Below are 110656 nucleotides of genomic sequence, written 5' to 3'. Positions count from 1 at the left end.
ACCAGGCGGGCGAGGTCGCGCACCTGCTCGGGCGAGGTGACGACCTTGAGGCCGCCGGCCACGAGGTAGGCGTAGGCGACCGCGGCGGCGAACATCGCGTTCGAGCGCTCCAACGCGGGGACGTGCATGAGCAGTTGCAGCAGGGAGGCGGCACGGGCCTGGGGGCTGTCGTAGACGGGGACGTCGAATATCTCGGCCTGATGGCGGGCGACGGCGGCGACGAGGGCGCCCCAGTCGGTGACCCGGGGGTCGCCCGGTGTGCGCTTCTCGGCAACCATGAGCAGCCAGGCGAGATCGATGGTCAGCGGACTCAACGGATCAGTGGCGCCCTTCGCGCGGGCCCTCGCGGTCGGTGCCGAACTCCTCGGCGAACACCGACTCGTACTGCTTCATGAAGTCGGCCGCCGCCTCCACGAAGGTGTGGCCGACCTCGCCGGTGTCCTGGCGGACCAGCTCCTCGATGTAGCGGTTCACGCTCATCCCGCGGGCCAGGGCGCGTTCGCGGGCGGCGCGGGCCGTGCCCTCGTCCACTCTCACGTTCAGCTGGGTCTTCGCCATACCTCGAAGCTAGCGCGCGGGTGCTAGCACGGCAAGCGTCCTCCCGGCGGCGTCGGTGCCCCTTACACCGGTCCCGGGTCCCCCACCTGGGTCGGAGGCGGCGCGGCACCGCAGGAGGATACCCGGTGTGGGGTGGATCACATAGGCTCGGCGGCACCGAGAAGGGGCGGCGTCCCGGCGGCCGCCGTGGCGTCCTGTGAGGAGGCGGCCTTGTCCACAGCAACCGCGGAGTACGTCCCCGGTCCCGCGCCGGCCGAAGGAGTGGCGGCCCGCGCCCGCGGGCTGACCAAGGCGTACGGCTCCGGCGAGACCGCCGTGCTCGCCCTCGACGCGGTGGACGTGGACATCGCGCGCGGCCGGTTCACGGCGGTGATGGGGCCCTCGGGGTCGGGGAAGTCCACGCTGATGCACTGCCTGGCCGGTCTGGACGACGTCTCGGCCGGACGGGTCTGGCTCGGCGACACCGAGATCACGGGGCTGAAGGACCGTGAACTGACCCGGCTGCGGCGGGACCGGATCGGGTTCATGTTCCAGTCGTTCAACCTCATCCCGACGCTGACCGCGGCGGAGAACATCACCCTGCCCATGGACATCGCGGGCCGCCGGCCCGACGAGGCGTGGCTGGCCCAGGTCGTCGACACGCTCGGGCTGCGCGACCGGCTGCGGCACCGCCCCTCCCAGCTGTCCGGAGGCCAGCAGCAGCGCGTCGCCTGCGCCCGCGCGCTCGCCTCCCGGCCCGAGCTGATCTTCGCCGACGAACCCACCGGCAACCTGGACTCGCGGGCCGGCCTGGAGGTGCTCGGGTTCCTGCGCGAGGCCGTCGACCGGCTGGGGCAGACGGTCGTCATGGTCACCCACGATCCGGGGGCCGCCGCCCACGCCGATCTGGTGCTGTTCCTCGGGGACGGGCGAATCGTCGACGAGATGCGGCGCCCCACGGCGGAGGCCGTGCTGGAACGGATGAAACGCTTCGACGTGATCCGCGGGGCCTTCGAGGACGGCGGGCGCGCCCCGGGCGTCGAGGCCGGGGAGGGCCCGGCGCTCGGGAAGGGCTGACCGGTGCTCAAGGCGACACTCAGGAGCTTCCTCGCCCACAAGGGACGGCTCGCGCTGTCCGCCCTGGCGGTGCTCCTGTCGGTGGCGTTCGTCGTCGGCAGTCTCATCTTCTCGGACACCGTCGGCCGCACCTTCGACCGCCTGTTCGCCTCGACGGCCGCGGACGTCACCGTCACGCCCAGGGAGTCGTTCGACGAGACGATCTCCTCCGGGCGCACACCGACCCTGCCGGCCGCGCTGGCCGGGCGCCTCGCCCGGGTGGACGGTGTCGCGGCGGCCCGGGCGGAGGTCGACGTGGACGGCATCACCGTCGTCGACGCGGACCGCCGGCGGGTGAGCCCGACCACGGGCGCGCCGACGCTGGCCGCCGTCTGGAACCCGACCGACCGCAGCCCGCTGGAGCTCACCTCCGGGCACGCCCCGAAGGGCGGCGGGCAGGCGCTGCTCGACGCGGACACCGCGGACCGGGCGGACGTGCGCATCGGGGACCGGCTCACCGTCGTCGGACCCCAGGGCTCCTTCCCGGTCCACGTCGTCGGCATCGCCACCTTCACCACCACCAACCCGGGTGCCGCGCTGGTCTTCCTCGACACGGCCACCGCGCGGACGAGGCTGCTCGGCGACGCGGACGCGGCCACCGGCATCACGCTCGACGCGGCCGACGGCGTCACCGACGCGGAGGTCAAGCGGCGGGCGGCCGAGGCCCTGGGTGCCGATGCCGCGGCCTACGATCTGCGGACCGCCGACGAGCAGGCCGAGTCGGACGTCGAGCAACTGGGCACCTTCCTCGACGTCATCAAGTACGTCATGCTCGGCTTCGCCGCGGTCGCCGTCCTGGTCGGCGTGTTCCTGATCGTCAACACGTTCTCCATGCTGATCGCCCAGCGCACCCGTGAGCTGGGGCTGCTGCGCGCGCTGGGCGCGGACCGCCGCCAGGTGCGCCGCTCGGTCCTCACCGAGGCGCTGCTGCTGGGACTCGTCGGCTCGACGGCGGGGCTGGCGGCCGGCATCGGCCTGGCCGCCGGGCTCATCGAACTGATGGGCCTGCTGGGCATGCGCATCAGGACCGGCGAGATGGTGATCGGCTGGGGCACCCCGGTCGCCGCCTATGTCGTCGGACTGGGCGTCACCTTCGTCGCGGCCTACCTCCCGGCCCGCCGGGCGGCCAGGGTGTCCCCGATGGCGGCCCTCGCGGACGCGGAGATCGCGGACGTCGGACGCCCGCTGCGGCTGCGCGCGGTGGCGGGGTCGGCCGTCGGGGCGGTGGGAGCGGCCGCGCTCGCGGGCGCCGCCGTGTCCTCGCGGACGTCCACGGCCGCGTCCCTGCTCGGCACCGGCGTACTGCTGACGCTGATCGCCACGGTCGTCGCGGGCCCGCTGCTGGTGCGTCCCGTCATCCGGGTGCTCGGCGGAGCCTTCCCGGTGCTGTTCGGACCGGTCGGCCGGATGAGCCAGCGCAACGCGCTGCGCAACCCGCGCCGCACGGGTGCCACCGCGGCCGCGCTGATGGTGGGCCTGGCCCTGGTCGGCGGGATGTCGGTGGCGAGCGCCTCGATGTCGACGTCGTTCGACCAGCAGATCGACAAGACCCTCGGGGCCGACTTCGTGGTGCAGGACGGCAACTTCGTCCCCTTCCCCCGGGAGATCGCCGACCGGATCCACGCGACCGAGGGCGTCGGGCTGGTCGTCCGCTCGCAGCTCACGACGATCGCGCTGCGCCTGCCCGACGGGGACCGGGTGCGGACCACCGCCGCCGGGTACGAGCCCGAACTCGACGAGGTCGCCCACCTCACCTACGCGCGCGGGGACTCCGCGGCGGCGCTCGCGGACGGGCACCTCGGGATGGACCGCGACTTCGCCCGGGACCACGGGGTGCGGGTCGGCAGCGCGCTGTCCGTCGAGTTCCAGGACGGGCGCCGGGCCAGGCTGACGGTCGGGGCCCTCACCGACCAGGACTCCGTCGACGGGTTCGGCGCGCAGGGGGGCGTCTTCCTCGGCCTGGCCACGCTGGAGAAGTACGCGCCGGGCGGCCAGGACGCGGCCGTGTACGTGAACGCCGCACCCGGCACGGACGCGGACGCGCTGCGGGCCGCTCTGGAGGGGACTCTCGAGCCGTATCCGCAGGTGCAGGTCCGGGACGTCGCCGACTACAAGGATCTGGTGCACGACCAGATCGCCGTGCTGCTCTACCTGGTGTACGCCCTGCTGGGTCTCGCGATCGTCATCGCGGTGCTCGGCGTGGTCAACACGCTCGCCCTGTCCGTGGTGGAGCGGACCCGGGAGATCGGGCTGCTGCGGGCCATCGGGCTGGCCCGGCGCCAGCTGCGCCGGATGATCCGGCTGGAGTCGGTGGTGATCGCCGTGTTCGGCGCCGTCCTCGGGCTCGGGCTGGGACTGGTGTGGGGCGTGTGCGCGCAGCAGGTGCTGGCCCTGCAGGGCATGACGGCGCTGGCGATCCCGTGGGGCACGATCGTCGCCGTGGTGGTCGGCTCGGCGGTGGTGGGGGTCGTGGCGGCGCTGCTGCCCGCGCTGCGCGCCTCGCGCATGAACGTGCTGGCGGCCATCGCGCACGAGTGACGGCTCGGAGGCCCGGGCGTCCGTATGGCGGAATCCCGTGCGGCACTCCGGCCCCGGTGGTGGGATCGGAGCATGAGTGATCTTCGTATGCGTCCCGCCACCGCCCGCGACCTGGACGCCGTGCTGGCCTTCTGGAAGACGGCCGCCGAGGGCACCAGCATCAGCGACGACCGGGACGGCGTCGAGCGGCTCGTCGCCCGCGACCCCGAGGCGCTGATCCTGGCCGCGCTGGACGGCGAGCTGGTCGGCACGGTCATCGCGGGCTTCGACGGCTGGCGGTGCCATCTGTACCGGCTGGCGGTGCACCCGGACCGGCGCCGTCAGGGGATCGGCTCGGCGCTGCTGGCCGCCGCCGAGGAGCGGTTCGTACGGCTCGGCGGGCGCCGCGCCGACGCGATGGTCCTGGAAGGGAACACGCGTGCGCACCATGCCTGGCGCGCAGCGGGGTACACGCTCCAGGACGAATGGCGGCGGTGGGTCAAGCACCTCACGGACTGACCACTTTTGCCGATCCTTTACTATTGGAGCGTCACTTCGGTCCTCCAGTGACTTCGGTCCTCCAGTGAAAGGTGTGAGCCTCCGCCCATGGGCGAGCCTCCCAGTTGTAGACATCGCGCGTACGTTCCCTCCCCGTCCGACCATGGGACGGAGGTGACCCGATGACCGAAGTGCTCCTCCTTCTGGTGGCGATCCTGCTGTCGCTGGCGTGCGGCGCGTTCGTCGCGGCCGAGTTCTCCCTGACGACCGTCGAGCGCAGCGAGCTGGAGCGGGCCGCGGAGCGCGGCGAGCGCGGCGCCGCCGGCGCCCTCAAAGCCGTACGGAACCTGACCTTCCAGCTCTCCGGCGCGCAGCTCGGCATCACCGTCACCAACCTGGTCGTCGGCATGCTCGCCAAACCGTCCATCGCCGCCCTGCTCGCGGGCCCGCTGCAGTCGATGGGGATCTCCCGCTCGGTGGCGAGCTCGATCGCGCTGGTCATCGGCACGGCCCTGTCGACGGTCGTCCTGATGGTCGTCGGTGAACTCGTCCCCAAGAACTGGGCGATCTCCTCGCCACTGGCCGTCGCGAAACGCGTGGGCAACGCCCAGCGCTGGTTCAGCGCGGCCTTCCGCCCCTTCATCACCCACCTGAACAACACGGCGAACCGCATAGTGCGCTGGTTCGGTGTCGAGCCGACCGAGGAGCTGGCCGCCGCGCGCGGCCCCCAGGAGCTGGCCGCGCTGGCCCGGCACTCCGCCCGGGAAGGTGCCCTGGAGGCGGACACCGCCGAACTCTTCGTGCGGACCCTGAACCTCGCCGACCTGACGGCGGAGAACGTGATGACCCCGCGCGTGCAGGTCGTCGCCCTCGACGTCCAGGCCACCTGCGAGGACGTGGCGAACGCGACCCGCGCGACGGGCCTGTCCCGCTTCCCGATCTACCGCGGCAGCCTCGACTCGGTGGTGGGTACCGCCCACATCAAGGACATCATCGCGGTGCCCTCCGAGGAACGGCCGCGCACCCCGGTGTCCGAGCTGATGCGCGAGCCGCTGCTGGTCCCGACCACCCTCACCGTGGACCGGCTCCTCGACCGTCTCTCCGGCAAGCGCACCATGGCCGTGGTCATCGACGAGTACGGCGGCACCGCGGGCGTGGCCACGCTGGAGGACATCGTCGAGGAGGTCGTCGGCGAGGTCCGCGACGAGCACGACCCGCACGAGACGCCCGACATCGCCCCCGCCGGCACCGACGAACTGGGACGCGCGCTGTACTCGGCCGACGGCTCGGCACGCATCGACCAGCTCGCGCGCCTGGGCCTGAAGGCCCCCGAGGGTCCCTACGAGACCCTGGCCGGTCTCATCGCCACCGAGCTCGGCCGGATCCCGGCCGTCGGCGACGAGGTCGAGGTCGCCGGGTGGCGGCTCGAGGTGGTGGACGCCGCGGGCCGCAGGGCCGCGCGGGTGCTGTTGCACGCCCCGCTCGACGAACCGGCGGAGCACGAGACGCAGGAGGACGGGCGATGACCGCCGTACAGCTGTTCATCGGCCTGCTGACGCTGGTCGTCAACGCCTTCTTCGTGGGCGCCGAATTCGCCCTGATCTCGGTGCGCCGCTCCCAGATCGAGCCCCACGCCGAGCGAGGGGACCGCCGCGCCAAGAGCGTGATGTGGGGGCTGCAGCACGTGTCCGCGCTGCTGGCCGCGGCGCAGCTCGGCATCACTCTGTGCACCCTGGTGCTCGGCATCGTCGCGGAGCCGGCCATCGCCCATCTGCTGGAGCCCGTGTTCCACGCGGTGGGCGTCCCCGAGGGCGCCGGTCACGCGGTCTCCTTCGTGATCGCGCTGACGCTGGCCACCTATCTGCACATGCTCCTCGGCGAGATGGTGCCGAAGAACATCGCCCTCGCCGAGCCGGTGCGCAGCGCCCTGCTGCTGGGTCCGCCGCTGGTCGCGCTGTCCCGTGCGCTGCGACCGGTGATCTTCACGATCAACGCGTTCGCCAACACGCTGCTGCGGCTGCTGCGCGTGGAGACCAAGGACGAGGTCACCGCGACCTTCTCGGACTCCGAGCTGGCCCGGATGGTGCGGGACTCGGGTGAGGCGGGTCTCATCGACGATCGGGCGCGCGAGCGTCTGCACGACGCGCTGGAGCTGGGCCGCCGGCCCGTGCGCGACGTGGCGCTTCCGCTGGAGCGGGTCGTCTACGCGCACGTGGGCATCACGCCGGAGGAGCTGGAGAGGCTGTCGGCGCAGTCGGGCTTCTCCCGCTTCCCGGTGGTCGACTCGGGCCGCCGTATCGTCGGCTACCTCCACGTCAAGGACGCGCTCGACGCCTCCCCGCGGGACGTGCCGTTCCAGATCCGGGACATGCGGCCCATCGCGCGCGTCCGGGAGAGCACACCGCTGGACGACGTGCTCACCGCGATGCGGGGCAGCCGTACGCACCTCGCGGCCGTCCTCGGCGCCGACGGGCGGCTCGCCGGGCTGGTGACGATGGAGGACGTGCTGCGCGAGTTGTTCGGACAGCACGCCTGACGAGGCCGGAGGGTGGTTCCCGGGCCGACCGACCGCTGGGTATGGAGCTCGGGATACCATTTCCGTCGCCATGCAGACGAATCCCACTCACAGCAGCCTGGTCGCCGTCGGCGACTCCTTCACCGAGGGCATGTCGGACCTTCTCCCGGACGGTTCGTACCGGGGGTGGGCCGACCTCCTCGCCGGCCGGATGGCCGCCCAGACCCCCGGCTTCCGGTACGCGAACCTCGCCGTGCGCGGAAAGCTGATCGGGCAGATCGTCGACGAGCAGGTCGACGTGGCCGCCGCGATGGGCGCCGACGTGATCACCCTCGTCGGCGGGCTCAACGACACCCTGCGGCCCAAGTGCGACATGGGCCGGGTGCGCGGCCTCCTCGAGGAGGCCGTGGAGAAGCTGGCGCCGGCCTGCCGTCAGCTGGTGCTCATGCGCAGCCCGGGGCGGCAGGGGCCGGTCCTGGAGCGGTTCCGGCCCCGCATGGAGGAGCTGTTCGCCTGCGTGGACCAGCTGGCGGAGCGCCACGGCGCGATCGTGGTCGACCTGTACGGGGCGCCGTCGCTGGGCGACCCGCGGATGTGGGACGTGGACCGGCTGCACCTGACGGCAGAAGGGCACCGCCGGGTCGCGGAGGCCGTGTGGCAGGCGCTCGGCTACGACCCGGCCGACACCGAGTGGCGTACGCCGCTGCCGGCCACGGTGCCGCCGCGCTGGGTGGCGCGACGGGTCACGGACGCCCGGTTCGCGCGTCAGCACCTGCTGCCCTGGATCGGGCGGCGCCTGACCGGACGGTCCTCGGGCGACGGACGGCCGGCGAAGCGCCCCGAGCTGCTGCCCTACGAAGGGCCGGGCGCGTAGGACAGCGGTGCGTGATGACGCCCCCGCCGGGTCGCGGCAGGGGCGTCACTCTTCTAGCCGCGCGACCAGCCGCGCGACGCGGCCCGGTTGCGCCGGTACAGCACGGTGCCGGCGATCAGCAGTGCGCCGCTGACGGCAATGCCTCCGACGATGCCTCCGACGCCGGTCTCGGGCAGGTGCGGCCGGTCCGGCCCGGCGGGCGGGGTCTGCGAGGGCGCCGGACCGGGGTCGTGGGACGTGGGGCCGGGCCGGGTGGGGGTGGGCTCGGTGGGCTCGGGGGTGTCGGGCTCGTCGCCGTAGCCGTGCCCGTAGCCGTGGCCGTGCCCGCTGGGCTCGTCCGTCTTGTCGGACTCCTCGCCGTACCCGTACCCGTAGCCGTGGCCGTGGCCGGTGGGCTCGGACGGCTCGTCGCCGTAGCCGTAGCCATGGCCTTCGTCGGACGGCTTGTCGGAGCCGTAGCCGCTCGGCTCGTCCGTGCCGTAGCTCGCGCCGGACGGCTCGTCGCTTCCGTAGGAGGCGGTGCCCTGGTCGGAGGGGGCGGCCTCCGGGGCGGCGCCCGGCAGTTTCAGCTCGTCGATCCTCTTGTCCACGCCGTCGAGCTGCTCGTCCATCGCGCCGAGTTTGTCGTCCAGCTGATGCAGCCCGTCGGGGTCCGGCGCTTTCGCGTGACCCGGCAGGACGACGGCGGATTTCACCACGGTGCCCTGTACACGGGGGGCCGCGGACGCGCTGGTGCCGTACAGGGACAGGGCGCTCGTCGCGGCGGCGGCCACGATCAATCCCCTGGTCAGAGCCTGTCGCATTCTCGTTGTCTTTCTTTCGGACGGAATGGGAAGCCGACGTCGGTCATCGACACGAATTCGTCGCTCGCCGGAATTCGAGACGTCGTGGCAGGAAAGGTGACGCGCACAGCTGCGAACTCGCCACGACCTGCAGACTATGAACGAGTTGTGAAGGCCCCGGGAAACCGGGACGCGGCCACCGGCGGGGAATTCACCCGATCGACCCGCCACAGCCGCCGCGGGAACCGGCACCCGGGGCCGCGCCCCTGACCTGGGGCGCTCGGCCGGAGCGGCGCCCGGGGCCCGGAGGGCGCCGGGTAAACTCCGTGCACGTGACTTCTGCGCCCGCCAAGCCCCGCATCCCGAACGTCCTCGCCGGACGCTACGCCTCCACCGAGCTCGCCACGCTCTGGTCCCCCGAGCACAAGGTGAAGCTGGAGCGTCAGCTCTGGCTCGCCGTGCTGCGGGCTCAGAAGGACCTCGGCATCGAGGTGCCGGACGAGGCGATCGCCGACTACGAGCGTGTCCTCGGCACCGTGGACCTGGCGTCCATCGCCGAGCGCGAGAAGGTCACCCGGCACGACGTGAAGGCGCGGATCGAGGAGTTCAACGCGCTCGCCGGGCACGAGCACGTGCACAAGGGCATGACCTCCCGTGACCTCACGGAGAACGTCGAGCAGCTGCAGATCCGCCTCTCGCTGGAGCTGATGCGCGACCGGACGGTGGCCGTGCTGGCCCGTCTCGGCAAGCTGGCCGGTGAGTACGCCGAGCTGGTCATGGCCGGCCGCTCCCACAACGTCGCCGCCCAGGCGACCACCCTCGGCAAGCGCTTCGCGACCGCCGCGGACGAGCTCCTCGTGGCGTACGGCCGGGTCGAGGAGCTGCTGAACCGCTACCCGCTGCGCGGCATCAAGGGCCCGGTGGGCACCGCGCAGGACATGCTCGACCTGCTCGGCGGGGACGCGGTGAAGCTCGCGGAGCTGGAGGACCGGATCGCCGCGCACCTGGGCTTCTCGCAGGCGTTCACGTCGGTCGGCCAGGTCTACCCGCGCTCGCTGGACTACGAGGTGGTGACCGCGCTGGTGCAGCTGGCCGGGGCGCCGTCCTCGCTGGCCAAGACGATCCGGCTGATGGCCGGGCACGAGCTGGTGACCGAGGGCTTCAAGCCGGGCCAGGTCGGCTCCTCCGCGATGCCGCACAAGATGAACACCCGGTCCTGTGAGCGGGTCAACGGCCTGATGGTGATCCTGCGCGGCTACGCCTCGATGACCGGCGAGCTGGCGGGCGACCAGTGGAACGAGGGCGACGTGTCCTGCTCGGTGGTCCGCCGGGTCGCCCTGCCGGACGCCTTCTTCGCGCTGGACGGCCTGCTGGAGACGTTCCTGACGGTCCTCGACGAGTTCGGCGCCTTCCCGGCCGTCGTCGCCCGCGAACTGGACCGCTACCTGCCGTTCCTCGCCACCACCAAGGTGCTGATGGGCGCCGTGCGCGCGGGCGTGGGCCGTGAGGTCGCGCACGAGGCGATCAAGGAGCACGCCGTCGCCTCGGCGCTGGCGATGCGGGAGCAGGGCGCCGAGCGCAACGAACTGCTCGGCAAGCTGGCCGCCGACGAGCGCATCCCGCTGGACCGGGCGGCGCTGGACGCGCTGATGGCCGACAAGCTGTCGTTCACCGGCGCCGCCGCCGCGCAGGTCGGTGTGATCGTGGGCCGGATCGAGGAGATCGTGAAGCAGCGTCCGGAGGCCGCGGGCTACACGCCCGGCGCGATCCTCTGACGTGGCGCACGGCATGCCGCGCTTCACCGCCGAGCAGTTGGAGGCCGCCCGCGACCGCCTCGTCCCCGACGTGGTCGCGGACGGCCTGCGCGTGCTGTTCTGCGGTATCAACCCCGGTCTGATGACGGCCGCGACCGGCCACCACTTCGCCCGCCCCGGCAACCGCTTCTGGCCGGTCCTGCATCTGTCCGGTTTCACGCCGCGCCTGCTGAAGCCGTCGGAGCAGGGGGAGTTGCCGTCGTACGGGCTCGGCATCACGAACGTCGTGGCGCGGGCGACGGCGCGGGCCGACGAGCTGAGCGCCGAGGAGTACCGCGAGGGCGGCCGGCTGCTGACCGCCAAGGTGGAGCGGCTGCGTCCGCGCCGGCTGGCCGTCGTCGGGGTGACCGCCTACCGGGCGGCGTTCGACGACCGCGGGGCGCAGGTGGGTCCGCAGGAGCGGACGATCGGGGGGACGCGGGTGTGGGTGCTGCCCAACCCGAGCGGGCTGAACGCGCACTGGACGACGGCGACGATGGCGGAGGAGTTCGCCCGGCTGCGGGTGGCCGCGGAGGACTGACCCGTCAGGGCGGGTCCCTGTCGGTCACCATCAGCAGGAGTTCGGGGTCCGCCTCCGGGTCCCGGTCGGCGACGGCGAGGCTGACCCAGCGGCCGGTGCCCGGTGCCCGCCAGGTCCTCAGGTCGTCCGCGCGGGTGCCGAGTCGGGCCCAGGGCTCGGGTATCTCCTCGCCTCGAACCCCCCGCTCCAGCAGCGTCACGCTCCCCCAGCGCGCCCCCTCCCCCCAGCGCTCCTCGAACCGCTCTATGAGCGCCGCCTCGTGGGCGTACAGATCGGCGGCCGTGCCGTCGCCGACGGCCCCGAGCACCACCAGGAAGTAGCCGGGGCCGCCCAGCGCGGGGCCCGCCCCGTCGCGCCCGGCGGGGAACTCCCGTGCGCACAACGAGTCGGTCAGGGCCAGGTCCTTCACGACGTCCATGGGGTGCAGTATCGCCGCCCCCACTGACAATTGGCGTGGTGTCAGGTATCTCTGCGCCGCACGCTCCACGCCCCCGCGAGGAGCGCGGCGGCCGCCCACAGCGCGGTCACCGCGAGCCCGGACCACGGTCCGAGGGAGCCGTCGTACGTCCGGTGGAGGACGGTCTGTCCCGCCTTGTCCGGGAGGAAGTCGGCCACGGTGCCCACGGAGTCGCCGACGACGAACGACACCACGAGGAGGAACGGGATCAGGACGGACAGGGTGGCCACGCCGCTGCGGAACACGGCGGTCAGACCGGTCGCGAACAGGGCCATGAGCATGAGGTAGAGGCCGCATCCGATGATCGCGCGCGCCTGCTCGGAGCCGGTCAGGCCGTCCGCGCGGGCCGCGGCGAGCGCCGTCGCGGCGGTCACGAGCCCGGTGAGAAGGACCGGCACGGCGACGGCCGTCAGCTTGGCGGCGAACCAGCGCCCGCGCCGCGGGACCGCGGCCAGCGACACCCGCAGGGCGCCCCCGTGGTACTCGGCCGCCATGGCCAGGGCGCCGAAGGAGACGGCGGCGATCTGACCGGGCAGGACCCCGAACAGCGCCGTGAACAGCGGGTCGTCGCCCGTGTCGGCCCCCGCGAGCGCGGAGAACGCCGTGGTCACCGCGAACAGCGCGCCCAGCGTGGCGGGCAGGGACCGCAGCGTACGGATCTTGAGCCACTCCGAGTGGAGCACGGGTGCGTTCGGCATCGTCAGACCTCCTGCTGCCGTGCGGTGAACTCGGTCGCCTCCGAGGTGAGATCCAGGTACGCCTGCTCCAGCGTGCCCTCCTCGGCGGCGAGTTCGAGGAGCGGGACGCCCGCCTGCGCGGCGAGGCGCCCGACGGCGTCCACGCGCGCGTGACGTACCGTCCAGTGCCCGTCCTGGTGCCGGTCGGCGTCGAGGCCGTGCCGGGCGAGCAGCGACTCCAGCGCTTCGGCGTCACTGGTGCGGACCCGCACGCGTGGCTCCACGCGCGCGCTGATGAAGTCCCGCATCGGGGTGTCGGCCAACAGCCGGCCGCGGCCCAGGACCACCAGGTGGTCGGCGAACGTCGCGGTCTCGTTCATCAGATGGCTGGAGACGAGGACCGTGCGGCCCTCTCCCGCGAGGCGGCGCAGCAGTCCGCGGATCCAGATGATGCCCTCCGGGTCGAGGCCGTTGGACGGCTCGTCGAGCAGCACGACCTCGGGATCGCCGAGGAGCGCCGCCGCGATGCCGAGCCGCTGGCGCATGCCCAGGGAGTACGTCTTCACCCTGCGCCGCGCCACCGAGGTGAGCCCCGTCCGCGCCAGCACCTCGTCGACCCGGGGCGCCGGGATGCGGTTGCTCGCGGCGAGGACCCGCAGATGGTCGCGGCCGGTGCGGGAGCCGTGCGCCGCACCGGCGTCGAGCAGGGCGCCCACCGTGCGCAGGGGGTCCCTCAAGGTGGCGTAGGCGCGGCCGCCGACCGTGGCCGTCCCGGAGGTGGGCCGGTCGAGACCGAGCACGAGACGCAGGGTGGTGGACTTCCCGGCGCCGTTGGGCCCGAGGAAGCCCGTGACGCGGCCGGGGAGGACGGTGAAGCTCAGGTCGTCCACGGCTCGCCCGGTGCCGTACTCCTTGGTGAGTGCTTGGACTTCGATGCTGGTCATGGCCTCAGCCTGACCGGCTGAGGTGGGGCGTGGCCTCCCCCGCGGGTGGAGATCGTCTCCCCCGCGCGGGGGAGGTCCGTTGCCGGCGGTGCCTGACACGATGGCGCAATGGCCCGTTTGCTGCGCCCGTTCGGCCGGGCGGTGACGTACACACGGCTGCTGCACCTGTTCTTGACCGTCGTGTGGCCGGCGATGCTGATCTTCATCAGGGAGGGGTGGTGGATCTGGCTGGTGGCCGCAGCCGCGCTCGTGCCCGCCGGGCTGGTGCCGGCCATGCGCACGGTCGAGGGGCTGCAGGCACGGCTGTTGCTGACCGGGCACCGCCACGACAGCGACAGCGCGGGCATCGTCGTCGCCCCGTCCGCGACCTGGGCGGACCGGTGGCGGCTCGTACTGTGGCTGGAGGCGCGGTTCCTCCTCGGCTGTGCCTCCATGACGCTGATCGCCCAACTGCTCTTCGCCGTCGCGGATCTGGTGCCGGCCGCCGCGGGCTCCGGGCCGGGGGGCGTGATCGTGCCCCCGCTCGGCCCGGCGCGCGGGTGGCACATCCTGCTCGTGCCCGTGCTGCTCGCGGTCCTGGCGGCTGCCGTGTGGGCCGCGGGCCACCTGATCACGGCCCTGGCCGTGCGGCTGCTCGGGCCCTCCCCGGCCGAGCGTCTGGCCACCCTGGAGGAGCGCACCGAGCAACTTCTGGAGCGCACTCGTATCGCCCGCGAGCTGCACGATTCGATCGGGCATGCGCTGACCGCGGCGGTCCTCCAGGCCGGGGCGGCCCGTGCCGCGGACGATCCGGCGTTCACCCGGCGGGCGTTGGTCGCCATCGAGGAGACGGGCCGGGCCGCTCTGGAGGACCTGGAGCGTGTCCTGGGCGTCCTGCGGGACTCCGGCAGGCCCGCGGGCTCCCGGCCGACGCTGACGGACGCCGGCCGTCTGCTGGAGTCGGCGCGGGCGTCCGGCGCCGAGGTGGACGCCGATCTGACGGGGCCTCTGGAGGGCGTGCCGGGACCGGTCTCCCGGGAGGGCTACCGCATCCTCCAGGAGTCGCTGACCAATGTGCTGCGGCACGCGGGGCCTGTCCCGGCCCGGGTCCGCGTCAGCGTCGAGGGCGCCACCCTCCGCCTCGACGTGCGCAATCCCCTGCCCGCGGAGTCACCCGAGCCGGGAAGGGGCAGCGGCCTGCGGGGCATACGCGAACGCGCCGCCCTGCTGGGTGGCCACGCGAGCGCCGGACCTCTCGGGGACGCCTGGCAGGTGCACGTCGAGCTGCCGTTGAGGTGATCTAGGCTGGCCGGATGCCGGTCACCGTGCTCCTCGTCGACGACGAACCCCTCGTACGCGCGGGACTGCGGGCCGTGCTCGAGACACAGGACGACATCGAGGTCGTCGGGGAGGCCGCCGACGGGGCGGCGGTGATCCCGCTGGTGCGTGAGCTGCGCCCGGACGTGGTCGCGATGGACGTGCGGATGCCGCTGCTGGACGGTATCGAGACCACGCGCGCGGTCCTGCGCACGGTCGCCGAGCCGCCGAAGATCGTCGTGATCACCACCTTCGAGAACGACGAGTACGTCTACGAGGCGCTGCGCGCCGGAGCGAACGGTTTCCTGCTGAAGCGGGCCCGCCCGGCCGAGATCGTGCACGCCGTGCGACTGGTCGCCGCGGGCGAGTCGCTGTTGTTCCCCGCCTCGGTGCGCCAGTTGGCCGCGCGCTACGGGGACGGCGGCGGCAATTGTGCGGCGCGGGCGGCGCTGGAGCGGGCCCGGCTGACCGAGCGGGAGGCCGACGTCCTGCGCCTGATGACGCGTGGGCTGTCGAACGCCGAGATCGCCGCGCGGCTCGTCGTGGGCACGGAGACGGTGAAGTCGCATGTGAGCGCCGTGCTGGCGAAGCTGGGGGCGCGCGACCGCACGCAGGCGGTGATCACGGCGTACGAGTCGGGGTTCGTCGCGCCGGGGTGAGGGGACCGGGCGACGGGCGGCCCCCGTTCCCTGCGCCGCCCGGCACTCGCAGGGGTGGGCACCGACGAGTACCATCCGCCCCACACGCGCACGAGCTGGGAGGACGGACCTTTGGGGCAGCTGACCGGTGGGGATCCCTCGCTGCTGCGAAGGATCAACTCCGCGGTGGTACTGCACGCGCTGCGTGCCACGGATGCCGCCACGCTGACGGAGATCACCCGCGTGACGGGGCTGTCCCGGCCCACCGTCGAGGGGGTCGTCGAGGGGCTGATCGAAGCGGGTTACGTCGTCGAGAAGGCGGCCGACGACAGTGTGGCCCGCCGGCAGGGCCGGCCCGCGCGGCGGTTCCGGTTCCGTGCCGAGGCCGGTCATCTGCTGGGCCTGGACATCGGCGCGCACCGGGTCGCCGCCCTGCTCGCCGACCTGGACGGCCGGGTGATGGGCGCCACCGCCAAGGACGTCGACGAGGCGGCCGGGGCCGACGAGCGGCTGGAGAAGGCCCGGACGGCGGTCGTGGAGCTGCTGCGCCGTGCGGGGGTCGCGCGCGGCTCGCTGCGGGCCGTGGGGGTGGCGACGCCGGGCATCGTGGAGGCCGACGGCACCGTGCGGCTGGGGGCGGCGCTGCCCGGCTGGACCGGGCTGCGGTTGGGCGAGCGGCTGAGCCGGTCCTTCAAGTGCCCGGTGCTGGTGGAGAACGACGCCAACGCGGCGGCGGTCGCCGAGCACTGGAAGGGGTCGGCGACCGAGTCCGACGACGTGGTGTTCGTGCTGGCGGGGCTGAGCCCGGGGGCCGGTTCGCTGATCGGCGGGAAGCTGCACCGCGGGTTCGGCGGTGCGGCCGGGGAGATCGGCGCGCTGCACATGCTGGGCCGCGAGGCGACGCCGGAGGCGCTGCTGTCGACCACGGACGAGCCGCTGCGCCCGCTCGACGAGCGGGCCGTGGCGACGGTGTTCGCCCAGGCCCGGGACGGCGATCCGCGCGCTCTGGAGGCCGTCGAACGGTTCATCCAGCGTCTCGTCCACGACGTGGCCGCCCTGGTCCTCGCCCTGGACCCGGAGCTGGTCGTGGTGGGGGGCTGGGCGGCCGGCCTGGACGGTGTCCTGGAGCCGCTGCGGCGTGAGCTGTCCCGCTACTGCCTGCGCCCGCCGAACGTCGCCCTGTCCCTGCTCGGCGAGGCAGCCGTGGCGACGGGCGCGCTGCGGCTCGCCCTCGACCATGTGGAGGAGCAGCTGTTCGCGGTGGAGGGGACGGTCACGGGCCGCCGGTGAGCGTGCCCGCGTCCCGCGCCGGGGAGCCGGGCTCCGGGGCGCGGGACCGTCGGCCGCCGAACCGTCAGGAGGCCCGGCGCTCCGGGTCCTGGTGTATTTCCACGCCTCCGGTGTCGCCGAACGTCAGCCGGCAGGTGTCGGCACGGTAGGTGGCGACGGAGAGCGCGGCCACCCTGCCGCAGGCGAGGTAACGGGTCGTCACGACGAGCACCGGCGCCCCGGGCAGCCGGTCGAGTTCCCTGGCGTCGTCGGCGCGGGCCGAGCCCAGCTCGACGGCGCTCTCCTGGCCCTCCAGCTCCAGGCGCTGGAGCTCACGCAGCACGGCACGCGCGCGTGGCGCGCCCGACGGGGCGTCGATCGCGGAGAGGTCGGGCACCGAGGACTGCGGGACGTAGAGCAGTTCGGCGGCGACCGGCTGACCTCGTGTCACCCGGGAGCGGCGGACGGTGTGCACGGGCTCGCCGGTGCCGGTCACCAGGGCGTCGGCGACCGCGGTGGGCGGCGCCGCGAGGGCGCAGTCCGTGGCCTGCCAGCCGTCCTCGGCGGACCCCGGCCAGGCGTGCTGCTCGGTGCCCACGGCCACGCCCACGCGCGGCGGGGCGACGGTCGTGCCGACACCGCGGCGGCGCTGCAGCCTGCCTTCGAGTTCGAGTTGTTCCAGCGCCTGGCGGAGCGTGGCCCGGGCGACGCCGAAGCGGGCCGCCAGGTCCCGTTCGTTGGGCAGGATCTCGCCCACCGAGAACTCCGATTCGAGTGCCTCGCTGAGCACGGTCCTCAGATGCCAGTACTTCGGTTCCGGCACCGTTTCCAGCTGCGTGGTCCCCACCCTGTCCTCCGCAATCGCCGTGGCCCGGCGGCGTTTCAGCGCCTTGTTTATTAAAGGTTGTTGCACTTGTCAGCGACCATAGGACGGCCCTCACCCTTGGTCAAGACCAATCACCCGGACCGCTCACTGCTCGTGATCACGTCATCACGTCGGCTGTCGGGCGTCATTCAGGCGCCTGGGAGGGCCCTGAGCTTGTCGGGGTTGCGGACGACGTAGACCATCTGGATCCGCCCGTCCAGGACGTCCACCTGGAAGAGGCTGTCGGGCTTGCCGCCGGACAGGACCAGCACGGCGGGGCCGCCGTTGACCTCCAGGAACCGGAAGGAGGCGTCGGCGATGCCCTTCCGGGCGACGCCCGCGAGGAAGCGGCCCACGTGGTCGGCGCTCTCCAGGACCCGCAGCGGCGCCTTGGCCTTGCCTCCGCTGTCGCCGATGAGCCGGACGTCCGGCGCGAGCAGCGACATGAGCCCCTCCAGGTCGCCGCCGGCCGCCGCGGCGAGGAACCGCTCGGTCAGGTCGCGCCGCTCGGCGGGGTCGACCTCGTAGCGGGGCCGCCGTTCCTCGACATGCCGGCGGGCGCGCCCGGCGAGCTGACGCACCGCCGCCTCGCCCCGGCCGAGCAGGGCGGCGATCTCGGCATAGGGGTAGCCGAATGCCTCGCGGAGGACGAACACCGCCCGCTCCAGCGGCGACAGGTTCTCCAGGACGACCAGGACGGCGACGGAGACGGAGTCGGCGAGGACGGCCCGTTCGGCGGTGTCCGGGACGTGGTCGCCGAAGTCGGTGACGTACGGCTCCGGCAGCCACGGGCCGACATAGGTCTCGCCGCGCGCCTTGACCTGGCGCAGGCGGTCGAGGGCCAGGCGGGTGGTGACGCGCACCAGGTAGGCGCGTGGTTCGCGCACCTCGGACCGGTCGGCCCGGGACCAGCGCAGCCATGCCTCCTGGACCACGTCCTCCGCGTCGGCCACCCGGCCGAGCATGCGATACGCGACCCCGAGGAGGACGGGGCGGTGCTCCTCGAAGACATCGGTCCCGGCATCGGTGGTCACGGCACCATCCCATCCCGACACGGCGGGACGTGTCCAGGCGATTCGGACGGCCGGGGACGTGCTGTCCCCCGGTGCCGGAAGTCGGAACTACCCACCGGCGGCGGGGGTCTACCCGTCGGTAGCTATTGCTGACAAGCTGTCTACGGCCGTCCGTCGGCGTGTCCAGCCGGGTTCAGAGTAGGAGCACCGCCATGTCCGCCACCGTCTCCTTCCAGGTCGCGTCCCCCCTCGGGCCACGCGACGTGACCGTCGAATACGCGCGCGTGGGCCGCGGCGAGCCGCTGCTCCTGCTGCACGGCATCGGTCACCACCGGCAGGTCTGGGACCCGGTGCTCGACATCCTCGCGACCGAGCGGGAGGTGATCACGGTGGACCTGCCCGGCTTCGGGACCTCCCCCGGACTGCCGGACGGGCTCGCCTACGACCTGGCCACGACGAGGGCCGTGTTCGGCGCCTTCTGCGAGGCCCTGGAACTGGACCGACCGCACGTCGCGGGCAACTCGCTGGGCGGGCTGATCGCCCTCGAACTCGGCCGCGAGAAGCTCGCCCGGTCCGTCACGGCCCTGTCCCCCGCCGGTTTCTGGACTCCGGCCGAGCGGCGCTACGCCTTCGGCGTCCTGCTCGCGATGCGGCACATCTCCCGGCGGATGCCGCTGCCGCTGGTCGAGCGGCTGTCCCGGTCGGCGGCCGGCCGGACGGCGCTGACGAGCACCATCTACGCCCGTCCCGGCCGCCGCTCACCCGAGGCCGTGGTCGCCGAGACGCTCGCGCTGGCCGGGGCCACGGGCTTCGAGCAGACCCTGAGGTCCGGCCGGGCCGTCCAGTTCCTGGACGACATCCCCGGCATCCCGGTGACCCTGGCCTGGGGCAGCCGGGACCGGCTGCTCATACCCCGTCAGGGCGTGCGCGCCAAGCGGGTCATCCCCGGGGCGCGACTCGTCCGGCTGCCCGGCTGCGGTCACTGCCCCATGAACGACGACCCGGCCCTGGTCGCGCGCGTCATCCTCGACGGCAGCCGCTGACCGCCGGCGCCGCCGCAGCACGCCGGAGCCGAGGACGACTCCGGCGCCGACCAGGGCGCTGCCGAGGGCCTGGACGAGGCCGTAGGAGCCGGTCCCGGCCAGCGGGGCGGTGCAGGCGGCGGCGACCGGGATGAGGCCGGAGAAGAGCGTGGCCCGCTCGGCGCCGATGCGCTGCATGCCCATGTACCAGCACACGAAGCCGACGACGGTGACGATCGCCGCCTGCCACAGCAGCGCGGCGGTCTCGGTCGCGTCGGGCCGGCGGAGCCAGGCGGTGCCGTCCGCGAGCAGTCCGACCAGCGCGGCCTGGACGGCCGCGACCCCGCAGACCGTCGCGGACAGCAGCCGCGGCCCCAGGGGCCGCAGCACGGGTACGGCGAGGACCGCGAAGCCCACCTCGCCGACCAGCGCGCCCACCGAGAAGGCGATGCCGGTGCCGTCCGTGCGGCCCCACCCCTGCACGGTGAACGCGCCGACCGCGACGAGCGCCGCGCCGTACAGGACGGCCCGTCGCGGGCGGCGGCCGTCCAGGAGCGGGACGAGGACGGCCACGGCCACGGGGGCGCAGCCGACGAACACACCGGGGACGGCGGGTTCCGCCGTGCGTTCGGCGGCGAGGACGGCGAGGTTGAAACCGAGCATGCCGACGGCGGCGAGCAGCCCGAGGCGCACCCACTGGCGGGCGGTGAGCGCGCGCAGCCGGGCGGCGGCGCCGCGGCCGGCGAGCGGCACCAGCAGCAGGCAGGCGAGCGCGTAGCGCAGGAACTGGCCGCCGGCGTAAGGGTAGTCGCCGAGCAGGCTGTTGGCGGTGAAGGATCCTCCGACGAGGACGCAGGCGAGCGCGGCGAGCAGTGCGCCGCGTGTGGTGGTGGCGTTCATGGCAGTGACGCTAGGAACGGCGGTGGCCCGGTTTAAGGTCCACTTCCATGACGTCATCGGAGACCAATTCCGCGCGGGGCACTGCGCGGGACGCCGGGTCGCCCGCCGCCGACGGCTCGCGGCGGGCGGCGCCCTCGGCCGCCTGGGAGGTCCTGCTGCCCGCGGTCGCGGCACCCGCACGCGCGCGGGGACGGTCACTGCGGGAGGCGCTGCGCGAGGCGGTGCGGTCGGGACGGCTGGCTCCGGACACGCGGCTGCCGTCGAGCCGGGACCTCGCCGCCGACCTCGGGGTGTCGCGCGGGCTGGTCACCGAGGCGTACGAGCAACTGACGGCCGAGGGGTATCTGCGCAGCGGCCGGGGCGCCGGAACCTGGGTCGGGGGTGCCGCCCGGGCCGCCCCGCCCCGCGCGCGGGACCGCGCGCCCCGCCCCGCCGGGGACCGGGCCGGCTTCGTGCCCGGGACGCCGGACGTGTCGCTGTTCCCACGGGCCGCCTGGGCGGCGGCACAGCGCGCCGTCCTGACCGAACTCCCCCACGAGGACCTCGGCTACCCGGACCCGCGCGGGCTGCCCCGGCTGCGCACCGCGCTGGCCGCGCTCCTGGCGCGCCGTCGGGGCGTGGTCGCCGACCCCGAGCGGATCGTGGTGCTGTCCGGGGTGTCGCAGGCGATGGCGGTGCTCGGTTTCGTGCTGCGGGCGCGCGGCATCCACGAGGTCGGTGTCGAGGACCCCGGGAGCCCGCAGCACGCCGCCCTGTACGCCGCCGCCGGGGTGCGGGCGGTGCCGCTGCCCCTGGACGGCGAGGGCCCGGCGCTGGGCCCGCTGCGGGAGTCGGGGGTGCGGTGCGTCGTCACGACACCCGCCCACCAGTTCCCGACCGGCATCGCCTGTTCGGCCCGGCGCCGTGCCGAACTGCTCGACTGGGCGCGGTCGGTGGACGGCTTCGTGCTCGAGGACGACTACGACGGCGACTTCCGCTACGACCGGGCGCCCGTGGGAGCGCTCCAGGGACTCGATCCGGAACGCGTCGCCTACGCCGGGTCGGTCAGCAAATCCCTGGCGCCCGGGCTGCGGCTGGGCTGGCTCCTCGTGCCGGAGGCCCTGGCCGAGGAGGTCGTCGAGCGCAAGCGGACCATGGACCTCGGTCATCCCACGCTCGACCAGGCGGTGTTCGCCCGGTTCGTGGAGCGCGGCGACTACGACCGGCAGCTGCGCCGCTGCCAGCGGGCGTACCGGCAGCGCCGCGACACGCTCGTCGCGGCGCTCGACGAGCACTTCCCCGGCGCACACGTCACCGGCATCGCCGCGGGGCTGCACGTCATCGCCGCACTGCCCGCGCGGTACGGCCCCGAAGAGCGGTTCCTCGCGCGCGTGGCGGCGGCCGGGGTGGCCGTACACCCGCTGACGCACTACACGCGCGCGCGTGCCGGGGGCGGCGAGGAGGAGGCGGGGGTGCGCCTCGTGCTGGGGTACGCGCACCTGTCGCCCACGCGGATACGGGCGGGGGTGCGGCTGGTGGCCCAGGCGGTCGCGCTGCGCTGAGACGGCGGCGCGGCCCGGCGGACGGCTGAGGGCGTGCGTCTCCGGCGCGTCCATGCGGCGTTCGCCGTGCGGCCGGAATCTTGCGTCCCCCGGCCGTCCGGGTGAACGCCCGGTTCCCTCCCGGCCGGGACCGGTTGTTCACTTGTGGTTTCCGCCGGCGCCCAGGCGCACCAGTAGTGGTGGCTCTGCACACCGGCCGGATCACGCCCCTGGAGGCTTGCCATGTCCCTTCCGCTCCCGGACCGCCGCGGTGTTCTGCGCGGCTCGCTGGCCGCGTCGGCGGCCCTCACCCTGCCCACGGCACTCGGCTCCGCACCGGCCTTCGCCCGGTCCGGGCGGCCGAGAGCGGGCTGGGGCGTGCAGACGGGCGACGTGACGACGGACTCGGGTCTGGTGTGGGTGCGTTCGGACCGCCCGGCCCGGATGATGGTCGAGACGTCCGCGACCGAGTCGTTCCGCAGGACGCGCCGCTGGCACGGCCCGCTGCTGGGCGCCGGCACCGACTTCACGGGCACGACACGGCTGCACGGCCTGCCCTCCGGGGAGCAGATCCACTACCGGGTGCTGCTCGCCGACCCCGACGACCTGCGCCGCACGGGCGAACCGGTCGGCGGCACGTTCCGTACGGCCTCCGCACGGCGCCGGGACGGGGTGCGCTTCCTGTGGTCGGGCGACCTGGCCGGACAGGGCTGGGGCATCAACCCGGACTTCGGCGGCTACCGCGTCTATGACGCGATGGCGCGGCTCGACCCGGACTTCTTCCTGTGCAGCGGCGACAACATCTACGCCGACGGCCCGATCCCGTCGTCCGTCACGCTGCCCGACGGCCGTGTCTGGCGGAACGTCACCACCGAGGAGAAGTCCAAGGTGGCGGAGACGCTGACCGAGTTCCGCGGCAACTTCCGCTACAACCTGCTCGACGCGAACCTCCGGCGCTTCAACGCCCAGGTGCCCTCGGTCGTCCAGTGGGACGACCACGAGGTGCTGAACAACTGGTACCCCGGTGAGATCCTCACCGACGCCCGCTACACCGAGAGGAACGTCGACGTCCTGGCCGCCCGAGCCCGGCGGGCCTTCTCGGAGTACTTCCCCATGGCGACACCGCGTCGCCCGGCGGGCCGCGTCCACCGGGTGATCAACCACGGCCCGCTGCTCGACGTGTTCGTGCTCGACATGCGCAGCTACCGCAACGCCAACTCCCCCGGCGACCAGCCCACCGACCCCCAGGGCATCCTCGGCGCCGAGCAACTGGCATGGCTCGAGCGGGAGCTGTTCCGCTCCCGGGCGGTGTGGAAGGTGATCGCCTCGGACATGCCCCTGGGCCTCGTGGTGCCGGACACCGGGGACGGCAGGCCGGACATCGAGGCCGTCGCGCAGGGCGATCCGGGGGCTCCGCTCGGGCGGGAACTGCAGATCGCCGAACTGCTGCGGTTCATCAAGCACCGCCGCATCACGGGCACGGTGTGGCTGACCGCCGACGTGCACCACACCTCGGCGCAGCACTACCAGCCGTCGCGGGCCGCCTTCAGCGACTTCGAGCCGTTCTGGGAGTTCGTCTCCGGTCCGCTCAACGCGGGTGCGTTCCCGGCGAACGCCCTCGACGGCACCTTCGGCCCGGAGCGGGTCTTCGTGAAGGCACCGGCGGTGTCCAACGTCGGGCCGGCCGGCGGCTACCAGTTCTTCGGAGAGGTCGACATCGACGGCGGCAGCGGCGAGTTGACCGTGCGCCTGCGCGAGTCGGACGGCACCGTGCTGTTCACCAAGGTCCTGCAGCCGGGCCGCGTCGGTCAGTGACTCCCCTACCCTGGAAGGCGTGCCGCGCACCGGCGTCATCCCCCGGTGCGCGGCACGGCCGCCGGACGCGGCGACACCGCTGAGCCGGCGGCGTCTTCGCAGGCCGGGGCGATTGTCAGTGGCCGCCCCTACGGTCTTTTCCATGACGCGATCTCTCCAGGCCGTGGCCTATCGCCGACCCTCCGCGCTGCGGTCCGCGGCGGACGGACAGCACTTGGGACTCGAGACGTCCCGGGGCGCGACGCCCTCCGGCGTCGAGGACCACCCGCGGTTCTTCACGGGCTTCCTGACGTCCCCCCACGTGGCGTCGGCCGGGCTGCTCGCGGTGGCCGACGTGGCGGCCACCCGGTACTACCAGCGGCAGTCGGCCGCCTCCCTGGACCCGGTGGTGACGGGCAACGGGGACCGGCTGCGCTTCGAGTCCTTCTCCGGCTGCTGCGGGGTGTACGCGCGCCTGGACGTGCTGGAGCCGGGCCTCGACGGCGGCGAGGTGGGGCACGGCACCACCAACGTCGACGTCAACAACCCGCTGCGGGAGGCGCTGTCGCGGATCGGCGCGGACGATCCGCTCCATCTGCGGGTGGGGCCGGAGGAGCTGGCGGTGACCACCGTCGACGGCCCGGTCGTGGAGAAGAAGGTGCCCCTGCCGGACCGGTGGCTGCGCGGCTTCGCGGAGGCCCAGGTCATGGCGGCCGGCTTCGATCTGCGGGCGGAGCTGCCGGCGGCCGAGGCGGTACGGTTCCTGCGCTCGCTCCCACGCGGCGGTGCGCGCGGCGCGTCGGGCGGGGCGCGCTGGGTCGTGCCCGCCGGGAGGAGCCTGCGGCCGACCACCCGTGCGGTGCCGGGGGCGGTGTGCCTGCCCGGCCCCGAGCGGCTGGTCGCGCTCCAGCGGGTGCTGCGGCACGCCACCGCGCTGCGGGTGTACGGCCCCGCGCTCACCGGCGGGTCGTCCGGCACGGCGAGCGCGTGGGAGGCGGTGCTTCCCGGGATGCGGCTGACCCTGACCGTGTCGCCGGACGCCGCGCGCGGCTTCTCCGGGGAGGGCGGCGTCCTCGACGCGCTCGCCACCGACGAGGCCGCCGTGGACGCGGAACTGGTCGCGGTGCTCCTGGCGTGGGAGCCCCGGATCGACGTCGCCGACCTGGCGGCCGCCTCGGGGCTCACGGCCGAGCGGGTGCGGGCGGCCCTGGTCCGTCTCGGCACCTCCGGCCGGGTCGGCTACGACACGGCGGAAGCGGCGTACTTCCATCGGGAGCTGCCGTACGACGCCGGGCGGGCGGAGCGTCACAACCCGAGGTTGCGGGCGGCGCGGGCCCTGGTGGCGGCCGGGGCGGTCGCGCTCCGGGGCGGCGTCGGCACGGTGACGGCCGAGGACGGGCATGTGCACCGGGTGCGCGACGAGTCCGGGGTGCTCAGCTGCAGCTGTCTGTGGTGGGCCAAGTACCGGGGTGGGCGCGGTCCTTGCAAGCACGCGCTGGCGGTCCGGATGGTGCGGCGAGGCGTCTTCGCCGAGGAGCGCGACATGGCGAAGGCCGACGGGGGTGCGCGATGAGTTCGCTGGTCGAAGCGGTACGGGCGGGGCGTTCGGCGGACGTGGTGGGCCTCCTCGACGGGATGACGGACGCCGAACGGCGAGCCGCGTTCCCCGAGTTGCGGGCGCTGCGCAAGGAGCTGCGGGCCGATCCGTGGACCGCGCAGGCGCGCCGGGTCTACCCGGCGCTCCACGCGGCGGGTACGGTGTGCCAGACCGGGGCGGCCGGGGTGGCCGCCTGGATCGCCGCGTCCGACATGCGCTGGTGGTCCGCCTCCCCCGGGGTTCTCATCGACCTGCTGGGCGACCGGTCACCGGCCTGGCTCGCCGATGTGGCGCACCGCCTGGCGGCCCGGCCGGTCACCTCCCGGGTGCCGTACGAGCTGATGGCGGGTCTGGTCCGGCTGGCCGGGTGCCCCGCGCCGACGACCGAGGCGTATGTGCACGGCTGGGCGGATCACATCGGTCATCTCTGGCAGCGCGGGGACACGGTCCTGGACCGGCTGCGCAAGGACCCGCACCTGACGGCGCTGGTGACCGCGCTGTTCGAGACCGCCGACATCGGGGGCCGGCTCTCCTGGTCGGCGGACGGCGGGGAGAACAGCTGGAGCGGGGCGCTCGCCCGGCTCACCGCCGAGGGGGCCCTGGACCGCAGAGCGACGGTCGACGCCTGTGTCGCCCGGTTGCTGCGGGGCGGGCCGGCCTCCGATCACCGGGTGTTCCTGCGCATGCTGCAGGCGTTCGCGCTGACGCGTGACGAGGAGCGGGAGCGCGTCGCCGACTGGCTGGCCCTGGCGTCCGACGGGCCGTCCATGGTGGCCGCGCACGCGCAGTCGGTGCTGGCGTCGCTGGCCCTGGACGGCGAGCTGCCCGCACGCCGGCTGGCCGAGATGTCGGGTGCCGTGCTGTTCCGTACCGAGAAGAAGCTGGTCCGCGCGCAGTTGATCCTGCTCGGCAAGGTACTGGCCCGGGACACGTCGACGGCCGACGCGCTGCTGCCCAGCGTCGCCCAGGCGTTCGGGCACGAGGACTCGGAGGTGCAGGAGAGGGCGCTGAAGCTCATCGAGCGGCACCGGCGGGCGATCGGCGCGGGCCCGGCCCGCGACGAACTGCGGTCGGCGGCGGAGCAGTTGATCCCGGCGCTGCGCAAGCGGGCCGCGGACGCCCTCGGGGTCGCCCTCGACGCGCCGGCGGCGCCCGCCTACGAGGAGGTGTTGCCGCCCGCGCCGCGGCCGGTGCGGCTGACTCCCGCGCCCGCGACCGCGACGGAACTCGCCGAGGAGGTGGGGGCGCTCCTGGCGGCCGGCGGCGACGTGGCGGCCTTCGAGCGGACCGTCGACGGGCTGGTGCGCGAGACACACCGGGACCGGGAGGGGCTGCTGGAGGCGCTGGCACCCGTGCTGGCCCAGCGCTGGTGGTACGAGCGGGGTTCGGTGCGCCATCGGGTGGAGGCTTCCTTCACCGGCCCCCACGGGCTGGTCGGGCCGTGGCACACGCTGGAACTGCTCCTGGCCACGCTGGCCGGCGCGGTCCCCACCGCCGCCCTCCGCAACGCCCTCGTCCGCGGGACCGTGAGTGCCCAGTGCGGCCACGCCCCGCTCGCCCGGGCTTTCGAGGCCCGGGCCTGGGAGCTGGCCTTCCGGATCCGTACCGAGCCCCTGCCGTTCCTGCTGTCGACGCCGACCTGGAGCACGGGACTGCTGGAGCCGGAGGACCTGGTGACGCGTCTCGAGGAGTACGGGCGCCTCGGGGCGCGGGTGTCCGGGGCGGACTTCGCGCAGGCGCTGCTCCGGGTCCGGCGCGGCGACCCGGCGCGGGCCGGCGCCGCGGCGGAGCGGGCGGCGGCGCTGGGTACGGCGGAGGGGACGCGGCTGGCCGAGTGGCTGGCCTCGGCACCGTCCACGGCGGTCTTCACACGCCGGACGTGGGAGGACCGTGTCCTCGTGGAGGCGGACGAGATACCCGAGTTCCTGCACGGCCTCCCGGACGGATTCCGCGCCCTGGGCCTGCCGGTGAGCGGCGATCCGGCACGCTGGTCCTGCTACCACTGGCACGACGGCATGCGCCCGCACTGGCTCGCGGTGCTCCCCGAGGCGCGGGAACTGGTGGCGGTCCGGATGCTGCGCGACATCTCGTTCACCGCGATCCACGACAGCCGGGGGGAGGCGGCGATCCTGCCGCTGCTCGCCGAGTCGGACGGGGAGGCCGGTGAGGCGGTGCGCCTGGCCGTGGCGCACGGGCTCGGTGCGCGGCATCCGGAGGACCGCCTCGCGTCGGTCGACGCCCTGCTGGTGCTGGCGTCGCGCGGGCAGCTGGACGCGGCCGGACTGGGCGCGGATCTGGGCGATCTGGCCCGGCGCGGGGCCGTGAAGCCGTCACGGCTCGTCGACTCGATGCGCACGGCGATGTCCACGGGCGCGTACGGCACCGTCTGGGAGACGCCGCGGCACACCCTGCCGGTGCTGCTGGCGGACGTGGCGACCGGCGCGGCGACGGTTCCGGCACGGGGGCTCGCGGATCTGCTGGCCGTCGCCGCGGAGTGCGCCGAGCGAACCGGGGCACGCGGGGAGGTGCCTCATCTGGCCCGCACCGCCGACCGCCCAGGGTCGTCCCGCCTGGTCGGGCAGGCCCGGAGGCTGTGTGCCGCGCTGACGACGGAGCCGGCCGCCTGAACTCCCGCCGCACAGCGGGAAATTGACGACACAATAGTAGAAGTTGGGACAAAGCAGGTCTTTACCGCTCGGTCACAAAACGTTCGTGATCACGCAACACCGTTCCTTCACAGTGGTTGCATGAGCCGAGACATTTGTGATGTGACGCGAGCGAAGAACGGCCGCCCGGTCCACGCGGGGCGACGCGACGCCGTACGCCTCGCCGCCCTGCTGACGACGGCGGCCGTGACCGGCGTCATGACCCATCTACTCGAACGAGGATCCGACACCTCGTCCCTCCCCCTCGCCGCGGCGCTGTCGGCCGTGGCGGCGACGCTGCTGGTGGCGACGGGTGTCCGCGCACGCTGGACACGCCGCCACGGTCACGCACCGCCTTCGAGCGATACCGGTGCCCGGCCGCGCTCACCCGAGCGCGCCGGGCAGTCCGAGCCGGACACGGACCCGGCCGGGTCCGCCACGCCGCGGCGCGCGCAGAGCGTCCTGTGGCGGATGCGGACCACGGTGAAGGACGAGCCGGGCTCCCTGGCCGCGCTGTGCACGGCACTCGCGCGGCTCGGCGTGGACATCCTCAGCCTCCAGACGCATCCGCTCGCCCAGGGCACGGTGGACGAGTTCCTGCTGAGGGCGCCGGGCGACGTGGACGGGGACGGTCTGGTCGACGCGGTCGCGACGGCCGGCGGCACCCGGACCTGGATCGAGCGGGCCGACACCCACGACCTGGTGGACGCGCCGACGCGCGTCCTGGGCCTCGCGACCCGGACCGCGCTGGACGCGGCGGAACTTCCGCTGGCACTGCGGCAGTTGCTGGGGCGGTGCACCATCCGCCAGCTGCCCGGCGCGCCCGCCGCAGGAGGCCGGGGGCCGTCGCCGGTCCCGGTGGAGGGCGTGCTGGAGGAGACCGTGATGCGGCTGCGGGCCCCGGAGGGCGGGGTGATCACGGTGGAGCGTCCGTATCTGCCGTTCACACCGACCGAGTTCGCGCGGGCGCGGGCGCTGGTGGAGCTGGACGCCCGGCTCGGTCCGCGCGTCCCGGCCAGCCACGACGTCCTGACGCTCCCCGAGGGCAACGCGATCACCGTGCGCCGGGCCGACACCGGCGACCAGCAGGCCGCCAAGGAGATGCACGAGCGGTGCTCGGCACGGACGCTCTCGATGCGCTACCACGGGCCGGTCAAGGACGCGGACCGCTATCTGAACCACCTGCTGAGCCCCCGCTACGGCCGTACCCTCGCCGTGCAGACGGCCTCCGGCCGCGTCGTCGGTCTCGGCCACCTGCTCTGGGACGGCGACGAGACGGAGGTCGCGCTGCTCGTCGAGGACTCCTGGCAGCGGCGCGGGATCGGCGGTGAGCTGCTGGCCCGGCTGGTGGCGATGGCCGTCGAGGCGGGCTGCGAGAGCGTCTACGCCGTGACCCAGGCGTCCAACACCGGCATGGTCGCGGCGATGCGCTCCCTGGGCCTCCCCCTCGACTACCAGGTCGAGGAGGGCACCCTGGTGATCACCGCCCGGCTGGACGCCTCGCGGCCGGCCGCCCCGCACCTCACGGGCCCCGGCGACCTGGGCGACACGTCGGCGCCGTGACGCGCCGGTGAGTGAACCGGCACGGGCCCCGCTCTCCCCCGTCAGGTCGACGAGAGCGGGGCCCGTGCCGGGGTCAGTGGGCGCCGGCCGGGGCCGGCCTGCCGGCGGACCCGCCGTCCGCGGAGGCGAGGGCACCGGCCGCCGGCGCGCCCAGCGCCTGGTCGAGGTCGGCCCACAGGTCGTCGACGTCCTCCAGGCCCACGGACATCCTCAGCAGCCGGTCGCTCACACCGGCGCCCCGGCGGTCGTCCGCGTCGACGATGCGGTGGCTGATGGACGCCGGGTGCTGGATGAGGGTGTCCACGCTCCCGAGGCTCACGGCGGGAGTGATCAGGCGGACGCCGGCGATGACCTCGTGCGGGTCGCCCTTCACCTCGAAGGCGACCATGGCGCCGCCGATGCGCGGATAGTGGACCTGGGCGACACGCGGGTCGGCGGAGAGCCGGCGGGCCAGTTCGGCGGCGTTCTCGGACGCGGCGCGGACCCGCACCGGGAGGGTGGCGAGGCCGCGCAGCAGCAGGTAGCCGGCCAGCGGGTGCAGGACGCCGCCGGTGGCGAAGCGCACCTGCCGCAGCCGCCCGGCGAACTCCTCGTCGCAGGCCACCACCCCCGCCATCACGTCACCATGCCCGCCGAGGTACTTGGTGGCGCTGTGCAGCACCAGCCGCGCGCCGTGCTCGGCGGGACGCTGCAGGACGGGCGTGGCGAAGGTGCTGTCGGCGAGCAGCGGCACCGAGCCGCAGGCGTGGGCGACGGCCCGCAGATCGACCTCGGCGAGCGTCGGGTTGGCCGGGGACTCCACCATCACCAGACCGGTGTCCGGGCGCAGCGCGTCCGCGATGCCCGCGGGGTCGGTCCAGGTCACCTCCGAGCCGAGCAGCCCTGCGGTCAGCAGGTGGTCGCTGCAGCCGTACAGCGGGCGTACGGCGACGACGTGGCGCAGCCCCAGGGAGGCCCGGACGAGGAGCACCGCGCTCAGGGCGGCCATGCCGCTGGCGAAGGCGACCGCCGCGTCGGTCCCCTCCAGCCGGGCGAGGGCGGTCTCGAAGCGGGCGACGGTCGGGTTGCCGAGGCGGCCGTACACGGGCGGCCCGTCCGGCTCGGCGCCGGTGGCTGCGAAGGCGTCGATGCGGGCGGCCTCCGCGCGGCTGTCGTAGGAGGGGTAGGTGGTGGACAGGTCGATCGGCGGGGCGTGCAGGCCCTGCCGGGCGAGGTCGTCGCGGCCGGCGTGCACGGCCTCGGTGGCGAGTGCTCTTGCTGCGGTGCGTGCGTCGTCGTACCCGGACATCCGCTCGTACGCCTCCCTGTTCGAAGGGTCCATTGCACGGAAGGGTGAACAGTGACCGGATCCATGCGGCCGGATCCCGTGTTACGTTCGGCCGATGGCGGAATCTGTCGTACTCGATCCGGTCGATCTGCATCTGCTGCGGCTCCTGCAGAACGACGCCCGGGCCACCTACCGGGACCTCGCCGCGCAGGTCGGGGTGGCGCCGTCGACGTGCCTGGACCGGGTGACGCGGTTGCGCCGCTCGGGTGTGATCCTCGGCCACCAGCTCCGCCTGGACCCCGCCAAGCTGGGCCGCGGCCTGGAGGCCCTGCTGTCCGTACAGGTCCGGCCGCACCGCCGGGAGCTGGTCGGACCGTTCGTGGAGCGGATCCGGGCGCTGCCGGAGTCCCGGAGCGTCTTCCACCTGACGGGACCGGACGACTACCTCGTCCATGTCGCGGTCGCGGACATGACGGATCTGCAACGCCTGGTCCTCGACGAGTTCACCGCGCACCGCGAGGTGGCGCGGGTGGAGACACGGCTGATCTTCCAGCAGTGGGACTGCGGGCCCCTGTTGCCACCCGGCGCGCCGAGGGGCACGCCCTGAGCGAAATCGGGTCGGCGGCGGCCGCCGCCGACGCGATCCGGGCTGACGCGGGGGCGGCCGCCGTACGAGGATGGCGGCATGTCCGACACCAACACTCCACTGCCCCGTGAGGTCGCCGACGCCTACGTCGACGACCTCATCGCCCTCGACCCGCTCACCGGTACCTACCTGGGCGTGAAGGAGAGCAGCAGCAGGCTGCCCGATCTGTCCCCGGCCGGCCAGGACGCGCTCGCCGGGCTCCAGCGCGCCACGCTGGCCCGGCTCGACGAGGCCGAGCGCGGGCCCGGCGCGGACAGCGACATCGAGCGCCGGTGCGCGCGTCTGCTGCGCGAGCGGCTCACCGCGGAACTCGCCGTGCACGACGCCGACGAGGGTCTGCGCGCGGTCGGCAACATGGCCACGCCCGCCCACTCGGTGCGCGAGATCTTCACGGTGACGCCCAGCGAGACCGACGAGGACTGGGCGGCGATCGCCGAGCGGCTGCGCGCCGTGCCGGCGGCCTACGCGGGCTACCGGGAGTCCCTGGCGCTGGGCCTGGAGCGGAAGCTGTACGCGGCTCCGCGGCCGACCGCCACGTTCGTCGAGCAGCTCACCGAGTGGGCCGGTCCGGAGGGCGGGCGCGGCTGGTTCGAGGACTTCGCCGCCGCCGGACCCGAGACGCTGCGTGCGGAGCTGGACGAGGCGGCCCGGGCGGCGACGGCGTCCGTGGCCGAGCTGCGGGACTGGATGCGGGACGTGTACACGCCCGCGATCGAGGGCGCGCCGAACACGGTGGGCCGTGAGCGCTACACCCGCTGGGCGCGCTACTTCAACGGCATCGACCTGGACCTGGACGAGGCGTACGCCTACGGGTGGTCCGAGTACCACCGGCTGCTCGGCGAGATGAAGAAGGAGGCCGAGCGCATCCTGCCGGGAGCGGCGACCCCGTGGGTGGCGCTGGCGCACCTCGACGAGCACGGCCGGCACATCGAGGGCGTCGACGAGGTCCGCGACTGGCTGCAGGGCCTGATGGACGAGGCCATCGAGAAGCTGGACGGCACCCACTTCGAACTCGCCGAGCCGGTGCGGAAGGTGGAGTCGTGCATCGCGCCGCCCGGCGGTGCGGCGGCCCCGTACTACACCGCTCCGTCGGAGGACTTCTCCCGGCCGGGCCGCACCTGGCTGCCGACGATGGGCCAGACCCGTTTCCCGGTCTACGACCTGGTCTCGACCTGGTACCACGAGGGGGTGCCGGGCCATCACCTCCAGCTCGCGCAGTGGGTGTACGTCGCCGGGAACCTCTCCCGCTACCAGGCCACCATCGGCCTGGTCAGCGCGAACGCCGAGGGCTGGGCGCTGTACGCGGAACGGCTGATGGACGAGCTGGGTTTCCTCACGGACCCGGAGCACCGGCTCGGTTACCTGGACGCGCAGATGATGCGGGCCGCGCGGGTCATCGTCGACATCGGCATGCACCTGGAGCTGGAGATCCCGGCGGACTCGCCGTTCCACCCGGGTGAGCGCTGGACGCCCGACCTGGCGCAGGAGTTCTTCGGCGCGCACAGCAGCCGTCCGGCGGACTTCGTGGAGAGCGAGCTGACCCGGTACCTGACCATCCCGGGCCAGGCCATCGGCTACAAGCTGGGTGAGCGGGCGTGGCTGCAGGGCCGGGAGAAGGCGCGGCAGCGGCACGGCGACGCCTTCGACCTCAAGGCGTGGCACATGGCGGCCCTGTCCCAGGGTTCGCTGGGCCTGGACGACCTGGTGGAGGAGCTGGCCGCACTGTAGAGCCGGGGGTCAACGGCGGAACCCTCCCTCGGAGTTGATGACCTCGCCGGTGACCCAGCCCGCCTCGTCCGTGGTGAGCCACGCGATGAGGCGGGCCGGGTCGTCGGGCATCCCCCATCGACCGGCGGGGAAGCGGGCGGCGACGGCGTCGTACGCGTCACCGGTGAGGTAATCGGTGTCGACGGGCCCGGGGTTGACGGTGTTCACGGTGATCCCGCGCTCGGCGAGCGGGCCGGCCAGGGAGCGGGTGATGGAGGCGAGGGCGCCCTTCTGCAGGGCGTAGGCGATCTCGCCGGGCATGCCACCCGCGATGTCCTGCCCGGAGGTCATCATGACGACGCGCCCGCCGGGACCGGCCGGCCGGAGCCGGGCGTGGGCCTGGACGAGGAGCAGCACCGAGCGGGTGTCGACCGCCCAGTGCGCGTCGAGCATGGCGGAGTCGATCTCGTCGAGCGTGCCGTCGCTGCCGCTGCCGCTGAGGGCGTGGTTGGCGACGAGGATGTCGAGCCGTCCGCCGAGCGCCGAGGCGGCCGTGGCCACCAGTGCGGCGGGCGCGGCAGGGTCGGAGAGGTCGCCGGGACCGGCGGCGACCCGCGCGCCGGGGTCGCCGAGCGCCTCGCGCACGGACGCCACGACGTCCTCGGGGCGGTCGGCGCCCCAGGGCATCGCGGCGTCGTGCGCGACGTGGTGGTGCAGGTAGACGCTCGCGCCGTGGGCGGCGAGCCGGCGGGCGACGGCGTGCCCGATGCCACCGCGCCGGCTGGCGCCGGTCACCAGGGCGGTGCGACCGCGCAACGGCAGCGGGTCACGGCGCAGTTCCTCGGGGCTGGGGTGCGGAAATCGCGGCATGACAGATCATCATGCGTGCCGGTTCCGGGCCGCGCACCTGCTTATCGAAGGGAGTCCCCGTGCGGCAGCCGCCGCAGCTGGACCAGGATCATCCAGGTCTCGGGGCCCGGCCGGGCGTGCGCGGCGCGGACCGCGTACGTGCCCGGGGCGAGACCGACCCGCAGATGCTCGGTCCGTTCCGTCTCCCGCCCCGGCCAGGCCGAGTCGAACAGCACCACCGGGCCGGGCACCTTCCAGTGGACCTCATGCCCCCAGTCCGCCGTGGCCAGGGCGGACGGGACCCCGGCGAGCAGGTCCGCCTCGGAGTCGGCCGCGCACCACCGGACGAAGACGCCGTGGTCCGGGAGGTAGGCGGTGGACGCGGGTTCGTCGCCGAGGACCAGGGCCGCACCGTCCCCGACCGGGAGCAGGCCGACGGCGGCGTCGACCTCACAGGCCCGGTCGTAGTCCGAGGCGGTCTCGTCGCCGTCGGCGCCGGCCCAGAACGGAAGCACCGTCTCCGGCACGGCTATCAGCGGGCCTCCGCCCGACTCGATCCACTCCAGCGTTCCCGCTTCCGCGAATGTCACCATGCCAGCAGAACCTACACGCCGGGCCTCCGCTCGACGCACGGTGCCCAACTGGCGTCTCAGCAACCGCAGTTCTCGTCCGTCAGGGGTGCGGTGAGCGGGTCGGCGGGCCGGCGTCCCCGACCCTCCCACGTCTCGAACTCGAAGCCTTCACGCACCCAGTACTCGAATCCGCCGAGCATCTCCTTGACCTGGTAACCGAGTTCGGCGAGGGCGAGCGCGGCGCGGGTCGCGCCGTTGCAGCCGGGTCCCCAGCAGTACGTCACCACGGGCACGGACGGGTCGAGGAGGTCCCCGGCCTGTTCCGGGATGAGCGCGGTGGGCAGGTGCACGGCGCCCGGGACGTGCCCCTGGTCCCAGGACGCGGTGGACCGGGAGTCGAGGACCACGAAGCCGGGGTCGGTGCCGGCCGCGAGCGCGGCGGCGACGTCGGACACGTCCGCGTGGAAGGCGAGGCTCGCCCGGAAGTGGGCGGCGGCTTCGGCGGGCGCGGCGGGGGCGACGCGCAGGACGGGGTTCACGGCGGGGGCGGCGGTCATGGTCGTGCCCTTCGGGTGGATCGGCGGCCTTGATCGGATGATCAGAAATCTACGGGCGCCGACTGCCTCCCTGAAGGTCGGTTCCCCGGTGCCTCGCTTGATCCGCCGACGAATCCCCTGCTATCCCTCGGCTATGACCGCGTATTCCCCGGACGCCACCGACTGGCGCATCCTCGACGTCCTCCAGCGGGACGGCCGCGCCAGCTACGCCGAGCTCGCCCGTGCCGTCTCCATGTCCGCGAGCGCCGTCACCGAGCGGGTGCGCCGCCTGGAGGAAGCGGGCGTCATCCAGGGCTACGCCGCCGTCGTCGACCCCGAACGGCTGGGGCTGCCGATCCTGGCCTTCGTCCGCCTGCGCTACCCGCACGGCAACTACAAGCCCTTCCACGACCTGGTCGCCTCGACACCGGAGGTGCTGGAGGCCCACCACGTCACGGGCGACGACTGCTTCGTCATCAAGGTCACGGCCCGCTCCATGCGGCACCTGGAGGAGGTCTCCGGCCGGATCGGTGCCCTGGGCTCGGTGACGACGAGCGTGGTGTACTCCTCGCCGCTGCCGCGGCGCCCGGTCGGTCAGTGACCGCGCTGCCGCAGCACCGACCCCGTCCTGTCCTTGATGACCTCGAGCTGGGCGTGGATACGCCGACGCAGATCGGCGACATGGCTGACGATGCCGACGCTGCGGTCCCGTTCGCGCAGTGAGTCGAGGACGTCCAGGACCTCGTCGAGGGTCTGGTCGTCGAGGCTGCCGAAGCCCTCGTCGATGAAGAGGGTGTCGAGGCGCACCCCGCCCGCCTCGTCGGTGACGACGTCGGCGAGGCCGAGGGCGAGCGCGAGGGAGGCGAAGAAGGTCTCGCCGCCCGACAGGGTCGCCGTGTCGCGTTCCCGGCCGGTCCAGGCGTCGACGACGTGCAGGCCGAGGCCGCTGCGGCCGCGGCCGGTGCGGTCGTCGGAGTGGACGAGGGTGTAGCGGCCGGACGACATCCGCTGGAGCCGTACGGTCGCGGCGGCGGCGACCTGCTCCAGTCGTGCCGCCAGCACGTACGACTCCAGCCGCATCCGGCGTTCGTTGTCCGCCGAGGTGCCGGCGGTGAGGGCGGCGAGCCGGGCCACCCGCTCGTACTCCGTGCGCAACGGGGCGAGCTGCCGTACCGCGCTCGCCGCGCGCGTGGAGAGGCGGTCGAGTTCGGTGCAGCGGCGGGCGGCCGCGTCCCGGGCCGAGGCCGCGTCGCGGGTCCGTCGGGCCGCGGCCTCGGCGGCGCGCTCCGCCGCCGCCAGGTCCGCGGCGGGGCGCCGGGCGGCGGCCACGGTGTCGGCCTCCGCGAGGACCGCGCGGACGGCGGACTCCTCGGACTGCCAGGCGTCCAGGCGTCGTTGCAGCTCGCGGTGGGTCGCGTCGTCGAGCAGGGCGGCGGCAGCGTCCTGCGGGGTGTCGAAGCCGGCCCGGAAGGCGGCGTCGGCCAGCCGGGCGTCGGCGTCCTTGAGGCGCCGGGCGGTGTCCTCGGCGGCGCGCGCGGTGTCGGCGGCGTCGGTGAGGAGGGCCACCTGCCGCTCCAGCTGGGTGGCGCGCGCGGCCACGCTGGTCGCGGTGCCGCGGGCCTGGGTCAGCTCCGCCTCCAGGCCGGACTGCTCGCGGTCCAGCCGCTCGCGGTGCCCGATGCGGGCCGCCGCCCGGACGGCCGCCTGCTGCTGGGCGGCGGTGCGCCGCTCGTGTTCCGCCTCGGCGCGGCGCAGTTCCTCGTGCGCGGCGTGCAGCGCCGAGGCGTCCCTGCGGGCCAGGGCGTACTGCCGTTCCACCTCGTCGGCGGCTTCGGCCAGGCGGTCGGTGGGCAGGTCGCCGGCCTCGGCGGTGGCGGCGGCCAGCGCCTCGCGTACGGTGCCGAGGCGCTGCTCGGCCTCGGTGAGCCGCTCCTCCGCGTCCCGGGTGGCGGCCAGCGCCCGTGCCTCGGCCTCGCGGTCGACGTGGCCGGCGTCCTTGCGGGCGGGCGCGGGGTGCTCGGTGGCGCCGCACACGGCGCAGGCCTCGCCGTCCCGCAGCTGGGCGGCCAGTTCGGCGGCGATGCCGCTGAGGCGGCGCTCCCTGACGTCCAGCCAATGCTCCTTGGCCGCCAGGGCCCGCTCCTGGGCCTGCGCGGCGTGGGCGGCGGCCGTCTCCGTGTCGTCGGCCAGCTGGTCGCGCAGGCGGGCGGCGGCGAGTCGCTGCCGGGCGGGCTCGCGCTGTGCGGCGAGCTGGTCGGCGCGGTGCGCGGCCTCCTGGGCGGACTCGATCGCCGACTGGAGGCGGGTCCGGGTCTCCTCCCAGCCGGTGAGCCAGCTCTCCGCCTCGGTCCGGACGTCGTCGTCGGCCCGCTCCTGGCGGTCCAGTTCGGCGCGTTCGGCGACGAGTTCCGTCAGGCGGCGCTCGCCGCGGCGCGCCGACTCGAGGCCGCCCAGCTCCTCGGCGGCCCGGCGCGCGGCGCCGGTGAAACCGGCCGCGCCGCCGTCGTCGAACGCGGTCCGCAGGCGGGTGTCGGCGCCGAGGGCGTCCCGCAGCAGCTCCCGTGCGCGTGCCCGCGCCGCGGCCGCCGTGCGGTGCTCGGTGTCGGCGGCGTCACGCAGCTGGAGCGCCGGTGCCACCGCCTCGGCCTTGCGGCCCCGCTCCATGCGGGCCTGCGCTTCGCGCTGCGCGTCCGCCCGTGACCGCAGTGCCCGGGCGCGCTCTTGCGCCTCGGCGAACCGCCGCTGCAGCCGCGCCACTTCGCGTATGCCGGCCAGCGCGCGGTCGGCGCCGGCCTGCGCGTCCTCGGCGGCCTTCAGGCGGCACCGGGCGACGGTGAGTTCCTCGCGGGCGGTGCTGCGGGCGACGGCGGCGGCACCGAGGACCGCCTCGGCGAGGCCCGGTTCACCGGGGGCGAGGGAGGGCAGCTCCATGGCGTCGCCGGCCGCCTGCTGCATGCGGTGGGCGTCGGCCAGCAGTGCGGCGTCGCCGTCCCGGACGTGGGCCTCGGTGGTGCGGCGCCGTTCGGCGAGGCGCTTCTCGACCTCGGCGAAGCGGTGGGTGTCGAAGAGGCGGCCCAGTAGTCTGCCGCGCGCCTCGGCGTCGGCGCGCAGGAAGCGGGCGAAGTCGCCCTGCGGCAGGAGCACGACCTGGCAGAACTGCTCGCGGCTCATGCCGAGCAGCTGGGTGATCTCCTCGCCGATCTCCTGGTGGGAGCGGCTGAGGTCCTTCCAGGTCCCGGCGCGGGGGTCGTGCTCGCGCAGCCAGGTCTGGGCCTTGTCGAGCGTGGTGCCCGAGCCGCGCTTCTTCGGGCGTTCCCAGGGCGGCTGGCGGGTGATCTCCAGGCGGCGTCCGGCGACGGTGAGTTCGAGGCGGACCTCGGTGCGGGTGCCGGCCGCCGCGTGGTCGCTGCGCAGGGTCAGGCCCTGGCCGCTCTGCCGGGCACCCGGCACGGAGCCGTAGAGCGCGTAGCAGACGGCGTCCAGGACGGAGGTCTTGCCGGCTCCGGTCGGTCCGTGCAGGAGGAACAGGCCGGCGTGGGAGAGCGTGTCGAAGTCGACGGTCTGGGTGCCGCCGAAGGGCCCGAAGGCCGTCAGATCCAGGCGGTGGAGCCTCACCGGGCCACCTCCCGCACGGCCTCGTCGGCGCGCACGGCGTCGAACGCGTCCCGCAGCACGGCCTGTTCCTGTGGGTCGGGCCCGGTGCCGCGCACATGGGTCACGAAGTCCTCCGCGATCTCCTGGTCGCCGCGTCCGGCCAGCCGCCGCGCGTAGGACACCGCGGGCTCGCCGGGTGTGCGCTCGGGGTCGAAGGCGAGGCTGAGGGTGTGGGGGAAGCGATCGCTGAGGCGGGCCATGGGGTCGGCGGGGCGCACCGCGTCGGTAAGGGTCGCCTCGACCCAGGACTCCTCGTGCCGGCGCAGGGCCGGGTCGGCGAGCAGGTCCTCGAGCGTCCCCCGGATCCGGGCCAGCGGGCGCGGCACCGGGCAGTCGACCCGCTCGGCCGTGACGGCGCCGCCGGCGTCCAGGTCGACGAGCCACATGCTCTTGCGGTGGCCGGCCTCGGAGAACGAGTAAGGCAGCGGGGAGCCCGAGTAGCGGACGCGCTCGGAGACGGTCTGGCAGCCGTGCAGATGCCCGAGGGCCACGTAGTCCACGCCGCCGAAGACACCGGCCGGCACCACGGCCACACCTCCGACGGTGATGTCCCGCTCGCTGTCGCTGGGCTCGCCGCCGGTGACGAAGGCGTGGGCGAGGACGACGGACCGGGTGCCGGGCGCGCGCGTGGCGAGGTCGGCGCGGACCTGCCGCATGGCGGCGGCGAGCACGGCCTCGTGGCCGGCCTTCTCGACGCCGAAACTGTCCCTGACGAGGGCGGGTTCCAGATAGGGCAGCCCGTAGAAGGCGACGTCCCCGAAGTCGTCCGCCAGCACGACGGGGGTGGCGCAGGTCGCCGGATCGGTGCGCAGGTGGATCCCGGCGCGGCCCATGAGTCCGGCGCCGACGCCCAGGCGGCGCGCGGAGTCGTGGTTGCCGGAGATCATCACGGTGGGCACGCCGAGGTCGGCGAGCCGGTGCAGGGCGTCGTCGAACAGCTCGACGGCGGCGAGCGGCGGCACCGCCCGGTCGTACACGTCCCCCGACACGACCACCGCGTCCACCTCGCGCTCGCGCGCGGTCGTGACGAGGTGCCCGATGAACTCGGCCTGCGCGCCGAGCATGTTGACCCGGTGGAACGCGCGGCCGAGGTGCCAGTCGGAGGTGTGCAGCAGTCTCATGATCCCCCGAGCCTACCGGCCGGGTCCGACAACGCAGGCGGTTACTCCCGTATCGCCCGGTCTCGCACGTTCCCGCATCCCCACCCGCGCCGTCCGGTCACGCTCCATACTCGGTACGGCATTTCAGACATGTCAGGACACGCGTTCCTGGGTGACCAGTTGGTCCGCGAGGCGGCGGGCCTGGGTGAGCAGGGTGCCGTAGGTGGCCAGGGCGTCGAGGTCCTCCAGCGCGCCGTCGGGCAGCCTGCGGTGCAGGGCGTCCAGGGTGCGGCGCATGTCGTCGACGACCTCGCGCAGTTCCCCGTCCGCCTCCGCGTCGTAGCCGCCCGGAGCGAACCGGCTGCGGGGGTAGAGGCGGATCGCGCGGGCGCTGCCGCGCAGGAAGTCGGCGTACGCCTCACTGACCGCCGGGCCCGGCCGTGAGTGCGCCCGTCCGCCGTCGCTGGACTCCAGCACCGCGCGGGTGACGCCGGAGGTGTGGACGGCGACGTAGTCGAGGACGGTCACCGCGTCGTCGTACTCCTGGCCGGGCGTCCCCTCCGCCAGTTTGCGGCGGAGGGGGTTGATCCGCAGGCTCTCGCGGCTCCAGCCGACGGCCGAGCGGGCCTGGTCCACGAGCCGGAACAGGCGCAGCGCCCGCTCGTGCAGTTCCTGGGCCGGCTCGCTGTCCCACTCGCCGGCGGCCAGCCGGTCCGCCACCGCCTCCAGGATCCGCCGGGCCTCCCCGGCCGCTTCCTCCAGGGCCACGCGCGTGCCGCGCAGGTACACGGGGGGACGGATGAGCGCGTTCACGGCGATGCCGACCACCGCGCCGAAACCGGCCTCGGCGATCCGGGTGGTCGACGCCATGAGGGTCACCGGGCCGCTCGTCAGCACGAACAGCGCGCCCGTGGCGGCGTAGACGCCCTGGCTGCCGAGCGGTCCCCAGTTGCCGAGCAGCACCACGACCGGGAGCACCAGGGCCATGGCCAGCGTCGGGGAGTCCAGCAGCAGGGCGACACCGGTGGCGACGGCCGTCCCCATGGCGATGGCCGCGAGCTGCTGCAGCCCGTGCGCGATCGACCGGAACACCGTCGACTCCACGAGCACGATCGCCACCCAGGCCGCGACGAACGCGTTCGGCGCCCTCAGCCACCATCCGGCCACCGCCCACGCCACGCAGGCCGCCAGGGCCGCCTTGCCGGCCTGGATCGCCACGTCCCGCTCAGGTCCCGGCCCGGTCCACGCCCGCCGGGCCGACTCTCCCACGCTGCGGGCGCCGCGGCGGGCGCGCACGGCCGTCTCACTCATCCCCATGCCCAGCAGGTGCCACATATGCCGGAATGAATGCGGGCCATGGCCCGGTCGGCAGGCCCTGTGGCCGTCGTCACGCGCGCGGAGGGGTGCGCCGGGTCAGGCGTCCCCGTAGGCCTCGCCACCGAGCTCGAGGACGGCCGTGCCCGCGGTCGCGTCGGCGAGCCAGGACCGGAACGCCTCCACGTCGGCGTCGGGGAGCCCGATCTCGAGGGTGACGGCCTCCGCGTACCGCACGTCGCGCACCTCGCGGCCGGTGGACCTCAGGTCGTTCTGCACCTTGCCCGCGCGCTGGTGGTCGACGGTGACGGTGGCGAGCCGGAAGCGGCGCCGGGTGAGCGTGCCCACGGCGTCCAGCGCCTCGCCGACCACTCCGCCGTAGGCCCGGATCAGGCCGCCCGCCCCGAGCTTCACGCCGCCGTAGTAGCGGGTGACGACGGCGACGACGTACCGCATGTCGCGGCGCAGCAGCATCTGGAGCATGGGGACCCCGGCCGTGCCGCCGGGCTCGCCGTCGTCGCTCGCCTTCTGGACGGAGGCGTCGGCGCCGATGACGTAGGCCCAGCAGTTGTGGGTGGCGTCCGCGTGCTCCTTGCGGATCCGTGCGACGAAGTCCTGGGCCTCCCGCTCGGTGGCGGCCGGCGCGAGCGCGCAGATGAAGCGCGAGCGGTTGATCTCGGTCTCGTGCGCACCGGCGCGGGCGACGGTGCGGTACTCGTCCTGCATCCGACCAGCCTAAGCCGCCCCTCGCGCCGCCCGGCCCGGCCCGGCACGCGCGTGCGTGCCCGCCCGTCAGTCTTTCCTGCCCCGCGCCACCATGACGTCCGTCAGCCGTGCCGTGCCCGGCGTCAGGTCGCGCCAGCCGGGTCCGTGCCAGGCCAGGACGGCCGCCGCGGCGGTCGGGAACTTCGCGCCGACCTCCTCCAGCAGGTCGCCGAGGCCGTCCCCGGCGAGCGCGAGGACGAGTTCCTCCAGACCGGGGTTGTGCCCGACCAGGAGCAGCGTCGCGACCTCCGGGGACACCTCCTGCACGACGGCCAGCAGATCGGCGACGCCCGCCGCGTACAGGCGCCGGTCGTGCCGCACCGGCGGGGGCGTCCCCCACTGGGCGCACGCCAGGTCCCAGGTCTGCCGGGCGCGCACGGCGGTGGAGCACAGGGCGAGGTCCGGCAGGCAGTCGGCCTCGGCGAGCAGCCGCCCGGCGACCGGGGCGTCGCGGCGGCCGCGCGCGGCGAGCGGCCGTTCGTGGTCGGGGAGGTCGTCCGGGTAGGCGGACTTCGCGTGCCGCAGGACGACGAGCCGGCGCAGCGGGCTCGACCCGGTGTGCGGGGGCACCGCGATGTGCGGGGTCACCGCGGGCTTCCCAGGTCCCGCGCGAGGTCGAGACCGAGAAGGCGGTCGGCGTGGGCGAACGTCTCGAAGCGGGCGCCGTCCGGCAGGTCCGGCGCGCTCTCCACGCGGCGCAGGACGCCGAGCACCCCGGGCACGTCCAGGTCGTCCTCCCAGGCGGTGCGCAGTTGCGTCCGCACCTCCTCGGGCACGGGCCGCGACGGCCGCCGGGCCCAGTCGGCGACGGCGCCCCGCCAGCGCGCCAGGGTGGCGTGGGCCTCGTCGAGCGTGCCCGTGTCGAGCGTCATCGGGACGCCTCGGCGCCCGCCGAGCAGCGCGAGGCGCAGGACGGCGGGGTCGGCGTCCTCGGGCGGTGCGGACGCCTGCACGGCGGCGACGGCCACCCGCACGCCGTCGGGTTGCGCGCCGCCCTCGCGCACGACGTGCAGGACCTGTGTCTCGCCCAGCCCCGACGCGGCGTCCCGGCCGTCCTCGAAGGGCCGGATGCCGAGCGCCGCGGCTCCGGCCCTGAGCTCGGCCTGCTGCCGTTCCTCGTCGAGGAGCGCCCAGACGGGCGTGCCGCCGAGTTCCAGGGCGCGCACGAGGAGGTCCGCGACGAGCAGGACGCGCAGGGCGGTGACGTCGAAGCCCTCGGTATGTGCCTCGACGCGGGTCAGGCCCCGCCGGGCGGGCGCGGCGTCGACAGGCTGGCCGGTTCGGGCGTCGATGATGCGCAGCACGGAGCGAGCGTAGGCGCCCGAGCGGCCGTCCGCAGCAGTCCGACGCGCTTCCCCCTCGGCGCGCCGCGCGCCGGGGTCCTCGGCGCCGGGCCGGTCAGCCATGGGGCCACGGCCCGCCCACGCGCGCGTGGGACCTGTGGAACCCGGGCATCGCCACCCCCTGCCGTGCGGACTGCCCGCACGGTACTGCGCACCGGCCTGCCCGGACAGGCGTTCGGGCCGGCTTCCGGTGCCCGCCCCAGGCGGGAATCGTCACGGCCCGTCGTCCGTTGTCGCTGGGGAAGGCAGTGGGACGACGACACAGAAGGAGGCCGGCGGTGTACGGAGACGACGCGACGGTCCGCAGGATCCTCGGCGAACTCGGCGACACCTGGGCCGTCGTGGGTCTGTCGTCCAACCGGCGGCGGGCGGCGTACGGCGTGGCCGACGTGCTGCGGCGCCACGGCAAGCGCGTCGTGCCGGTCCACCCGAAGGCCGAGACGGTCCACGGGGAGCAGGGCTACGCGTCGCTGGCGGACATCCCCTTCGCCGTGGACGTGGTCGACGTCTTCGTGAACAGCGACCTCGCCGGCGCGGTCGCCGACGACGCGGTCGCCAAGGGCGCCAAGGCGGTCTGGTTCCAGCTCGGCGTCATCGACGAGGAGGCGTACGACCGCACGCGCGCGGCGGGCCTGGACATGGTCATGGACCGGTGCCCGGCGATCGAGATACCCCGCCTCGGCTGACCCGGCCGGCCGCCCCTCCCCCCGCCTGGCGGCCCCCTCCATAATGCTCGGGTGACTTCGACCTCCCCCCACACCAACCCCCGTGCCCCGCACCGGTTTCCGGTCGTCATAGTGGGCGCCGGCCCGGCCGGCCTGACCGTCGGCAACATCCTGCGGGCCGCCTCCGTGGACTGCCTGGTCCTGGAGACCGAGACCCGTGCTTCCCTCGAACAGCGGCCTCGCGCCGGGGTCCTGGAGGAGTGGGCCGTACGCGGGCTGGAGCGGCGCGGGCTCGCGGACACGCTGCTGGAGCGGGCCCAGCGGCACACGGAGTGCGAGTTCCGCTTCGACGGGCGGCGCCACCGGTTCGCGTACACCGAGCTGACGGGCGCTCACCACTGGGTGTATCCGCAGCAGTCCCTGGTGACGGACCTGGTCCGGGAGTACGCGGACGTACGCGGCGGCGAGATCCGCTTCGGCGTGCGGGACGTCCAGGTGCACGACGTGGACGGCGACCAGCCCTCGGTGTCGTACGTCTGCCCGCTGACCGGGCGGCGCGAGGTGGTGCGGTGCGACTTCGTCGCCGGCTGCGACGGGGCGCGCGGGGTGACACGGGCCGCGCTGCCCGCGGGCCGCACCCGGACGTCCCGCGGCGACTACGGCATCGGATGGCTGGCCCTGCTCGCCGAGGCACCGCCGTCGGCCGACTGCGTCGTGTTCGGCATGCATCCGCGCGGGTTCGCCGGCCATATGCCCCGCAGTGCCGATGTGACCCGCTACTACCTCCAGTGCCCGCCGGGCGACGACCCGGAGAACTGGCCGGCGGACCGGGTGTGGGCGGAGCTCCAAGAGCGCCTCGGGGCGGACGGCGCTCCGCCGCTGGCCGAGGGGCGGCTGCTGGAGAAGCGCGTCCTGGAGATGCACAACTACGTGGTCGAGCCGATGGTGTCCGGGCGGCTCCTGCTGGCGGGCGACGCGGCCCATCTGACCGCGCCCATAGCCGCCAAGGGCATGAACCTCGCGCTGCACGACGCCTTCCTGCTCGGCGACGGGCTCGTCGCCCACCTCACGAAGGGCGACTCCGCCGGTCTGGACTCCTACTCCGCCACCTGCCTCGAACGGGTGTGGGACTACCAGGAGTTCTCGCACTGGCTGTCCGAGGTGTACCACGGCGTCTCCTCGGGCGACCCGTACCGCGCGGGCACCACCCTGGCCCGGCTGCGCCGTGTCTTCGACTCCCCGGTGGCGGCGCGGGCGTTCGCCCAGCAGTACCTCGGACAGCCCGTCACCTCCTGACGCGCGCCGTTACGTCTCAGTCGTGCGGCGGCCGGTCGCTGAGCCGGTGGTCCGCCACGTTCAGGGCCTCGTCGACGAGGCGGCGCAGATGGCCGTCGCGCAGGGAGTAGATCACCCGCCGCCCCTCCTTGCGGGTGTCCACCAGGCCGGCGAGCCGCAGCCGGGCCAGGTGCTGGCTGACGGCGGGCCGGGCCGCCCCGCACGCCTCGGTGAGCGTCGTGACGTCCGCCTCCCCGGCCGTGAGGGCGTGCAGCAGGGTCAGCCGGGTGCGGTCCCCGAGCAGGGCCAGGATCTCGGCGGCCAGGGCGAACTGCTCCTCGCCCGGGCTGCGCGGATGCGCACCGTGCGCAGATGACAGGTGCATGCGTGCGCTCATACGCACATAATGGCCCCGTGGGCGGCCGGCCGTCCACCTCCGCGCGTCGGAGCGCATCGGATCGGAAGGGGATCGCCGTGAGCGACGGTCACGCGCACGGGCACGACGGGCACCGCCATGAGCGGCACGGGTACCCGCCCAGGGACGAGCACCCGCCAAGGGACGAGCACCCGCACTCCCCCACCCGGGCGTCCCTCCGCCACCGCCTCGCCCACCTCCTGCGACCGCACTCCCACGAGACGGCCGACAGGCTGGACCCGGCGCTGGAGTCCTCGGCCCGCGGAATGCGGGCCCTGTGGGTCTCCCTGCTGGTCCTCGGGGTGACGGCGCTGGCCCAGGCGGTCGTGGTGGCCGTCTCCGGGTCGGTCGCGCTGCTCGGCGACACCGTGCACAACACCGCGGACGCGCTGACGGCCGTTCCGCTCGGCATCGCCTTCGTGCTGGGCCGGCGCGCGGCGACGCGCCGCTTCACCTACGGGTACGGCCGGGCCGAGGACCTCGCGGGCCTGGTCATCGTCCTCACCATCGCCGCGTCCGCCGTCTTCGCGGGCTGGACGGCCGTGGCCCGGCTGCTGGACCCGGAGCCCGTGCGGCACATCCCGGTGGTGGCGGTGGCGGCGCTCATCGGCTTCGCCGGGAACGAGTGGGTGGCCCGGTACCGCCTCCGGGTCGGACGCGCCATCGGCTCGGCGGCGCTCGTCGCCGACGGGCTGCACGCCCGCACCGACGGCTTCACCTCGCTGGCGGTGCTGGCGAGCGCGGGCGGCGCCGCCCTGGGGTGGCAGTGGGCGGACCCGGTCGTGGGGCTCGCGATCACGGCCGCGATCGTGCTGGTGCTGCGGGACGCGGCGCGCGAGGTGTTCCGGCGGGTGATGGACGCCGTGGACCCGGCCCTGGTGGACCGGGCCGAGCGGGCCCTGAGGGACGTCGCGGGCGTCCGGGAGGTCGGCGAACTGCGGCTGCGCTGGATCGGGCACCGGCTGCGCGCCGAGGTGGCCGTGGTCGTGGACGGTGAGGCGACGGTGCGTCAGGCGCACGCGATCGCGGTGGACGCCGAGCACGCGCTGCTGCACGCCGTCCCCCGGCTCACGGCGGCCCTGGTGCACGCCGATCCGGCACCGGTGACGGGTGAGCAGGACCCGCACCACGTGCTCGCGCACCACATGACGGCATGAGCCTCGGGCGCCCGGCCGGTGTCTCAGCCCGCGGCGATCCCGAGCCCCTCCAGCACGACCGCGTTCGGCAGTTCGGCGAACGCCTTGCCGGGGACCAGGAGCTTGCCGCGCCGGCGGCCGCTGCCGACCAGCACGTACGGCAGGTCGACGACGGCCGGGTCGACCAGCAGGGGCCAGAGCCCGGGCAAGCCGATCGGGGTGATGCCGCCGTATTCCATGCCGGTCTCGCCGGTGGCGGTGTCCATGGAGGCGAAGGACGCCTTGCGGGCGCCGAGATGGCGGCGCACGACGCCGTTCACATCGGCGCGGGTGGTCGACAGGACCAGGCAGGCCGCCAGTGTCGTCTCGCCGCCGCGCTTGCCGGCGACGACCACGCAGTTCGCGGACGCCTCGAGGAGGTCCTGCCCGTAGTGCTCGACGAAGGCGGCTGTGTCGGCCCACTGCGGGTCGGTGTCGACGTAGACGATCTGCTCGGCGGGGACGCTGCCGCGCCAGTTCCGTACGGCTTCGGCGACGGGGCTGATCAGCTCGTCGAGGCATTCGGGAGCGGGTGCGGCGGTGTCGAAGTGCCCGATGGGTGCGTCCATGGCCGCACGCTAACAGGCGCTCGGCGGCCGCCGGAGGGACGTCTCAGCGTGCGGGCGGCACGGAGACCGCCAGCATCCACTCGGCCGGGACCTCGCCCTGGTTGCCGTACACGTGGGGGGCGTCGGCCTCGAAGGTGGCGCTCGCCCCGACCGGAACCCGGTGGTCCACGCCGTCGACGGTGAGGGTCAGCTCGCCGGCGGTGACGTGCACGATCTCGACGGTGCCGACCGGGTGCGGGTCCGAGCTGCTGCTCTCGCCCGGCATCATCCGCCAGTGCCACATCTCCAGCGGGCCGGGGGCCTCGGTCCCGGCGAGAAGGCGGCTGTGGCTGCCCGCGTCGGTGTGCCACAGCCGTACGACCTGGTCGGCCGGGACGACCCGCACCTTCGGCCCCTGCTCGTAGTCGAGGAGCGTGGTGATGCTGACACCGAGCGCGTCGCCGATCTTGACGACCGTGCCGAGGCTGGGGTTGGTGCGGGCCTGCTCGATCTGGATGAGCATGCCGCGGCTGACACCGGCCCGGGTCGCGAGCACGTCCAGCGTGAAGCCGCGTACCGTCCGCCAATGCTTGACGTTGCGCGCCAGGGACTGGGTCAGCAGGTCGAGGTCCGACACGTTCCGTCCTTGCGGAGTCCAATATTCTGGATGACAGGGTTCACCAGACCGCACTACCGTGGGGTGCACCCGATCGTCCACCGCACTGTACTGCGAGGCTCTTGTGACAGCACTCTTCGCCCTGGCCACCAGTCTGCTCTGGGGTCTGGCGGACTTCGGCGGAGGCGTACTGACCCGTCGCACCCCCGCGCTGACGGTGGTCGTCGTCTCGCAGGCGATCGCGGCGGCCGTCCTCGGTGTCATCGTCCTGGCCATGGGCGCCTGGAGCGAGGCGGGCCCGCGGTTGTGGTGGGCGGTCGCGGCCGGCCTGGTGGGCCCCGTCGCCCTGCTCTGCTTCTACAAGGCGCTCGCGCTCGGCCCGATGGGCGTGGTCTCGCCGCTCGGGACCGTGGGCGTGGCCGTGCCCGTCGGCGTGGGCCTCTTCCTGGGCGAGCGGCCCGGGCCGGTGCAGACGGCGGGGATCGCGGTGGCGGTGCTCGGGGTGGTCCTGGCGGGCGGACCGCAGATGCGGGGCGCTCCGGTGCAGCGGCGGTCGATCCTGCTCACGCTGGTCGCGGCCTTCGGCTTCGGCACGGTCTTCGTACTGGTGGCGGAGGCGTCGACCACCGTGACCGGCCTGTTCCTCGCGCTCTTCGTGCAGCGCGTCGTCAACGTGGGGGCGGGCGGCCTCGCGCTCTACGTGTCGGTGCGGCGCGGGGCGCCGGCCCTCCCGGTCGACGGCTTTCCCTGGCGCTCGCTGCCCGCGCTCGCGTTCGTCGGCCTCGCCGACGTCGCCGCGAACGGCACCTATGTGGTCGCCGCACACCGTGGCCCGGTGACCGTGGCCGCCGTGCTCGCCTCGCTCTATCCCGTGGTGACCGCCCTGGCGGCGCGGGGCGTGCTGCGGGAGCGGCTGGCCGGCATGCAGGCGGCGGGTGCCGGGCTCGCCCTGGTGGGCACGGTGCTGCTCGCCGCGGGCTGACCCGCTCGGGCACCGCCGGTCAGGACTCGGTGGCGGGCTCCGCCAGTTCGGCGGTCGCCCGCTCGTCCAGCTCCGCCAGCCGCGCCACGGTCTCCTCGTCGAGGCCCGCCAGCGCCTGGAGCTGTCCGGGGGTGACGCCGTCCGGTATCGGTACCGGCGCCGGGGTCCGCAGCGGCGGCTGCCACCCGTCCTCGGGCGTCCAGCGCCGTACGACACGGGCGGGCGCCCCCGCCACCACGGCGTGGTCCGGCACCGTGCCGCGGACCACCGCGCCGGCGGCGACCACCACGTTCCGCCCGATCGTCGCGCCCGGCAGGATCACCGCGCCGGTGCCGATCCAGCACCCGGGGCCGATCTCGACGGGCTCCATCCGCGGCCACTGCCTGCCGATGGGCTCGTGCGGGTCGTCGTAGGAGTGGTTGGTGGAGGTGACGTAGACGTACGGGCCGAAGTAGCAGTCGCTGCCGATGGTCACCGTCGTGTCGGCGATGACATGGCTGCCGCGGCCGAGGACGACGCCGTCGCCGATGCGCAGGATCGGATCCGGGCCGAGGTCGAGGTCGGGCATCAGACCGGCCGTCAGGGTGACCTGCTCGCCGACGATGCAGTGCGAGCCGAGGTGGATCCACGGCTCCCCGAAGACCGTGCCGAGCGGAAAGGCCAGCCGGGTGGCCTCGCCGAGGGATCCGAAGCGGAAGCGGCCGGGGTGCTCCGCGGTCACCGAACCCGTGCGCTGCGCCCAGGCCCAGCCCGCGTGGACGGCGCGCTGCGCCAGTCGGCGTCGCCAGGATGAGAACGTGTTCTTGCGCTTGGGCACGGCCTCACGGTACTGAGCGTTCGTGGTCGTGATGAGGCCGAGGTGCTGTGATCTTCGCCCTACCGGGTGGCGTACGGTGCGCACTGTCGACGACGTTCGGGGTGAGGAGAGGGCGATGACGGACAAGGCGCTGGTCATGGGGATCGCGGGACGGGAGCCCAGGATCGACGGGTCCGCGTTCGTGGCGCCGACGGCGTCCGTGATCGGGGACGTCACCCTGGAGGCGGGCGCCAGCGTCTGGTACGGCGCGGTGGTGCGCGGCGACGTCGAGGCGATCTCCGTCGGGGAGCAGGCCAACATCCAGGACAACTGCACGCTGCACGCCGACCCCGGTTTCCCGGTGCGCGTGGGTGCGCGGGTGTCCGTCGGGCACAACGCGGTGGTGCACGGGGCGACCGTCGAGGACGACTGTCTCGTCGGCATGGGCGCGACCGTGCTGAACGGCGCGGTGATCGGGGCGGGCTCGCTGGTCGCCGCGCAGGCGCTGGTGCCGCAGGGGATGGTCGTGCCGCCGAGGTCGCTGGTGGCGGGCGTGCCGGCGAAGGTGAAGCGGCCGCTCACCGAGGAGGAGCGGCAGGGGGTCACGCTGAACGGCACGATGTACGCCGAGCTGGCCAAGGCGCACCGGGAGGAGCACGAGGGGCGCGGCTGAGACCGTCGCGCCCGCCGCGCCGGGCCCGGGGTGCTCAGTCGCCCGCGGGAACCGGCGCGGGTTCCGCTTCCTGGTGGGCGGTCTGCGCCTTGGCGGCCTTGCGCCTGACGATCAGCAGGGAGGCGAGACCGATGAGGACCGCCGCGACCAGGCCCAGCCAGGAGAAGCGCTTCAGCCAGGACTCGGCGACCACGCCGACGTAGTAGATGACGGCGGTGGTGCCGCCCGCCCAGACGATGCCGCCGAGCACGTTCGCGGTCAGGAACTTCCAGTACGGCATGTGCAGGACACCCGCGAGGGGTCCGGCGAAGATGCGCAGGAGGGCGACGAACCGGCCGAAGAAGACCGCCCACATCCCCCACTTCTGGAAGGACCGCTCGGCGGTCGCGATGTGCCCCTCGCTGAAGTGCTTGGGGAACTTCGCGCCCAGCCAGGCCAGCAGGGGCCTGCCTCCCTTGCGGCCGATGGCGTAGCCGATGGAGTCACCGATGACGGCGCCGGCGCTCGCGCAGGCGCCGAGCACGAAGGGGTCGATCTCGCCGTGCTGCGAGGCGAGCAGGGCGGACGACACCAGGATGATCTCGCCGGGCAGCGGGATGCCCAGGCTCTCCAGTCCGATGACCAGCCCGACCAGAAGGTAGATCGCCAGCGGAGGCACCGTTTCGAGCCATTCCTGGACGTGCAACGCCGCTTCCTCTCGTGTGCCTGACCCTGCGTTCCCGGGCGCCCGCTCAGCGGTGGGCGCGCATCGGGGAAGCCTACTCGCTCTCTTGGACGTCCCGGGCGTCGCCCGGGTTGCGTCCGGACCGGCCGTGGCACGCGGCCGCGAGCCGGAACGCGGGTGTGCGGCGCTCAGCCGTTCGGCCGCAGGGTCCAGATCGCCCGCATCTCGGCGGTGACGGCGCCGTCCGCGCGCCGGATCTCGATGGCCACCGGGAACTCGGGCCGCTCCCCGGCGTCCAGCTGCGCGACGACGTCGGCGGCCGGGCGGCCCAGGGTCGCGGTGGCCGTCACCGCTCCCATGGCGAGCCGGCGGTAGGAGATCTCGGCGCTCACGGCGAGCGGCACGGCGCGGGCCAGCTGGTCCCCGAACGCGGACAGCACGATGGCCCCGCCGGCGGACTCGCCGAGCGTGAACATGGCGCCGGCGTGCGGCCCGCCCACGTGGTTGTGGAACGCGCTCTGGTCCGGCAGGACCACCACGGCCCGCTCGGGGGTGATCTCCACGAACTCGAGGTGCAGGGTCCGGGCCATGGGCACGGTGACGAGGAGCATCTCGCCGACGGACAGCTGGTCTGCGCTCATGACGGTCACGTTACTCGCGAGTAGGGGACGGGCGACAGACTGCCGTGACGGACCCCTCACCGGGGGCCGCGCGCACCGTCCGGAGCGCACCCGCCCGTCCGTGACCTGCGCACCGGCTTGGCAAACCGGGGGCCGGACGGCGATAGTCGGCCGGTGACCCGCGCCACCCCTCCTTCCCGCCGCTCCCGCCGCCCCGCCTGGGCGGGCCGCAACTACAGCCTGCTGACCGCCTCGGCGTTCGTCACCAACCTCGGCAGCAACGGCGCCCTGATCGCCGCCGCCTTCGCCGTCCTGGAGGCGGGCGGTGACGGCGGCGACGTGGGTCTCGTCGCCGCCTCCCGGACTCTGCCCCTGGTGCTCTTCCTGCTGATCGGCGGCGCCGTCGCGGACCGGCTGCCCCGGCACCGGGTGATGGTCGCGGCCAACGCCCTCAATTGCGTCTCGCAGGCGGTCTTCGCCGCGCTGGTCCTCACCGGCGAGGCCCGGCTGTGGCAGATGATGCTGCTCACCGCGCTCGGCGGCACCGGCCAGGCGTTCTTCAGCCCGGCCGCCGAGGGCATGCTGCTGTCGTCGGTGCGGGGGGAGCAGGCGGGCAAGGCGTTCGCGGTGTTCCGGATGGCGATGCAGGGAGCGGCCGTCGGAGGCGCGGCGCTCGGCGGTGCCATGGTGGCGGCGATGGGGCCGGGCTGGGTGCTCGCGGCGGACGCCGCGGCCTTCGCGGTCGCCGGTGCGATGCGGGCCCTGCTGGACGTCAGCCGGGTGTCGCGGCGGGCGCCCGGCGGCGGCATGCTCGCCGACCTGCGCGAGGGCTGGCGGGAGTTCGTGGGACGGCCGTGGCTGTGGGCCGTGGTCGTCCAGTTCTCCGTCGCCAACGCGGTGGTCGCGGCGGCCGACGCGGTCTACGGTCCGCTCGTCGCCCGGGACCACTTGGGCGGGGCCGGACCGTGGGGCGTGGCCCTGGGGTTCTTCGGCGCGGGCACGGTGGCCGGCGCGCTGCTCATGACGCGCTGGCAGCCCCGCCGCCTCCTCCTCGCCGGCACCCTGTGCGTCTTCCCGCTGGCCCTGCCGTCCGCCGCGCTCGCCGTGCCGGTCCCGGTGGGCGCGCTGTGCGCGGTGATGTTCCTGACCGGAGTGATGCTGGAGGTGTTCGGCGTCTCCTGGATGACCGCGCTGCACCAGGAGATACCGGAGGACAAGCTGTCCCGGGTCTCCGCCTACGACTGGTTCGGCTCGGTCGCCATGGTCCCGCTGGCGACGGCCCTCGCCGGCCCGGCGGAGACCGCGTTCGGACGCGCGCCGGCGCTGTGGGGCTGCTCCGCGGTGATCGTGGTGGTCACCGCCGGGGTTCTGTGCGTGCCGGACGTCCGCAACCTGCGCCGCCGTGGCAAGCCGGTGACGTCGGGCGGCAGCGGCGCTCCGGCGGGCACGCGGACCCCGGCCGAAGGGATCGGCTGACGGCCCCGGCCCCTCAGCCGATGCCGAACGCCCCCTCGGGCGGCTCGGGTGACGGGACGGCGTCCTCGTCCCGCACGGGACGTGCCGCTCCCATGAAAGCCCGCACCCCGGCCCCGTGCTCCACGCGGGCCGGGAACGCGTCGCCCGCGGTCAGCCGGGCGAGGGCGGACGTGTCCACGGGCCGATGCGCGGCGACCAGGACCGCGTTGCCGAAGCGCCGACCGCGCAGCACGGCCGGTTCGGCGATCAGCGCGAGCTCCTCGAAGACGCCGGCCAGGTTGGCCAGTTGGGAGCGCAGGAAGGCGAACGGCGCGGCGTCGGCGAGGTTCGCGAGGTAGACCCCGTCGCCGCGGAGCACCCGGGCGGCGGCGCGGGCGTACTCGACGGACGTGACGTGCGCGGGCACCCGGGAGCCCCCGAACACGTCGGCGACGAGCACGTCGGCCGACCGCGCCGGGGCGGCGTCGAGCCACGCCCGCGCGTCGGCGGCGTGCGCGGTGATGTCGGCTCCGGCGGGCGTCGGCAGATGCTCCAGGACCAGGTCGAGCAGCGCACCGTCGAGCTCCACGACATGCTGACGGGACCCGGGCCGGGTGGCGGCGACATACCGGGGCAGGGTGAGCGCCCCGCCCCCGAGGTGCACCACGTCCAGGGCGCGCCCCGGCTCCGCCACGACGTCCAGCGCGTGCCCGACCCGGCGCACGTACTCGAACTCCAGGTGTGTGGGCTCGTCGAGGTCGACGTACGACTGCGGGGCCCCGTCGACGGTGAGCAGCCAGGCCCGTTCCCGGTCGACGTCGGGCATGAGCTTGGCGAAGCCGTGCTCGGTGGCACCGGCGACGGGTCTGGAGTCGTTCACTCCCCCATTGTGGGGCGCCCCGGTCCCGCCACCGGCACGGGGGCCGCACGCCCGGTCGTCCCGGTCGCACGGCCCCCGGCCCGTCATACGACGGCGGTCACCGTCCCGGCCCCGACGGTCCGGCCACCCTCACGGATGGCGAACCCGAGGCCGGGCTCCAACGGCACCTCGCGGCCCAGCTCGACGGTCATGCTGACGGTCTCGCCGGGCCGCGCGACGGCCGCCTCTCCGAGGTCGACGTCCCCCACCACGTCCGCGGTGCGGATGTAGAACTGCGGCCGGTACCCGGTGGACAGCGGCGTCGAGCGGCCGCCTTCGCGGGCCGACAGGACGTACACCTGCGCCGTGAAACGGCTGCGGGGCTCCACGCTGCCCGGCGCGGCCACCACGTGCCCGCGCCGGACGGCGTCCCGGGGGACGCCGCGCAGCAGCAGCGCCACGTTGTCACCGGCCTGGGCCTCGTCCATCGGCTTGCCGAAGGTCTCCAGGCCGGTCACCACGCTCTCCACGCCGGCCCCGAGCACCTCGACCCGGTCGCCGACGCGGACGGTCCCCCGCTCCACGGCGCCGGTCACCACGGTCCCCCGGCCGGTGATGGTCAGGACGTTCTCGACGGGCAGCAGGAACGGCGCGTCGACGTACCGCTCCGGCATGGGGACGTACGTGTCGACCGCGTCGAGCAGCGCCTCGACGGCCGCCGTCCACTGGGGGTCGCCCTCCAGCGCCTTCAGCCCCGAGACCCGTACGACGGGCGCGGCGTCGCCGCCGTAGCCGTGCTCGCTGAGCAGGTCCCGGACCTCCAGCTCGACGAGGTCGAGCAGCTCGGGGTCGCCGGCGTCGGCCTTGTTGAGGGCGACGACGATGTGGTCGACCCCCACCTGCCGCGCGAGCAGCACGTGTTCGGCGGTCTGCGGCATGATGCCGTCGAGCGCGGAGACCACGAGGATCGCCCCGTCGAGCTGCGCCGCGCCGGTGACCATGTTCTTGACGTAGTCGGCGTGGCCCGGCATGTCGACGTGCGCGTAGTGACGGGTGTCGGTCTCGTACTCGACGTGCGCGATGTTGATGGTGATGCCGCGGGCCGCCTCCTCCGGCGCCCGGTCGATGCGGTCGAACGGCACGAAGGTGCCGGAGCCGCGGGCGGCCAGGACCTTGGTGATGGCGGCGGTCAGCGTGGTCTTGCCGTGGTCGACGTGGCCCATCGTGCCGATGTTCAGATGCGGCTTGGTACGCACGTACGCCGTCTTGGACATGGGTGTGCTCCGAAGTCTGACGTCGCTGGACGTCTCGGTGAGGAGAGAGGGGACCCCGAGGAGGTGCCGACCCTCCCCCTGCGGGGTCCGCCGGACGTTCCGGGGAGGGTCAGCTTCGGGCGCCGTCGACGGCGGCCAGGAGGACGAGAACGGCAGCCTTCGGCGTATCCGCGGCGGCGGATGCGGCGAGAACGAAGGCGTACCGGAACATGACGCCGATCATCGCCGAGGCCGCCCCCGGCGTCGAATGGTTTTCCCCGCGCGGCCCGGTGGTCAGGCGCCGATGTTCTTCAGCGCCTCACGCACGGACAGCGGGGCGAACCGCCCGCCCTCGCGCGCCAGGAAGTCCCGTACGGCCCCGGGGTCGGTCTTGGCGTACTCGCGCAGGCACCAGCCGATGGCCTTGCGGATGAAGAAGTCGGGATGGCCGGACTGGCGCAGGCAGTAGGCGAACAGGCGCCGGGTGTCGGTACGTTCCTTGAAGCGGAGCTGGTGCAGGAGGGCGGTGCGGACGACCCAGAGGTCGTCGTCCTCGATCCAGGCGTCCATGTCCGCGGCCGGCGCGGCGTCGGCCGTGACGAGGCCGCCGACGACGTGCGCGGCGAGCGCGTCGACGGTGTCCCACCAGGGCACCGTCGACACCAACTGCCGCGTCACCGGGAGGAACCCGGAGGACAGACACGTCACATGCCGGCGCAGATAGTCGATGGCGAAGTACTGGTACTCCCGCTCGGGCAGCCGCCAGCAGCGCAGCGCGACCGCGGTGCAGTCGTCTTCGCCGGGGGGCGGGGTGCCCCGGACGACGGAGCGCGACAGGGCGCGGCGCTCGGGAGAGGGGATGCCGAGGAACGGGGCCACGTCCTTCATGTACGCCCGCATGGCGACGGCCCGTTCTGGGTCCGCGGCGGCCGCGTAGGTGCTGGTCAGCCGCTCCATCACCGTGTCGGCGAGCACGCTGCGCGGCACGTCCGTCGCTTCCGCGCCTGTCACGCTCATGGCACGACCATACGGCGATCACATGCGCTCTTCGGTTACTGTCGCCGAATGCTCGACGATGCCACCACCCGCTCTGGGGGCACCGCGACGGCCTCTCCCCGGGCCGTCACCACGGAGCTCGCCGTCCCCGTCCCCTCGCTCACGCCCGCGCCCGCCGGCCTGGCCGCGCGCTGCGGCAGAGCCCTGCTCTCGCCGTGGTCACGGCTGTCGGCGCTGGTGCTCCTGCTGGCCGCCGCCGCGTCCTGCGTGCTGCTCTTCGAGCCGCAGAGACTCCTGTCGGACGGCTGGCCGGCGCACCTGGAGGGCGCGGCGGCGGTCGTCCTGTTCGCGGTGGCGTACGGCCTGGTCACGGTGGCGTTCGTGCCGCGCCCCCTGCTGAACCTGGCGGCGGGCGCGCTGTTCGGCTCCCAACTGGGTCTGGGCGCGGCGCTCGCGGGCACGGTGCTGGGGGCGGGCATCGCCTTCGGGCTCGGCCGGCTGCTGGGCCAGGACGCGCTGCGGCCGCTGCTGCGCGGCCGGGTGCTGAAGGCGGCGGACGGCCAGTTCAGCCGGCACGGCTTCCGCTCGATGCTGGCGGTGCGGCTCTTCCCGGGGGTGCCGTTCTGGGCCGCGAACTACGCCGCCTCCGTCTCCCGCATGGGGTACGTCCCGTTCCTGCTGGCGACGGCGCTCGGCTCGATCCCGAACACCGCCGCGTACGTCGTGGCCGGAGCCCGTGCCGCCGCGCCGACGTCGCCCGCCTTCCTGATCGCGCTGGCCTGCATCGCCGTGCCGGCGCTGGCGGGTGTGGTGGTGGCCTGGCGCAAGCGCCACCATCTGCGCGGCCGCTGAGCCCCGCCGTCGGTCACACGGCTTCGAGGACCATCGCGTTGGCGAGTCCGCCGGCCTCGCACATCGTCTGCAGGGCGTAGCGGGCGCCGCGCTCGCGCATGGCGTGCACCAGGGTCGTGGTGAGCCGGGTGCCGCTGGCCCCGAGCGGGTGGCCGAGCGCGATGGCGCCGCCGTGCACGTTGACCCTGGAGAGGTCCGCGCCGGTCTCCTGCCGCCAGGCGAGCACCACGGCGGCGAACGCCTCGTTCACCTCGAACAGGTCGATGTCGTCGATCGACAGGTTCGCCCGGCGCAGCACCTTCTCGGTCGCCGGAATGACGCCGGTCAGCATGAGGACGGGGTCGGAGCCGGTGACGGCGAAGCTGTGCAGCCGGGCCAGGGGGCGCAGGCCGAGGCGGGCCGCCGTCTCGGAGGACGTGATGAGGACGGCGGAGGCGCCGTCGTTGATGGGGCTGGCGTTGCCCGCGGTGACGTTCCACTCGATCTGCGGGAAACGCTCGGCGAACACCGGGTCGTGGTAGGCGGGCTTGAGTCCGGCGAGGATCTCGGGCGTGCTGCCGGGACGGACGCACTCGTCGCGCGAGACGCCGCCCAGCGGCGCGACCTCGGCGTCGAACAGGCCCTTCTCCCAGGCCGCGGCGGCCCGCTGGTGGGAGGAGACGGCGAACGCGTCCATCTCCTCGCGGGTGAGGGACCACTTGGCGGCGATCAGTTCGGCACTGACGCCCTGCGGGACGAGCCCGTCGGGGTAGCGGGCTGCGATGCCGGGGCCGAAGGGGTCCTTGCCGGGCGGCACGTTCGACCACATCGGCACACGGCTCATCGACTCGACCCCGCAGGCCACGACCAGGTCGTAGGCGCCGGACAGGACGCCCTGGGCGGCGAAGTGCACGGCCTGCTGGGAGGAGCCGCACTGGCGGTCGACGGTGGTCGCCGGGACCGTCTCGGGGAACCCGGCGGAGAGGGCGGCGTAGCGCGTGGTGTTCATGGCCTGCTCGCCGACCTGGTCGACGGTGCCGCCGATGACGTCGTCGATCAGCGCCGGGTCGACGCCGGAGCGCTCGACGAGGCTCCGCAGGGTGTGGGCGAGGAGTTCGACGGGGTGGACGTGCGCGAGGGAGCCGTTCGGCTTGCCCTTGCCGATGGGGGTGCGTACGGCTTCGACGATGACTGCGTCTCGCATGGTGCGGGCCTCCTTGGCGCGCGGGCCGGTGGCTCGACGGGTGCCGAGCGCCGCCCGATTACCGGTGAGTAGGAAATCTGAACTCACCATAGCTCCGCAGGTTGGAAAATCAAACCCTCTCTTGGGGCGCTGTGCACGCCTTCGGGCGCTGTGCACTTCTTTGGGCACTCCGCACCTCTTCGGGTCCTGCGCACGCACCTGAGCAGCGAAGTCGGAAAACCGGACGCTCGACTCCCTAGACTGGACGGCATGGCCGCCACCAAGGACCCCCGCCCCTGCTCGATCGCCGACACGCTGGCCCTCGTCGGTGAGAAGTACTCCCTGCTCGTCCTGCGCGAGGTGTGCCTCGGCAACGGCCGCTTCGACCAGCTCGTCCGCAACATCGGCGCCCCGCGCGACGTCCTCTCCACGCGGCTGCGCCGCCTCGTCGACGCCGGGATCCTCACCAAGCGCGCCTACAGCGAGCGGCCGCAGCGGTTCCAGTACCGGCCCACACAGGCCGGCCTCGAGCTGGAGCCGGTCCTGCTGACGCTCATGGCCTGGGGCGACCGCCATCTGCGCCAGGACGACGACCGGCCCATGGTGATCGAACACAGCTGCGGCAACGAACTGCTCCCGGTCGTCACCTGCCAGGCCTGCGGCGAGACGGTCCGGCACGAGGACGTCACCGCGCACCCCCAGGCCCCGGGGTGGTCGGTGTCGGGGCCGACGGCCGCCTGACCGCCCCTCGCGCGCCGAACCCCTGTGGCAGGGGGTTCACCCAGGGGCGCTACGCTGCCCCTCGACAGCCGCGATCACCGCGCCGCCGACGCGGGTCCCGCGTATCCCCTGCCACCATCAGCACTTGGACGCCGTAACTTCATGTCTTGGTTTGAATCCCTCATCCTCGGACTCGTCCAGGGGCTGACCGAATTCCTCCCCGTGTCCTCCAGCGCGCACCTGCGGCTGACCGCGGCGTTCTCGGGCTGGGAGGACCCTGGCGCGGCCTTCACCGCGATCACCCAGATCGGCACCGAGGCGGCCGTCCTGATCTACTTCCGCAAGGACATCGGGCGGATCATCCTGGCGTGGCTGAAGTCGCTGACGAACAAGGAGATGCGGCGCGACCACGACGCCCAGATGGGCTGGCTGGTCATCGTCGGCTCCCTCCCGATCGGTGTGCTGGGCCTGACACTCAAGGACCAGATCGAGGGCCCGTTCCGCGATCTGCGGGTCACGGCGACCATGCTGATCGTGGTCGGCATCGTCATCGGCGTCGCCGACCGGCTGGCGGCACGCGACGAGTCCGGCGGCCGGCACCGCGCCGCCAAGCAGCGCAAGTCGCTGGAGGACCTGAACGTCAAGGACGGCCTCATCTACGGCCTGTGCCAGGCCATGGCGCTCATCCCCGGCGTGTCCCGCTCCGGCGCCACCATCAGCGGCGGTCTGTTCATGGGCTACCAGCGGGAGTCCGCGGCCCGTTACTCGTTCCTGCTGGCGATCCCCGCCGTCCTCGCCTCGGGCCTCTTCGAGCTCAAGGACGCGCTGGCGAGCGACCATGTCTCCTGGGGCCCGACGATCTTCGCCACGGTGATCGCCTTCGTCTCCGGGTACGCGGTCATCGCATGGTTCATGAAGTACATCTCGACGAAGAGCTTCATGCCGTTCGTCTACTACCGGGTGGCTCTCGGCCTGGTCATCATCGTCCTGGTCGTGGCCGGCGTCCTCAGCCCGCACGCGGCGGAGTCGTCGGGCTGAGCCGTCCGACTCACCGGCGACCAAGCGTTTTTGGCCGTATTCGTGACCAAAGACATACGTGGCCTGTAGCCGTCCGGTAGCGCACGGTCAGTGCCAACCCCTAGGCTTGACACCATGTCCCCCAGTTCCTTAGACCCTGGTTCCGTGCGCTCCGCCGCCGAGGTGAACGAGGCGATCCGTGCCCTGTGGACGCGCGCGGGCGGCTCGCTCACAGCCCAGGAGCGCGCGGAGTACGAGCTGCTGGTGGTCGAGTGGGCGGCCGCCCTCCGCGCCGAGGTCGTCGAGGCCGCCTGAAGAGGCCAGTGCCCTGCCCCCACGGATGCGGCACCCCACCCGCGCGAGGCCTACGGATGCACCACGGGGCCGCCCGCGGGTCGGCGTGTCCACAGGGCCAGGTCACTGCTCGTCGCCACGGCGACGGTCTGCCCGGAGGGTGAGAAGCCGGCCGTCCTCAGCTCGGAGAAGTCGGCGTGGTAGATGTGCCACCACCGCTCCCCATGCGGCCCGACGGAGGGAGACCCGCCCTCACGGGACAGCAGGACACGCTCGTTCGGCCGGGCCGGGACGGCGACCTGCAAGGTCCAGCCGTCCTCGGTGGTGGTGCGCGACCCGCCGCCGAACAGCCCCGCGATACGCACGCGTCTCCCGGCGATCGGGCCCAGCCCGGGGCAGGAGAGGTCGGACACCTCGTCCGGCAGGGCATCCTCGGGGTCCGGGTCGTGGTCCCTGGCGATCCTCTCGCCGGTCACGGCGTCGAACAGGCCGTGCCCGGTGTGCGAGACGGCCATCACCAGATCGCGGCCGTCGTCAGGGTGTGACGCGAAGCCGATCCCGACCAGCCCGCCGACGGGCGTCCCGTACGCGTGGCCGAAGACGGGTCGCCAGGGCTCGGGCGCGGGCACCACGGGCGCCGCGAGGAGCCGCTCCCGCATCGCCCGCTGATCCGCCGGGAGTCCGAGCCCGTGTTCCGGTTCGTCGGCCGCAGCCGTCTTCTTCGTCCACTTCCTCACGCCCTCATGATCCACCCCCGGGCCAACCCGCTCGACGGGGTTGCCGGTTCAATGCCCGGCCCCCCGCTCCCGTGCCTCCAGCAATGCGTCGCCGTGGTCCAGGGCCCAGCGGCCCAGAGCCGCCATCGGGCCCTCGACCAGGCTGCGGCCCAGGGGAGTCAGGGCGTACTCGACACGGGGCGGCACCTCCGCGTGCGCGTGGCGTTCGATCAGGCCGGTGGCGAGCAGGCGGTGCAGGGCGTCGGTGAGCGCCTTGTCGCTGATGCCGCCGATCGCCGTGCGCAGCGCGTGGCGCCGGCGCCTCCCCTCGCTCAGGGCGGCCAGGACCACCGGGTCCCAGGTGTGGGTGAAGAGGTCCGTGGCCGCGCGGACCCGGCAGTCGGCGACGAACTCCTGGCAGTGGGCGTCGTGTTCGGTCATGGCGAGCACATCATCCCGCTCTCCTCGCGCACCGATCGGTGCGCATGGGCTCGCCTAGCGTCCTTCAGCGGCGAAGCACGGCTGACCGACGGGAGAGGCGGAGACGATGCGCATCGGGATTCTGGGCACGGGGACTCTCGCGACGGCCCTGGCCACGGCCTGGGCGCGGGCGGGGCACGAAGTGGCGGTCGCCGGGCGGTCGCGGGCGAAGGCCGAGCGGGTCGCCCGACAGACAGGCGACGCGGTGGAGGCCGTCGCGCCGCGTGAGGCGGTCGACGGGCGGGACGCGGTGCTGCTCGCCGTGACGTGGGGCGGAATCGAGAACATGCTGCGCCTCGCGGGTGCCCCGGAGGGCGCGCTCGACGGGACGCCGCTCATCGACCCGACGAACGCCGTGGCGCACGGCGTCGGCGCGCTCCTCGTCGGCCCCGGCGAGTCCGCGGCGAGGCGTATCGCCCGTCTCGCCCCGGGCGCCCGGGTCGTGAAGGCGTTCCACCTCTTCCCCGCCGACCGGTGGGCCGCGTCACCCGGCAGCGCCAAGACCCCGGTGACGGTGGCGATGTGCGGCGACGACCCGGCAGCCCTGAAGGCCGTCGGCGACCTGGTCCGGGACGTGGGCGGGATCCCGGCGACTCTGGGGACGTTGGACCGTGTCCGCCAGTTGGAGGAGGTGGCGGGGTTCGTCATCGGCCTGGCCTTCGCCGGTGTCGACCCCAACTCGGCGGTGCCCGTGATCCCCTCGGCCGCCGTGCCCACCGGCACCGGGGAGTAGCCCGGCCTTCGGATATCCCCGCACGCCCTCTTGGCGCACCGCGTCCCATGCCCAACACTGAGCCGATGACGCAGCGTGTGGAGCTCGCCACCCTCAGGGACCGGCTGGCCGTCGACGAGTTGGTCACCGAGTACGCGGTGGCCGTGGACGACGGCGACTGGGAGGCGTACTGCGGACTGTTCGCCCCGGGTGGCCGCGCCGACTACCGCTCGGCCGGGGGTGTGGAGGGAGGCGCCGGGACGGTCGCCGCGTGGCTGGCCGAGAGCATGCGGGCCTTCTCGGTACGGCAGCACCTGATCGTCAACCGCCGGGTGCGCTTCGGCGTCCTCGATCAGGACGTCGGGGACACCGCGGAGGTACGGGCGGACTACGTCAATCCGATGCGGCTCGCCACGGCCGGGGGCGAGGACGCCGGGGGCGAGGGCGCGGGGGGCCCGGACTTCGTCAGCGGCGGCCGGTACGCCTTCCGGCTGGTCCGCGTCGACGACGGCTGGCGTCTGCTCGAGGTCGTCATCGAGGAGAAGTGGCGCCGCCGGCCGGGGCGGCCCGCGCCGGCGGGTACCGGCTGACCGGCGGCGGCCGGCTGTCCGGCCGCGGTCCTGTGCGCACACTGTAAGGACCACGGGGTAGGAGGCGCTGCATGAAGACGACCAGTCGCCGGCTCGCCTCACCGTGGCGGCGCTCGGCCATCGCCGCACTGCTCGGCGCCCTGCCCGTGCTCGCCTTTCCGCAGCTCTCGCTCTGGTGGTTCGCGTACGTCGCGCTGATCCCGTGGATCGTGTTGCTGCGCGGTGCGCCGACCAGCCGGCGCGCGGCACACGACGGCTGGTGGGGCGGGTTCGGCTTCATGCTGGCGATGCACCACTGGCTGCTGCCGAACCTGCACGTCTTCACGTTCGTCATCGCCGCCCTGCTGGGCGCGCTGTGGGCGCCGTGGGGCTGGCTGGTGCACCGTCTACTCGGCGCGGGCCAGGCGCCGCCGCGGGCCGCGGCGGCGCTCGTCCTGCTGCCGTCGAGCTGGCTGCTGATCGAGCTGGTGCGCTCCTGGCAGGGGCTCGGCGGGCCGTGGGGCGTGCTGGGCGCCAGTCAGTGGGAGGTGCGCCCGGCGCTGCGGCTCGCCTCGGTGGGCGGGGTGTGGCTGATCAGCTTCCTGGTGGTGGCGGTCAACGTGGCGTTCGCCGTGCTGCTGACGGAGCGTGCGGCACGCGTCCCGGCGCTGGCCGGGCTGACCGCGGCGGCCGTGGGCACGTCGGCGGCCTGGATGTGGGCGCCGCGCCCCGACGTCGACGACCGGGTGCGGATCGCGGTCGTGCAGCCGGGCGTCGTGAAGGGCCCGGACGTGCGGTTCGACCGTGAGGAGCGGCTCACGCGCGAACTGGCGACCCAGGACATCGATCTGGTCGTGTGGGGCGAGAGCAGCGTCGGTTTCGATCTGGCCGACCGGCGGGATCTGTCGCGCCGGCTCGCCGCCCTGTCCCGTGAGACCGGGGCGGACGTCCTGGTGAACGTGGACGCGCGGCGCTCCGACCGGCCCGGCATCTACAAGAGCTCGGTCCTGGTCGGCCCCGACGGCCCGACAGGTGACCGCTACGACAAGATGCGGCTGGTGCCGTTCGGCGAGTACATCCCGCTGCGCTCCCTGATGGGCTGGGCGACCTCGGTCGGCAAGGCTGCCGCCGAGGACCGCAGGCAGGGCACCGAGCAGGTGGTGATGGACGTCGGACACGGCCTGCGCGTCGGCCCGATGGTCTGCTTCGAGTCCGCCTTCGCCGACATGAGCCGCCACCTCGCGGACGACGGCGCCGACGTGCTGATCGCCCAGTCGGCGACGTCGACGTTCCAGCAGAGCTGGGCGCCCGAGCAGCACGCCTCGCTGGCCGCGCTGCGGGCCGCCGAGACGGGCCGGCCCGTGGTGCACGCGACGCTGACCGGCGTGTCCGCCGTGTACGGCCCGGGCGGGGAGCGCGTCGGGTCCTGGCTGGGGACGAGCGAGAGCGCGAGCGCCGTCTTCGAGGTGCCGCTGGCCGACGGTGTCACGCCGTACGTCCGGTTCGGCGACTGGCCGCTGCACGCGGCGGTGCTGCTCGTGGCCCTGTGGTGTCTGGGCGAGGCGACGCGCGGTCTGCGGCCCCGGTTCAGGCAGCCTGCTCCTGAACCGCCAGTACTACCCGCTCACACAGCTCGTGGGTGGCCAGCGCGTCCCTGGCGCTGAGCACCTTGCCGGCCCGCACGGCGTCGAGGAAGGCCAGCGCCACCTGCTCGACGCCGCGCTGGCGGGCGACCGGCACCCAGTCGCCGCGCCGCCGCACCGTCGGCTGGCCCTTGTGGTCGACGACCTCGGCGAGGTTGAGGACCTGCCGCTTGGTGTCCTGCCCGGAGACCTCCAGGATCTCCTCGGTGGACCCGCTGAGCCGGTTCATCACGCCGAGCGCGGTGAAACCCTCCCCGGAGAGCTGCAGCACGACGTGGTGGAGCAGCCCGCCCTCGGTGCGGGCGCGCACCGTCACGTCGTCCACGGGTCCGGGCACCAGGAAGCGCAGGGTGTCCACGACGTGGATGAAGTCGTCGAGGATCATCGCGCGCGGCTCCTCGGGGAGGCCGACGCGGTTCTTCTGCATGAGGATCAGCTCGCGCGGGTGGTCGGCGCACTGGGCGTAGCCGGGGGCGTAGCGCCGGTTGAAGCCGACCGCGAGGCTCACCCCGCGCTCCTCGGCGAGCGTCACCAGCCGCTCGGAGTCGGCCAGCCGGTAGGCGAGCGGCTTGTCGACGTAGGTCGGCACCCCCGCCTCCAGCAGCCGGGTCACGATCTCCGGGTGCGCCACGGTCGACGCGTGCACGAACGCGGCGTCCAGCCCGGCGGACAGCAGCGAGTCGAGGTCGGCGTGACGCTGGGCGTCCGGGAGGTGCAGGCCGTCGGCGACGCGGGTGAGCGTGGCGGGCGTACGCGTCTGGAGGTGCAGTTCGACGCCCGGCTGAACCCCGAGCACCGGCAGGTAGGCCTTCTGCGCGATGTCACCGAGTCCGATGCAGCCGACCTTCACGGGGGTGTGCTCCTTGGGTGGTTGCCGTCCGGGGTCTTCGGGGCAGCATACGGCGCCTGCGGCGGCCGCCAGTCGGCGATGCCCTCGAAGCTCTTCAGGAGCAGCAGCGGCGCCGCCTTGGACACGGCGGCCAGCGCGGTGTTCCGTACGGCGACGGCGGCCCGGCCGGTCATCATGTCGAGCCGCGCGGCCCGGACGGCCTGGCGGGCGATGGCCGTCGTCCTCGGCACACGGGCGGCTGTGTAGGCGGCGAGGTCGTCGGCGTGGTGGGCGAGGACCACGGCGTCCTCGACGGCCTGGTTGCCGCCTTGGCCCAGGGTCGGCGGCATGGCGTGTGCGGCGTCGCCGACGAGGGCGACCCGGCCGCGGTGGTAGGCGGGCAGGGGCTCGGCGATGTGGTGCACGTCGTGCCGCAGGACGTCGTCGGGTCGGGCGGCGGCGAGGATCGCGGGGATCGGGGCGTGCCAGTCGCCGTAGCGGCGCAGCAGTTCGGCCTTCTCGTCATCGGCGGCCCGCCCTCCGGCGGGGGTGACCGCGGCGGCGTAGGCGTACACGCGGCCGTCCTTCAGTGGATGGGAACCCCAGATGCGGCCCGGGCCCCAGGTCTCGTGGGAGGCGAACGCGGCGCCGGGCACGGGGATCACGAGCCGCCAGGTGGTGAATCCGGAGTAGGCGGTCCCTGGGTGGTCGGGGAAGAGCACGCCCCGTACGGCGGACCGGATGCCGTCGGCGGCCACGACCAGCTCGGCCTCCAGCTCGCCGTCGGGGGTGCCGACGCGGGCGGGGCGTCCGGCCTCGCCGGGGTCGGTGACCGTGGCCGTCGTCGCCGTGTGCACGGCGCCCGCCGGGAGCCGTGCGGCGAGGCTGGTGACGAGGGTGGCGCGGTGCAGCAGCACGAGGGGGCCGCCGAAGCGCCGGGTCACGGCGTCGGCGTCGGTCCGCGCGAGCCAGCGTCCGGACGGGGTGCGCAGGCCGCCGTCGCCCTGCCAGGCGGCGAGGTCGCGGATCTCGTCGCCCGCCCCGATGACGTCGAGGGCGCGCAGGGAGTTGGGGGTCAGGGAGATGGCGGCTCCGACCGGCTCCAGGCTGGGGGCCCGCTCCAGGACGGTGACGGCCCAGCCTCTCCGGTGCAGTGCGGCGGCCGCGGTCAGGCCGCCGATCCCGCCGCCGATCACGACGGCCCGCCTCGTGGGTGCCATGACGGTCCTCCCCGGTCTTACTACAGATGTAGTGTCCGTGTCTCGACCGTACTACAGGCGTAGTGCGAGCGGTAGGTTGACCTCCATGTCCGTACGCACCACGTCCGCCGCTCGCGCCGATCTCGTCGCCGACACCGCTCTCGCGCTGCTGGCCGAGCGAGGCATGCGCGGGCTCACCCACCGGGCGGTCGACGAGGCCGCGGAACTGCCGCAGGGCTCGACGTCCAACGTGGCCCGCACCCGGCAGGCCCTGCTGGAGCTGGCGGTGCGCCGGCTGGCGGAGCGCGAGGCGCGGGTGCTGGCCCTGGAGGAGATGCCGGACCCGCGCGGCGGCCTCGACGCCCTGGCCGACGGGCTGGCCCTGGCCACCCACCGCTCGCTGACCCGCAACCGCGAGCTGACACTGGCCCGCTACGAGCTGGCCCTGGAGGCCACGCGCCGTCCCGAGCTGCGCACGTACTTCGACGCGACGGGCCGCGCCTTCCGCGACCAGCTCGGCGCGCTGCTGACCGCGGCGGGCTCACTGGCCCCCGGCCGGCAGGTGCTGTCCCTCCTCGCCTGGGCGGACGGCCTGATGTTCAGCTGTGTGGCCGGTTCCTTCAGCTCCGAGGTGCCGAGCCTGGAGGAGGTCCGGGCCGGACTGCGCGAACTGCTCGCCGGGATGTCCGGAACCTGACCCCGGTTCCGGGAAAACTCCTGTTCACCGAAGCCGAGTTGGGCGATCATGCTCCGATGACGACCGAACGCCGTGAACCCCCCACGACCGCCGACGAGCGCACCATGCTGGAGGGCTGGCTGGAGTACCACCGGCAGACCCTGGCGTGGAAGTGCGAGGGCCTGACCGAGGACCAGCTCCGCACCGCCTCCGCCGAGCCGTCGGAGCTGAGCCTGATGGGCCTGGTCCGGCACATGACGGAGGTGGAGCGGAGCTGGTTCCGGCGGGTCCTCGCCGCCGAGGACGCGGGGCCGGTCTACTACAGCGACGCCGACCCCGACGGCGACTTCCACTTCTCCCCCGCCGACTCCTGGGAGGACGCCCGCGCCGGCTGGCAGGCGGAGATCGACCGGGCCCGGCACCACGCCGCGCGCTTCGGCCTGGACGACATCTCGGAGGGCGCCCACGCCCGGACCGGCGAGCGCTACAACCTGCGCTGGATCTACACGCACATGATCGAGGAGTACGCCCGGCACAACGGGCACGCCGACCTGCTGCGCGAGCGGATCGACGGCGCGACCGGCGACTGACGTCACCCTGAGGGGGTCGGGGCCGCCCGTACGGGGCCGGAGATCACCCGTGCGGTGCAACCTCCGCCTGTCCGCTCCCCGGCCGGCCCCGGCACCCACCAGAGTGGAGCGGATGCATCGATCGACGACCACCGCGACCCTTCTGGTCACCGCGGCCGTCTCGGCCCTCACGGGCTGTACGACGGTCCAGGCCCCGGCGGCCCCCGCGCCCCGGGCGACACCCGCGCGGCCCGCCCCGCTCCACCCGACCGGGCACACCCGGCCCGAGGTCGTCCAGGCGCCGGCCTCCGAGGCGCTGGCGCTCGTCGGCCCGTCCCGCCGCCCCGATCCGGCGAGGTCCACCGCGCCTTCGTCACCGTCGCACACCTCCCGGCCGGCACCGGCGGCCCCCCGCCCACGGCCCGAGCGGCAGGCCCCGCGCCACCCGGCTCCCGGCGCCCCGCGCGAGCCGCGTGTCACCGTGCCCGACGTGGCGCGCCGGCTCCCCGGGGAGGCCGGGGCGAACGCCGACGTCTGCGCGCTCGGCCGGAGGTACGGCGGCTGGCGGCCGGACAGCCAGGAGGCGCGGATCTGCGAGCAGGCGTACGGCCGGTGAGCCGGACCGGCCACGCCCCGCGGCGGTACGGGGCCGCCTGACCGGGATCGCCGGTACGGGCGGCTAGCGTCGGCGGGGACCCAGCCGACGAGGGCCAGGAGGACACGGTGACGGAGCGACAGGAGCGCACGGCGTCCGATGCCGTGCTGACCCGGATCGGGCAGGTCGTCCTGCTGCACCACGCCGGTGACCGCGAGGAGGCCCGGCGCCGCCTGCTCGACCTGTGGACCGAGCTCGGCGCGGACGGCGACCCGCTGCACCGCTGCACCCTGGCCCACTACCTGGCCGACACCCACGACGATCCCGCCGACGAACTGGCCTGGGACCTGCGGGCGTTGACCGAGGCGGAGAGCGCGGGCCGCGAGGGGTCCACCGCGACTCCCCGGAGCGTCCCCGCGCTGAAGGCGCTGTACCCCTCGCTGCATCTGAATCTGGCGGCCGACTACGTCAAGCTCGACCGCGCCGAGGCGGCGCGGGCCCATCTGCGCCGGGCGCGGGGCGCGGCGGGAGCGCTGGGGGACGACGGCTACGGGGACGGGGTGCGGGCGGAGATCCGCCGGCTGGAGCGGTGTCTGGGCGAGACGCCGTAGCCGACGGCCCCGCGGCGGATCAGCCGAGGTCGGGGATACGCCAGTCGATCGCCTCGTGGCCCTGCCGGGCCACGGCCTCGTTGATCTGGGTGAACGGGCGGGAGCCGAAGAACTTGCGCGCCGACAGGGGCGAGGGGTGGGCGCCCTTGACGACCACGTGCCGCGCCTCGTCGATGAGGGGGAGCTTCTTCTGCGCGTAGTTGCCCCACAGGACGAACACCGCGGGGTCGGGGCGGCTCGCCACGGCCCGGATCACGGCGTCGGTGAACTTCTCCCAGCCCTTGCCCTTGTGCGAGTTGGCCTCGCCGGCGCGGACCGTCAGCACGGCGTTGAGCAGCAGGACGCCCTGCTGGGCCCAGGGCATCAGATAGCCGTTGTCGGGGATGGGGAGGCCGAGCTCCTCGTGCATCTCCTTGTAGATGTTGCGCAGCGACGGCGGTGTCCTGACCCCGGGGCGGACCGAGAAGCACAGCCCGTGCCCCTGGCCCTCGCCGTGGTACGGGTCCTGGCCGAGGACGAGCACCTTGACCTTGTCGTACGGCGTCGCGTCGAGGGCGGCGAAGACCTCCTCGCGCGGCGGGTAGACGGGACCCTTCGCCCGCTCCTCCTCGACGAACTCCGTGAGCTCCTTGAAGTAGGGCTGCTGCAGTTCGTCACCCAGAACCCCGCGCCAGGACTCGGGCAGCATGGCGATGTCGGTCACGTCGACTTCCTAACGGTGTGCGGTGGACGGTGTGCGGTCCACGCGGCCGGTGGCCGCTGTCGGTTCTCCGAACCTACAGGCGCCCACTGACAATCGCCTCGCGGACCGCACGTACCGGCCGGTGCTCCGGTGCAGGGTGTGACTACCAGCTCGTCTTGCGGTACAGCTCGCCCACCATCATGATCGTCGACGGGTCGAGGGCCCGCTCGGACCCGGAGATCTCCGTGCTGGAGGCCACGTACTGGCGGCCCTGCCACAGCGGCAGCAGCCGCGCGTCGTCGACGAGGATGCGCTGGGCCTCCTCGAAGTCCTTGACGACGTTGGCCCGGTCGCTCTGGGCGCGGGAGTTGGGCAGCAGCGTCTCGGTGATCTTCGGCGTCACATAGGGCGTGCCGAGGGCGTTCTGGTTGCCGACGAAGGGCGCGATGAAGTTGTCGGCGTCCGGGAAGTCGGGGAACCAGCCGCGCCCGAACACCGGGTACTCGCCCTTCTGGTAGCCGGAGACGTACGTCTTCCACGGCCGGCTCTTGAGGGTGATCCGGAACAGCCCGGACTTCTCCAGCTGGCGCTTCAGCTCCTCGAACTCGGCCTTGGTCGCGGAGCCGTAGCGGTCGCTGGTGTACCAGAGGGTGAGCGACACCGGGGCCGAGATGCCCTCCTCGGTGAGGATCTTGCGGGCCTTGGCCGTGCTGGGGTCGCCGAAGTCGTCGAAGAAGCCGGTGGTGTGGCCGGTCAGGCCCTTGGGGACCATCGAGTACAGCGGCTCGACGGTGTCCTTGTAGACCTTGTGGGCGATCGCCGGGCGGTCGACGACCTGGGCGATGGCCTTGCGGACGGCGGCCTTGCCGGCCGTGGGGTCCTTCGGGTTGAACACCAGGTAGTTGATCTCGGTGCCGAAGCCCTCGGTGATCTGGAGCTCGTCCTTGTCGTCGGCCTGGAGGGCGACGATGTCGTCGGCGGCGAGACCGCGGAAGGCGACGTCGAGCTCCTTGTCGCGCAGCGCGCCGACCATGGTGGGCGAGTCCTGGAAGTAGCGGATGGTGACCGCGTCGTTCTTGCGTTCCGCGTACCCGTTGTAGGTGTCGTTCTTGACGAGTTCGGCCTGCTTGCCCTCGTCGTACGACTGGAGGTCGTACGGGCCGGACCCGACGATCGAGCGCTCCTCGCGCAGCTTGCCGGCCGGGTACTCCTCGGGGTCCACGATCGACATGGCGGGTGTGGCGAGCACGAACGGGAAGGTCGCGTCGGCCTTGTTGAGGTGGAAGACGACCTCGCGGTCGTTGAGCACCTGGACACGGTCGAGGCTGCCGAGCAGACCGGCCGGGCCGCCGTTGACGTTGATCTTCCGGATGCGGTCGATCGAGTACTTCACGGCCTGGGCGTCGAGCTTGTGCCCGTCGGAGAACTTCAGACCCTCGCGCAGTTCGCACTGGAACTTCTTGTTGGATCCGTCCGTGAACCGGCACTCCTCCGCGGCGTCCGGTTCGGGCGCGCTCGCCCCGGACGGGTAACTGAGCAGCGTCTGGTAGATGTTGCGGAACAACTCCCAGGAACTGTCCCAGGCCGCAGCGGGATCGAGGGTGCTGGGGGCGGCCGTCGTCCCCACGATGATCGGGCCCTGCTCCTCCGAGGAGTCGGAGGAGAGGACACCGCATCCAGCCACCAGGGACGTTATGGACGCGATGGCCGCCACCTGCCGCAGGCGTCGGATCCGCTTGAACACGCGCACGCTCCTCGATCTGCCATACCAAGGGTCGGCAAAACATACCGCAGGCTCACGGCCTGTGAACCTCTCGTCTTGGGAGCACTTTTGCGCATGTGGTTTGACTACGTTGTCAGCGGTTCACCGATCGTGCGATACACCGACAAGGGCGCCACTGTCGTACAGCGGCGCCCTTGTCGGGCCGGCGGATGACCGTGCCGGAGCGGTGTGGATCAGCCGACGCCGGCGTTGAGGAAGATGCCGCCGTCGACGACGAGCGTCTGCCCGGTGACCCAGTCGGACTGGTCGGAGGTGAGGAACGCGGCGGCGCCGCCGATGTCGGACGGCACGCCGAGGCGGGCCAGCGGGTAGGCCGCGGCGGCCTCCTCCTCCCGGCCCTCGTACAGGGCCTCGGCGAACTTCGTCTTCACGACGGCCGGCGCGATGGCGTTGACCCGCACCCTGGGCGCGAACTCGTGCGCGAGCTGCTGGGTGAGGTTGATCAGCGCGGCCTTGCTGACGCCGTAGGCGGCGATGAACGGCGAGGGCGCGATGCCGGCGACGGAGGCGATGTTGACGATCGCGCCGCCGTTGTCCTTCTGCCAGGCGTGCCACGTCTTCTGCGCGAAGCCGAGCGCCGAGACCACGTTGGTCTCGAACACCTTGCGCGCGACCCCGAGGTCGAGGTCGGCGATCGGCCCGAAGACCGGGTTGGTGCCGGCGTTGTTGACCAGGTAGTCGATCCGGCCGAACGCCTCCATGGCGCGCTCGACGGCGACGGCCTGGTGGGCCTCGTCGTGTGCCTTGCCGACCACGTGGACGGCCCGGTCGGCGCCGAGCTGCTCGACGGCCTCCTTGAGGGCGTCCTCGTTGCGGCCGGTGATGACGACGCGGTCGCCGCGGGCGACGAGCGCCTCGGCGACGCCGTAGCCGATGCCTCGGCTGGCGCCCGTGATGAGGGCGACCTTGCCGGAGAGTGCGGGCAGTTCAGTCATGTCTGTCATTTCCGCGTATCCCTGATCCCTAGTCGAGCGGTCCGCCGGCCACGTACAGGACCTGGCCGGAGACGAAGCCGGCGGCCTCGCCGGTGAAGAAGGCGATGGCGTTGGCGATGTCCTCGGGCTCACCCACGCGGGCCACCGGGATCTGGGTGGCGGCGGCGGCCTTGAAGTCCTCGAAGCCCATGCCGACCCGGTCGGCGGTGGCCTTGGTCATCTCGGTGGCGATGAAGCCGGGGGCGACCGCGTTGGCGGTGACGCCGAACTTGCCGAGCTCCTTGGCGAGCGTCTTGGTGAAGCCCTGCAGACCGGCCTTGGCGGCGGAGTAGTTGACCTGGCCGCGGTTGCCGAGCGCCGAGGACGACGAGAGGTTGACGATACGACCGAAGCCCGCGTCCACCATGTGCTTCTGGCAGGCCTTCGACATCAGGAAGGCGCCGCGCAGGTGCACGTTCATGACGGTGTCCCAGTCGGAGACGCTCATCTTGAACAGCAGGTTGTCACGGAGCACACCGGCGTTGTTGACGAGGATCGTCGGGGCGCCGAGCTCGTCGGCGATACGGGCGACCGCCGCCTCGACCTGGGCCTCGTCCGAGACGTCGCAGCCGACCGCGAGGGCCTTGCCGCCGGCCGCGGTGATCTTCTCCACGGTGTCCTTGCAGGCGGCCTCGTCGAGGTCGATGACGGCGACCGCGCGGCCCTCGGCCGCCAGCCGTACGGCGGTGGCGGCGCCGATGCCGCGCGCTCCGCCGGTGACGACGGCGACCCGCTGCTCAGTGGTGGACATCAGTGACTCTCCTCAGGTGAGCGACCGCTTAGTACCTTCGATGGACGTGACGCTAGAAGTCCTGGCACGCGGTGTCAACGGCCACCGCGCGCATGTGATCCATTACCCGTCCGTCACCGCACCAGCCGGTCGAGCAGCCGTTCGGTCTCGGCCGCCGGGTCGAGGGTGAGCCCGGTGTGCACGGGCCCCGGCTGCACGACGGTCGAGCGGGGCGCGATCAGCCAGCGGAAACGGCGTCCCGCGTCGTCGCCGGCGGCCTGTCCCGCCTCCTCGCCGGCGCCGCAGACGCGCTCGACCGCGTCGAGGGCGGCCCGTACGCCCGCCACGTCCGCGTCCGGGTCCAGGGCGAGCAGCCGCCGCTCGTCGAGGTGGGTGCGGGCCCCGAGATAGCCGCGGGCCCGGCAGTACACGAGGATGCCGGCGTTGACGCACTCGCCGCGCTCGATCCGGGGGACGACCCGCAGCAGGGCGTACTCGAAGACGTCCCGTTCGTTGGCCTCGCCGCCCCGGATGATGTGGCGCTCGACGACGTGGCCCGCCATGTGGATGTGCCGCTCGCTCACGCGACCTCCTCGATCCCGGTGATGCGCTCGTGGACGGCGGCCGCGCGCGCGAGCAGCGGTCGCGCGTAAGCCCGCCGCAGGTCGCCAGTGGTGGCGAAGCCGGGCTCGCCGGCCAGCCAGGCGTCCGGGATCTCCGCGGTGACCTCCGTCAGCAGGTCTTCGGTGACGCGGGGCGCGAGGTCGGCCGCGGCGGCCGCGACGTCCGGCGCGAACCGGGCCAGGGCGTGGTCCGAGGCGTCGTAGGGGCGGGCGGCGGATGCCTCGGCGCCGGGCCAGTTGTGGTGCCAGATCATCGTGGCGCCGTGGTCGATGAGCCACAGTTCGCCCTGCCACATCAGCAGGTTGGGGTTGCGCCAGGAGCGGTCGACGTTGTTCACCAGCGCGTCGAACCACAGGACGCGGCCCGCCTCCTCGGGGCTCACCTCGAAGGCGAGCGGGTCGAAGCCCAGCGCGCCGGAGAGGAAGTCCATGCCGAGGTTGGTGCCCCCGCTGGACCGGAGCAGGTCCTGCACCTGCTGCTCGGGTTCGCCGAGCCCCAGCACCGGGTCGAGTTCCATCGTGACCAGCCGGGGCACCCGCAGGCCGAGCCGGCGGGCGAGTTCGCCGCAGACGACCTCCGCGACGAGTGTCTTGCGCCCCTGACCGGCCCCGGTGAACTTCATGACGTAGGTCCCGAAGTCGTCGGCCTCGACGAGTCCCGGCAGCGAGCCGCCCTCACGCAGCGGCGTGATGTAGCGGGTCGCGATGACTTCCTTGAGCATCGCCCCAGGTTACTGGCGTCGGAGCGTGGGCAGGGGGCCCGGTCGCCGCCGCGCCGACAGCGGACCGACAGCGGTCGACAGCGGACCGACAGCTCCCCTTTACCCGCGCCCGAGGTCCGGCACGACAGGATTTCCGCAGCGTCTGAACAAGGGGTCCCCAGGGACCGTACCTCTCGGCAGATCACGAGTGACCGGAAGGAAACGTCAGCATGACCAGCGAATCAGTTCAGCCGATGCCGGGCCCGAGCCGCCGTACCGTCGTGGCGGCGGTGGGCGCGGCGGGGCTCGCCGTCGCGCTGACCGCGTGCGGATCCGAGGACGAGGCGTCCGGCTCGTCCACGGAGCAGGGAGCGGCGGCGGGCGGCGGTGCCGCCCTCGCGAAGACGGCGGACATCCCGGAGGGCGGCGGCAAGGTCTTCGACGCCGAGAAGGTGGTCGTCTCGCAGCCCGCGGCCGGGGACTTCAAGGCGTTCTCGACGATCTGCACCCACCAGAACTGCCCGATGACGGACCTCAAGGAGGACACGCTGTCCTGCGCCTGTCACGGCAGCCAGTTCTCCGTCCTGGACGGCAGCGTGAAGAAGGGCCCGGCGACCCAGCCGCTGACCACGAAGAAGATCAGCGTGTCCGGCGACTCCATCACGCTGGCCTGACGCGCGGCGCCCGCGCGAGTCGGTCCAGGACCTCGTCCGTGGTGACGACGGTGGCGACGAGCGCGAGGGTGTGGGCGACCATCGCGGGGGTGTACGAGGAGGGCACCCCCGCGATGGCGTCCCGCGGCACGACCACGGCATAGCCCCGGTTCACCGCGTCGAGGACGGCGTTGGGCACGGCCACGTTGGCCGAGACGCCGGCGACGACGAGCGTGCGGCAGCCGAGGTTGCGCAGGAGGGCGTCGACCTCGGTGCCCTGGATCGGGGACAGGCCGTGCAGGCGGCGTACGACGAGGTCCTGTTCGGCGACCTCGATCGGCGCCGCCACGCGGACCGCGTCGGTGCCGGACAGCTGCCGGACGGGGAGCCGTTCGGCGGCGCGGAAGAGCCGGGCGTTGCGGTTGGCGCCGCGGCCGTCCGGGCGGCGTTCGGCGATCGCGTGGATCACCTGCACCCCGCTCGCGTGGGCGCCGGCCACCAGCCGGGCGACCTGCGTGAGGGCGCCCGATCCGCGTGCCTCGTCGGCGAGTTCGGGCAGGGCGCTGTGGGGGCCGACGACGCCGTTCTGGCACTCGACGGTGAGCAGGACGGTGGTCGCGGGGTCGAGGAGGTCGTCGAGCTCGGCGTGCGGCGGCATGGTCTCCCCCAGGGGCCGACGGCGGCGTGGGCCGCGAGGGTAGTCACCATTGCGTGGGGACGGAAGACGACTCATCCTTTTCTGACGTGATGTCAGAGGATCTCTCCTCTGGCACGACGTGGGAGAAGAGAGGGCCGTATGACCGTCACTCAGCGCCGGGGCCGGAAGATCATGATGTCTCCGGGCGAGCTGGACGCGTTCCTCACCGAACAGCGCACCTGCCGGGTCGCCACGGTGTCCGCCGACGGCTTTCCGCATGTCAGCGCCCTGTGGTTCGCGTGGGACGGCACGTCGCTGTGGCTGTACTCGGTGGTCCGCAGCAAACGCTGGGCCGATCTGCGCCGCGATCCCCGGGTCGCGATCGTTGTCGACACGGGCGAGGAGTACGAGCAGTTGCGCGGTGTGGAGCTGTCCGGCACGGTCGAGTTCGTGGGCGAGGCCCCGCGCGTGGGCGAGCTGTGCGCCGAACTCGACGTGCCGGAGACGCTGTTCGCCCGCAAGAACTTCGGCATCGAGGAGATGCCGCACGACGGGCGGCACGCCTGGGTCCGGCTGACCCCGGAGAGGATCGTGTCCTGGGACTTCCGGAAGCTGGGGTCGGCGTAGCGGGTCCGCGAGCCCGTCAGACGGCGTCCTCCGCCGCCGAGCGCAGCGCCCGCACCGCCGCCCGGATCGACGGGCGGCGGTCCGCGTCCGCGCGCCACACGGCGTAGACGTGCCGGTGGACGCTCTCGCGCACCGGCACCGCCCGCACCCCGGGCGGCATGGGGTCGCGGCCGAGCCGGGGCGCCACACAGACGCCCAGTCCGGCGGCGACGAGGGCCAGTTGGGTGTGGTGCTCCTCGGCGCGGTGGGCGATGCGTGGCTCGATGCCCTCGGTGCGCAGGGTGTAGAGCAGCCACTCGTGGCAGAACTCGCCCTCGGGCCAGGCGACCCATTCGTCGTCCGCGAAGTCCTCCATGGTGACCTCGGCGCGCTCCGCCAGCGGGTGCCCCTCGGGCATGGCGATCTCCACACGGTCCTTGAGGATGGACGCCTTGGCGAGCCCCTCGGGCATCGGCAGGGGCTTGTTGTGCCAGTCGAGGACGACGGCGAGGTCGGCGTCCCCGCGGACCACCGCGGCGACCCCTCCCTCGGGCTCCAGCTCCCGTGACCGCACGCGCAGCGCCGGGTGCTCGGCGCGCAGGGCGGTGAGCGCGGCGGGGAAGAGCCCGCGCAGGGCGGTGGGGAAAGCGACGAGCCGCAGCTCGCCGACCACCTGCCCGCGCTGCGCCTCCAGGTCGGACTGGGCCAGTTCGACCTGGGACAGGATGCGCGCCGCGTGCTCGGCGAGCAGCCGCCCGGCGTCGGTGAGCCGCACGCCCCGGCCGTTCTTGGCGAGGAGCCTCTGGCCGACCTCGCGCTCCAGCTTGGACATCTGCTGGGAGACGGCCGAGGTCGTGATGTGCAGCCCCTCGGCCGCACCGCTGACCGAGCCGTGCCGGGCGAGGGCGTCGAGGGTGCGCAGGCGCTCCAGGTTCAACATGTAAGCGATGCTACGAGATATCGTGCGCGAAATCTCGATTGTGCTACGAGATCATCGTGCCGCATCGTAGGGTCATGACCACCGCCACCACCCCGCCCATTCCCACCGCGGCACCGGACCTCCCCCGCCCCCGTCCTCGCCTCGGCTGGCGTCTGCGGTTCGCCGCCCTCTCGCTGATCTGGGGCTTCAGCTTTCTGCTGATCAAGGTGGGCACCGATGGGTACGCCCCCTTCCAGGTCACGCTGGGGCGGCTGGTGTTCGGTACCGCGGTGCTGGCGGCGGCGATGGCGGTCAAGCGGGAGCGGCTGCCGCGCGGGGCGCGTACGTGGGGGCATCTGGCGGTGGCCGCGTTCCTGCTGAACGCGCTGCCGTTCTCGCTGTTCGCGTACTCCGAGTTGACGATCCCGTCGACGCTCGCCGGCATCTGCAACGCCACCTCGCCGCTGTGGGGCATGGCCCTGTCGATGGTCGCGCTCTCCGAGGACCGGCCCACGCGCGTGCGGGTCGCCGGGCTGGGGATCGGTTTCGTCGGCGTGCTGACGGTGCTGGGCGCCTGGCAGGGGTTCGACGGGCTGGACGCCAGGGGTACGGCGATGGCGCTCCTGGCCTCGCTGAGCTACCCGATCGGCTGGATCTACGTCCGCCGCACACTGGCCGGGAACGGCTCCTCGCACCTGGCGCTCACCGGCGCCCAGTTGCTGCTGGCCACGGTGCAACTGGCGGTCGTCACACCCTTGTTCACGTCCCTCCCGACCCGCTTCCCGCTGCTCCCCTCGCTGGCCGTGGTCGCCCTGGGCGCGCTCGGCACCGGACTGGCGGTGCTGATCCAGTACGGACTGGTCGCCGAGGTCGGTCCGACGACGGCCCAGATGGTCACGTACTTCATCCCAGTCATCGCCACGGCGGCGGGCGTGGCCGTCCTGGGCGAGTCCCTCGCGTGGTCGACCCCGGTCGGAGCGGTGATCGTCCTGGCGGGCGCGGCACTGACACAGGTGAAGCGGGGCACCTGACCGGACGGGGCGGCGCCCCTGGGGGTGTCGCGCCGATCAGGCCGGGCGCGACCGGCAGGACACGACCGAGCACTCAGACATAGCTCCGTACCGGTGCCCGGCCCACCGCCGCCGCCACCGCGTCCGCCAGGGGGCCGGCCTCCTCCGGGCGCAGGGTCGACGTGGTGACCCTGATGCCGGGCGGGGCCGAGGTGCGGAAGCGGGCGCCCGGGGCGACCGCCCAGCCGGCGTGGAGCAGGCGCGAGACGGCTCCGGTCTCGTCGGGCACCGGGACCCAGACGTTCAGGCCACTGCGCCCGTGGGCCTCGATCCCCCGCTCGGCCAGGGCCCGCAGCAGCAGGTCCCGGCGTTCGCCGTACGCCGCCGCCACGGCCGCCGGGTCGTGTCCGCCGTCGGTCCACAGCCGTACCACCGCCCGCTGCACCAGCCTGCTCACCCAGCCGGCTCCGAGGCGCTGCCGCCCGCGCACCCGGTCCACGGTGACGTCGTCGCCGGTGAGCACGGCGAGGCGCAGGTCCGGTCCGTACGCCTTGGCGACCGAGCGGACGAAGGCCCAGTGCCGCGTCCCGCCCGCGAGGTGGTGCAGGGGCAGGTCGACGATCCCGTGCCCGTGGTCGTCCTCGATCAGCAGCACGTCGGGATGGTCCCGCAGTACGGAGCGCAGGGCACGCGCGCGCGGGGCGCTCACCACGGCGCCGGTGGGGTTCTGCATACGGTCGGTGACGATCAGTGCCCGCGCGCCCGAGGCGAGGGCCCGCCGTACGTCCTCGGGCAGCGGTCCGTCGTCGTCGACGCCCACCGGGGCGAGCCGCAGCCCCAGGGCCGGGACCAGGTCGAGCAGGGCGCCCCAGCCGGGGTCCTCGACGGCGACGGTGTCGCCGGGCTTGAGGTGGGCCTCCAGGACGCGTTCGATGGCGTCGAGGGAGCCCGAGGCGACGGCCGGCGGACCGGACGGCACCCCGTCGGCGTCCAGGGCCGTCCGCGCGAGGCGCGCCAGCTCCGGCTCCACGGGGTCGGCGCCGTACAGGACGGGCTCCCGGTCCCCCTGCTCTCCGGCGGCCGCGAACGCCCGCGCCAGCGACGGCAGCAGCGCCGGGTCGGGATTGCCGCTCGCCACGTCCCGGACGCCCTCGGGCGCCTCGACCCGGATGTACTCGCGCCCGGTCGTGGCGGGCCTGGGCCGCACCCGGCTGCCCCGCCGGCCCGCGGTCTCGATGACGCCGCGCTCCCGCAGGATGCGGTAGGCGGCGGCGACCGTGTTGGGGTTCACCCCGAGACCCGCCGCCAGCTCCCGCATGGGCGGCAGCGGTTGACCGGGCTCCAGCTCACCCGTCCCGACCCCGCGCTCGACGCTCGACGCGATCTCCGTCGCGCGCCGCCCTTCGATCCGATATTCTCCTAGCACAAACAACATTATGCACTAGTGCAATGGAGGGCACCATGCAGGTGACCCAGCAGCAGACCCCGCCGCCCGGCGCCTACACACCGACGGACCGCACGGTCCCCACCCGCTCCCCACAGCGGGCGTCGTACGACAGGGAGTTGGTGCACGCGATACTCGACGAGGCCTATGTCTGCCACCTCGGGTTCGTCCGTGACGGCGCCCCGGTCGTGCTGCCCACGCTGTTCGCCCGCGTCGGCGAGACGCTCTACGTCCACGGCTCGACGGGCTCCCGTCCGCTGCGGATGACCGGCGAGACGGACCCGGGGCTCCCCGTCTGCCTGACGGTCACTCACGTGGACGCGCTGATCCTGGCCCGCTCCGCCTTCCACCACTCGATCAACTACCGCTCGGTCGTGGTGCACGGCACCGCCCACCAGGTGACGGACCCCGAGGAGAAGCGGATCGCCCTGGACGCCCTGGTCGACCACGTCGTACCCGGCCGGGCCGCCGACTCCCGGCCGGCGAACAAGAAGGAACTGGCGGCCACCGCGGTGATCCGCCTCGGCCTGGACGAGGTCTCCGCCAAGCTCCGCACCGGCGGCGTCAACGACGAGCCCGAGGACCTGGCCCTCCCCCACTGGGCCGGGGTCGTCCCCCTGCGCAAGGGCTACGGGACTCCCGTCGGCGACCCCTCCCTCGCCCCCGGCACCGCTCTCCCGGACTACCTCGGCACCCGCTGAGCACCGCACCGCGAGGGGCCCCTCCCGACGGAAGGGGCCCCCGGGGGTCACGCCGGGCGCGGGCGGTCCCGCCGGACTCCCCGGGCCTCCGCGAGCGCGAGCCCGACGACGGACCCGAGCATCAGCAGGGTGCCCAGACAGGTCGCCGCCGTGAGCTGCTCACCGAGCAGGAGCACCGCCAGCACCGCGGCGCTGACCGGCTCGAGCAGCATGATCACGGACACGGTGGCCGAGCGCACGGCGGCCGCGCCCGCGAAGTAGAGGGCGTACGCGAGCGCGGTCGGCACGGCCGCGATGTACAGCAGGAGCCAGCCGACCCGCGCGGGTTCGGCCGCGTGCGGCACGAGCCCCTCCGCCAGGGCGAGCGGCAGCAGGCACACGCTGGTCACCGCGAAGGCCCACACGGACGTGGAGGCGGCGTCGGCCCCTCCGTCCCGGCCCCACTTGCGCGTCAGCAGCGTCATCACGGAGTACCCGGCCGCGGACAGCAGCGCCAGCAGCACACCGGCGGGCCGTACGGTCGCCCCGGCGTCGCCGAGCGCCATCACGCCGAGCCCGGCCAGCGCTCCGGCCACGGCCACCACTCCCCCGCGCCCCAGCCGCTCGCCCAGCATCAGCCGGGCGCCGAGCGCGATGAACACGGGACCGGCGCCGAGGGTGACGACGGTGCCCACCGCGAGACCGGTGGCCTGCACCGCGGCGAAGTAGGCGGTCTGGAAGACGGCGAGGCCCAGACCCGTGGCCCCGGCCCGCAGCATCCGGCGCCGCAGCGGCGCGGGGTCGGCCGCGCGGGTGCGCGGACGCATCAGATGGACGGCGAGCAGCAGCAGGAAGCCGACCGCGCAGCGCCAGAAGGACAGCGTGACCGGTCCCATGTCACTGGCCCGGTAGACCAGGGAGGCGGCGGCGCCCGCGGTGCCCCAGGCGGCACCGGCGACGACGAGGAAGAGCAGGCCACGCCCGACGGGCAGGCCGGACAGAGCGGTGTTCGACACGATTGGTTCTCCGCAGACTTGCAGAAGGTACGGACCCGGCTCAGCGGGGTCCAGGGGACGCGTCTGCGGGCAGCACGGCACCGCCCGGCGCGGCCGGGCGGACGATCCGGAGGGCCCGCCTCAGGCGGCCGGAGGCGGAAGAACGCGTGTCATCGGCATGATGGCGCACCTTAGGCGACGTTTTCCCGCGCGGACAACTCGGGGTCGATCCCTCCGGCCGCCACCCATTGCGGCGCGCCCTTCGCGGGTGCCGAGGACTGCGCGATGAAGGCGCCGGCCAGGACGACGGCACCGCCGACGATCTGCGGGGCGGACAGGTGCTCGCCGAGCAGGAACCAGGCCAGCACGGTCGCGATGACCGCCTCGAGGCAGGCGACGACCCCGGCGACCTGCGGCGAGAGCCGGCGCACCGAGACCACGCCGGTGACGTAGGCGACGACGGTGGCGATCAGGACGATCCAGGCCAGCAGCAGCACGGCCGGTACCGGTGTGCCGTCCATGCGGGCGGTGCCGCCGAGCACGCCCCAGTCCATCGTCCACGGGCGGGCGACGACCGTGAGCACGGCGGCGCCGACCAGGAGGCCGTACGCGATGACCCCGAGCGGGTCCGGGACGTCGGCGCCGGAGTCGCTGCCCTGGTCGGACAGGACGAAGTAGCCGACCTGGCAGCAGGCGGCGCCGAGCGCGAGGAGCAGTCCGAGGGCGTCGAAGCCGAGGCCCGCCCAGACCTCGACGACACAGGCGAGGCCGCCGACGGCGAGGACCACGCCGAGAGCGGCGGCACGGGTGACGGGCCGCCGCTGCACGAACCGGACCCAGCCGAGGACGAGCGCCGGCGCCAGATACTCCACGAGCAGCGCGACACCGACCGGGATACGGGAGATGGAGGCGAAGTAGAACGCCTGCACACCGGCCACACCGAGCAGTCCGAACCCCGCGAGCAGGGCGGGCCTCCGGCGGACCAGGGCCCGGTGGCGTACGGCCAGCGGCAGCATCACGAGGGCCGCGCCGGCCACCCGCAGCCACACCACGTGGAGCGGGTCGAGCCCCGCCTCGATCAGCGGCTTCGCCGCGACACCGGACCCACCGAAGGCGATCGCGGAGCCGACCGCCAGACCGAGCCCGATCCCTTTGCCGCGGCCGGCCAGGCCGCTCTCAGACGTGTGCACCGGCACATGATGACAGGCGTTGACATGAGCGTCATCCCCGGTGACACCTGTCTCGTTGGGTGGACATCGGAGGCACGCGCACCAACGCGGCTAACGCGCACCCTCGATACCGGGTGCGAACTCGCCGTACCCCTCCTCGCCGTGCCCCTCCTCGCCGTGCCCCTCGTCGATCCGGGCGCGCAGGCCGTCCACGTCGACTCCGGCGCGCCGCAGCACCTCCACGGCGCGGGCCCGCGGATCCCGTACGAGCGCCCCGAGCAGGTCGACGCCCCGGGCCAGCGGATCGCCGCGGCGAGCGGCCCGCAGGCGGCAGTCGTGCATCGCGTCCGCGGCCAGCGGGGAGAGACCGTCGCCGGCCTGCGCTGGCAGGGCTCCCGAGTCCTCCACGGTGCCCTGCCAGCGCAGGCCGTAGCCGATGCTGCGCTGGACGAGGTAGCCGAGCAGACGGGCGACCTGGGGCCCGTCGCCGACGACGACATGGACGTCCGGGTCGTGTTCCAGGAGCGAGTGCAGCAGATGGGCCGTGTCGGCGTGCCGGTCCCGGTCGCGGACCGCCCGGCGGCGGGCGCCGGAGACCACCGCCGCCAGCTCGTCGCTGAGTCGGGCGGCGTCCTGGCGCCGGGAGTCCTCTTCCTGGGGGGACTGCCGGGGGATACGGGGCTGCACATGTTCACCCCATCAACTACCTCGCGCCGAGGCATCCGCGAGGGGAACCATTCCGGCGTCCCACCGGCAGTGGACTTCGGGGACGGAAATCTCCTCCTTGCGGAGGAGATCAGACGGAAGACGGCGATGCGGCGCGCGCCGCCTTGCCGGACGCCGGGTCCCGCCCCCGGCCGCGGCACCCCCTTGGATCTGACGGTTCATCACTATTGAATGTTGCGGACCCCACGGCTACGTTCCGCGACACCCGAGCCCGACACGAAGAGGTGGTCGCATGGCCGAAGTCAGCGCGGAGGCACGCATCGAGGCCCCCGCCGAGAAGGTCTGGGCACAGCTGACGGACTGGTCGTCGTACGGCGAGTGGAACGCGACCCACACGGACTTCCCGGCCGGCGGGCCCCCGGTCCTCGAGGTCGGCGGGACCTTCCAGGAGAACATGAAGCTGATGGGCTTCCCCGCGGAGGTCGAGTGGACCATCGAGGAGCTGGAGCCGGCCCGGACGCTCGCCATCCGCGGCAAGGGACCGATGGCGGTCACGGTGACCACCCGGTACACGCTGACGCCCGAGGCCGGCGGTTCGGTCACGGCCCTGCGGATCGACGGGGAGTTCACGGGCGCGGCGGTGTCCCTGATGGCCGGCAAACTCAGGGACTCGGCGACGGCGGCGCTGAACGAGTCGCTGCGCAGGCTGGCGGGTCTGGTGACCTGAGGGCTCCGGGCCCCTCCGGGCGACGCGAAGCGCCCCGTGGATCGTTCCACGGGGCGCTTGTGGGTCACGGCGGGAAGGCCGCGGTACCGCTCAGTCCTCATCGGCGAGGATCAAATACAGCTTCTTGCGGGCCTCGCCGATGACGGCGAGCGCCTTCTCGCGCTGTTCCTTGGTGCCCGTCTTCCAGACCTGGCCGAAGGCCTCCATCAGACCGAAGCCGGCCTGCCGGATCTCGCCCAGCGCCTCCCAGTCGACCCCACGGGAAGCCTCTTCCCACGGGGCCTCGGGGCCCGCTTCGGCCGCCTCGCGGCCCGCCTCGGTCAGGGAGAACAGCTTCTTGCCGCCCTCGCTCTCACTGACGATCAGACCCTCGTCCTCCAGCAGCTGAAGGGTCGGGTACACCGAGCCGGGGCTGGGCTTCCACGCCCCGCCGCTGCGCTCGGCGATCTCCTGGATCATCTCGTAGCCGTGCATCGGGCGGTCCTTCAGCAGGGCGAGGATCGACGCCCGTACGTCACCGCGCCGCGCCCGCCCCCGGGGCCCGCCCCGGCCCCTCGGCCCCCACGGGCCGGGGCCGAATCCGGGTCCGCCGAAGCCCGGACCGAACGGCCCGAAGGCGCCACGGCGCCCTTCCGAACCACCTCGGCCGCGACCTTCGTGACCACCGTGTCCACGCTCGAATCCATGGGAACGCATCGCCCTCACTCCATCCATCCTTGATCAGTCGCGATACCTCAACGATATATCGGAAAGATTGGAACGACAAGCCCCTTCCGAGCTGCCCGATCGAGCGGACTCCGGTCCAGCGCCCTCGGATTGGCCTTGGCCCCCCGCTCCCGGCACCCCCTACCGTCGGCGGCATGCGGATTCGAATCGTCGACGCCTTCACCGACCGCCCCTTCTCCGGCAACCCGGCGGGGGTCCTGCTGCTCGACGCCTTCCCGGCGGACGCCTGGCTCCAGGACGTGGCCAGGGAGGTCAACCATCCCGAGACGGCGTTCGCGCACCGGCTGCCCGAGGGCGGCGAGGCCGACTGGGCGCTGCGCTGGTTCACGCCCGCCGCCGAGGTGGCCCTGTGCGGCCACGCCACCCTCGCCACGGCCCACGTCCTGCACGGCACCGGGGCCCACGAGGGCCCGGTGCGGTTCGCCACGCGCAGCGGCGTCCTCGTCGCCACGCCCCGCGCGGACGGTTCGATCACGCTCGACTTCCCGACCGCCCCGCTCACCCCGGTGCCGGTGCCCGACGGGCTCGCGGAGGCCCTCGGCGCCGAACCGCTGAGCGCCTTCGACACCGGCCCGTACGTCGGCGACCTGCTCGTCGAACTCGCCGACGAGAAGACGGTCCGCGCCCTGACCCCCGACTTCCGGGCGCTCGGCGCGCACTCCGGGCGCGGCGTCATCGCCACCGCCCGCGCCGAGGACCCCGCCCGGGGTCACGACTTCGTCAGCCGCGGGTTCTTCCCCAACGTCGGCGTCGACGAGGACGCCGTCACCGGCAGCGCCCACACGGCCCTCGCGCCGTTCTGGTCCGAACGCCTCGGCAGCACCGAGCTCACGGGCCTGCAGGCGTCCCACCGCCCCGGTCACGTCCGCGTCGAACTGCGCGGCGACCGCACCCTGCTGAGCGGCCGCGCGGTCACGGTCATCGAGGGCGAGCTCAACGCCTAGGGAACGTCCGCCGGCCACGGCGAAGGGGGCGTACGAGTCGTTCGTACGCCCCCTTCGTCCCGCCCTCCGGATCAGGCCGTCGGCAGCCAGTCCACGCGGCCGGCCAGCAGGGCGTATCCGACGAACGCCCCGATGTCGAGCAGGGCGTGGGCGACGACCAGCGGGCCCACGCGTCCCCAGCGCCGGTAGAGGAGGACGAAGACCACGCCCATCACCATGTTGCCGAGGAAGCCCCCGATGCCCTGGTAGAGGTGGTACGAGCCGCGCAGCACGGAGCCGGCCACCAGGGCGGTGCCGGGCGTCCAGCCCAACTGCCCGAGCCGCCGCAGCAGATACCCGACGACGATGACCTCTTCCAGGACGGCGTTCTGCAGAGCCGAAAGGATCAGCACCGGGTACTTCCACCACACGTCCGGCAGCGCCTCGGGCACCACGGTAAGGTTGAAGCCGAGCTCACGGACGGCGAGGTAGAACGCGATCCCGGTGCTGCCGATCACCGCCGCGACGCCCGCCCCGCGGCCCAGGTCGAACCAGGGCCGGCCGCGGTCGAAGCCGATCGTCCGCATGCTCCGCCCCTCCCGCATGAGGAGGTGGGCGACCAGCGCGACGGGCACCAGCGCGCTGGCGATCCCGAACAGCTGCCAGGCCAGGTCCAGCCACGGACGTCCGGGCGCGGCCGAGGCGTTGAGCGTGGCCGCCTGGTCCTTGAGGCCGCCCGGCTTCGTCACGGACCCGACGAAGCTGATCAGGGCGGACACACCGCTCGCGCCGAGCGAGAGCGCGAGGACGAGCAGTGTCTCGTCACGGAGGATCCGCCGTGCGGGCCGCTCACGCGGAAAGGAATCGGCCAGGGGATCTGCCTCGCCCTGCACACCTGCCTCCAGTTGGCTAATCCCGTCTCATCCTGATCGCCGCCCCGCTAGGGTCTCGAAAAAAGTCACGAGGACCGCGCGGGGCCCGCCGTCGGGGGACGGGGTTCCGTACGGGGCGCACCGCCCGCACCACCCCTCCGCCCGCCCCGCGGCGGAGTGCGGCGCGGGACCGGGCGGGGCGACAGGGAGGGGCACCACCGTCATGGGACGTCACAGCTTGCCCGATCAGTATGGAGCGGGCAGCGGCGACCCCCGTCGGCGCGCCTTCCGGCGCAGGCTGGCCCTGGTGACGGCCGTGGCGCTGACGGTGGCCGGCGGCACGGCCGCCGCGGTCGAGGAGGGCCTGCTGTCCTTCGGCACGTCGTGCCAGGACGACCCGGTGCGGCTGAGGCTGGTGGCCTCCCCCGAGGTGGCCCCCGCGCTGGAGACGGCAGCCGAGCGGGCCCGCCGGGCCGCTCTCACCTCGGACGGGCGGTGCGTGTCCGTGACGGTGACCGCGCGGGAGCCGCACCAGGTCGCCGAGGCGCTGACGGCGGACGAGGACCCCGGCGCCGAGGTGTGGGTGCCGGACTCGCAGGCGTGGGTGCAGCGGCTCACGGCGAACGGCGGCACGGCCGAGGTCTCCACGATCGGCAACGTCGCCACCTCCCCCGTCGGGGTCGCGATGGCCCCGGCCGCCGCGAAGTCTCTGGGGTGGCCGCGCCGGACGTACACCTGGACGGAGCTGGCCGGGGCCACCCTCGGCGGCGGCCCCGTGCGGCTCGGAGCGGCGGATCCGGCGCGCAGCGCGGCCGGGCTGCTCGCCCTGACCCGGGTGAGCGCGGCCGCCGGCGCGAGACGGGGCGGGGACACCCGGGCGGCGGGCCTCATGAAGGCGCTGTCGGAGCGGGTCACGGACGGCGACGGGCAGGTCCTGGAGACCCTGCCGCGCGACACCTCGGACACCGAGTCGGCCAACCCCCGGCGCAACCAGGCGGTGATCCTCAGCGAACAGGCAGCCTTCCGGTACAACGCGGCCACCGAGGACGCCCGCGACCTGGACTTCTTCTACCCGGAGGACGGGGCCCCGCGGCTCGACTACCCGTACGCGCTGCTCGACCAGACCGGGCTGACGACCGACGAGAGCCGGGCGGCGATCCGGTTCATGAGCTATCTCGACGACCCGGAGCAGCAGCGCCTGCTGGAACGTCACGGCTTCCGCACGTCCGACGAGAAGGTGCCCGACGGCTTGGTCGCGCGGGCCGGCGGCAGCGCCTCCCAGCCGTACGCGAAGCCCGTGGACCGGCCGGCCACGGCGGTGGCGCTGCAGGAGACGCTCGGCGTCTGGGAGATCACCGTGCGCAGCGCGCGGATCACCATGGTCGTGGACGCCTCCGCCTCCATGGAGGAGCGGGTGCCGGGGACCGAGCGGTCCCGCATGGACGTCACCAAGGCGTCGCTGCTGCGCGCGCTGGACACCTTCACGGCCGACGACGAGATCGGCCTGTGGGACTTCTCGACCACGCTGGACGGGGCCAAGGACTACCGCGTGCGGGTGCCGGCCGGGCGCCTCGGGGACAGCGAGGGCGACGTCACCCAGCGGGACCGGCTGGAGGCGGCGTTCGGCAAGCTGAAGCCGGTGCCGGACGGCGCGACGGGCCTGTACGACACGACGCTCGCCGCCTACCGGGCGGCGGCCGCCACCTATGCGAAGGGCCGGTTCAACGCCGTGGTCGTCCTCACGGACGGCGTCAACGAGGACCCGGGCAGCGTCTCGCGGGACGGTCTCCTCGCCCGGCTCGAGGAACTCGCCGACCCCAAGCGCCCGCTCCCCCTCATCATGATCGCGGTGGGCCCGGACGCCGACCGCGAGGAGGCCGACCGGATCGCGAAGGCCACCGGGGGCGCGGGTCACGAGGTGACGGACCCGGCCCAGATGGAGACGGCGATCCTCAAGGCGATCGTGAAGGCGGCGTCCCCGGACCGGCGGAGCTGACGGCCGTCCGTACGCTCCGCCGGGCGGCCCTCACCCCGCCGGGACCGGCTCCGGCAGGCCCACCGGCCAGGTGTGCACGGGCTCGCCGAGGTGCATCAGCTCCCGGTAGCGCCGGGTGGTCGCGGCCAGCGCGGCGTCCCGGCCCAGCCCGGACTCCAGCGCCCGGTGGAAGGTGGCCGCCTGCCAGGACGCGCCGTTGGTGCGCCGACGGCAGCGCTCCTCGATGACACCCAGGTAGAAGTCGCGGTCGGCCGGTTCGACACCCCACGCGTCCAGCCCGGCCTCGGCCAGCGGCAGCAGTTCGTCGCGGACGAGGCTGACGGCGTCGATCTCCGCCATGGCGCCGTGCCGCCCTCGGCGCGGCCAGCGCAGCCGGGCGTCGATGCCGTCCTTGCACGCGGCGTCGAAGTTGGCGGCCGCCGCCTCGAAGGGCATCCGGGTCCAGACGGGCCGCGTCTCCTCGGCGAGGGCGCGGACGACACCGTAGTAGAAGGCCGCGTTGGCGATGACGTCCGTGACGGTGGGTCCGGCGGGCAGGACGCGGTTCTCCACGCGCAGGTGCGGTACGCCGTCGGCGACGTCGTAGACGGGCCGGTTCCAGCGGTAGACGGTGCCGTTGTGCAGGACGAGTTCGGAGAGGCTGGGGATGCCGCCGGCGTCCAGGACCTCCAGCGGATTCTCGTCGTCGCAGATCGGCAGCAGGGCCGGGAAGTACCGCAGGTTCTCCTCGAAGAGGTCGTACGCCGAGGTGATCCAGCGCTCCCCGAACCAGGTGCGCGGCCGCACACCCTGCGCCTGGAGCTCGGGCGGGCGGGTGTCGGTGGACTGCTGGAAGAGCGGCGGGCGGGACTCCCGCCACAGCTCGCGCCCGAAGAGGAACGGCGAGTTGGCGCCGACCGCGATCTGTGCGGCGGCGACCGCCTGGGCGGCGTTCCAGACGTCGGCGAAGCGGCCCGGGGTGACCTGCAGGTGCAGCTGCACGGAGGTGCAGGCGGCTTCGGGGGCGATGGACTTCGAGGTGCACGTCAGGCGCTCCACGCCCTCGATGTCGAGGGTGAAGTCCTCGCCGCGGGCCGCCACGATCTGCTCGTTGAGGAGCGCGTAGCGGTCCACCTCGGAGAGGTTGGAGGAGACCAGGTCGTCGCGGTCGAGGGTCGGCAGAATACCGATCATCACGATTCCCGCGTCGACCTCTCCCGCTTTTCGGTCGGCATATGCCAGTGACGTACGGAGTTCCTCGCCCAGCTGGTCGAAAACACGCCCCTCCAGTCGGTGCGGCGCTATGTTGACCTCCAGATTGAACATGGCGAGTTCCGTCTGGAAGTCCCGGCTGGCGATGCGCTCCAGTACCTGTCCGTTCAACATTTTCGGCATACCGTCGGCGCCGGTGAGATTCAACTCGATCTCCAGCCCCAGCAGATTCCTGGGACGGTCGAACCGCCGCTCCTCCAGCAGCCGCTCCAGCCCCGTCAGACACTGCCGCAGCTTGTCACGGTAGTGCTGACGATCGGACAGGTCGAACCGACCTGCCACGACCTTCTCCCCCATCGAAGTGTCCTCTCCTCGGATGGGCGGGCCGACGATCGGCCGCCGGTCTCGCGGGTCAGGTGGGATGATGCCCAGCGAAGGCGATCGATAACGTCCCCGCCCGGGCGTGTGGCCCGCTACTCTGTTCCGATGTGACCGGCGGCACATTCACCGGGCATGCGGCACAGCGCAGTTTCCGCGGGCTCACGAACTCGTGAAAAACGCCGACGACAATTGGCCGACCGCGCCCCGGACGTTTTTCGAGGTCATCACCACACCTCCGGCCGGGAATGGGGATTTTCTCCCGCATATCGCCGACCGAATGCACCCTTGTCGTGTACACCGGGACCGGCTAGATGAAACATCATCTGAACAGTCGTCGTATAAACTGCGCTATCAGGCAGAGGGTCGGCACCCGCGGTCCCCGTACCTGTCGTCCAGGTGACGTACGGCAGGCCCACATCCCCCGCGCTCGTCGGACCCCGGCTCCCCGGCACCTCTGACCTCCCCCCGAGCAGACAGCGCTGTCCGCCCTGCCCCGCCCTCGCGCCATCGTGCCTGTCGAATGAGAGGCGACCCACCATGCAGCTGCATGTTCCCCCGGCTCCCGCGCCCGCACTGCGTTCCGTCCTGACCGCGCTCGGTTCCCCCACCGCCGTCAGCGAGGCCCGAACTCCCTCCCTGCGCGCCGCTCAGGGGCCCGCCACCCCCGAACTCCCGCTGCCGGTGCACGTCCTGGACGAGATCGCCCCGGGAGGCGGGTCCGCGACCCGGCTGACCGGCTGGCGCTTCCTGATCCGGTGCGGCGAACGCGCGGTGGCCGCCGCCGAGACCCGGCTGACCCCCGACGGCTGGACCTTCTCGCACTTCTTCGAGGGCCCTTACGTCACCTCGACCGAGCGCGCGCTGCGACAGGCCGAGACGCTGGCGCAGCCGTACCAGCCGCGGCTGCTGTCGTTCCCCGGCCTCTACATGCTCACCCTGTGGCTGCACGGCGACAGCACCGCCGACGCCGCCTCCGGCCACCCCGACCCCGCGGACGTCCTCATCCCGCTGGCCCCGGCGCCTCCCGGCATCGCCTCCCACGTACCGCACCGGGTGGCCGACCTGCTGCCCGTCCTCACCCTGCGGGCCACCAGGACGCCGCTGCCACCCCTGCCACCCCTGCTCGGCTCGCCGGCCTGACCGGCACAGGCGCGAGGCCCGCGTACCCCGTCACCGCTCCGGGTGGCGGGGTACGCGGCGTTCGCAGGGGCCACCGTGACTAGCCCCATCCGGCCAGGTGAAACCACCCGAAGGGACAGGGCGGTGGGGATGAACCGCCCGCGCGGGTGACGCGTCCTCATCCTGTGAGAAGCGGTGCTGCCAAATCCCTGCGGATTACCGCCCGTAGGGCAACACTGGGTTCCGACCGACTTATACAACGGGGGGCGGCCATGAACGAAGCTTCACGCCGCGAGACAGACACATCAGCCATCTCATCCGTCACGACAGAGCGAAAGATCCCCTCCATGTGCCAGCACCAACCACCGTGCCCCTCAGCCGACTCCGCCGACCGGGAATCCGCCCGACTCGTGGCGCACCACCCGGAGCAGGGCTGGAGCCTGCTGTGCAACGGTGTTCTCCTCTTCGAGGACACCGGTGAACTCCTGCCGGACGGCAAGATCATCGCCCCGCACCGTCCGCTGGGCGCCGGCAAGGTGGTCACCGCCGCGTAGCCGTCCCCGGCCCACACGCCGGACAGGCCCGCGTCACCGGGCGGCGCCCGCCGCACGCCCGGAGTACTCCCAGGGGCCGGTCGCAGACTCCGACTGCGAGCCGGCCCCCACGTGTGTCCGGGCACGCTCACGCACCGTAGCGCCCCGTGTCTCCCGGGCGAACGGCCCGCGTCAGCGCGTGCCGGCCAAGTCCCGCAACGCGACGTTGAGTTCGAGGACGTTGACCCGGGGTTCGCCCATGAATCCGAGCGTACGGCCCTCGGTGTGGGCCTCCACCAGCTTCCGCACCTGCCCCGTGGACAGGCCGTTGCGCTCGGCGACCCGGTGGACCTGGAGATCGGCGTACTGCGGGGAGATGTCCGGGTCCAGGCCCGAACCGGAGGACGTCACCGCGTCCGCGGGGACCTGGGACGGCTTCACCCGGTACCCGGCGGTCGAGTTGTCCCTGACGACGGCGGCCTTGGCCGCCTTCACCCACTGGACGAGTTCCGGGTTGCCGCCGGACCGGTTGGTCGCGCCGGACAGGATCAGGTGATACCGGGTGTTGACGCTGTTGCTGCCCAGGCCGTTCTGCGGGCGGCCCTGGAACCATGCGAGGTCGGGCGCCGGGGTCTCCTGGCCCTTCTTCAGCGGCAGGTTGTACGCCTGGCCGATCAGGGAGGAGCCGACGACCCTGCCGTCCGCCCTGATCTCGGAGCCGTTGGCCTTGCCGGCGAACAGCCCCTGCGCGATGCCGGTGACGGCCAGCGGGTAGACGACACCCGTCACCAGGGTGAGCACGAGGAGGGCGCGCAGCCCCGCCCGGAGCAGACGGGCCGTGTGGGATACGGAGTGGTTCATGTCCTTCAGCCGATTCCGGGGATGAGGGAGAGGAGCAGGTCGATGACCTTGATGCCGAGGAACGGCGCGATCAGGCCGCCCAGGCCGTAGACGGTGAGGTTCCGCCGCAGCAGGCGGTCCGCGCTGACGGGCCGGTAGCGCACGCCCTTCAGCGCCAGCGGCACCAGCGCGACGATGACCAGCGCGTTGAACACGACCGCCGACAGGATCGCGGAGCTGGGCGAGGACAGGCCCATGATGTTGAGCTTGTCCAGCCCCGGGTAGACCGCCGCGAACAGCGCCGGGATGATCGCGAAGTACTTCGCCACGTCGTTGGCGATGGAGAACGTGGTCAGCGCGCCGCGTGTGATGAGGAGCTGCTTGCCGATCTCGACGACCTCGATCAGCTTGGTCGGGTCGGAGTCGAGGTCGACCATGTTGCCGGCCTCCTTGGCGGCCGACGTACCGGTGTTCATCGCCACGCCGACGTCCGCCTGGGCGAGCGCGGGCGCGTCGTTGGTGCCGTCACCGGTCATCGCGACGAGCTTGCCGCCCGCCTGCTCCCGTTTGATCAGCGCCATCTTGTCCTCGGGAGTCGCCTCGGCGAGGAAGTCGTCGACGCCCGCCTCCTCGGCGATCGCCTTCGCGGTCAGCGGGTTGTCGCCGGTGATCATGACGGTTCTGATGCCCATGCGGCGCAGTTCCGCGAAGCGTGCGCGCATGCCGTCCTTGACGACGTCCTTGAGGTGGACGACGCCGAGCACCCGCGCCCCGGCGGCGTCCTCCACCGCGACCAGCAGCGGCGTACCACCGGCCCCGGCGATCCGGTCGGCCAGCTCCCGTGCCTCGCCCGGCACGTCGCCGCCACGTTCGGCGACCCAGGCGATGACGGCCCCGGCGGCACCCTTGCGGATCCTGCGCCCGGGGACGTCCACGCCGGACATCCGGGTCTGCGCGGTGAACGCGACCCACTCGGCGCCGGTCAGCTCGCGCTCGCGCAGTCCGTACCGTTCCTTTGCGAGCACGACCACCGAGCGGCCCTCGGGCGTCTCGTCCGCCAGCGACGACAGCTGGGCGGCGTCCGCCACCTCGGCGGCCGTCACCCCGCTCACCGGCACGAACTCGGCCGCCCTGCGGTTGCCCAGCGTGATGGTGCCGGTCTTGTCGAGCAGCAGCGTGGAGATGTCACCGGCGGCCTCGACGGCCCGCCCGGACAGGGCGAGCACATTGCGCTGCACGAGCCGGTCCATGCCCGCGATGCCGATGGCGGAGAGCAGCGCCCCGATCGTGGTCGGGATCAGGCAGACCAGCAGGGCCACCAGCACGACCATCGACAGATGCGTGCCGGCGTAGTCGGCGAGCGGCGGCAGGGTGGCGCAGGCGAGCAGGAAGACGACGGTCAGCGAGGCCAGCAGGATGTTGAGCGCGATCTCGTTCGGCGTCTTCTGCCGGGCCGCGCCCTCGACCAGGCCGATCATCCGGTCGATGAACGTCTCGCCGGGCCGGGTCGTGATCCGGACGACGATCCGGTCGGAGAGGACCCTCGTCCCCCCGGTGACGGCCGAACGGTCGCCGCCGGACTCCCGGATGACCGGCGCCGATTCACCGGTGATCGCCGACTCGTCGACGGACGCGACGCCTTCCACGACGTCCCCGTCGCCCGGGATGACGTCACCGGCCTCGCACACCACGAGATCGCCGATCCGCAGCTCGGTGCCGGCGACCGTCGTGCCGTCGGCCCGGCGCGCCACCGTGTCCGTCCTGGCCCGGCGCAGGGTGTCGGCCTGTGCCTTGCCCCTGCCCTCGGCGACGGCCTCCGCCAGGTTGGCGAAGACCACCGTCAGCCACAGCCAGGCGCTGATGGTCCAGCCGAACCAGTCGCCGGGGTCGGCGACGGCGAAGGCCGTCGTCAGCACCGAGCCGACCCACACCACGAACATCACGGGTGACTTGACCATGACCCGTGGGTCGAGCTTGCGGAAGGCGTCCGGAAGCGACCTGAGCAACTGCTTCGGGTCGAACATGCCCGCGCCGACGCGTCCTTGGGGCGTCCTGTGCCCGGTCGGCGTGTCCTGGTGGGGCGCGAGCGTGGGCGCGGGAGGGGTAGGGGACATGGCGTCCTGTTTCTGCAGATCGGTGGTCATGACGCCAGCCCCTCGGCGAGCGGCCCGAGAGCGAGGGCCGGGAAGTAGGTCAGGCCGGTGACGACGATGATCGTGCCGGCGAGCAGGCCCGCGTACAGGGGCTTGTCGGTGCGCAGGGTGCCCATGGTGACCGGGACCGGTCGCTGCTCGGCGAGCGAGCCGGCCAGGGCCAGCACGAACACCATCGGCACGAACCGGCCGAGCAGCATGCACAGTCCGAGCGTGGTGTTGAACCACTGCGTGTCCGCGTTCAGACCGGCGAAGGCCGAGCCGTTGTTGTTGGCGGCGGACGTGTAGGCGTACAGGATCTCGGAGAAGCCGTGCGCCCCGCTGTTGGTCATGGAGTGCGCCGGGGTCGGCAGGGCCATCGCGAGGGCCGTGAAGACGAGCACGAGCGAGGGGGTGACGAGGAGGTAGCAGGCCGCCGCCTTGATCTCGCGGGAGCCGATCTTCTTGCCCAGGTACTCGGGGGTGCGGCCGACCATCAGACCGGCGACGAACACCGCGATGACCGCCATGATCAGCATGCCGTACAGGCCGGAGCCCACTCCACCGGGCGCGATCTCGCCCAGCATCATCCCCAGCAGGGCGATGCCGCCGCCGAGTCCGGTGAACGACGAGTGGAAGGAGTCCACGGCACCGGTCGAGGTCAGCGTGGTCGCCACGGCGAAGATCGACGAACCGCCGACGCCGAAGCGCACCTCCTTGCCCTCGTACGCCCCGCCCGCGATGTCGAACGCCGGGCCGTGGTGGCTGAACTCGGTCCCCATCATCAGGGCGGTGAAGCCCAGCCAGATGGTGGCCATCGTGGCGAGGATCGCGTACCCCTGGCGCACCGAGCCGACCATGATGCCGAACGTCCGGGTCAGCGCGAACGGGATGAGGAGGATCAGGAAGATCTCGAAGAGGTTCGAGAACGGCGTCGGGTTCTCGAAGGGGTGCGCGGAGTTGGCGTTGAAGTAGCCGCCACCATTGGTGCCGAGCTCCTTGATGGCCTCCTGCGAGGCCACCGCGCCACCGTTCCACTGCTGGGTGCCGCCCATGAACTGGCCGACCTCGTGGACGCCGGAGAAGTTCTGCAGGACCCCGCAGGCGACGAGCACGAGCGCGCCGACCGTGGCGATCGGGACGAGGACGCGGACGACACCGCGCACCAGGTCGGCCCAGAAGTTGCCCAGTTCACCGGTGCGCGAGCGCGCGAACCCGCGCACCAGCGCCACGGCGACGGCCATGCCGACGGCGGCGGAGACGAAGTTCTGCACGGCCAGGCCGGCGGTCTGCACGACGTGGCCCATGGCCTGCTCGCCGTAGTACGACTGCCAGTTGGTGTTGGTCACGAAGGAGACGGCCGTGTTGAACGCCTGGTCCGGGTCGATGGAGGCGAACCCGAGCGACCCGGGAAGCACGCCCTGCAGGCGCTGGAGCAGGTAGAGGAACAGGACGCCGACGGCGGAGAAGGCGAGGACGCCGCGCAGGTACGCGGTCCAGCGCATCTGCCGGTCGGGGTCGGCACCGATGCACCGGTAGATCCACTTCTCGGCACGCCAGTGCCGGTCCGAGGAGTAGACCCGGGCCATATAGGTGCCGAGCGGTTTGTGGGCGAGCGCCAGGGCTGCGGTGAGGGCCAGCAGCTGGAGGACGCCGGCGGAGACGGGACCCATCTGCGTTCTCAGAACCTCTCCGGGAAGATCAGGGCGAGGACGAGATAGCCCAGCAGGGCGACGGCCACGACGAGGCCGACGAGATTCTCGGCGGTCACAGCTTCGTCACCCCCTTGGCGACGAGGGCCACCAGCGTGAAGCACGCGATGGTGGTGACGACGAAGGCCAGATCGGCCATCGTGGACTCCTGGGTGAAGGTCGTTCGGACGGGACGCTTCGAGGAAACCTCCTCCGTGGCCGGAAACGACCGCCGTTGACGGCTCCCATACGGCCCGCCGCGCTCCCTTGACGGAACCCATACGGTGCCGCGCCCGAGCCATGTCCGCCCTGGCCCGTGGCATACGGAAGGGCTCCGCCCCCGGCCGGTCACGGCCGGGGGCGGAGCCCTTCGTCATCTCACACGCGGCGTCGATCCGCGCCGGCGGTCAGCCCTCGTACGCGTCCATGGGCGGGCAGGAGCACACCAGGTTCCGGTCGCCGAAGGCCTGGTCGATCCGGCGCACCGGCGGCCAGTACTTGTCGGCGGCCGACACTCCGGCCGGGAACACGGCCTCCTCACGGGTGTACGCGTGCTCCCACGCGCCGCCGAGCGCACCGGCGGTGTGCGGGGCGTTGCGCAGCGGGTTGTCGTCGGCGGGCCAGTCCCCCGAGCCGACCTTCTCGATCTCCGCGCGGATGGCGATCATCGCGTCGCAGAACCGGTCGAGTTCGGTCAGGTCCTCGGACTCGGTCGGCTCGATCATCAGCGTTCCGGCCACCGGGAACGACATGGTCGGCGCGTGGAAGCCGTAGTCGATGAGGCGCTTGGCCACGTCGTCCACGCTCACGCCGGTCGCCTTGGTCAGCGGCCGCAGGTCGATGATGCACTCGTGGGCGACCAGCCCGCCCGGACCGGTGTACAGCACCGGGTAGTGCGGCTCGAGGCGCTTGGCGATGTAGTTCGCGGACAGCACGGCCACCTGCGTGGCCCGCTTGAGGCCCTCGCCGCCCATGAGGCGGACGTACGCCCACGAGATGGGCAGGATGCCGGCGGAACCCCAGGGCGCGGCCGAGATCGGGCCGACGCCCGTCTCCGGGCCGGCCGCGGGCTGCAGCGGGTGGTTCGGCAGGTACGGCGCCAGGTGCGCGCGCACGCCGACCGGGCCGACGCCCGGACCGCCGCCGCCGTGCGGGATGCAGAAGGTCTTGTGCAGGTTCAGGTGCGAGACGTCACCGCCGAAGTGGCCGGGCTTGGCCAGCCCCACCAGCGCGTTGAGGTTGGCGCCGTCGACGTAGACCTGGCCGCCGGCCTCGTGCACCTGCGCGCAGATGTCGGCGACGTGCTCCTCGAACACGCCGTGCGTGGACGGGTAGGTGATCATCAGCACGGCGAGCTCGTCACGGTGCTTCTCGATCTTCGCCCGCAGGTCCTCGACGTCGATCTCGCCGTCCTCGGCGGTCTTCACGACGACGACCTTCATGCCGGCCATCACGGCGCTGGCGGCGTTCGTGCCGTGCGCGGAGGACGGGATCAGACAGATGGTCCGCTGGTCGTCGCCGTTGGCCCGGTGGTAGCCGCGCACGGCGAGCAGACCGGCCAGCTCGCCCTGCGAACCGGCGTTCGGCTGGAGCGACACCTTGTCGTAGCCGGTGACCTCGGCGAGACGTTCCTCCAGCTCGCGGATGAGGGTCAGATAGCCCTCCGCCTGCTCGGCGGGCGCGAACGGGTGCAGCTGGCCGAACTCGGGCCAGGTGACCGGCTCCATCTCGGTCGTCGCGTTGAGCTTCATCGTGCAGGAGCCCAGCGGGATCATGCCGCGGTCGAGCGCGTAGTCGCGGTCGGCGAGCCGGCGCAGGTAGCGCAGCATCGCGGTCTCGGAGCGGTGCTGCCGGAAGACGGGGTGCGTCAGGTACTCGTCGCCGCGCAGCAGCGCCTCGGGCAGCGCGTCCCCGGCGGCCGCGTCCAGCGCGTCGATACGGCCCTCGACGCCGAATGCCCTCCACACGGAGGAGACCTGGGACCGGGTGGTCGTCTCGTCGCAGGCGGCGGACACGTGGTCGGCGTCGACGAGGCGCAGGTTCACCCCGTGGTCGCGGGCGGCGGCGACGACGTCGGCGGCCTTGCCGGGCACGCGGGCCGTCACGGTGTCGAAGAACGAGCCGTGCACGACCTCGACCCCGCCGGCCGACAGGCCCGCGGCGAGGATCGTGGCGTAGCGGTGGGTCCGGGCGGCGATGCCCTTGAGGCCGTCGGGGCCGTGGTAGACGGCGTACATGCCGGCCATCACGGCGAGCAGCACCTGGGCGGTGCAGATGTTGCTGGTCGCCTTCTCCCGGCGGATGTGCTGCTCACGGGTCTGCAGGGCGAGCCGGTACGCCTTGTTGCCGTCGGCGTCCACGGACACGCCCACGAGGCGGCCGGGCAGGCTGCGCGCGAATTTCTCGCGCACCGCCATGTAACCGGCGTGCGGCCCGCCGAAGCCCATCGGCACACCGAACCGCTGCGTGGTGCCCACCGCGATGTCCGCGCCGAGCTCGCCGGGCGACTTCAGCAGGGTGAGCGCCAGCAGGTCGGCGGCGACGGTCACGAGGGCACCGAGCTCATGGGCCCGCTCGATGACGGGCGTGAGGTCCCGCACGGCACCGGAGGCGCCCGGGTACTGCAGGAGCACGCCGTTGATCTCGCGCTCGGCGACCTCGGCCGGGATGCCCTCGCTGAGGTCGGCGACCACGACCTCCACGCCGGTGGGCTCGGCACGGGTCTGGATGACGGCGATGGTCTGCGGAAGGGCGTCCGCGCCGACCAGGAAGAGGCCCTTCTTGTTCTTGCCCATACGCAGCGACAGAGCCATCGCCTCGGCGGCGGCGGTGCCCTCGTCGAGCAGCGAGGCGCCGGAGGTCGGCAGCCCGGTGAGGTCGGCGACCACCGTCTGGAAGTTGAGCAGGGCCTCCAGCCGGCCCTGGGAGATCTCCGGCTGATACGGCGTGTAGGCCGTGTACCAGGCGGGGTTCTCCATGACGTTGCGCAGGATGACCGGCGGGGTGAACGTCCCGTAGTAGCCGAGGCCGACCATCGAGTCCAGGACCTGGTTCCGGTCGGCGAGGGAGCGCAGCTCGGCCAGCACCTCGGCCTCGGTCCGCGCACCGGGCAGGTCGAGCGCGTCGGCGTTCTTGATGACGTCCGGGACCGCGGCGGCGGTCAGCTCGTCGAGCGAGCCGTACCCGACGTGGGCGAGCATCTTGGCCCGCGCCTCGGAATCGGGACCGATGTGACGCTGCTCGAAGGGAATCCCTTGCTCGAGCTCGGAGAGCGGAATGCGATGGGCGGTCATTGCGGAGGCCTCCTGGTCTGACGCGACCTTCGAGGGGCACCACGGCGCGGGTACCCGGACGGCCTCCCCCTCTGTCATCTCGACCTGAGAGCTTCACCGGGGCGCCCGAGGGTCCCGGCTTTCACCGTCGGTGAGAGCGGGAGCCGTCGACACCCGCCCTGCTTTCCAGAGTGACCTCGTCCATGCGGTACGTGTGCCTGAGAGATTCCGGGGAGGATTTGCTCCTTCGGCGCCTCCGGTGATCTCCGGAGGACTCTCCCGCACGGGGTCAGCAGCCGCCGCCAAGCCTACCAGCGGGGTCGCCGCACGAACCTTCGAGTGGCCGCGGTCACGGATCTGGCTTTTCGTAGTGCTGACGGATGACTTGCGACCAAGTGGAGGGACCGTGCAGACCGACATCGATCCGCGCAACCTGATCGGCCGCAAGGCCTTCGACCGCAGCGGCACCAAGATCGGCACCATCGACGAGGTGTACCTGGACGACGCGACCGGCGTACCCGAATGGGCGGCGATACACACCGGTCTCTTCTCCCGCGACGCCTTCGTCCCCCTGGAGCCGAGCGAACTGGTGGACGGCAGCCTGCACGTCCCCTTCGACCGCGCCCTGATCAAGGACGCCCCCGACTTCGGCGTGGGCCGCCACCTCTCCCCCGAACAGGAACTGCAGCTCTACCACCACTACGGCCTCGACGTGTCCCCGGGCCCCCCACCCCCGGACCACGACTTCGGCACCCTGGCCCCCACCAACACCCCCGACGACAACCCCTGACGGAGCCGTGGGCAGTCCTGCCGCCGGGGCGGGACAGGTGGGCGCGGCGACACCCGCAAGCGCGCCCCAGCGCCTTCTCCGCCCCGGCAGACCTACCCCCGCACCACGGGCGCCTCCCCCTGCGCGGCAGCCGACGCCTCCCCCCACCCCGACACCAACGGCAACGGTTCCGCCACGTCCAGCGCCGGATCATCGACCCGAAACGTCCGCACCCGCCCCGGCCCGGAATCCGGCGTCTCGAAGCGCACGGTCACCCGCCCGACCCCACTCCCCTGCACCCACCCGTGCCCGTACGCGGCGTGCCGCACATCGTGCCCGGCATGCCACCGCCGCTCAGCGGGCTGCTCCTCAGCCCGCCCTTCTTCGCCACCGCCGACACCGCCCCCGTCCCCCTCAGAAGTGACCGTGGCACCCGAAAGCCCGAGCTCCCCCTCATCGGCATCGCCCCCCACCCCCTCCACAGCCCCCGCAGCCTGAGCGAACAGATCCTCCTGCGTGTAGTCGGCCAGTCCGCTCACCCCGACCCCCAGCAGCCGCACACCCCCGGTCGTGTCCACCCCGTCCAGCAACCGCGCGGCAGCCTCCCGCACCACCGCCGGATCATCCGTCGGCCCCCGCAACGTCTCCGACCGCGTCAACGTCGAGAAGTCGTACCGCCGAACCTTCAGCACGATCGTCCGCCCCGACAACCCGGCCCCCCGCAACCGCCGCACACAGCGGTCGGCGAGCCGCTGCACCTCCAGCCCCACCCGCACCCGGTCATGGATGTCCACGTCGTACGTGTCCTCGACCGAGACGGACTTCGCCTCCCGCTCGGCCACCACGGGCCGCTCGTCGTGCGCCAGCGCCATCGCGTACAGGGCGTGCCCGTGCGCCTTCCCCAGCAGCCGCACCAGCTCGTCCTCGCCCGCCTCGGCGATCTCCTCGACGGTGTGGATCCCGGCCCGCCGCAGATGGTCCCCGGTGGCCGGCCCCACCCCCGGCAGCACGCGCACGGACATCGGCCCGAGGAGCGCCCGCTCGGTCCCCGGCTCGATCAGCACCATCCCGTCCGGCTTGGCCTGCTCCGAGGCGATCTTCGCGACCATCTTGGACGCCGCGAGCCCCACCGACCCGGCCAGGCCGGTGGCGGTCCGTATGTCGGAGCGCAGCTTCACCCCCACCAGGCGAACGGACTCCGCGTCCCAGGCCACTCCCCCGGCCTCCAGGTCCACGAAGGCCTCGTCCAGGCTCAACGGCTCCACCAGGGGCGACAGCTCCCGCAGCAGCCCCATCACACGCTCGCTGACGTCCCGGTAGATCGAGAAGCGCGGCACGAGATACGCGGCGTTGGGCGCGAGCCGCCGCGCCTGCGCCATCGGCATGGCCGAGTGCACCCCGAAGATCCGCGCTTCGTACGACGCTGTGGCGACCACCCCGCGCGGTCCCAGCCCGCCTACGATCACGGCCTTCCCCCGCAGGCTCGGCTTGGACGCCTGCTCCACCGACGCGTAGAAGGCATCCATGTCGAGATGCAGGATGGTGGGCGCGTTTCTCACAGTTCCGATGCTGCCCTACGGCACTGACAACGCCTCTCCGCGTCCTCAGACCGCGCGGTTGCGCCGCCGTGCCAGCTCGTCGGCCGGGTTGTGCCCGACCAGCGTCTCCCCGGTGTCGATCCGCTCCCCGTGCAGCTGCGACAACGCGCTCTCGACGTCCCGCCACACCACGCCGACGGCGATCCCGAAGATCCCCTGCCCGCCCTGCAGCAGCGCGTGGACCTCGTCCGGCGACGTGCACTCGTACACGGTGGCGCCGTCGCTCATCAGGGTCAGCCGTTCGAGGTCCCGGAAGCCCTGCTCGCGCAGGTGCTGGACGGCGGTCCTGATGTTCTGCAGGGACACACCGGTGTCCAGGAAGCGCTTCACGATCTTGAGGACGACGACGTCCTGGAAGCTGTAGAGGCGCTGCGTCCCCGACCCGTACGCCGGCCGCACACTGGGCTCGACGAGTCCGGTGCGGGCCCAGTAATCCAGTTGCCGGTACGTGATCCCCGCGGCCGCACAGGCCGTCGGACCCCGGTAACCGATCTGCTCGGACGCCATGGACGCCGCCCCTCCGCCGCTGCTCGGCACGGCCGCCGGTCGTTGCGGTGCGTGATCGGCCGCACCGCCCTGGACAGCGCTGCCGTGAAGCGGGTACGGGCCGCTCGCCCCGAGGCCGCGCTCGGGTGCACCCCCAGCCGTACCGCCGCCGCTGCTTCTCACGCCGACCTCCGTCCTTGACCTGCCTTCTCGACGGTAGGCAGTCACCGGGGGTGCGTCAACGATCGCCACACTCGGCACGCCGAGTGATAATCACCCTACGAGTGGTTTCCCGTGCCCCGTCGCGGGGAAAGGCTAGCCGAATGCCCCCGAACCGGGGTCCATGACGCCCTCCCTCGCCCGTGGCACATGCCCGGCACGCGGGCCGTGACGGACCGTGGGCCGGGCCGCTCCGGACCAGGCCGGCGGGCCGCCCACGCCGTCTCACTGACTGCTGCTGCCGAAGTCCTCCGGCGAGATCTGGTCGAGGAACTCGCGGAACTTCTCCACCTCGTCCTCCTGCTCGTCCGGGATCGCGATGCCCGCGTCGTCGAGCACACCGTCACTGCCGTAGATCGGCGTCCCGGTGCGCAGGGCCAGCGCTATGGCGTCGGACGGACGGGCGCTCACCTCGACACCGCTGGCGAAGACCAGCTCGGCGTAGAAGACGCCCTCACGCAGATCGGTGATGCGCACTTCGGTGAGCTCCTGGCCGACCGCCTCGAGCACGTCCTTGAACAGGTCGTGGGTCAGCGGTCGCGCGGGGGCCATGCCCTGCTGGGCGAAGGCGATCGCCGTCGCCTCCCCGGGCCCGATCCAGATGGGGAGGTAGCGGTCGCCTCCCACTTCACGCAGGAGCACGATCGGTTGGTTGGAGGGCATTTCGACCCGGACACCTACGACATCGAGCTCGTTCACACAGCAACCCTAGGCCGTGCTCGGGACGTTTGGGTAGTCGGGCCGGGATCGGGTGGCCGATCCCGGCCGATCCGTGCACGGCCCCCTCAGGGCAGCCGCACCCCGAGCGCCGTCTGCATCAGCGCGGCGTGCAGCCGGACAGTGAGCCCCGCCAGTTCCTTGGCCCTGGCTTCGGCATGAGCCCTGGTCTGCGGGTTGCGGTGCCGTTTCAGCGGCGCGACGACCTGCTCCACGAGGCCGGCCTCACGGTCCGCGGCGGCCTTCATCACCCGAAGGTGCCGCGGCTCGATACCGAAGCGGCCCAGCTCCGCCACGAGCGTGGCCACGGTCACCGCCTCCGCCTCGTAGGCGCCGTCCGGCAGGGGGGTGATCAGCCCGTACGACTCCCACTCGGCGAGTTGCTGCTCCCCGATCCCCGCCGCGGCCAGCAGCTGCACCCGTCCGAGACGGGCCGCCGTACGCTCCTCGGCCGGCTCCAGGACCCCGTCGCCGTCGCGCTGCCGGCCCAGCGCGGGGGCCGGGGCCTCACCGCGCTCCATGGCGTCCAGATGCTCGCGGATCACCTTCAGCGGCAGATAGTGGTCCCGCTGCATCCGCAGGACGTGGCGCAGCCGCTCGACGTCCTGCGGGCCGAACTTGCGATAGCCCGACGGCGTGCGGCGCGGCTCGACCAGCCCTTCCGACTCCAGGAAACGGATCTTGGAGATCGTGACGTCAGGGAACTCCTCGCGCAGCACAGTCAGCACCCTGCCGATGCTCATCGGCCGACCGTCCGTGGCGGCGGCGCCGTTCCCGGCACCGCCGCTCGGTGTTTTCAGCATGGACCTTCCCTGGGTCTCCCCGGACGGGTCCGGGGGAGGTCAGAAGCCCTGCTGGCTCGCGTAGAAGACCAGCCGGTACTTGCCGATCTGCACCTCGTCACCGTTGTTCAGAGCGACCTGGTCGATCCGCTCACGGTTGACGTACGTGCCGTTGAGGCTGCCGACGTCGGCCACCGTGAACGAGCCGTCCTGGGCGCGGCGGAACTCCACGTGCCGACGCGAGACGGTCACGTCGTCCAGGAAGATGTCGCTCTGCGGGTGCCGCCCGGCGGTGGTCAGATCGCCGTCCAGCAGGAAGCGGCTGCCCGAGTTCGGTCCACGGCGCACCACCAGGAGCGCGGAACCCACCGGCAGCGCGTCGACGGCGGCCTGTGCCTCCGGGGAGAGCGCGGGAATCTGCGTCTGCCCGGTGGTCTCGGCGTCGTAGGCCTCGATGCCCGAGATGGAGATCGTCGACGTCGTCTCGGACGGGCGCTCGGGCACCCCGCCGGCACGCAGCGGCGCGCCACAGTTGGAACAGAAGCGGCTGTTCTCCGCGTTGCGGTTACCGCACCTCGTACACACCAGGGCCGACATCGGGGAAAACCCTCCACCCGTACTCGAGGTCGACGGTTGCCCGAAACCTATGTCGCCGGACTGGCCAGGGTCAACCGACGACGCGCCCTGACCTCCGGAAATGTCGCCGCCCGGTCCAGGAACCTGGTCCCTGAACAGGGGGCGCTGCCCTTCCTCGTCCCCTTGTGCGCGGTGACGAGTGGTCGCGTTCTCGTCTCGCGCACTCTTGCCGAACAGCTTCCCAAACAACTTCACGGGCGATTCCCCTTGACCGAAACAGACCCGCCCGTGGGGCAGGACGAACCCTGACTGAACCTATTGGCCGACCCGGACATCTTCACAACGTCCGTCTCCGCCAGACAGTTTCCACCACGCACCACCCAATCGGTGCGCCGACCCCCCGCAACCTCATGCCCTTGCCGGAAGTCCCCCATGCACCACCGGTTCACCTGGAGGACGACCGAGCGTAGTCAGGCCGCTTCGCCGCCCGCAAGGCGTCCACAACGATCTTGTCAGACCGCTGGATGGTCACGATGGCCTGCTCCTTCTCCAGTGTCTGGACCACGCCTCCAGGGATGTTGAGGGCCGGCTCCAGATCCTGCGGCTTGCCGATGACCTTGAAACGATAGGGGGCGTTGATCTTGTTCCCGTCGACGCTCACGGTGTTGCCCGCGTCGGACAGGTAGGTGCCGGCGACGATGCGGACACCGTTCACCTGCATCGCCTCCGCCCCGGCCGCCCGCAGCTCCTGGATCGCGTCGAGCAGCATGTCCGCCTCGACCGTGCCCTTCGTGTCGTCGATGGTGATCGTGATGCCGGGTCCCTCAGCAGCCACGGTGCCCGCGAGGATGCCGAGTTGTCTCTCCTTCTCGACCGTCTGCCTGCGGGCCTCCTCGGCCTGGTCGGAACTGTTCTCCAGTTCGTCACGCTGCTTCTCGAGACCTCGCTTCTCGTCCTCAAGACGCTGACTGCGGTCATCGAGTTCATCGAGGATGCGGACAAGATCTTCCTGGCGTGCTCCGCGCAGGGCGCTGTCGCCGTCGCTGTTCGAGGCGACCTGGACTGCGAGACCGAAGCCCAGCCCGAACAGCAGCAGCGCCACGATGAGTTGGGCCCGGCTCGCCCGCGGCGGCCACAGCCCCTTCACCAGCCGCTGCCGGCCGGTCATCAGCTCCGCCGTACGGTCGCCGTCCTCCTCAGCGGCCTCAGGAGCCTCGTCGGGGTCGGCGCGCACCTCCTCGGGCAACTCCTTGCGCAGCCGGTTCTCGGGGGTCGCGTCCTGGTTGCTCATCGGCCTCACGCCCGGAAGACGTGCCGGCGGATCGCCGCGGCGTTGGAGAAGATCCGGATGCCGAGCACCACGACGACGCCGGTCGACAGCTGCGCGCCCACGCCCAACTTGTCGCCCAGGAACACGATCAACGCGGCCACCACCACGTTCGACAGGAACGACACGACGAAGACCTTGTCGTCGAAGATGCCGTCGAGCATGGCCCGCAGACCACCGAAGACGGCGTCGAGAGCCGCCACGACGGCGATCGGCAGATACGGCTCGACGACCGCCGGAACCTCGGGCCGGACCAACAGGCCCGCCACGACGCCCACGACGAGACCCAGTACGGCGATCACGATGTGCCCTTCTCAGTTGTCTCGGTGTTCGGCTGTGCTGTACGGACGATCACACTCGGCGCCGCGGGCAGCCGCAGGTCCTCCTGCGCGGAGATGCTGGTCCGGATGCCGAAGTTCTCCTGCAGGGCGTTCAGGTACAGGCCGTCGGCACTGTCCTGGAAAGCGCGGCTCAGCCGTTCCCCGTCCCCCACCGCGAGCACCGTGTACGGCGGCACCAGCGGCCTGTTGTCGACCAGTATCGCGTCACCCGCGGCCCTGATCGCGGACAGGGCGGTCAGCCGCTGCCCGTTGACCGAGACGGCCTCCGCGCCGGACTCCCACAGTCCGTTGACGACGCGCTGCATGTCGCGGTCGCGCACCCGTCCGGTGTCCGAGAAGCCGGACGCCCCGCGCGCGTCACCTCCGGCGGCGTCACCGGCCTCCTTGGCGTCGTCCACGACCAGCTTCACGCCGGGTCCCCGCACCTCGACGGCGCCCGACAGGATGCTCACGAGGTCGGCCTGCTCGCCGTGGCCGGCCGCCTTCAGCGCCTCGCGCTGCCGGGCGCTCACATCGGCCCGCAGCTCGTCGACCGTCTTCTCCAGCTCGTCCGCCGCCTCGGTCTCCTTCTCGACGCGGTCGACGAGCTCTTCACGCTCCTTGGCCACGACGGGCGCCGCCACGCGCGCCTGCGCCGCTCCCACGGTCACCACGAGCGCCGCGAGCACCAGGCCCACGGCGAGCCCCAGCTTGGCCCGCAGCGTCTTGGGCAGCCCACCCTCACCGGCGGCCTTCTTACGGGCGGCGGCCTCGGCGTAGCCGTCGTCGAGACTGTGATCCATGACGTTGGTGAGCAGCGACATGGACGCGTCCGGACGCGGCGGGCGCGTGGGTGTGCTCCGAACGGGGGGCTGCGGCATGCCGCACATCGTCGCACGTCGCCGCCGATACTCCGAATGGCCCCACCGCGTGTGCCGGACAGGCCCCTTTCAGGGGTACCTGTCCGGCAGACGTGCTTACGCGGGACTCAGCGGCCGGCGCTGTCCACGACCGCCGCCCACTCGTCGAGCAGCGCCTGGGCGGACGCGTCGTCCGGCCCCTCGGCCCACAGATGGGTGACCGCCTCGGCCGGGTCGGGCAGCACCATCACCCAGCGGCCGTCCGTCTCCACGACCCGCACACCGTCGGTCGTATCGACAAAGCGATCCCCGGCCGCCTCGACGACCCGGCGCATCACGAGCCCCTTGACCGCCCACGGGGTCGCGAGGTCCCGCTTCAGGACATGTGCCCGCGGGATCCGCGCGTCGATCTGGCTGAGCGTGAGCTGGGTACGCGCCACCAGTCCGATCAGCCGGACGAAGGCGGCGGTGCCGTCGAAGACGCTGCTGAACTCCGGGATGATGAAGCCACCGCGGCCGTCACCTCCGAAGATCGTCCCTTCTTCGGCGCCCACGCGGGTCAGGTCGTCGGGCGACGTGGTCGTCCACTCCACCTGCGTCCCGTGATAGGCGGCGACCTGCTCCGCGATCCTGGTGGTGGTCACCGGAAGCGCCACACGCCCGCTGCGCCGCTCCGCGGCCACCAGGTCGAGCATGACGAGCAGGGCCCGGTCGTCCTCGACGATCCGCCCCTTCTCGTCGACCAGCGACAGCCGCTCTCCGACAGGGTCGAAACGCACGCCGAACGCGGCCCGCGCCGACGCCACGATCTCGCCCAGCCGCACCAGCCCCGACCGCCGTGTCTCGGCCGACTCGGTGGGCCTGGACTCGTCGAGACCGGGATTGATCGTCAGCGAGTCCACGCCCAGCTTGCCGAGCAGGCTGGGCAGCACCAGACCGGCACTTCCGTTGGACGCGTCCACGACGACCTTGAGCCCGGACTCCGCGATCCCCGTAGTGTCGACGTTCCGCAGTAGTGACCCGGTGTAGGAGTCGAAGACACTGGCCGGGAAGTGCAGGTCGCCGATCTCGCCCGGGAACGCGCGCCGGTACTCCTGCCGTGCGAAGACCCGGTCCAGCTTGCGCTGACTGGCCTGCGACAGGTCGGCCCCCTGTCCGTCGAAGAACATGATGTCCACCGAGTCCGGCACCCCGGGCGTCGTACGGATCATGATCCCGCCGGCACTGCCCCGCGCCGTCTGCTGCCGCGCGACCGGCAGCGGCACGTTCTCCAGGTCCCGTACGTCGATGGCGCTGGCCTGAAGCGCGGAGATCACCGCCCGCTTCAGCGCCCGCGCACCACGGGAGTGGTCACGGGCCGTCGTGACGGTGGCCCCCTTCTTCAGAGTGGTGGCGTACGCACCCGCCAGCCGCACCGCCAGTTCGGGCGTGATCTCGACGTTCAGGATGCCGGAGACGCCGCGGGCGCCGAAGAGATGCGCCTGGCCTCTGGACTCCCAGATCACCGAGGTGTTGACGAAGGCACCGGCCTCGATGGTCTTGAACGGGTACACCCGCACATTGCCCTGAACGATCGATTCTTCACCGATCAGGCACTCGTCACCGATGACCGCGCCGTCCTCGATCCGCGCGGCGCGCATGATGTCGGTGTTCTTGCCGACGACGCAGCCTCGCAGATTACTGTGCTGCCCGACGTACACGTTGTCGTGCACGACGGCCCGGTGCATGAAGGCACCGCTCTTCACGACGACGTTGGAGCCGATGACCGTGTGCTCACGGATCTCGGCGCCGGCCTCCACCTTGGCGTAGTCGCCGATGTAGGCCGGCCCCCGGAGCACGGCGTCGGGGTGTACCTCGGCGCCCTCGGCCACCCACACACCGGGAGAGATCTCGAAGCCGTCGAGTTCGACGTCGACCTTGCCCTCCAGGACGTCGGCCTGGGCCTTCACATAGCTCTCGAGCGTCCCGACGTCCTCCCAGTAGCCCTCCGCGACATAGCCGTAGATGGGCTTGCCCTCCTTCATCAGCTGAGGGAAGACGTCACCCGACCAGTCAACGGGCACATCGGCTTCGACATAGTCGAATACCTCGGGCTCCATGACGTAGATGCCGGTGTTCACGGTGTCCGAGAAGACCTGGCCCCAGGTCGGCTTCTCCAGGAAGCGCTCGACGCGGCCCTCCTCGTCGACGATCGTGATACCGAATTCCAGCGGATTCGGCACACGCGTCAGACAGACGGTGACCATCGAGCCCTTTTCCTTGTGGAAGTTGATGAGCTCGGTGAGGTCGAAGTCCGTCAGGGCATCGCCGGAGATGACGAGGAAAGCGTCGTCCTTCAGTGCTTCCTCTGCGTTCTTGACGCTTCCGGCGGTACCGAGTGGCTTCTCCTCATTGGCATACGTGAGCTCCATACCGAGCTCTTCGCCATCACCGAAGTAGTTCTTGACGAGAGAGGCCAAGAACTGAACGGTGACGACGGTCTCATTCAGCCCATGCCTTTTGAGCAGCCGCAGCACGTGCTCCATGATCGGCCGGTTGACCACCGGCAGGAGCGGCTTGGGCATGCTCGAGGTCATGGGGCGAAGGCGAGTGCCTTCGCCCCCGGCCATCACGACGGCCTTCATGTCGGAAGCGTCCTCCTCCAGAGACGACGGTCTAGCCGACTTCACCCGTCCTGATTGTCCCGCACTTTTCCCGAGCGGGCCATCGAGCCGCTACGCCCTCTGCAATCGGCGAGTTCAATCGGCCATGGCGGCGTCCGCGCGAACGACACGGCGGACTTGTACCACGTAGAGGACTCCTGCCCACCAATAGAGTGTTGTACCCCATCCAGCGAACGCCCATCCGAAAATAGCAGCGAGTGACGAGATCCAACCACTGCCGTCACTGAGCAGCAGCAAGGGGAAGGCGTACATCAGGTTGAAGGTGGCCGCCTTCCCCAGGAAGTTCACCTGCGGCGGCGGATACCCGTGGCGTCTGAGGATCCCGACCATGACCAGCAGAACCAGCTCACGCGCCAGCAGCACCGCGGTCAACCAGAGCGGCAGAATCTCCCGCCACGTGAGGCCGACCAAAGTCGAAAGAATGTAGAGCCGGTCGGCCGCCGGGTCCAGAAGCCGGCCGAGGCTGCTGACCTGGTTCCAGCGCCTGGCGAGCTTGCCGTCCAGGTAGTCGCTGACACCGCTCAGGGCCAGCACCAGAAGCGCCCAGCCGTCACTCTTGGGCCCACCGAACTCAGGCCTCAGAATCAGCCACAGGAACAGCGGCACGCCAACGAGCCGCGCCATGCTGAGGACGTTGGGGATGGTGAGGACCCGGTCTGTCTGGACACGGGTCTCCTGGACCTCCACCCGGGGGCCTCCTGTGGTGAACGAACCGACGATGCTACCCGACCCTACCTCAACACAAAAAAGCTCTGGCTCTCGGGCAGTCACGCCCAAGAGCCAGAGCTCTAAAAGGAGTTCGGCGGTGTCCTACTCTCCCACAGGGTCCCCCCTGCAGTACCATCGGCGCTGTAAGGCTTAGCTTCCGGGTTCGGAATGTAACCGGGCGTTTCCCTCACGCT

Annotated in this window: 109 protein-coding genes, 1 rRNA gene, 1 pseudogene and 1 riboswitch (1 of these 112 cut by a window edge); of the genes and pseudogenes, 47 read left to right on the top strand and 64 right to left on the bottom strand. The window is 73.0% G+C overall.

All coding sequences use genetic code 11. The features are described from left to right. On the bottom strand, positions 1 to 314 hold the 5' portion of the coding sequence (locus ACFRAC_RS03860) for a fic family toxin-antitoxin system, toxin component (protein ID WP_382920197.1). 61 nt of this gene lie to the left of the window's left edge; only the first 314 of its 375 coding nucleotides appear in the window; the start codon lies at positions 312 to 314; its stop codon lies off the left edge, out of view. 4 nt (positions 315 to 318) lie between these two features. After that, positions 319 to 558 carry a hypothetical protein gene (locus ACFRAC_RS03855; RefSeq protein WP_062668086.1) on the bottom strand — a complete coding sequence of 80 codons (240 nt, stop codon included), beginning with the start codon at positions 556 to 558 and terminating at the stop codon, positions 319 to 321. Positions 559 to 768: 210 nt separating this feature from the next. Between ACFRAC_RS03855 and ACFRAC_RS03850 the strand changes: the two genes are divergently transcribed. From ACFRAC_RS03850 to ACFRAC_RS03825, 6 genes are all read left to right on the top strand, one after another. Further along, positions 769 to 1614, top strand: coding sequence for an ABC transporter ATP-binding protein (locus ACFRAC_RS03850; RefSeq protein WP_361346291.1), 846 nt, complete (start codon positions 769 to 771; stop codon positions 1612 to 1614). 3 nt (positions 1615 to 1617) lie between these two features. Then, positions 1618 to 4191 (top strand): ABC transporter permease, encoded by a 2574-nt coding sequence (locus tag ACFRAC_RS03845; RefSeq protein ID WP_382920194.1) that lies wholly within the window; start codon positions 1618 to 1620, stop codon positions 4189 to 4191. Between the two features lie 72 nt (positions 4192 to 4263). Further along, entirely contained in the window at positions 4264 to 4689 is a 426-nt protein-coding gene (locus tag ACFRAC_RS03840) for a GNAT family N-acetyltransferase (RefSeq protein WP_382920192.1), read from the top strand. Positions 4690 to 4850: 161 nt separating this feature from the next. Next, positions 4851 to 6194, top strand: a complete 1344-nt coding sequence (locus ACFRAC_RS03835; protein WP_382920189.1) for a hemolysin family protein — start codon at positions 4851 to 4853, stop codon at positions 6192 to 6194. After that, positions 6191 to 7204, top strand: coding sequence for a hemolysin family protein (locus ACFRAC_RS03830; protein ID WP_382920186.1), 1014 nt, complete (start codon positions 6191 to 6193; stop codon positions 7202 to 7204). Before ACFRAC_RS03835 ends, ACFRAC_RS03830 begins: the two co-directional genes overlap by 4 nt. A gap of 70 nt (positions 7205 to 7274) precedes the next feature. Then, positions 7275 to 8057: an SGNH/GDSL hydrolase family protein gene (locus ACFRAC_RS03825; protein ID WP_382920184.1), complete on the top strand. Its 783-nt coding sequence runs from the start codon at positions 7275 to 7277 to the stop codon at positions 8055 to 8057. 53 nt (positions 8058 to 8110) lie between these two features. On the opposite strand, the gene ACFRAC_RS03820 is transcribed toward ACFRAC_RS03825, so the two are convergent. Further along, complete coding sequence (locus tag ACFRAC_RS03820) at positions 8111 to 8860, bottom strand: hypothetical protein (RefSeq protein WP_382920182.1); 750 nt, start codon at positions 8858 to 8860, stop codon at positions 8111 to 8113. Positions 8861 to 9171: 311 nt separating this feature from the next. On the opposite strand from ACFRAC_RS03820, the gene purB reads away from it, so the two are divergent. Both purB and mug read left to right on the top strand, forming a co-directional pair. Beyond that, entirely contained in the window at positions 9172 to 10614 is a 1443-nt protein-coding gene (gene purB / locus ACFRAC_RS03815; RefSeq protein ID WP_382920178.1) for an adenylosuccinate lyase, read from the top strand. A gap of 13 nt (positions 10615 to 10627) precedes the next feature. Beyond that, positions 10628 to 11173 (top strand): G/U mismatch-specific DNA glycosylase, encoded by a 546-nt coding sequence (gene mug / locus ACFRAC_RS03810; RefSeq protein WP_382920175.1) that lies wholly within the window; start codon positions 10628 to 10630, stop codon positions 11171 to 11173. Between the two features lie 4 nt (positions 11174 to 11177). Here the strand turns inward: mug and ACFRAC_RS03805 are convergent, their stop codons facing one another. The 3 genes from ACFRAC_RS03805 to ACFRAC_RS03795 are packed head-to-tail and all read right to left on the bottom strand — an operon-like array spanning position 11178 to position 13251. Next, entirely contained in the window at positions 11178 to 11591 is a 414-nt protein-coding gene (locus ACFRAC_RS03805; RefSeq protein ID WP_382920173.1) for a hypothetical protein, read from the bottom strand. 41 nt (positions 11592 to 11632) lie between these two features. Beyond that, positions 11633 to 12328 (bottom strand): ABC transporter permease, encoded by a 696-nt coding sequence (locus ACFRAC_RS03800; RefSeq protein WP_382920170.1) that lies wholly within the window; start codon positions 12326 to 12328, stop codon positions 11633 to 11635. 2 nt (positions 12329 to 12330) lie between these two features. After that, a complete protein-coding gene (locus tag ACFRAC_RS03795; RefSeq protein ID WP_382920167.1) occupies positions 12331 to 13251 on the bottom strand; it encodes an ATP-binding cassette domain-containing protein in 921 nt (306 codons plus the stop codon). Between the two features lie 108 nt (positions 13252 to 13359). Between ACFRAC_RS03795 and ACFRAC_RS03790 the strand changes: the two genes are divergently transcribed. The 3 genes from ACFRAC_RS03790 (at position 13360) to ACFRAC_RS03780 (ending at position 16475) form a co-directional block, all read left to right on the top strand. Then, the gene (locus ACFRAC_RS03790) at positions 13360 to 14529 is read left to right on the top strand and encodes a sensor histidine kinase (protein WP_382920165.1); all 1170 of its coding nucleotides are present in this window, start codon (positions 13360 to 13362) and stop codon (positions 14527 to 14529) included. A 14-nt stretch (positions 14530 to 14543) separates the two neighbouring features. Further along, positions 14544 to 15206 carry a response regulator gene (locus ACFRAC_RS03785; protein ID WP_382920163.1) on the top strand — a complete coding sequence of 221 codons (663 nt, stop codon included), beginning with the start codon at positions 14544 to 14546 and terminating at the stop codon, positions 15204 to 15206. A 111-nt stretch (positions 15207 to 15317) separates the two neighbouring features. Continuing rightward, entirely contained in the window at positions 15318 to 16475 is a 1158-nt protein-coding gene (locus ACFRAC_RS03780) for an ROK family protein (protein ID WP_382920160.1), read from the top strand. Between the two features lie 64 nt (positions 16476 to 16539). Here the strand turns inward: ACFRAC_RS03780 and ACFRAC_RS03775 are convergent, their stop codons facing one another. Together ACFRAC_RS03775 and ACFRAC_RS03770 are read right to left on the bottom strand one after the other, a co-directional pair. Beyond that, positions 16540 to 17301 carry a GntR family transcriptional regulator gene (locus ACFRAC_RS03775; RefSeq protein ID WP_382920158.1) on the bottom strand — a complete coding sequence of 254 codons (762 nt, stop codon included), beginning with the start codon at positions 17299 to 17301 and terminating at the stop codon, positions 16540 to 16542. Positions 17302 to 17468: 167 nt separating this feature from the next. Further along, positions 17469 to 18353, bottom strand: a complete 885-nt coding sequence (locus tag ACFRAC_RS03770; protein WP_382920155.1) for an RNA polymerase sigma-70 factor — start codon at positions 18351 to 18353, stop codon at positions 17469 to 17471. Positions 18354 to 18544: 191 nt separating this feature from the next. Here ACFRAC_RS03770 and ACFRAC_RS03765 point away from each other — a divergent pair, with 191 nt between their 5' ends. Continuing rightward, positions 18545 to 19375: an alpha/beta fold hydrolase gene (locus tag ACFRAC_RS03765; RefSeq protein WP_382920152.1), complete on the top strand. Its 831-nt coding sequence runs from the start codon at positions 18545 to 18547 to the stop codon at positions 19373 to 19375. A 42-nt stretch (positions 19376 to 19417) separates the two neighbouring features. Here ACFRAC_RS03765 and ACFRAC_RS03760 read toward each other — a convergent pair. Continuing rightward, positions 19418 to 20254, bottom strand: a pseudogene (locus ACFRAC_RS03760) (DMT family transporter); the annotation flags it as partial. Positions 20255 to 20301: 47 nt separating this feature from the next. Here ACFRAC_RS03760 and ACFRAC_RS03755 point away from each other — a divergent pair. The 5 genes from ACFRAC_RS03755 (at position 20302) to ACFRAC_RS03735 (ending at position 29373) form a co-directional block, all read left to right on the top strand. Further along, positions 20302 to 21795: a PLP-dependent aminotransferase family protein gene (locus ACFRAC_RS03755; protein ID WP_382920150.1), complete on the top strand. Its 1494-nt coding sequence runs from the start codon at positions 20302 to 20304 to the stop codon at positions 21793 to 21795. Positions 21796 to 22017: 222 nt separating this feature from the next. Next, positions 22018 to 23589: an alkaline phosphatase D family protein gene (locus tag ACFRAC_RS03750; protein ID WP_382920147.1), complete on the top strand. Its 1572-nt coding sequence runs from the start codon at positions 22018 to 22020 to the stop codon at positions 23587 to 23589. A 142-nt stretch (positions 23590 to 23731) separates the two neighbouring features. Beyond that, positions 23732 to 25141, top strand: coding sequence for an SWIM zinc finger family protein (locus ACFRAC_RS03745; protein WP_382920144.1), 1410 nt, complete (start codon positions 23732 to 23734; stop codon positions 25139 to 25141). Continuing rightward, entirely contained in the window at positions 25138 to 27792 is a 2655-nt protein-coding gene (locus ACFRAC_RS03740; protein WP_382920141.1) for a DUF6493 family protein, read from the top strand. Before ACFRAC_RS03745 ends, ACFRAC_RS03740 begins: the two co-directional genes overlap by 4 nt. A 120-nt stretch (positions 27793 to 27912) precedes the next feature. Then, a complete protein-coding gene (locus tag ACFRAC_RS03735) occupies positions 27913 to 29373 on the top strand; it encodes a GNAT family N-acetyltransferase (RefSeq protein ID WP_382920139.1) in 1461 nt (486 codons plus the stop codon). 73 nt (positions 29374 to 29446) lie between these two features. Here ACFRAC_RS03735 and ACFRAC_RS03730 read toward each other — a convergent pair whose 3' ends face one another. Continuing rightward, on the bottom strand, positions 29447 to 30661 hold the full coding sequence (locus ACFRAC_RS03730) for a trans-sulfuration enzyme family protein (protein ID WP_382921118.1): 1215 nt from the start codon (positions 30659 to 30661) through the stop codon (positions 29447 to 29449). Between the two features lie 94 nt (positions 30662 to 30755). Here ACFRAC_RS03730 and ACFRAC_RS03725 point away from each other — a divergent pair, with 94 nt between their 5' ends. Further along, complete coding sequence (locus tag ACFRAC_RS03725; protein WP_062668111.1) at positions 30756 to 31247, top strand: Lrp/AsnC family transcriptional regulator; 492 nt, start codon at positions 30756 to 30758, stop codon at positions 31245 to 31247. Between the two features lie 78 nt (positions 31248 to 31325). Beyond that, positions 31326 to 33014, top strand: a complete 1689-nt coding sequence (locus ACFRAC_RS03720; protein WP_382920135.1) for a DUF885 domain-containing protein — start codon at positions 31326 to 31328, stop codon at positions 33012 to 33014. 9 nt (positions 33015 to 33023) lie between these two features. Here ACFRAC_RS03720 and ACFRAC_RS03715 read toward each other — a convergent pair whose 3' ends face one another. The 3 genes from ACFRAC_RS03715 to ACFRAC_RS03705 are packed head-to-tail and all read right to left on the bottom strand — an operon-like array spanning position 33024 to position 34971. After that, entirely contained in the window at positions 33024 to 33863 is an 840-nt protein-coding gene (locus ACFRAC_RS03715) for an SDR family oxidoreductase (RefSeq protein WP_382920133.1), read from the bottom strand. A gap of 41 nt (positions 33864 to 33904) precedes the next feature. Then, positions 33905 to 34435: an immunity 21 family protein gene (locus ACFRAC_RS03710; RefSeq protein ID WP_382920131.1), complete on the bottom strand. Its 531-nt coding sequence runs from the start codon at positions 34433 to 34435 to the stop codon at positions 33905 to 33907. Between the two features lie 56 nt (positions 34436 to 34491). After that, positions 34492 to 34971 carry a rhodanese-like domain-containing protein gene (locus tag ACFRAC_RS03705; RefSeq protein ID WP_382920129.1) on the bottom strand — a complete coding sequence of 160 codons (480 nt, stop codon included), beginning with the start codon at positions 34969 to 34971 and terminating at the stop codon, positions 34492 to 34494. A gap of 133 nt (positions 34972 to 35104) precedes the next feature. Here ACFRAC_RS03705 and ACFRAC_RS03700 point away from each other — a divergent pair, with 133 nt between their 5' ends. Further along, entirely contained in the window at positions 35105 to 35551 is a 447-nt protein-coding gene (locus tag ACFRAC_RS03700) for an Lrp/AsnC family transcriptional regulator (RefSeq protein ID WP_382920126.1), read from the top strand. Here the strand turns inward: ACFRAC_RS03700 and ACFRAC_RS03695 are convergent. The 6 genes from ACFRAC_RS03695 to ACFRAC_RS03670 all read right to left on the bottom strand — a co-directional run bounded on the left by ACFRAC_RS03695 (position 35545) and on the right by ACFRAC_RS03670 (position 43087). Then, positions 35545 to 38565 carry an AAA family ATPase gene (locus ACFRAC_RS03695; RefSeq protein ID WP_382920123.1) on the bottom strand — a complete coding sequence of 1007 codons (3021 nt, stop codon included), beginning with the start codon at positions 38563 to 38565 and terminating at the stop codon, positions 35545 to 35547. The genes ACFRAC_RS03700 and ACFRAC_RS03695 overlap by 7 nt on opposite strands. Next, entirely contained in the window at positions 38562 to 39725 is a 1164-nt protein-coding gene (locus tag ACFRAC_RS03690) for an exonuclease SbcCD subunit D (RefSeq protein ID WP_382920120.1), read from the bottom strand. Before ACFRAC_RS03690 ends, ACFRAC_RS03695 begins: the two co-directional genes overlap by 4 nt. 132 nt (positions 39726 to 39857) lie before the next feature. After that, positions 39858 to 41021 (bottom strand): aromatic acid exporter family protein, encoded by a 1164-nt coding sequence (locus ACFRAC_RS03685; RefSeq protein ID WP_382920117.1) that lies wholly within the window; start codon positions 41019 to 41021, stop codon positions 39858 to 39860. A 96-nt stretch (positions 41022 to 41117) separates the two neighbouring features. Further along, a complete protein-coding gene (locus ACFRAC_RS03680; protein WP_382920114.1) occupies positions 41118 to 41744 on the bottom strand; it encodes a YigZ family protein in 627 nt (208 codons plus the stop codon). Positions 41745 to 41810: 66 nt separating this feature from the next. Continuing rightward, entirely contained in the window at positions 41811 to 42371 is a 561-nt protein-coding gene (locus ACFRAC_RS03675; protein WP_382920111.1) for a SixA phosphatase family protein, read from the bottom strand. Further along, entirely contained in the window at positions 42368 to 43087 is a 720-nt protein-coding gene (locus ACFRAC_RS03670) for a hypothetical protein (protein WP_382921115.1), read from the bottom strand. The genes ACFRAC_RS03675 and ACFRAC_RS03670 overlap by 4 nt, the downstream gene beginning before the upstream one ends. A gap of 317 nt (positions 43088 to 43404) precedes the next feature. Between ACFRAC_RS03670 and ACFRAC_RS03665 the strand changes: the two genes are divergently transcribed. Both ACFRAC_RS03665 and ACFRAC_RS03660 read left to right on the top strand, forming a co-directional pair. Further along, the gene (locus ACFRAC_RS03665; RefSeq protein WP_382920108.1) at positions 43405 to 43812 is read left to right on the top strand and encodes a CoA-binding protein; all 408 of its coding nucleotides are present in this window, start codon (positions 43405 to 43407) and stop codon (positions 43810 to 43812) included. A 51-nt stretch (positions 43813 to 43863) separates the two neighbouring features. Beyond that, a complete protein-coding gene (locus ACFRAC_RS03660; protein WP_382920105.1) occupies positions 43864 to 45087 on the top strand; it encodes a 4-hydroxybenzoate 3-monooxygenase in 1224 nt (407 codons plus the stop codon). Positions 45088 to 45103: 16 nt separating this feature from the next. On the opposite strand, the gene ACFRAC_RS03655 is transcribed toward ACFRAC_RS03660, so the two are convergent. Continuing rightward, positions 45104 to 45463 (bottom strand): ArsR/SmtB family transcription factor, encoded by a 360-nt coding sequence (locus ACFRAC_RS03655; RefSeq protein ID WP_382920102.1) that lies wholly within the window; start codon positions 45461 to 45463, stop codon positions 45104 to 45106. A gap of 77 nt (positions 45464 to 45540) precedes the next feature. On the opposite strand from ACFRAC_RS03655, the gene ACFRAC_RS03650 reads away from it, so the two are divergent. Continuing rightward, complete coding sequence (locus ACFRAC_RS03650; RefSeq protein WP_382920099.1) at positions 45541 to 46638, top strand: cation diffusion facilitator family transporter; 1098 nt, start codon at positions 45541 to 45543, stop codon at positions 46636 to 46638. Between the two features lie 23 nt (positions 46639 to 46661). Here the strand turns inward: ACFRAC_RS03650 and ACFRAC_RS03645 are convergent, their stop codons facing one another. Beyond that, positions 46662 to 47225 (bottom strand): YbaK/EbsC family protein, encoded by a 564-nt coding sequence (locus ACFRAC_RS03645; protein ID WP_382920096.1) that lies wholly within the window; start codon positions 47223 to 47225, stop codon positions 46662 to 46664. Between the two features lie 43 nt (positions 47226 to 47268). After that, positions 47269 to 47841, bottom strand: coding sequence for an XRE family transcriptional regulator (locus ACFRAC_RS03640; protein WP_361346174.1), 573 nt, complete (start codon positions 47839 to 47841; stop codon positions 47269 to 47271). Between the two features lie 103 nt (positions 47842 to 47944). Here ACFRAC_RS03640 and ACFRAC_RS03635 point away from each other — a divergent pair, with 103 nt between their 5' ends. Then, positions 47945 to 48802 carry a DMT family transporter gene (locus ACFRAC_RS03635; protein WP_382920093.1) on the top strand — a complete coding sequence of 286 codons (858 nt, stop codon included), beginning with the start codon at positions 47945 to 47947 and terminating at the stop codon, positions 48800 to 48802. A gap of 19 nt (positions 48803 to 48821) precedes the next feature. Here ACFRAC_RS03635 and ACFRAC_RS03630 read toward each other — a convergent pair whose 3' ends face one another. Further along, positions 48822 to 49619: an acyltransferase gene (locus tag ACFRAC_RS03630; protein WP_382920090.1), complete on the bottom strand. Its 798-nt coding sequence runs from the start codon at positions 49617 to 49619 to the stop codon at positions 48822 to 48824. A 115-nt stretch (positions 49620 to 49734) separates the two neighbouring features. Between ACFRAC_RS03630 and ACFRAC_RS03625 the strand changes: the two genes are divergently transcribed. Further along, positions 49735 to 50271, top strand: a complete 537-nt coding sequence (locus tag ACFRAC_RS03625) for a gamma carbonic anhydrase family protein (RefSeq protein WP_382920088.1) — start codon at positions 49735 to 49737, stop codon at positions 50269 to 50271. A gap of 34 nt (positions 50272 to 50305) precedes the next feature. Here the strand turns inward: ACFRAC_RS03625 and ACFRAC_RS03620 are convergent, their stop codons facing one another. Together ACFRAC_RS03620 and ACFRAC_RS03615 are read right to left on the bottom strand one after the other, a co-directional pair. After that, complete coding sequence (locus tag ACFRAC_RS03620) at positions 50306 to 50956, bottom strand: DedA family protein (protein ID WP_382920085.1); 651 nt, start codon at positions 50954 to 50956, stop codon at positions 50306 to 50308. Positions 50957 to 51123: 167 nt separating this feature from the next. Further along, positions 51124 to 51576: a DUF4442 domain-containing protein gene (locus ACFRAC_RS03615; RefSeq protein ID WP_382920082.1), complete on the bottom strand. Its 453-nt coding sequence runs from the start codon at positions 51574 to 51576 to the stop codon at positions 51124 to 51126. Between the two features lie 153 nt (positions 51577 to 51729). On the opposite strand from ACFRAC_RS03615, the gene ACFRAC_RS03610 reads away from it, so the two are divergent. Continuing rightward, on the top strand, positions 51730 to 53031 hold the full coding sequence (locus tag ACFRAC_RS03610) for an MFS transporter (protein WP_382920080.1): 1302 nt from the start codon (positions 51730 to 51732) through the stop codon (positions 53029 to 53031). 13 nt (positions 53032 to 53044) lie between these two features. Here the strand turns inward: ACFRAC_RS03610 and ACFRAC_RS03605 are convergent, their stop codons facing one another. The 3 genes from ACFRAC_RS03605 to ACFRAC_RS03595 form a co-directional block, all read right to left on the bottom strand. Further along, positions 53045 to 53836, bottom strand: coding sequence for a spermidine synthase (locus tag ACFRAC_RS03605; RefSeq protein WP_382921112.1), 792 nt, complete (start codon positions 53834 to 53836; stop codon positions 53045 to 53047). Between the two features lie 137 nt (positions 53837 to 53973). Further along, positions 53974 to 55143: an elongation factor Tu gene (gene tuf / locus ACFRAC_RS03600; protein ID WP_382920078.1), complete on the bottom strand. Its 1170-nt coding sequence runs from the start codon at positions 55141 to 55143 to the stop codon at positions 53974 to 53976. Positions 55144 to 55416: 273 nt separating this feature from the next. Then, a complete protein-coding gene (locus tag ACFRAC_RS03595) occupies positions 55417 to 56139 on the bottom strand; it encodes a DNA alkylation repair protein (protein ID WP_382920076.1) in 723 nt (240 codons plus the stop codon). Positions 56140 to 56187: 48 nt separating this feature from the next. Between ACFRAC_RS03595 and ACFRAC_RS03590 the strand changes: the two genes are divergently transcribed. Further along, positions 56188 to 56970 carry a TVP38/TMEM64 family protein gene (locus tag ACFRAC_RS03590; protein WP_382920073.1) on the top strand — a complete coding sequence of 261 codons (783 nt, stop codon included), beginning with the start codon at positions 56188 to 56190 and terminating at the stop codon, positions 56968 to 56970. A 13-nt stretch (positions 56971 to 56983) separates the two neighbouring features. On the opposite strand, the gene ACFRAC_RS03585 is transcribed toward ACFRAC_RS03590, so the two are convergent. After that, positions 56984 to 58153 carry a thiolase family protein gene (locus ACFRAC_RS03585; protein WP_382920070.1) on the bottom strand — a complete coding sequence of 390 codons (1170 nt, stop codon included), beginning with the start codon at positions 58151 to 58153 and terminating at the stop codon, positions 56984 to 56986. Positions 58154 to 58402: 249 nt separating this feature from the next. Here ACFRAC_RS03585 and ACFRAC_RS03580 point away from each other — a divergent pair, with 249 nt between their 5' ends. The 3 genes from ACFRAC_RS03580 to ACFRAC_RS03570 all read left to right on the top strand — a co-directional run bounded on the left by ACFRAC_RS03580 (position 58403) and on the right by ACFRAC_RS03570 (position 60184). Next, positions 58403 to 58873 (top strand): winged helix-turn-helix transcriptional regulator, encoded by a 471-nt coding sequence (locus ACFRAC_RS03580; RefSeq protein ID WP_382920067.1) that lies wholly within the window; start codon positions 58403 to 58405, stop codon positions 58871 to 58873. A gap of 141 nt (positions 58874 to 59014) precedes the next feature. Further along, positions 59015 to 59890 (top strand): undecaprenyl-diphosphate phosphatase, encoded by an 876-nt coding sequence (locus ACFRAC_RS03575; protein WP_382920064.1) that lies wholly within the window; start codon positions 59015 to 59017, stop codon positions 59888 to 59890. 114 nt (positions 59891 to 60004) lie between these two features. Next, positions 60005 to 60184, top strand: coding sequence for a hypothetical protein (locus tag ACFRAC_RS03570; protein WP_382920062.1), 180 nt, complete (start codon positions 60005 to 60007; stop codon positions 60182 to 60184). Between the two features lie 50 nt (positions 60185 to 60234). Here the strand turns inward: ACFRAC_RS03570 and ACFRAC_RS03565 are convergent, their stop codons facing one another. Both ACFRAC_RS03565 and ACFRAC_RS03560 read right to left on the bottom strand, forming a co-directional pair. Beyond that, positions 60235 to 60900 (bottom strand): hypothetical protein, encoded by a 666-nt coding sequence (locus ACFRAC_RS03565; protein ID WP_382920059.1) that lies wholly within the window; start codon positions 60898 to 60900, stop codon positions 60235 to 60237. Positions 60901 to 60948: 48 nt separating this feature from the next. Beyond that, positions 60949 to 61320: a winged helix-turn-helix transcriptional regulator gene (locus ACFRAC_RS03560; RefSeq protein WP_382920056.1), complete on the bottom strand. Its 372-nt coding sequence runs from the start codon at positions 61318 to 61320 to the stop codon at positions 60949 to 60951. A gap of 106 nt (positions 61321 to 61426) precedes the next feature. On the opposite strand from ACFRAC_RS03560, the gene ACFRAC_RS03555 reads away from it, so the two are divergent. From ACFRAC_RS03555 to lnt, 3 genes are all read left to right on the top strand, one after another. Beyond that, positions 61427 to 62092 (top strand): NADPH-dependent F420 reductase, encoded by a 666-nt coding sequence (locus ACFRAC_RS03555; protein WP_382920053.1) that lies wholly within the window; start codon positions 61427 to 61429, stop codon positions 62090 to 62092. Positions 62093 to 62157: 65 nt separating this feature from the next. Then, entirely contained in the window at positions 62158 to 62661 is a 504-nt protein-coding gene (locus ACFRAC_RS03550; protein ID WP_382920050.1) for a nuclear transport factor 2 family protein, read from the top strand. A 71-nt stretch (positions 62662 to 62732) separates the two neighbouring features. Beyond that, complete coding sequence (gene lnt / locus ACFRAC_RS03545) at positions 62733 to 64304, top strand: apolipoprotein N-acyltransferase (protein WP_382920046.1); 1572 nt, start codon at positions 62733 to 62735, stop codon at positions 64302 to 64304. Here lnt and ACFRAC_RS03540 read toward each other — a convergent pair. Both ACFRAC_RS03540 and ACFRAC_RS03535 read right to left on the bottom strand, forming a co-directional pair. Continuing rightward, on the bottom strand, positions 64228 to 65133 hold the full coding sequence (locus tag ACFRAC_RS03540) for a Gfo/Idh/MocA family protein (protein WP_382920043.1): 906 nt from the start codon (positions 65131 to 65133) through the stop codon (positions 64228 to 64230). The genes lnt and ACFRAC_RS03540 overlap by 77 nt on opposite strands. Continuing rightward, the gene (locus tag ACFRAC_RS03535; RefSeq protein ID WP_382920041.1) at positions 65130 to 66332 is read right to left on the bottom strand and encodes an FAD-dependent oxidoreductase; all 1203 of its coding nucleotides are present in this window, start codon (positions 66330 to 66332) and stop codon (positions 65130 to 65132) included. The genes ACFRAC_RS03540 and ACFRAC_RS03535 overlap by 4 nt, the downstream gene beginning before the upstream one ends. A gap of 85 nt (positions 66333 to 66417) precedes the next feature. Here ACFRAC_RS03535 and ACFRAC_RS03530 point away from each other — a divergent pair, with 85 nt between their 5' ends. From ACFRAC_RS03530 to ACFRAC_RS03515, 4 genes are all read left to right on the top strand, one after another. Further along, positions 66418 to 67008, top strand: coding sequence for a TetR/AcrR family transcriptional regulator (locus ACFRAC_RS03530; RefSeq protein ID WP_382920038.1), 591 nt, complete (start codon positions 66418 to 66420; stop codon positions 67006 to 67008). A gap of 56 nt (positions 67009 to 67064) precedes the next feature. Beyond that, positions 67065 to 67577, top strand: a complete 513-nt coding sequence (locus ACFRAC_RS03525; RefSeq protein WP_382920035.1) for a DinB family protein — start codon at positions 67065 to 67067, stop codon at positions 67575 to 67577. 112 nt (positions 67578 to 67689) lie between these two features. Next, positions 67690 to 68172, top strand: a complete 483-nt coding sequence (locus ACFRAC_RS03520) for a hypothetical protein (RefSeq protein WP_382920033.1) — start codon at positions 67690 to 67692, stop codon at positions 68170 to 68172. A gap of 107 nt (positions 68173 to 68279) precedes the next feature. Beyond that, positions 68280 to 68762, top strand: a complete 483-nt coding sequence (locus ACFRAC_RS03515) for a hypothetical protein (RefSeq protein ID WP_382920030.1) — start codon at positions 68280 to 68282, stop codon at positions 68760 to 68762. 19 nt (positions 68763 to 68781) lie between these two features. On the opposite strand, the gene ung is transcribed toward ACFRAC_RS03515, so the two are convergent. From ung to ACFRAC_RS03485, 6 genes are all read right to left on the bottom strand, one after another. Further along, the gene (gene ung / locus ACFRAC_RS03510) at positions 68782 to 69465 is read right to left on the bottom strand and encodes a uracil-DNA glycosylase (protein ID WP_382920028.1); all 684 of its coding nucleotides are present in this window, start codon (positions 69463 to 69465) and stop codon (positions 68782 to 68784) included. A 142-nt stretch (positions 69466 to 69607) separates the two neighbouring features. Further along, positions 69608 to 71188 carry an ABC transporter substrate-binding protein gene (locus tag ACFRAC_RS03505; RefSeq protein WP_382920025.1) on the bottom strand — a complete coding sequence of 527 codons (1581 nt, stop codon included), beginning with the start codon at positions 71186 to 71188 and terminating at the stop codon, positions 69608 to 69610. 212 nt (positions 71189 to 71400) lie between these two features. Then, entirely contained in the window at positions 71401 to 72162 is a 762-nt protein-coding gene (locus tag ACFRAC_RS03500) for an SDR family oxidoreductase (protein ID WP_382921109.1), read from the bottom strand. A 28-nt stretch (positions 72163 to 72190) separates the two neighbouring features. Continuing rightward, positions 72191 to 72952 carry a 3-oxoacyl-ACP reductase FabG gene (gene fabG, locus ACFRAC_RS03495; protein ID WP_361346224.1) on the bottom strand — a complete coding sequence of 254 codons (762 nt, stop codon included), beginning with the start codon at positions 72950 to 72952 and terminating at the stop codon, positions 72191 to 72193. Positions 72953 to 73065: 113 nt separating this feature from the next. After that, entirely contained in the window at positions 73066 to 73515 is a 450-nt protein-coding gene (locus ACFRAC_RS03490; protein WP_382920022.1) for a DUF3037 domain-containing protein, read from the bottom strand. Beyond that, positions 73512 to 74276 carry a HipA family kinase gene (locus ACFRAC_RS03485; protein WP_382920019.1) on the bottom strand — a complete coding sequence of 255 codons (765 nt, stop codon included), beginning with the start codon at positions 74274 to 74276 and terminating at the stop codon, positions 73512 to 73514. Before ACFRAC_RS03485 ends, ACFRAC_RS03490 begins: the two co-directional genes overlap by 4 nt. A 209-nt stretch (positions 74277 to 74485) precedes the next feature. On the opposite strand from ACFRAC_RS03485, the gene ACFRAC_RS03480 reads away from it, so the two are divergent. Further along, positions 74486 to 74929, top strand: coding sequence for a Rieske (2Fe-2S) protein (locus ACFRAC_RS03480; protein WP_382920017.1), 444 nt, complete (start codon positions 74486 to 74488; stop codon positions 74927 to 74929). Here the strand turns inward: ACFRAC_RS03480 and ACFRAC_RS03475 are convergent. Then, positions 74916 to 75566 (bottom strand): cysteine hydrolase family protein, encoded by a 651-nt coding sequence (locus ACFRAC_RS03475; protein WP_382920015.1) that lies wholly within the window; start codon positions 75564 to 75566, stop codon positions 74916 to 74918. The two genes, ACFRAC_RS03480 and ACFRAC_RS03475, sit on opposite strands and share 14 nt — an antisense overlap. 138 nt (positions 75567 to 75704) lie before the next feature. Here ACFRAC_RS03475 and ACFRAC_RS03470 point away from each other — a divergent pair, with 138 nt between their 5' ends. Further along, the gene (locus ACFRAC_RS03470) at positions 75705 to 76172 is read left to right on the top strand and encodes a pyridoxamine 5'-phosphate oxidase family protein (protein WP_382920014.1); all 468 of its coding nucleotides are present in this window, start codon (positions 75705 to 75707) and stop codon (positions 76170 to 76172) included. Between the two features lie 16 nt (positions 76173 to 76188). Here ACFRAC_RS03470 and ACFRAC_RS03465 read toward each other — a convergent pair whose 3' ends face one another. Beyond that, a complete protein-coding gene (locus ACFRAC_RS03465; protein ID WP_361346234.1) occupies positions 76189 to 77091 on the bottom strand; it encodes a LysR family transcriptional regulator in 903 nt (300 codons plus the stop codon). A gap of 74 nt (positions 77092 to 77165) precedes the next feature. Here ACFRAC_RS03465 and ACFRAC_RS03460 point away from each other — a divergent pair, with 74 nt between their 5' ends. After that, positions 77166 to 78101 (top strand): DMT family transporter, encoded by a 936-nt coding sequence (locus ACFRAC_RS03460; protein WP_382920010.1) that lies wholly within the window; start codon positions 77166 to 77168, stop codon positions 78099 to 78101. 73 nt (positions 78102 to 78174) lie between these two features. Here the strand turns inward: ACFRAC_RS03460 and ACFRAC_RS03455 are convergent, their stop codons facing one another. Beyond that, positions 78175 to 79506 carry an aminotransferase class I/II-fold pyridoxal phosphate-dependent enzyme gene (locus tag ACFRAC_RS03455; protein ID WP_382920007.1) on the bottom strand — a complete coding sequence of 444 codons (1332 nt, stop codon included), beginning with the start codon at positions 79504 to 79506 and terminating at the stop codon, positions 78175 to 78177. 35 nt (positions 79507 to 79541) lie between these two features. Between ACFRAC_RS03455 and ACFRAC_RS03450 the strand changes: the two genes are divergently transcribed. After that, a complete protein-coding gene (locus ACFRAC_RS03450) occupies positions 79542 to 80225 on the top strand; it encodes a pyridoxamine 5'-phosphate oxidase family protein (RefSeq protein WP_382920005.1) in 684 nt (227 codons plus the stop codon). A gap of 47 nt (positions 80226 to 80272) precedes the next feature. Here ACFRAC_RS03450 and ACFRAC_RS03445 read toward each other — a convergent pair whose 3' ends face one another. The 3 genes from ACFRAC_RS03445 to ACFRAC_RS03435 all read right to left on the bottom strand — a co-directional run bounded on the left by ACFRAC_RS03445 (position 80273) and on the right by ACFRAC_RS03435 (position 83055). Next, entirely contained in the window at positions 80273 to 81220 is a 948-nt protein-coding gene (locus ACFRAC_RS03445) for a DMT family transporter (RefSeq protein WP_382920002.1), read from the bottom strand. Positions 81221 to 81390: 170 nt separating this feature from the next. Then, positions 81391 to 82395: a DMT family transporter gene (locus tag ACFRAC_RS03440; protein ID WP_382919999.1), complete on the bottom strand. Its 1005-nt coding sequence runs from the start codon at positions 82393 to 82395 to the stop codon at positions 81391 to 81393. An 84-nt stretch (positions 82396 to 82479) separates the two neighbouring features. Next, positions 82480 to 83055 carry a Clp protease N-terminal domain-containing protein gene (locus ACFRAC_RS03435; protein ID WP_382919996.1) on the bottom strand — a complete coding sequence of 192 codons (576 nt, stop codon included), beginning with the start codon at positions 83053 to 83055 and terminating at the stop codon, positions 82480 to 82482. Positions 83056 to 83326: 271 nt separating this feature from the next. Here ACFRAC_RS03435 and ACFRAC_RS03430 point away from each other — a divergent pair, with 271 nt between their 5' ends. Next, positions 83327 to 83761: an SRPBCC family protein gene (locus ACFRAC_RS03430; RefSeq protein ID WP_382919993.1), complete on the top strand. Its 435-nt coding sequence runs from the start codon at positions 83327 to 83329 to the stop codon at positions 83759 to 83761. Positions 83762 to 83851: 90 nt separating this feature from the next. Here the strand turns inward: ACFRAC_RS03430 and ACFRAC_RS03425 are convergent, their stop codons facing one another. Further along, entirely contained in the window at positions 83852 to 84457 is a 606-nt protein-coding gene (locus ACFRAC_RS03425) for a PadR family transcriptional regulator (RefSeq protein ID WP_382919990.1), read from the bottom strand. Positions 84458 to 84621: 164 nt separating this feature from the next. On the opposite strand from ACFRAC_RS03425, the gene ACFRAC_RS03420 reads away from it, so the two are divergent. Then, positions 84622 to 85431 (top strand): PhzF family phenazine biosynthesis protein, encoded by an 810-nt coding sequence (locus ACFRAC_RS03420; RefSeq protein WP_382919987.1) that lies wholly within the window; start codon positions 84622 to 84624, stop codon positions 85429 to 85431. Positions 85432 to 85502: 71 nt separating this feature from the next. Here ACFRAC_RS03420 and ACFRAC_RS03415 read toward each other — a convergent pair whose 3' ends face one another. Beyond that, entirely contained in the window at positions 85503 to 86303 is an 801-nt protein-coding gene (locus ACFRAC_RS03415; protein WP_382919985.1) for a CPBP family intramembrane glutamic endopeptidase, read from the bottom strand. 202 nt (positions 86304 to 86505) lie between these two features. Between ACFRAC_RS03415 and ACFRAC_RS03410 the strand changes: the two genes are divergently transcribed. Then, on the top strand, positions 86506 to 88278 hold the full coding sequence (locus ACFRAC_RS03410; protein WP_382919982.1) for a substrate-binding and VWA domain-containing protein: 1773 nt from the start codon (positions 86506 to 86508) through the stop codon (positions 88276 to 88278). 30 nt (positions 88279 to 88308) lie between these two features. Here ACFRAC_RS03410 and ACFRAC_RS03405 read toward each other — a convergent pair whose 3' ends face one another. Further along, positions 88309 to 89826: a glutamate-cysteine ligase family protein gene (locus tag ACFRAC_RS03405; RefSeq protein ID WP_382919979.1), complete on the bottom strand. Its 1518-nt coding sequence runs from the start codon at positions 89824 to 89826 to the stop codon at positions 88309 to 88311. A 561-nt stretch (positions 89827 to 90387) separates the two neighbouring features. On the opposite strand from ACFRAC_RS03405, the gene ACFRAC_RS03400 reads away from it, so the two are divergent. Further along, positions 90388 to 90990 (top strand): hypothetical protein, encoded by a 603-nt coding sequence (locus ACFRAC_RS03400; RefSeq protein ID WP_382919977.1) that lies wholly within the window; start codon positions 90388 to 90390, stop codon positions 90988 to 90990. Positions 90991 to 91316: 326 nt separating this feature from the next. Next, positions 91317 to 91523: a DUF5999 family protein gene (locus ACFRAC_RS03395; RefSeq protein WP_055622451.1), complete on the top strand. Its 207-nt coding sequence runs from the start codon at positions 91317 to 91319 to the stop codon at positions 91521 to 91523. Between the two features lie 171 nt (positions 91524 to 91694). Here ACFRAC_RS03395 and ACFRAC_RS03390 read toward each other — a convergent pair whose 3' ends face one another. The 5 genes from ACFRAC_RS03390 to gcvP all read right to left on the bottom strand — a co-directional run bounded on the left by ACFRAC_RS03390 (position 91695) and on the right by gcvP (position 99458). Continuing rightward, a complete protein-coding gene (locus ACFRAC_RS03390) occupies positions 91695 to 92363 on the bottom strand; it encodes a potassium-transporting ATPase subunit C (RefSeq protein WP_382919974.1) in 669 nt (222 codons plus the stop codon). Between the two features lie 5 nt (positions 92364 to 92368). Continuing rightward, positions 92369 to 94486 (bottom strand): potassium-transporting ATPase subunit KdpB, encoded by a 2118-nt coding sequence (gene kdpB / locus ACFRAC_RS03385; protein ID WP_382919971.1) that lies wholly within the window; start codon positions 94484 to 94486, stop codon positions 92369 to 92371. After that, positions 94483 to 96147 (bottom strand): potassium-transporting ATPase subunit KdpA, encoded by a 1665-nt coding sequence (gene kdpA / locus ACFRAC_RS03380; protein ID WP_382919969.1) that lies wholly within the window; start codon positions 96145 to 96147, stop codon positions 94483 to 94485. Before kdpA ends, kdpB begins: the two co-directional genes overlap by 4 nt. Before the next feature lie 8 nt (positions 96148 to 96155). Continuing rightward, entirely contained in the window at positions 96156 to 96245 is a 90-nt protein-coding gene (gene kdpF, locus ACFRAC_RS03375) for a K(+)-transporting ATPase subunit F (RefSeq protein WP_361346265.1), read from the bottom strand. Positions 96246 to 96572: 327 nt separating this feature from the next. Next, the gene (gene gcvP / locus ACFRAC_RS03370; protein ID WP_382919967.1) at positions 96573 to 99458 is read right to left on the bottom strand and encodes an aminomethyl-transferring glycine dehydrogenase; all 2886 of its coding nucleotides are present in this window, start codon (positions 99456 to 99458) and stop codon (positions 96573 to 96575) included. Positions 99459 to 99633: 175 nt separating this feature from the next. Then, positions 99634 to 99729: riboswitch (glycine riboswitch) on the bottom strand. 114 nt (positions 99730 to 99843) lie between these two features. On the opposite strand from gcvP, the gene ACFRAC_RS03365 reads away from it, so the two are divergent. Then, the gene (locus tag ACFRAC_RS03365) at positions 99844 to 100227 is read left to right on the top strand and encodes a PRC-barrel domain-containing protein (protein ID WP_361346269.1); all 384 of its coding nucleotides are present in this window, start codon (positions 99844 to 99846) and stop codon (positions 100225 to 100227) included. A 92-nt stretch (positions 100228 to 100319) separates the two neighbouring features. On the opposite strand, the gene ACFRAC_RS03360 is transcribed toward ACFRAC_RS03365, so the two are convergent. From ACFRAC_RS03360 to rrf, 11 genes are all read right to left on the bottom strand, one after another. Further along, positions 100320 to 101765 (bottom strand): DNA polymerase IV, encoded by a 1446-nt coding sequence (locus ACFRAC_RS03360; protein WP_382919963.1) that lies wholly within the window; start codon positions 101763 to 101765, stop codon positions 100320 to 100322. Between the two features lie 45 nt (positions 101766 to 101810). Next, positions 101811 to 102473, bottom strand: a complete 663-nt coding sequence (locus ACFRAC_RS03355; protein ID WP_382919960.1) for a MerR family transcriptional regulator — start codon at positions 102471 to 102473, stop codon at positions 101811 to 101813. 261 nt (positions 102474 to 102734) lie between these two features. Next, positions 102735 to 103208 (bottom strand): bifunctional nuclease family protein, encoded by a 474-nt coding sequence (locus ACFRAC_RS03350; protein ID WP_026281837.1) that lies wholly within the window; start codon positions 103206 to 103208, stop codon positions 102735 to 102737. A gap of 86 nt (positions 103209 to 103294) precedes the next feature. Continuing rightward, a complete protein-coding gene (locus ACFRAC_RS03345; RefSeq protein ID WP_382919957.1) occupies positions 103295 to 104029 on the bottom strand; it encodes a MerR family transcriptional regulator in 735 nt (244 codons plus the stop codon). 39 nt (positions 104030 to 104068) lie between these two features. Next, positions 104069 to 104605: an FHA domain-containing protein gene (locus ACFRAC_RS03340; RefSeq protein WP_382919955.1), complete on the bottom strand. Its 537-nt coding sequence runs from the start codon at positions 104603 to 104605 to the stop codon at positions 104069 to 104071. Between the two features lie 424 nt (positions 104606 to 105029). Next, on the bottom strand, positions 105030 to 105875 hold the full coding sequence (locus ACFRAC_RS03335) for a DUF881 domain-containing protein (protein ID WP_382919952.1): 846 nt from the start codon (positions 105873 to 105875) through the stop codon (positions 105030 to 105032). Positions 105876 to 105880: 5 nt separating this feature from the next. After that, the gene (locus tag ACFRAC_RS03330; protein WP_003988855.1) at positions 105881 to 106213 is read right to left on the bottom strand and encodes a small basic family protein; all 333 of its coding nucleotides are present in this window, start codon (positions 106211 to 106213) and stop codon (positions 105881 to 105883) included. After that, positions 106210 to 107121: a DUF881 domain-containing protein gene (locus tag ACFRAC_RS03325; protein ID WP_382919950.1), complete on the bottom strand. Its 912-nt coding sequence runs from the start codon at positions 107119 to 107121 to the stop codon at positions 106210 to 106212. The genes ACFRAC_RS03330 and ACFRAC_RS03325 overlap by 4 nt, the downstream gene beginning before the upstream one ends. Positions 107122 to 107219: 98 nt before the next feature. After that, positions 107220 to 109715 (bottom strand): sugar phosphate nucleotidyltransferase, encoded by a 2496-nt coding sequence (locus ACFRAC_RS03320; protein ID WP_382919948.1) that lies wholly within the window; start codon positions 109713 to 109715, stop codon positions 107220 to 107222. Positions 109716 to 109829: 114 nt separating this feature from the next. Continuing rightward, the gene (locus ACFRAC_RS03315; RefSeq protein WP_361346285.1) at positions 109830 to 110441 is read right to left on the bottom strand and encodes a CDP-alcohol phosphatidyltransferase family protein; all 612 of its coding nucleotides are present in this window, start codon (positions 110439 to 110441) and stop codon (positions 109830 to 109832) included. Between the two features lie 110 nt (positions 110442 to 110551). After that, positions 110552 to 110656: ribosomal RNA gene (gene rrf / locus ACFRAC_RS03310) — 5S ribosomal RNA — on the bottom strand; the annotation flags it as partial.

This window comes from Streptomyces sp. NPDC056628 (assembly GCF_042792555.1).
In the GTDB taxonomy this organism is placed as follows: domain Bacteria; phylum Actinomycetota; class Actinomycetes; order Streptomycetales; family Streptomycetaceae; genus Streptomyces.
This window is presented reverse-complemented; position numbering and strand designations above follow the sequence as displayed.

What these genes read in the sequence shown, in the direction of transcription:
- ACFRAC_RS03855 (WP_062668086.1), bottom strand. Translation starts at nt 558, where the DNA reads ATGGCGAAGACCCAGCTGAACGTGAGAGTGGACGAGGGCACGGCCCGC.
- ACFRAC_RS03840 (WP_382920192.1), top strand. Translation starts at nt 4,264, where the DNA reads ATGAGTGATCTTCGTATGCGTCCCGCCACCGCCCGCGACCTGGACGCC.
- ACFRAC_RS03835 (WP_382920189.1), top strand. Translation starts at nt 4,851, where the DNA reads ATGACCGAAGTGCTCCTCCTTCTGGTGGCGATCCTGCTGTCGCTGGCG.
- ACFRAC_RS03830 (WP_382920186.1), top strand. Translation starts at nt 6,191, where the DNA reads ATGACCGCCGTACAGCTGTTCATCGGCCTGCTGACGCTGGTCGTCAAC.
- ACFRAC_RS03825 (WP_382920184.1), top strand. Translation starts at nt 7,275, where the DNA reads ATGCAGACGAATCCCACTCACAGCAGCCTGGTCGCCGTCGGCGACTCC.
- ACFRAC_RS03820 (WP_382920182.1), bottom strand. Translation starts at nt 8,860, where the DNA reads ATGCGACAGGCTCTGACCAGGGGATTGATCGTGGCCGCCGCCGCGACG.
- mug (WP_382920175.1), top strand. Translation starts at nt 10,628, where the DNA reads ATGCCGCGCTTCACCGCCGAGCAGTTGGAGGCCGCCCGCGACCGCCTC.
- ACFRAC_RS03805 (WP_382920173.1), bottom strand. Translation starts at nt 11,591, where the DNA reads ATGGACGTCGTGAAGGACCTGGCCCTGACCGACTCGTTGTGCGCACGG.
- ACFRAC_RS03800 (WP_382920170.1), bottom strand. Translation starts at nt 12,328, where the DNA reads ATGCCGAACGCACCCGTGCTCCACTCGGAGTGGCTCAAGATCCGTACG.
- ACFRAC_RS03795 (WP_382920167.1), bottom strand. Translation starts at nt 13,251, where the DNA reads ATGACCAGCATCGAAGTCCAAGCACTCACCAAGGAGTACGGCACCGGG.
- ACFRAC_RS03790 (WP_382920165.1), top strand. Translation starts at nt 13,360, where the DNA reads ATGGCCCGTTTGCTGCGCCCGTTCGGCCGGGCGGTGACGTACACACGG.
- ACFRAC_RS03785 (WP_382920163.1), top strand. Translation starts at nt 14,544, where the DNA reads ATGCCGGTCACCGTGCTCCTCGTCGACGACGAACCCCTCGTACGCGCG.
- ACFRAC_RS03765 (WP_382920152.1), top strand. Translation starts at nt 18,545, where the DNA reads ATGTCCGCCACCGTCTCCTTCCAGGTCGCGTCCCCCCTCGGGCCACGC.
- ACFRAC_RS03755 (WP_382920150.1), top strand. Translation starts at nt 20,302, where the DNA reads ATGACGTCATCGGAGACCAATTCCGCGCGGGGCACTGCGCGGGACGCC.
- ACFRAC_RS03750 (WP_382920147.1), top strand. Translation starts at nt 22,018, where the DNA reads ATGTCCCTTCCGCTCCCGGACCGCCGCGGTGTTCTGCGCGGCTCGCTG.
- ACFRAC_RS03745 (WP_382920144.1), top strand. Translation starts at nt 23,732, where the DNA reads ATGACGCGATCTCTCCAGGCCGTGGCCTATCGCCGACCCTCCGCGCTG.
- ACFRAC_RS03740 (WP_382920141.1), top strand. Translation starts at nt 25,138, where the DNA reads ATGAGTTCGCTGGTCGAAGCGGTACGGGCGGGGCGTTCGGCGGACGTG.
- ACFRAC_RS03735 (WP_382920139.1), top strand. Translation starts at nt 27,913, where the DNA reads ATGAGCCGAGACATTTGTGATGTGACGCGAGCGAAGAACGGCCGCCCG.
- ACFRAC_RS03730 (WP_382921118.1), bottom strand. Translation starts at nt 30,661, where the DNA reads ATGTCCGGGTACGACGACGCACGCACCGCAGCAAGAGCACTCGCCACC.
- ACFRAC_RS03725 (WP_062668111.1), top strand. Translation starts at nt 30,756, where the DNA reads ATGGCGGAATCTGTCGTACTCGATCCGGTCGATCTGCATCTGCTGCGG.
- ACFRAC_RS03720 (WP_382920135.1), top strand. Translation starts at nt 31,326, where the DNA reads ATGTCCGACACCAACACTCCACTGCCCCGTGAGGTCGCCGACGCCTAC.
- ACFRAC_RS03715 (WP_382920133.1), bottom strand. Translation starts at nt 33,863, where the DNA reads ATGCCGCGATTTCCGCACCCCAGCCCCGAGGAACTGCGCCGTGACCCG.
- ACFRAC_RS03710 (WP_382920131.1), bottom strand. Translation starts at nt 34,435, where the DNA reads ATGGTGACATTCGCGGAAGCGGGAACGCTGGAGTGGATCGAGTCGGGC.
- ACFRAC_RS03705 (WP_382920129.1), bottom strand. Translation starts at nt 34,971, where the DNA reads ATGACCGCCGCCCCCGCCGTGAACCCCGTCCTGCGCGTCGCCCCCGCC.
- ACFRAC_RS03700 (WP_382920126.1), top strand. Translation starts at nt 35,105, where the DNA reads ATGACCGCGTATTCCCCGGACGCCACCGACTGGCGCATCCTCGACGTC.
- ACFRAC_RS03690 (WP_382920120.1), bottom strand. Translation starts at nt 39,725, where the DNA reads ATGAGACTGCTGCACACCTCCGACTGGCACCTCGGCCGCGCGTTCCAC.
- ACFRAC_RS03685 (WP_382920117.1), bottom strand. Translation starts at nt 41,021, where the DNA reads ATGGGGATGAGTGAGACGGCCGTGCGCGCCCGCCGCGGCGCCCGCAGC.
- ACFRAC_RS03680 (WP_382920114.1), bottom strand. Translation starts at nt 41,744, where the DNA reads ATGCAGGACGAGTACCGCACCGTCGCCCGCGCCGGTGCGCACGAGACC.
- ACFRAC_RS03655 (WP_382920102.1), bottom strand. Translation starts at nt 45,463, where the DNA reads ATGAGCGCACGCATGCACCTGTCATCTGCGCACGGTGCGCATCCGCGC.
- ACFRAC_RS03645 (WP_382920096.1), bottom strand. Translation starts at nt 47,225, where the DNA reads ATGGACGCACCCATCGGGCACTTCGACACCGCCGCACCCGCTCCCGAA.
- ACFRAC_RS03625 (WP_382920088.1), top strand. Translation starts at nt 49,735, where the DNA reads ATGACGGACAAGGCGCTGGTCATGGGGATCGCGGGACGGGAGCCCAGG.
- ACFRAC_RS03615 (WP_382920082.1), bottom strand. Translation starts at nt 51,576, where the DNA reads ATGAGCGCAGACCAGCTGTCCGTCGGCGAGATGCTCCTCGTCACCGTG.
- ACFRAC_RS03605 (WP_382921112.1), bottom strand. Translation starts at nt 53,836, where the DNA reads ATGCCCGACGTCGACCGGGAACGGGCCTGGCTGCTCACCGTCGACGGG.
- tuf (WP_382920078.1), bottom strand. Translation starts at nt 55,143, where the DNA reads ATGTCCAAGACGGCGTACGTGCGTACCAAGCCGCATCTGAACATCGGC.
- ACFRAC_RS03595 (WP_382920076.1), bottom strand. Translation starts at nt 56,139, where the DNA reads ATGAGCGTGACAGGCGCGGAAGCGACGGACGTGCCGCGCAGCGTGCTC.
- ACFRAC_RS03590 (WP_382920073.1), top strand. Translation starts at nt 56,188, where the DNA reads ATGCTCGACGATGCCACCACCCGCTCTGGGGGCACCGCGACGGCCTCT.
- ACFRAC_RS03585 (WP_382920070.1), bottom strand. Translation starts at nt 58,153, where the DNA reads ATGCGAGACGCAGTCATCGTCGAAGCCGTACGCACCCCCATCGGCAAG.
- ACFRAC_RS03580 (WP_382920067.1), top strand. Translation starts at nt 58,403, where the DNA reads ATGGCCGCCACCAAGGACCCCCGCCCCTGCTCGATCGCCGACACGCTG.
- ACFRAC_RS03575 (WP_382920064.1), top strand. Translation starts at nt 59,015, where the DNA reads ATGTCTTGGTTTGAATCCCTCATCCTCGGACTCGTCCAGGGGCTGACC.
- ACFRAC_RS03570 (WP_382920062.1), top strand. Translation starts at nt 60,005, where the DNA reads ATGTCCCCCAGTTCCTTAGACCCTGGTTCCGTGCGCTCCGCCGCCGAG.
- ACFRAC_RS03560 (WP_382920056.1), bottom strand. Translation starts at nt 61,320, where the DNA reads ATGACCGAACACGACGCCCACTGCCAGGAGTTCGTCGCCGACTGCCGG.
- ACFRAC_RS03555 (WP_382920053.1), top strand. Translation starts at nt 61,427, where the DNA reads ATGCGCATCGGGATTCTGGGCACGGGGACTCTCGCGACGGCCCTGGCC.
- ACFRAC_RS03550 (WP_382920050.1), top strand. Translation starts at nt 62,158, where the DNA reads ATGACGCAGCGTGTGGAGCTCGCCACCCTCAGGGACCGGCTGGCCGTC.
- lnt (WP_382920046.1), top strand. Translation starts at nt 62,733, where the DNA reads ATGAAGACGACCAGTCGCCGGCTCGCCTCACCGTGGCGGCGCTCGGCC.
- ACFRAC_RS03535 (WP_382920041.1), bottom strand. Translation starts at nt 66,332, where the DNA reads ATGGCACCCACGAGGCGGGCCGTCGTGATCGGCGGCGGGATCGGCGGC.
- ACFRAC_RS03530 (WP_382920038.1), top strand. Translation starts at nt 66,418, where the DNA reads ATGTCCGTACGCACCACGTCCGCCGCTCGCGCCGATCTCGTCGCCGAC.
- ACFRAC_RS03525 (WP_382920035.1), top strand. Translation starts at nt 67,065, where the DNA reads ATGACGACCGAACGCCGTGAACCCCCCACGACCGCCGACGAGCGCACC.
- ACFRAC_RS03520 (WP_382920033.1), top strand. Translation starts at nt 67,690, where the DNA reads ATGCATCGATCGACGACCACCGCGACCCTTCTGGTCACCGCGGCCGTC.
- ACFRAC_RS03500 (WP_382921109.1), bottom strand. Translation starts at nt 72,162, where the DNA reads ATGACTGAACTGCCCGCACTCTCCGGCAAGGTCGCCCTCATCACGGGC.
- fabG (WP_361346224.1), bottom strand. Translation starts at nt 72,952, where the DNA reads ATGTCCACCACTGAGCAGCGGGTCGCCGTCGTCACCGGCGGAGCGCGC.
- ACFRAC_RS03485 (WP_382920019.1), bottom strand. Translation starts at nt 74,276, where the DNA reads ATGCTCAAGGAAGTCATCGCGACCCGCTACATCACGCCGCTGCGTGAG.
- ACFRAC_RS03480 (WP_382920017.1), top strand. Translation starts at nt 74,486, where the DNA reads ATGACCAGCGAATCAGTTCAGCCGATGCCGGGCCCGAGCCGCCGTACC.
- ACFRAC_RS03475 (WP_382920015.1), bottom strand. Translation starts at nt 75,566, where the DNA reads ATGCCGCCGCACGCCGAGCTCGACGACCTCCTCGACCCCGCGACCACC.
- ACFRAC_RS03470 (WP_382920014.1), top strand. Translation starts at nt 75,705, where the DNA reads ATGACCGTCACTCAGCGCCGGGGCCGGAAGATCATGATGTCTCCGGGC.
- ACFRAC_RS03465 (WP_361346234.1), bottom strand. Translation starts at nt 77,091, where the DNA reads ATGTTGAACCTGGAGCGCCTGCGCACCCTCGACGCCCTCGCCCGGCAC.
- ACFRAC_RS03460 (WP_382920010.1), top strand. Translation starts at nt 77,166, where the DNA reads ATGACCACCGCCACCACCCCGCCCATTCCCACCGCGGCACCGGACCTC.
- ACFRAC_RS03450 (WP_382920005.1), top strand. Translation starts at nt 79,542, where the DNA reads ATGCAGGTGACCCAGCAGCAGACCCCGCCGCCCGGCGCCTACACACCG.
- ACFRAC_RS03430 (WP_382919993.1), top strand. Translation starts at nt 83,327, where the DNA reads ATGGCCGAAGTCAGCGCGGAGGCACGCATCGAGGCCCCCGCCGAGAAG.
- ACFRAC_RS03425 (WP_382919990.1), bottom strand. Translation starts at nt 84,457, where the DNA reads ATGCGTTCCCATGGATTCGAGCGTGGACACGGTGGTCACGAAGGTCGC.
- ACFRAC_RS03420 (WP_382919987.1), top strand. Translation starts at nt 84,622, where the DNA reads ATGCGGATTCGAATCGTCGACGCCTTCACCGACCGCCCCTTCTCCGGC.
- ACFRAC_RS03410 (WP_382919982.1), top strand. Translation starts at nt 86,506, where the DNA reads ATGGGACGTCACAGCTTGCCCGATCAGTATGGAGCGGGCAGCGGCGAC.
- ACFRAC_RS03405 (WP_382919979.1), bottom strand. Translation starts at nt 89,826, where the DNA reads ATGGGGGAGAAGGTCGTGGCAGGTCGGTTCGACCTGTCCGATCGTCAG.
- ACFRAC_RS03400 (WP_382919977.1), top strand. Translation starts at nt 90,388, where the DNA reads ATGCAGCTGCATGTTCCCCCGGCTCCCGCGCCCGCACTGCGTTCCGTC.
- ACFRAC_RS03395 (WP_055622451.1), top strand. Translation starts at nt 91,317, where the DNA reads ATGTGCCAGCACCAACCACCGTGCCCCTCAGCCGACTCCGCCGACCGG.
- ACFRAC_RS03390 (WP_382919974.1), bottom strand. Translation starts at nt 92,363, where the DNA reads ATGAACCACTCCGTATCCCACACGGCCCGTCTGCTCCGGGCGGGGCTG.
- kdpB (WP_382919971.1), bottom strand. Translation starts at nt 94,486, where the DNA reads ATGACCACCGATCTGCAGAAACAGGACGCCATGTCCCCTACCCCTCCC.
- kdpA (WP_382919969.1), bottom strand. Translation starts at nt 96,147, where the DNA reads ATGGGTCCCGTCTCCGCCGGCGTCCTCCAGCTGCTGGCCCTCACCGCA.
- gcvP (WP_382919967.1), bottom strand. Translation starts at nt 99,458, where the DNA reads ATGACCGCCCATCGCATTCCGCTCTCCGAGCTCGAGCAAGGGATTCCC.
- ACFRAC_RS03345 (WP_382919957.1), bottom strand. Translation starts at nt 104,029, where the DNA reads ATGCTGAAAACACCGAGCGGCGGTGCCGGGAACGGCGCCGCCGCCACG.
- ACFRAC_RS03340 (WP_382919955.1), bottom strand. Translation starts at nt 104,605, where the DNA reads ATGTCGGCCCTGGTGTGTACGAGGTGCGGTAACCGCAACGCGGAGAAC.
- ACFRAC_RS03335 (WP_382919952.1), bottom strand. Translation starts at nt 105,875, where the DNA reads ATGAGCAACCAGGACGCGACCCCCGAGAACCGGCTGCGCAAGGAGTTG.
- ACFRAC_RS03325 (WP_382919950.1), bottom strand. Translation starts at nt 107,121, where the DNA reads ATGTGCGGCATGCCGCAGCCCCCCGTTCGGAGCACACCCACGCGCCCG.
- ACFRAC_RS03320 (WP_382919948.1), bottom strand. Translation starts at nt 109,715, where the DNA reads ATGAAGGCCGTCGTGATGGCCGGGGGCGAAGGCACTCGCCTTCGCCCC.